Source organism: Comamonas avium, assembly GCF_014836675.1.
In the GTDB taxonomy this organism is placed as follows: domain Bacteria; phylum Pseudomonadota; class Gammaproteobacteria; order Burkholderiales; family Burkholderiaceae_C; genus Comamonas; species Comamonas avium.
In genome coordinates, this window is the sequence record NZ_JACSQK010000005.1 from 216,258 (window position 1) to 330,552 (window position 114,295).

General features: G+C 59.0%; 97 protein-coding genes, 4 tRNA genes and 1 riboswitch (2 of these 102 only partly in view). Of the genes, 42 read left to right on the plus strand and 59 right to left on the minus strand.

Annotated features, from left to right (window positions below):
• On the minus strand, positions 1 to 774 hold the 5' portion of the coding sequence (locus H9646_RS11265) for a sensor domain-containing diguanylate cyclase (protein WP_191723461.1). Its footprint begins 690 nt before the window's first position; the window shows 774 of its 1,464 coding nt (coding positions 1–774); its start codon is at positions 772 to 774; its stop codon lies beyond the left edge, outside the window.
• A gap of 221 nt (positions 775 to 995) precedes the next feature.
• On the opposite strand from H9646_RS11265, the gene H9646_RS11270 reads away from it, so the two are divergent.
• Positions 996 to 2,807: a chorismate-binding protein gene (locus H9646_RS11270; protein WP_191723462.1), complete on the plus strand. Its 1,812-nt coding sequence runs from the start codon at positions 996 to 998 to the stop codon at positions 2,805 to 2,807.
• 67 nt (positions 2,808 to 2,874) lie between these two features.
• Here the strand turns inward: H9646_RS11270 and H9646_RS11275 are convergent, their stop codons facing one another.
• The 3 genes from H9646_RS11275 to H9646_RS11285 form a co-directional block, all read right to left on the minus strand.
• Positions 2,875 to 3,234, minus strand: a complete 360-nt coding sequence (locus H9646_RS11275) for a 5-carboxymethyl-2-hydroxymuconate Delta-isomerase (RefSeq protein WP_191723463.1) — start codon at positions 3,232 to 3,234, stop codon at positions 2,875 to 2,877.
• Positions 3,235 to 3,245: 11 nt separating this feature from the next.
• Positions 3,246 to 4,085, minus strand: a complete 840-nt coding sequence (locus H9646_RS11280) for a segregation and condensation protein A (RefSeq protein ID WP_225214166.1) — start codon at positions 4,083 to 4,085, stop codon at positions 3,246 to 3,248.
• A gap of 146 nt (positions 4,086 to 4,231) precedes the next feature.
• Positions 4,232 to 4,435 carry a DUF3460 family protein gene (locus H9646_RS11285; protein WP_191723465.1) on the minus strand — a complete coding sequence of 68 codons (204 nt, stop codon included), beginning with the start codon at positions 4,433 to 4,435 and terminating at the stop codon, positions 4,232 to 4,234.
• A gap of 46 nt (positions 4,436 to 4,481) precedes the next feature.
• Here H9646_RS11285 and bamE point away from each other — a divergent pair, with 46 nt between their 5' ends.
• Both bamE and H9646_RS11295 read left to right on the plus strand, forming a co-directional pair.
• Positions 4,482 to 4,985, plus strand: coding sequence for an outer membrane protein assembly factor BamE domain-containing protein (bamE, locus tag H9646_RS11290; RefSeq protein ID WP_191723466.1), 504 nt, complete (start codon positions 4,482 to 4,484; stop codon positions 4,983 to 4,985).
• A gap of 211 nt (positions 4,986 to 5,196) precedes the next feature.
• A complete protein-coding gene (locus H9646_RS11295; protein WP_191723467.1) occupies positions 5,197 to 5,847 on the plus strand; it encodes a YitT family protein in 651 nt (216 codons plus the stop codon).
• A 113-nt stretch (positions 5,848 to 5,960) separates the two neighbouring features.
• Here the strand turns inward: H9646_RS11295 and soxZ are convergent, their stop codons facing one another.
• The 9 genes from soxZ to H9646_RS11340 form a co-directional block, all read right to left on the minus strand.
• Positions 5,961 to 6,296: a thiosulfate oxidation carrier complex protein SoxZ gene (gene soxZ, locus H9646_RS11300; RefSeq protein ID WP_370551154.1), complete on the minus strand. Its 336-nt coding sequence runs from the start codon at positions 6,294 to 6,296 to the stop codon at positions 5,961 to 5,963.
• Positions 6,297 to 6,307: 11 nt separating this feature from the next.
• A complete protein-coding gene (locus H9646_RS11305) occupies positions 6,308 to 6,808 on the minus strand; it encodes a thiosulfate oxidation carrier protein SoxY (RefSeq protein ID WP_191723468.1) in 501 nt (166 codons plus the stop codon).
• 3 nt (positions 6,809 to 6,811) lie between these two features.
• Positions 6,812 to 8,152: an FAD-dependent oxidoreductase gene (locus H9646_RS11310; RefSeq protein WP_191723469.1), complete on the minus strand. Its 1,341-nt coding sequence runs from the start codon at positions 8,150 to 8,152 to the stop codon at positions 6,812 to 6,814.
• Positions 8,153 to 8,542: 390 nt separating this feature from the next.
• Positions 8,543 to 9,601 carry a YeeE/YedE family protein gene (locus tag H9646_RS11315; RefSeq protein ID WP_191723470.1) on the minus strand — a complete coding sequence of 353 codons (1,059 nt, stop codon included), beginning with the start codon at positions 9,599 to 9,601 and terminating at the stop codon, positions 8,543 to 8,545.
• Positions 9,602 to 9,604: 3 nt separating this feature from the next.
• The gene (locus H9646_RS11320) at positions 9,605 to 10,882 is read right to left on the minus strand and encodes an NAD(P)/FAD-dependent oxidoreductase (protein ID WP_191723471.1); all 1,278 of its coding nucleotides are present in this window, start codon (positions 10,880 to 10,882) and stop codon (positions 9,605 to 9,607) included.
• The gene (locus H9646_RS11325; protein WP_191723472.1) at positions 10,883 to 11,233 is read right to left on the minus strand and encodes a c-type cytochrome; all 351 of its coding nucleotides are present in this window, start codon (positions 11,231 to 11,233) and stop codon (positions 10,883 to 10,885) included. It lies immediately after the preceding gene.
• Between the two features lie 468 nt (positions 11,234 to 11,701).
• Positions 11,702 to 13,771, minus strand: coding sequence for a methionine--tRNA ligase (metG, locus tag H9646_RS11330; protein ID WP_191723473.1), 2,070 nt, complete (start codon positions 13,769 to 13,771; stop codon positions 11,702 to 11,704).
• Positions 13,772 to 13,882: 111 nt separating this feature from the next.
• Positions 13,883 to 15,652: a diguanylate cyclase domain-containing protein gene (locus tag H9646_RS11335; RefSeq protein WP_191723474.1), complete on the minus strand. Its 1,770-nt coding sequence runs from the start codon at positions 15,650 to 15,652 to the stop codon at positions 13,883 to 13,885.
• A 223-nt stretch (positions 15,653 to 15,875) separates the two neighbouring features.
• Complete coding sequence (locus tag H9646_RS11340; RefSeq protein ID WP_191723475.1) at positions 15,876 to 16,463, minus strand: restriction endonuclease; 588 nt, start codon at positions 16,461 to 16,463, stop codon at positions 15,876 to 15,878.
• Positions 16,464 to 16,603: 140 nt separating this feature from the next.
• Here H9646_RS11340 and apbC point away from each other — a divergent pair, with 140 nt between their 5' ends.
• Entirely contained in the window at positions 16,604 to 17,698 is a 1,095-nt protein-coding gene (gene apbC / locus H9646_RS11345) for an iron-sulfur cluster carrier protein ApbC (protein WP_191723476.1), read from the plus strand.
• A 245-nt stretch (positions 17,699 to 17,943) separates the two neighbouring features.
• Positions 17,944 to 20,379, plus strand: coding sequence for a penicillin-binding protein 1A (locus H9646_RS11350; RefSeq protein WP_191723682.1), 2,436 nt, complete (start codon positions 17,944 to 17,946; stop codon positions 20,377 to 20,379).
• 281 nt (positions 20,380 to 20,660) lie between these two features.
• Here the strand turns inward: H9646_RS11350 and lldD are convergent, their stop codons facing one another.
• The 3 genes from lldD to H9646_RS11365 form a co-directional block, all read right to left on the minus strand.
• Entirely contained in the window at positions 20,661 to 21,800 is a 1,140-nt protein-coding gene (gene lldD, locus H9646_RS11355; RefSeq protein WP_191723477.1) for an FMN-dependent L-lactate dehydrogenase LldD, read from the minus strand.
• Positions 21,797 to 22,558 (minus strand): transcriptional regulator LldR, encoded by a 762-nt coding sequence (lldR, locus tag H9646_RS11360; RefSeq protein ID WP_191723478.1) that lies wholly within the window; start codon positions 22,556 to 22,558, stop codon positions 21,797 to 21,799. Before lldR ends, lldD begins: the two co-directional genes overlap by 4 nt.
• 70 nt (positions 22,559 to 22,628) lie before the next feature.
• Positions 22,629 to 24,446: an L-lactate permease gene (locus tag H9646_RS11365; protein ID WP_191723479.1), complete on the minus strand. Its 1,818-nt coding sequence runs from the start codon at positions 24,444 to 24,446 to the stop codon at positions 22,629 to 22,631.
• 644 nt (positions 24,447 to 25,090) lie between these two features.
• On the opposite strand from H9646_RS11365, the gene H9646_RS11370 reads away from it, so the two are divergent.
• A complete protein-coding gene (locus H9646_RS11370) occupies positions 25,091 to 27,613 on the plus strand; it encodes an ABC transporter permease (RefSeq protein ID WP_191723480.1) in 2,523 nt (840 codons plus the stop codon).
• Positions 27,614 to 27,788: 175 nt separating this feature from the next.
• Positions 27,789 to 28,160 carry a TraR/DksA family transcriptional regulator gene (locus tag H9646_RS11375; RefSeq protein WP_225214142.1) on the plus strand — a complete coding sequence of 124 codons (372 nt, stop codon included), beginning with the start codon at positions 27,789 to 27,791 and terminating at the stop codon, positions 28,158 to 28,160.
• 208 nt (positions 28,161 to 28,368) lie between these two features.
• Here the strand turns inward: H9646_RS11375 and H9646_RS11380 are convergent, their stop codons facing one another.
• Complete coding sequence (locus tag H9646_RS11380) at positions 28,369 to 29,190, minus strand: SDR family oxidoreductase (RefSeq protein ID WP_191723481.1); 822 nt, start codon at positions 29,188 to 29,190, stop codon at positions 28,369 to 28,371.
• A 311-nt stretch (positions 29,191 to 29,501) separates the two neighbouring features.
• Between H9646_RS11380 and H9646_RS11385 the strand changes: the two genes are divergently transcribed.
• The 5 genes from H9646_RS11385 to H9646_RS11405 all read left to right on the plus strand — a co-directional run bounded on the left by H9646_RS11385 (position 29,502) and on the right by H9646_RS11405 (position 32,718).
• On the plus strand, positions 29,502 to 29,906 hold the full coding sequence (locus H9646_RS11385) for a group II truncated hemoglobin (RefSeq protein WP_191723482.1): 405 nt from the start codon (positions 29,502 to 29,504) through the stop codon (positions 29,904 to 29,906).
• A 48-nt stretch (positions 29,907 to 29,954) separates the two neighbouring features.
• Positions 29,955 to 30,548, plus strand: coding sequence for a LemA family protein (locus tag H9646_RS11390; protein WP_191723483.1), 594 nt, complete (start codon positions 29,955 to 29,957; stop codon positions 30,546 to 30,548).
• 15 nt (positions 30,549 to 30,563) lie between these two features.
• Positions 30,564 to 31,565 (plus strand): M48 family metalloprotease, encoded by a 1,002-nt coding sequence (locus tag H9646_RS11395; RefSeq protein ID WP_191723484.1) that lies wholly within the window; start codon positions 30,564 to 30,566, stop codon positions 31,563 to 31,565.
• Positions 31,566 to 31,569: 4 nt separating this feature from the next.
• Positions 31,570 to 32,274, plus strand: coding sequence for a Crp/Fnr family transcriptional regulator (locus tag H9646_RS11400; protein WP_191723485.1), 705 nt, complete (start codon positions 31,570 to 31,572; stop codon positions 32,272 to 32,274).
• Positions 32,275 to 32,406: 132 nt separating this feature from the next.
• Positions 32,407 to 32,718, plus strand: a complete 312-nt coding sequence (locus H9646_RS11405; protein WP_191723486.1) for a DUF4148 domain-containing protein — start codon at positions 32,407 to 32,409, stop codon at positions 32,716 to 32,718.
• A 158-nt stretch (positions 32,719 to 32,876) separates the two neighbouring features.
• Here H9646_RS11405 and H9646_RS11410 read toward each other — a convergent pair whose 3' ends face one another.
• From H9646_RS11410 to radC, 3 genes are all read right to left on the minus strand, one after another.
• Positions 32,877 to 33,872, minus strand: a complete 996-nt coding sequence (locus tag H9646_RS11410) for a Bug family tripartite tricarboxylate transporter substrate binding protein (RefSeq protein ID WP_191723487.1) — start codon at positions 33,870 to 33,872, stop codon at positions 32,877 to 32,879.
• A gap of 247 nt (positions 33,873 to 34,119) precedes the next feature.
• On the minus strand, positions 34,120 to 34,782 hold the full coding sequence (locus tag H9646_RS11415; protein WP_191723488.1) for a Smr/MutS family protein: 663 nt from the start codon (positions 34,780 to 34,782) through the stop codon (positions 34,120 to 34,122).
• Positions 34,779 to 35,453, minus strand: a complete 675-nt coding sequence (radC, locus tag H9646_RS11420) for a RadC family protein (protein WP_191723489.1) — start codon at positions 35,451 to 35,453, stop codon at positions 34,779 to 34,781. The genes H9646_RS11415 and radC overlap by 4 nt, the downstream gene beginning before the upstream one ends.
• 90 nt (positions 35,454 to 35,543) lie before the next feature.
• Between radC and H9646_RS11425 the strand changes: the two genes are divergently transcribed.
• Positions 35,544 to 36,020, plus strand: coding sequence for an FKBP-type peptidyl-prolyl cis-trans isomerase (locus H9646_RS11425; RefSeq protein ID WP_191723490.1), 477 nt, complete (start codon positions 35,544 to 35,546; stop codon positions 36,018 to 36,020).
• Positions 36,021 to 36,024: 4 nt separating this feature from the next.
• The gene (gene ispH, locus H9646_RS11430; protein ID WP_225214143.1) at positions 36,025 to 37,014 is read left to right on the plus strand and encodes a 4-hydroxy-3-methylbut-2-enyl diphosphate reductase; all 990 of its coding nucleotides are present in this window, start codon (positions 36,025 to 36,027) and stop codon (positions 37,012 to 37,014) included.
• Between the two features lie 343 nt (positions 37,015 to 37,357).
• Here the strand turns inward: ispH and H9646_RS11435 are convergent, their stop codons facing one another.
• Positions 37,358 to 38,026 carry a CBS domain-containing protein gene (locus H9646_RS11435; RefSeq protein ID WP_191723492.1) on the minus strand — a complete coding sequence of 223 codons (669 nt, stop codon included), beginning with the start codon at positions 38,024 to 38,026 and terminating at the stop codon, positions 37,358 to 37,360.
• Here H9646_RS11435 and H9646_RS18440 point away from each other — a divergent pair.
• The 6 genes from H9646_RS18440 (at position 38,025) to greB (ending at position 40,620) form a co-directional block, all read left to right on the plus strand.
• Positions 38,025 to 38,174: a hypothetical protein gene (locus tag H9646_RS18440; protein ID WP_225214144.1), complete on the plus strand. Its 150-nt coding sequence runs from the start codon at positions 38,025 to 38,027 to the stop codon at positions 38,172 to 38,174. The genes H9646_RS11435 and H9646_RS18440 overlap by 2 nt on opposite strands.
• A gap of 10 nt (positions 38,175 to 38,184) precedes the next feature.
• Positions 38,185 to 39,501: a serine--tRNA ligase gene (gene serS, locus H9646_RS11440; protein WP_191723493.1), complete on the plus strand. Its 1,317-nt coding sequence runs from the start codon at positions 38,185 to 38,187 to the stop codon at positions 39,499 to 39,501.
• 61 nt (positions 39,502 to 39,562) lie between these two features.
• Positions 39,563 to 39,652, plus strand: a tRNA-Ser gene (locus H9646_RS11445).
• A 2-nt stretch (positions 39,653 to 39,654) separates the two neighbouring features.
• Positions 39,655 to 39,731: transfer RNA gene (locus H9646_RS11450), tRNA-Arg, on the plus strand.
• Between the two features lie 151 nt (positions 39,732 to 39,882).
• Positions 39,883 to 39,959, plus strand: a tRNA-Arg gene (locus tag H9646_RS11455).
• A gap of 91 nt (positions 39,960 to 40,050) precedes the next feature.
• Complete coding sequence (greB, locus tag H9646_RS11460) at positions 40,051 to 40,620, plus strand: transcription elongation factor GreB (protein ID WP_191723494.1); 570 nt, start codon at positions 40,051 to 40,053, stop codon at positions 40,618 to 40,620.
• 149 nt (positions 40,621 to 40,769) lie between these two features.
• Here the strand turns inward: greB and H9646_RS11465 are convergent, their stop codons facing one another.
• From H9646_RS11465 to H9646_RS11480, 4 genes are all read right to left on the minus strand, one after another.
• Positions 40,770 to 43,034: a RelA/SpoT family protein gene (locus H9646_RS11465; protein ID WP_191723495.1), complete on the minus strand. Its 2,265-nt coding sequence runs from the start codon at positions 43,032 to 43,034 to the stop codon at positions 40,770 to 40,772.
• Between the two features lie 110 nt (positions 43,035 to 43,144).
• Positions 43,145 to 43,348: a DNA-directed RNA polymerase subunit omega gene (gene rpoZ / locus H9646_RS11470; protein WP_191723496.1), complete on the minus strand. Its 204-nt coding sequence runs from the start codon at positions 43,346 to 43,348 to the stop codon at positions 43,145 to 43,147.
• A gap of 18 nt (positions 43,349 to 43,366) precedes the next feature.
• Complete coding sequence (gene gmk / locus H9646_RS11475) at positions 43,367 to 43,987, minus strand: guanylate kinase (protein WP_191723497.1); 621 nt, start codon at positions 43,985 to 43,987, stop codon at positions 43,367 to 43,369.
• A 70-nt stretch (positions 43,988 to 44,057) separates the two neighbouring features.
• Positions 44,058 to 44,951 (minus strand): YicC/YloC family endoribonuclease, encoded by an 894-nt coding sequence (locus H9646_RS11480; protein WP_287919942.1) that lies wholly within the window; start codon positions 44,949 to 44,951, stop codon positions 44,058 to 44,060.
• A gap of 90 nt (positions 44,952 to 45,041) precedes the next feature.
• On the opposite strand from H9646_RS11480, the gene H9646_RS11485 reads away from it, so the two are divergent.
• From H9646_RS11485 to hemW, 4 genes are all read left to right on the plus strand, one after another.
• On the plus strand, positions 45,042 to 46,055 hold the full coding sequence (locus H9646_RS11485) for a serine/threonine protein kinase (RefSeq protein WP_191723499.1): 1,014 nt from the start codon (positions 45,042 to 45,044) through the stop codon (positions 46,053 to 46,055).
• Positions 46,052 to 46,972: a PP2C family protein-serine/threonine phosphatase gene (locus tag H9646_RS11490; protein WP_191723500.1), complete on the plus strand. Its 921-nt coding sequence runs from the start codon at positions 46,052 to 46,054 to the stop codon at positions 46,970 to 46,972. Before H9646_RS11485 ends, H9646_RS11490 begins: the two co-directional genes overlap by 4 nt.
• A 153-nt stretch (positions 46,973 to 47,125) precedes the next feature.
• A complete protein-coding gene (rdgB, locus tag H9646_RS11495; RefSeq protein WP_191723501.1) occupies positions 47,126 to 47,734 on the plus strand; it encodes an RdgB/HAM1 family non-canonical purine NTP pyrophosphatase in 609 nt (202 codons plus the stop codon).
• A gap of 107 nt (positions 47,735 to 47,841) precedes the next feature.
• Positions 47,842 to 49,092: a radical SAM family heme chaperone HemW gene (gene hemW / locus H9646_RS11500; RefSeq protein WP_191723502.1), complete on the plus strand. Its 1,251-nt coding sequence runs from the start codon at positions 47,842 to 47,844 to the stop codon at positions 49,090 to 49,092.
• Positions 49,093 to 49,208: 116 nt separating this feature from the next.
• On the opposite strand, the gene H9646_RS11505 is transcribed toward hemW, so the two are convergent.
• Positions 49,209 to 49,526: an I78 family peptidase inhibitor gene (locus H9646_RS11505; RefSeq protein WP_191723503.1), complete on the minus strand. Its 318-nt coding sequence runs from the start codon at positions 49,524 to 49,526 to the stop codon at positions 49,209 to 49,211.
• A 106-nt stretch (positions 49,527 to 49,632) separates the two neighbouring features.
• Positions 49,633 to 50,853 (minus strand): SPOR domain-containing protein, encoded by a 1,221-nt coding sequence (locus H9646_RS11510; protein WP_225214145.1) that lies wholly within the window; start codon positions 50,851 to 50,853, stop codon positions 49,633 to 49,635.
• 189 nt (positions 50,854 to 51,042) lie between these two features.
• Between H9646_RS11510 and H9646_RS11515 the strand changes: the two genes are divergently transcribed.
• Positions 51,043 to 53,256, plus strand: a complete 2,214-nt coding sequence (locus H9646_RS11515) for a hypothetical protein (protein WP_191723505.1) — start codon at positions 51,043 to 51,045, stop codon at positions 53,254 to 53,256.
• Positions 53,257 to 53,647: 391 nt separating this feature from the next.
• Here the strand turns inward: H9646_RS11515 and H9646_RS11520 are convergent, their stop codons facing one another.
• Positions 53,648 to 54,574, minus strand: a complete 927-nt coding sequence (locus H9646_RS11520) for a LysR family transcriptional regulator (RefSeq protein ID WP_191723506.1) — start codon at positions 54,572 to 54,574, stop codon at positions 53,648 to 53,650.
• A 524-nt stretch (positions 54,575 to 55,098) separates the two neighbouring features.
• Between H9646_RS11520 and H9646_RS11525 the strand changes: the two genes are divergently transcribed.
• Genes H9646_RS11525 through H9646_RS11535 form a run of 3 tightly spaced genes read left to right on the plus strand, consistent with a single transcriptional unit; the run spans position 55,099 to position 58,757 of the window.
• The gene (locus H9646_RS11525) at positions 55,099 to 55,641 is read left to right on the plus strand and encodes a sugar dehydrogenase complex small subunit (RefSeq protein WP_191723507.1); all 543 of its coding nucleotides are present in this window, start codon (positions 55,099 to 55,101) and stop codon (positions 55,639 to 55,641) included.
• A 45-nt stretch (positions 55,642 to 55,686) separates the two neighbouring features.
• Positions 55,687 to 57,366: a GMC family oxidoreductase gene (locus H9646_RS11530; protein WP_191723508.1), complete on the plus strand. Its 1,680-nt coding sequence runs from the start codon at positions 55,687 to 55,689 to the stop codon at positions 57,364 to 57,366.
• A gap of 17 nt (positions 57,367 to 57,383) precedes the next feature.
• Positions 57,384 to 58,757, plus strand: coding sequence for a cytochrome c (locus tag H9646_RS11535; protein WP_191723509.1), 1,374 nt, complete (start codon positions 57,384 to 57,386; stop codon positions 58,755 to 58,757).
• Positions 58,758 to 58,925: 168 nt separating this feature from the next.
• Here H9646_RS11535 and H9646_RS11540 read toward each other — a convergent pair whose 3' ends face one another.
• Positions 58,926 to 59,543: a TetR/AcrR family transcriptional regulator gene (locus H9646_RS11540; protein WP_191723510.1), complete on the minus strand. Its 618-nt coding sequence runs from the start codon at positions 59,541 to 59,543 to the stop codon at positions 58,926 to 58,928.
• A 105-nt stretch (positions 59,544 to 59,648) separates the two neighbouring features.
• On the opposite strand from H9646_RS11540, the gene H9646_RS11545 reads away from it, so the two are divergent.
• From H9646_RS11545 to H9646_RS11555, 3 genes are all read left to right on the plus strand, one after another.
• Positions 59,649 to 61,145, plus strand: coding sequence for an efflux transporter outer membrane subunit (locus H9646_RS11545; protein WP_191723511.1), 1,497 nt, complete (start codon positions 59,649 to 59,651; stop codon positions 61,143 to 61,145).
• Between the two features lie 65 nt (positions 61,146 to 61,210).
• Positions 61,211 to 62,356 (plus strand): HlyD family secretion protein, encoded by a 1,146-nt coding sequence (locus tag H9646_RS11550; protein ID WP_191723512.1) that lies wholly within the window; start codon positions 61,211 to 61,213, stop codon positions 62,354 to 62,356.
• 8 nt (positions 62,357 to 62,364) lie between these two features.
• The gene (locus tag H9646_RS11555) at positions 62,365 to 63,918 is read left to right on the plus strand and encodes a DHA2 family efflux MFS transporter permease subunit (protein WP_191723513.1); all 1,554 of its coding nucleotides are present in this window, start codon (positions 62,365 to 62,367) and stop codon (positions 63,916 to 63,918) included.
• A 189-nt stretch (positions 63,919 to 64,107) separates the two neighbouring features.
• Here the strand turns inward: H9646_RS11555 and H9646_RS11560 are convergent, their stop codons facing one another.
• The 7 genes from H9646_RS11560 to H9646_RS11590 form a co-directional block, all read right to left on the minus strand.
• The gene (locus H9646_RS11560) at positions 64,108 to 66,033 is read right to left on the minus strand and encodes a B12-binding domain-containing radical SAM protein (RefSeq protein WP_191723514.1); all 1,926 of its coding nucleotides are present in this window, start codon (positions 66,031 to 66,033) and stop codon (positions 64,108 to 64,110) included.
• A 154-nt stretch (positions 66,034 to 66,187) separates the two neighbouring features.
• The gene (locus H9646_RS11565) at positions 66,188 to 66,775 is read right to left on the minus strand and encodes a hypothetical protein (protein ID WP_191723515.1); all 588 of its coding nucleotides are present in this window, start codon (positions 66,773 to 66,775) and stop codon (positions 66,188 to 66,190) included.
• A 106-nt stretch (positions 66,776 to 66,881) separates the two neighbouring features.
• Entirely contained in the window at positions 66,882 to 67,991 is a 1,110-nt protein-coding gene (locus tag H9646_RS11570; protein ID WP_225214146.1) for an acyltransferase family protein, read from the minus strand.
• A 341-nt stretch (positions 67,992 to 68,332) separates the two neighbouring features.
• Positions 68,333 to 69,310 (minus strand): Bug family tripartite tricarboxylate transporter substrate binding protein, encoded by a 978-nt coding sequence (locus H9646_RS11575; protein ID WP_191723517.1) that lies wholly within the window; start codon positions 69,308 to 69,310, stop codon positions 68,333 to 68,335.
• 80 nt (positions 69,311 to 69,390) lie between these two features.
• On the minus strand, positions 69,391 to 70,602 hold the full coding sequence (gene tcuB, locus H9646_RS11580) for a tricarballylate utilization 4Fe-4S protein TcuB (RefSeq protein WP_191723518.1): 1,212 nt from the start codon (positions 70,600 to 70,602) through the stop codon (positions 69,391 to 69,393).
• A 3-nt stretch (positions 70,603 to 70,605) separates the two neighbouring features.
• Entirely contained in the window at positions 70,606 to 72,030 is a 1,425-nt protein-coding gene (gene tcuA, locus H9646_RS11585; RefSeq protein WP_191723519.1) for an FAD-dependent tricarballylate dehydrogenase TcuA, read from the minus strand.
• Positions 72,031 to 72,120: 90 nt separating this feature from the next.
• Positions 72,121 to 73,059, minus strand: coding sequence for a LysR family transcriptional regulator (locus H9646_RS11590; RefSeq protein ID WP_191723520.1), 939 nt, complete (start codon positions 73,057 to 73,059; stop codon positions 72,121 to 72,123).
• A gap of 292 nt (positions 73,060 to 73,351) precedes the next feature.
• Positions 73,352 to 73,473: riboswitch (TPP riboswitch) on the plus strand.
• Between the two features lie 306 nt (positions 73,474 to 73,779).
• Between H9646_RS11590 and thiC the strand changes: the two genes are divergently transcribed.
• Complete coding sequence (gene thiC / locus H9646_RS11595) at positions 73,780 to 75,708, plus strand: phosphomethylpyrimidine synthase ThiC (protein ID WP_191723521.1); 1,929 nt, start codon at positions 73,780 to 73,782, stop codon at positions 75,706 to 75,708.
• Positions 75,709 to 75,865: 157 nt separating this feature from the next.
• On the opposite strand, the gene H9646_RS11600 is transcribed toward thiC, so the two are convergent.
• Genes H9646_RS11600 through H9646_RS11620 form a run of 5 tightly spaced genes read right to left on the minus strand, consistent with a single transcriptional unit; the run spans position 75,866 to position 80,894 of the window.
• Entirely contained in the window at positions 75,866 to 77,164 is a 1,299-nt protein-coding gene (locus tag H9646_RS11600; RefSeq protein ID WP_191723522.1) for an amidase, read from the minus strand.
• 14 nt (positions 77,165 to 77,178) lie between these two features.
• Positions 77,179 to 77,856 (minus strand): DUF2848 domain-containing protein, encoded by a 678-nt coding sequence (locus tag H9646_RS11605; protein WP_191723523.1) that lies wholly within the window; start codon positions 77,854 to 77,856, stop codon positions 77,179 to 77,181.
• A 27-nt stretch (positions 77,857 to 77,883) separates the two neighbouring features.
• The gene (locus tag H9646_RS11610) at positions 77,884 to 79,167 is read right to left on the minus strand and encodes a TRAP transporter large permease (RefSeq protein ID WP_191723524.1); all 1,284 of its coding nucleotides are present in this window, start codon (positions 79,165 to 79,167) and stop codon (positions 77,884 to 77,886) included.
• Positions 79,164 to 79,790 (minus strand): TRAP transporter small permease subunit, encoded by a 627-nt coding sequence (locus H9646_RS11615; protein WP_191723525.1) that lies wholly within the window; start codon positions 79,788 to 79,790, stop codon positions 79,164 to 79,166. Before H9646_RS11615 ends, H9646_RS11610 begins: the two co-directional genes overlap by 4 nt.
• Before the next feature lie 60 nt (positions 79,791 to 79,850).
• A complete protein-coding gene (locus tag H9646_RS11620) occupies positions 79,851 to 80,894 on the minus strand; it encodes a TRAP transporter substrate-binding protein (RefSeq protein ID WP_191723526.1) in 1,044 nt (347 codons plus the stop codon).
• A gap of 250 nt (positions 80,895 to 81,144) precedes the next feature.
• On the opposite strand from H9646_RS11620, the gene H9646_RS11625 reads away from it, so the two are divergent.
• Positions 81,145 to 81,810 (plus strand): GntR family transcriptional regulator, encoded by a 666-nt coding sequence (locus H9646_RS11625; RefSeq protein ID WP_318244916.1) that lies wholly within the window; start codon positions 81,145 to 81,147, stop codon positions 81,808 to 81,810.
• A gap of 385 nt (positions 81,811 to 82,195) precedes the next feature.
• Here H9646_RS11625 and H9646_RS11630 read toward each other — a convergent pair whose 3' ends face one another.
• From H9646_RS11630 to H9646_RS11640, 3 genes are all read right to left on the minus strand, one after another.
• Entirely contained in the window at positions 82,196 to 83,140 is a 945-nt protein-coding gene (locus H9646_RS11630; protein WP_191723527.1) for a lactate/malate family dehydrogenase, read from the minus strand.
• Positions 83,141 to 84,649 (minus strand): SLC13 family permease, encoded by a 1,509-nt coding sequence (locus H9646_RS11635; RefSeq protein WP_191723528.1) that lies wholly within the window; start codon positions 84,647 to 84,649, stop codon positions 83,141 to 83,143.
• 577 nt (positions 84,650 to 85,226) lie between these two features.
• Positions 85,227 to 85,314, minus strand: a tRNA-Ser gene (locus H9646_RS11640).
• 211 nt (positions 85,315 to 85,525) lie between these two features.
• Between H9646_RS11640 and H9646_RS11645 the strand changes: the two genes are divergently transcribed.
• Positions 85,526 to 86,044: an ankyrin repeat domain-containing protein gene (locus H9646_RS11645; protein ID WP_191723529.1), complete on the plus strand. Its 519-nt coding sequence runs from the start codon at positions 85,526 to 85,528 to the stop codon at positions 86,042 to 86,044.
• Positions 86,045 to 86,313: 269 nt separating this feature from the next.
• On the opposite strand, the gene H9646_RS11650 is transcribed toward H9646_RS11645, so the two are convergent.
• The 3 genes from H9646_RS11650 to H9646_RS11660 all read right to left on the minus strand — a co-directional run bounded on the left by H9646_RS11650 (position 86,314) and on the right by H9646_RS11660 (position 89,271).
• Entirely contained in the window at positions 86,314 to 87,288 is a 975-nt protein-coding gene (locus H9646_RS11650; RefSeq protein ID WP_191723530.1) for a Bug family tripartite tricarboxylate transporter substrate binding protein, read from the minus strand.
• Between the two features lie 295 nt (positions 87,289 to 87,583).
• Positions 87,584 to 87,961, minus strand: coding sequence for a cupin domain-containing protein (locus H9646_RS11655; protein WP_191723531.1), 378 nt, complete (start codon positions 87,959 to 87,961; stop codon positions 87,584 to 87,586).
• Between the two features lie 281 nt (positions 87,962 to 88,242).
• Positions 88,243 to 89,271, minus strand: coding sequence for an ABC transporter substrate-binding protein (locus H9646_RS11660; protein ID WP_191723532.1), 1,029 nt, complete (start codon positions 89,269 to 89,271; stop codon positions 88,243 to 88,245).
• A 118-nt stretch (positions 89,272 to 89,389) separates the two neighbouring features.
• On the opposite strand from H9646_RS11660, the gene H9646_RS11665 reads away from it, so the two are divergent.
• On the plus strand, positions 89,390 to 90,043 hold the full coding sequence (locus H9646_RS11665; protein WP_191723533.1) for a flavin reductase family protein: 654 nt from the start codon (positions 89,390 to 89,392) through the stop codon (positions 90,041 to 90,043).
• 150 nt (positions 90,044 to 90,193) lie between these two features.
• Here H9646_RS11665 and H9646_RS11670 read toward each other — a convergent pair whose 3' ends face one another.
• The 8 genes from H9646_RS11670 to H9646_RS11705 form a co-directional block, all read right to left on the minus strand.
• Positions 90,194 to 92,491: an NADP-dependent malic enzyme gene (locus H9646_RS11670; RefSeq protein ID WP_191723534.1), complete on the minus strand. Its 2,298-nt coding sequence runs from the start codon at positions 92,489 to 92,491 to the stop codon at positions 90,194 to 90,196.
• A gap of 196 nt (positions 92,492 to 92,687) precedes the next feature.
• On the minus strand, positions 92,688 to 94,175 hold the full coding sequence (locus H9646_RS11675; RefSeq protein WP_191723535.1) for a nucleobase:cation symporter-2 family protein: 1,488 nt from the start codon (positions 94,173 to 94,175) through the stop codon (positions 92,688 to 92,690).
• Between the two features lie 295 nt (positions 94,176 to 94,470).
• Positions 94,471 to 95,148: a GntR family transcriptional regulator gene (locus H9646_RS11680; protein ID WP_191723536.1), complete on the minus strand. Its 678-nt coding sequence runs from the start codon at positions 95,146 to 95,148 to the stop codon at positions 94,471 to 94,473.
• Between the two features lie 5 nt (positions 95,149 to 95,153).
• Entirely contained in the window at positions 95,154 to 96,464 is a 1,311-nt protein-coding gene (locus H9646_RS11685) for a C4-dicarboxylate transporter DctA (RefSeq protein WP_191723537.1), read from the minus strand.
• Positions 96,465 to 96,955: 491 nt separating this feature from the next.
• On the minus strand, positions 96,956 to 98,233 hold the full coding sequence (locus H9646_RS11690) for a M20/M25/M40 family metallo-hydrolase (RefSeq protein WP_191723538.1): 1,278 nt from the start codon (positions 98,231 to 98,233) through the stop codon (positions 96,956 to 96,958).
• 26 nt (positions 98,234 to 98,259) lie between these two features.
• Positions 98,260 to 100,029, minus strand: coding sequence for a 2-oxo-4-hydroxy-4-carboxy-5-ureidoimidazoline decarboxylase (uraD, locus tag H9646_RS11695; protein ID WP_191723539.1), 1,770 nt, complete (start codon positions 100,027 to 100,029; stop codon positions 98,260 to 98,262).
• 77 nt (positions 100,030 to 100,106) lie between these two features.
• Positions 100,107 to 101,066 (minus strand): allantoinase PuuE, encoded by a 960-nt coding sequence (puuE, locus tag H9646_RS11700; RefSeq protein WP_191723540.1) that lies wholly within the window; start codon positions 101,064 to 101,066, stop codon positions 100,107 to 100,109.
• A gap of 15 nt (positions 101,067 to 101,081) precedes the next feature.
• Positions 101,082 to 101,759, minus strand: coding sequence for a GntR family transcriptional regulator (locus H9646_RS11705; RefSeq protein ID WP_191723541.1), 678 nt, complete (start codon positions 101,757 to 101,759; stop codon positions 101,082 to 101,084).
• Positions 101,760 to 101,852: 93 nt separating this feature from the next.
• On the opposite strand from H9646_RS11705, the gene uraH reads away from it, so the two are divergent.
• Positions 101,853 to 102,203 (plus strand): hydroxyisourate hydrolase, encoded by a 351-nt coding sequence (uraH, locus tag H9646_RS11710; RefSeq protein ID WP_191723542.1) that lies wholly within the window; start codon positions 101,853 to 101,855, stop codon positions 102,201 to 102,203.
• 124 nt (positions 102,204 to 102,327) lie between these two features.
• Here uraH and H9646_RS11715 read toward each other — a convergent pair whose 3' ends face one another.
• Positions 102,328 to 102,816 (minus strand): hypothetical protein, encoded by a 489-nt coding sequence (locus tag H9646_RS11715; RefSeq protein ID WP_191723543.1) that lies wholly within the window; start codon positions 102,814 to 102,816, stop codon positions 102,328 to 102,330.
• 110 nt (positions 102,817 to 102,926) lie between these two features.
• Positions 102,927 to 103,433 carry a hypothetical protein gene (locus H9646_RS11720; protein WP_225214147.1) on the minus strand — a complete coding sequence of 169 codons (507 nt, stop codon included), beginning with the start codon at positions 103,431 to 103,433 and terminating at the stop codon, positions 102,927 to 102,929.
• 90 nt (positions 103,434 to 103,523) lie between these two features.
• On the opposite strand from H9646_RS11720, the gene xdhC reads away from it, so the two are divergent.
• From xdhC to H9646_RS18640, 4 genes are all read left to right on the plus strand, one after another.
• Entirely contained in the window at positions 103,524 to 104,351 is an 828-nt protein-coding gene (xdhC, locus tag H9646_RS11725; protein ID WP_191723544.1) for a xanthine dehydrogenase accessory protein XdhC, read from the plus strand.
• Positions 104,352 to 104,567: 216 nt separating this feature from the next.
• Entirely contained in the window at positions 104,568 to 105,857 is a 1,290-nt protein-coding gene (locus H9646_RS11730; RefSeq protein WP_191723545.1) for a urate hydroxylase PuuD, read from the plus strand.
• A 180-nt stretch (positions 105,858 to 106,037) separates the two neighbouring features.
• Positions 106,038 to 106,661: a Crp/Fnr family transcriptional regulator gene (locus tag H9646_RS11735; protein ID WP_191723686.1), complete on the plus strand. Its 624-nt coding sequence runs from the start codon at positions 106,038 to 106,040 to the stop codon at positions 106,659 to 106,661.
• A 135-nt stretch (positions 106,662 to 106,796) separates the two neighbouring features.
• Positions 106,797 to 108,791, plus strand: a complete 1,995-nt coding sequence (locus tag H9646_RS18640) for a sensor domain-containing diguanylate cyclase (protein ID WP_191723546.1) — start codon at positions 106,797 to 106,799, stop codon at positions 108,789 to 108,791.
• Here the strand turns inward: H9646_RS18640 and xdhB are convergent.
• Together xdhB and xdhA are read right to left on the minus strand one after the other, a co-directional pair.
• The gene (xdhB, locus tag H9646_RS11745; protein ID WP_191723547.1) at positions 108,788 to 111,124 is read right to left on the minus strand and encodes a xanthine dehydrogenase molybdopterin binding subunit; all 2,337 of its coding nucleotides are present in this window, start codon (positions 111,122 to 111,124) and stop codon (positions 108,788 to 108,790) included. The genes H9646_RS18640 and xdhB overlap by 4 nt on opposite strands.
• Positions 111,121 to 112,626, minus strand: a complete 1,506-nt coding sequence (gene xdhA, locus H9646_RS11750) for a xanthine dehydrogenase small subunit (RefSeq protein ID WP_191723548.1) — start codon at positions 112,624 to 112,626, stop codon at positions 111,121 to 111,123. The genes xdhB and xdhA overlap by 4 nt, the downstream gene beginning before the upstream one ends.
• Before the next feature lie 242 nt (positions 112,627 to 112,868).
• On the opposite strand from xdhA, the gene H9646_RS11755 reads away from it, so the two are divergent.
• Together H9646_RS11755 and H9646_RS11760 are read left to right on the plus strand one after the other, a co-directional pair.
• Positions 112,869 to 113,663 carry a hypothetical protein gene (locus tag H9646_RS11755; RefSeq protein WP_191723549.1) on the plus strand — a complete coding sequence of 265 codons (795 nt, stop codon included), beginning with the start codon at positions 112,869 to 112,871 and terminating at the stop codon, positions 113,661 to 113,663.
• Positions 113,664 to 113,738: 75 nt separating this feature from the next.
• Positions 113,739 to 114,295: the 5' portion of a LysR family transcriptional regulator gene (locus H9646_RS11760; protein WP_191723550.1), read on the plus strand. The gene runs 367 nt beyond the window's last position; 557 of the gene's 924 nt are visible here — the first part of the coding sequence; its start codon is at positions 113,739 to 113,741; its stop codon lies off the right edge, out of view.

The window sequence follows — 114,295 nt, forward strand, 5'->3', positions numbered from 1 at the left end:
TTCGTACATCTCGCCCCGAAAAACCTGAGACAGGTTTTGCACCAGCTCGATTTTGCTGCTTGCGTCAAACATCTCCAGTGTTTGCTGGTTAACGTCGATCACATGGATCTCCTGCATGCAGCGCGTGACAAAGTCTGGATGCACTTTCAGGAAAGTTCGGAAATCGCTGATGCCTTGGTTGCGAACTTCATCGATCAGCCGCTTGACGGCACTGAAGTCTTCTACCCACAGAGAAACCGGAGAGTGCTCAAAAAGGTCTCGGGCATATTGTTCGCTGCGCTGCAATTGCTGCATGCTGCGCACTTCAGCGGTCACATCCTTGAGTGACACCAGAACGCGGCTCCAGCTGTCTTCATAGCCGGGCAGAACCCGGGCACTGATCTCGACGTTGAGTCTGCGTCCCTGCAGGTCATAGTTCACACTGCGGTTTTCGAAGTGCAGCTGGCCATTCCATAGCGCGAGCAGCTCCGGAACGATGTTGTCTAGCATGTCCCCCCGAAAGACCTCGTGCAGCTTGCTTTTGAGGGTCTCCTGATCGGCTGCCTTGAACAGATCCAGCGTGTATTGGTTGACGCGCAGCACCTGGTAGGACTGGCTGCAGCGCTGCAGGTGCGCCGGGTCTTCTTTTAAAAAAGCGAGAAGGTCTGTGACACCGTCGGCACGCCACTGGTCAAACAATTGTTTGAGACTGCTGTAATCCTCCATCCACAGCGAGACAGGCGCGAGGTCGAACATATCTTCAAAGTCCAACCCACTGGCAAGAGAAACGGTCATCTTTAACACCTCCGGCGGAAATTATTGCCGACTTCGTGTGGCGTCCATTACAGGGATGCGAGCGGCTGACTGTGGAATTTTCACAGGTTCTCCAGTGGGTGTTGTGCCTGTGTGCAATGACCCGCACGCTTTCTGTGAACACACACCATTTATCTGCCTATTGCGGAGATGCCGTGCGCAGGCGCTTCCATCTGCTGTCGCCCGCTATGCTTACGGACTGTATGACAGTCGCTTCCCCTCATTTTGTGCAGTTAGATATGGGCCAGCCCTTGGAGGCTGACACTGCCCGCTTGCAACATCAATTTTCCCAGCCTGTACAGGTACTGCAGGCCGTCGATGCCCCAACACTGAAAACTGTTTTGCAGCAAGTGGAGCAGGCCGCGCAGCGTGGCTACTGGTGTGTCGGTGGTTTGCGTTACGAGGCGGCCAGTGCGTTGCACCCGCAATTGCAGACACAACCAGCTCAAGGTGCGCTGGCGTGGTTTGCTCTCTTTGAGGCTCCTTCACCAGTCACAACGGATGCACCGCCGCAGCGGACAGCACATTTGCCGCCGCTGCACTGGCAGGCCTCGTGCAGCCGTGAAGACTTCAATGCAGGCATGGACGCCATCCATACAGGCATTGCACAAGGGCGTTACTACCAGATCAATTTCACCAATCAATTGCATGGCAAGGCACAGACCATCGTCGATGGCGCTGCCTTGTTTGCCGCGCTGCAGCGTGCACAGCCAGGTGGGTATGCAATGTCGCTGGATATGGGCCAGGAGCAGGTGGCCTCTGTGTCCCCTGAACTGTTTTTTGACTGGCACCAGCCAGCTCAAGGCCAGGGCCGCATACTGACCCGGCCCATGAAAGGCACGGCGGCGCGGGGGGCTACGGAGCAGGCCGATGCCGCACAGGCGCGGCACTTGCAAACCTCAGTCAAAGAGCGTGCAGAAAACGTGATGATTGTGGATTTGCTGCGCAACGATGTAGGCAAGATTGCAGTGACAGGCACAGTTCAAGTGCCCAAGCTGTTTGCTGTGCAGGCGTTGCCAACGGTGTGGCAAATGACATCAGACGTCACAGCGCAACTGCCTGAGGGTACCCAATTGCTGCAAGTCTTTGAGGCATTGTTCCCCTGCGGCTCTGTGACCGGGGCCCCCAAACGTTCGGCCATGGAGGCGATTGCAGCACTTGAAACACAGCCGCGCGGTTGGTACTGCGGTGCTCTGGGGGTAGTGCGCCCTGATGGCGCAGGGGGAATTCGCGCGACGTTCAACGTGCCAATTCGCACTGTGGTGGTGCAAGGGCAGGAGCTGCGCTGTGGCATTGGCAGTGGTATTACGGCAGATGCCACGGCCCAGGGTGAGTGGCAGGAATGGCGCACCAAGCGCGCTTTTGTAGAAAGGGTGAGCATGGGCTTTGAAATTATTGAAACCCTGGCGCTGCAAGATGGGTGCTTTCGCCATCTGGCGCAGCATCTGCAGCGCATGCAAGGGGCCGCAGCCCACTTTGCATATCCGTGGAGTGACGAAGCTGTGCAGCTGACGCTGCAGCATGTGGCCGATACCCACCCGTGTGGCTTATGGCGCGTACGGGTGGAGCTCAATGCAGAGGGGCAGTTTTGCAGCAAGGTGCAAGTGTGCAAAGCCCCGCCTCCTGTGGCTTACCTGCAGTGGGCGACAGAGCCATTGGTTGAAGCGCACGGCGAGTTTGTGCGCTTCAAAACGTCACGCCGCATGCACTATGAGCGTTTGGCACCGACTGAGTCTCATGTGTGGGACACGCTGCTTTGGAACGAGGCAGGTGAAATCACGGAGGGCACGCGTGGCAATGTGGCCGCGTTGATCGATGGGCAGTGGGTCACGCCTGCATTGACTTGCGGGCTGCTGGCCGGCGTAGGACGGCAAGAGGCATTGGCGCAGGGGCGAATGGTAGAAGGTGTGATTCGGTTGTCAGATGTTCCACGCGTGCAGCAATGGGCGTTTATCAACAGCCTGCGTGGCTGGATTCCAGCACAGCTGCTGGGCGAGGCACCGCAGCCACTTTGAATGGGTGGATGACCACAAAAAACAAAAGGCCGCATATGCGGCCTTTTTGCTGGGCGATCTTTGCTAATTAAAGCTTGCCCTTGAAGTAGCTGGGCTTGTCCATGTCCACAATGTCCACGCTCAACTGCACTTGCAGCCCTTCTTGCGCAGGAATGACGCGCTTGAGCACGGCAGCAATGCGCTCTGACAGTTCTTTCTTCACTTCTGCTGTGCGGCCAGCCATCAGGCGCAGCTCTACGTGGGCAAAGGCCCGGCCCGCATTGTTCAGGCCAATGCGGTAGTTGCTCAGGCAGGCAATGCGGGTTTTGACATCTGCCTCATCCGTGACGGTGGGGTGTTCGCACACGGCAGCGTTCAATTGCTCCATCAGTGCCGCTTCGTTCAGGCCCTGCAGGTTGTTGGTGTATTCCACGGTCATGTGTGGCATGTTTGTCTCCGTTACTCGTCTTGGTCTTCAAAAATAGGCTCCAGCACCGTTGCGTCAACGGGCTTATAGGCCAAACGCACGTAAATGGGCGCATAGGCCTCGGCCTGGGTGATCTCAATGAGGGTTTCTTTGCCCAGCTCCAGCAAGGCAATGAAGGTGACGACCAGCACCGTGCTGCCCTTGCTGGGGTCAAAAATATTTTCAAACTCCACAAAGCGCTTGCCTTGAAGACGCTTGAGGATTTGGCTCATGTACTCACGAACGCTGAGCTCTTCGCGTGTGATGCGGTGGTGCTGCACCAGTTTGGCGCGTTTCAAGATGTCGCGCCACGCGGCTTGCAGCTCGCTGATTTGCACATCGGGAAAACGCGGCTGCAAGCTTTGCTCAATGTGCACCTGGGCTTTCAGAAAATCACGCCCGTACTGCGGCACCTGGTTGATTTGCTGGGCTGCCAGCTTCATCTTTTCGTATTCCAGCAGGCGCCGTACCAGCTCGGCACGCGGGTCTTCTGCTTCTTCCTCGCCCTCTTTCTTCTTGGGCGGCAGCAGCATGCGCGACTTGATCTCGATCAGCATGGCCGCCATGAGCAGGTACTCGGCCGCCAGCTCCAGGTTGCGGCTGCGGATTTCATCCACATAGCGCAGGTACTGCTGTGTGACCCCCAGCATCGGAATGTCGAGGATGTTGAAGTTTTGCTTGCGGATCAGGTAGAGCAGCAAGTCCAGCGGGCCTTCAAACGCTTCCAGAAAGACTTCCAGCGCATCCGGCGGGATGTAGAGGTCATTGGGCAGTTTGAACAGCGGCTCTCCGTACAGGCGCGCCAAAGCCACCTGATCGACCACATGGGGCATCAGGGCGTCGCTGGTGTCTGAACTGGCAGATTCAGGCAGCGTGGCTTCGGTGGTCTCGGAAGAACTTTCGCTCATTCAATCATTTAAATAAGAGCGCCCAGCGCTTGACTGGCAAGGGCTGGGCAGTGAAAACGTTGAAAATGTTTTCAGCCGTTGTTCTGGTAAACGTAGGGTTTTTGGGCCACGCTGGCTTGGGCGGCATCTTCCTGGACTTCGTAGTTAACGTTCTTGTCCCACAGCAGGGCACGACCAGCCAGTTGCTGCGCTTCCAGCTGGGGGTTGTCCTTTTTCATCTGTTCGATGAATTGGGTGACTTCGGATGTGTAATGGGGACGGGCAAAGATAGACATGGACTGGTAACCTCTCTAGATCGTCGATTCTACCGGGACACTGTCCATGAACCTACTTCAGCGTGCCACCGCCATCGTGGCTGCGATGGCCACCAGCTTTTTGACTTTGGTGGGCTGCGATCAGCAAAAGATCAATGAGCTGGAGGAAGGCCTTTCCACCGAAGTTGAGGTGCGCAAAGCATTTGGAGAGCCAGAAACCATCTGGCCTGAGTCCGATGGCTCACGCACATTTGAGTACCCACGCCAGCCCATGGGCCACCGCAATTACATGATCACCATCGATTCAGCGGGCGTCATGACAGCGCTGCGCCAGGTGGTGGCGCCCCATGTGTTTGAGCAAATTCAGCCTGGAATGACGCAGGAACAGGTGCGCCGCATGCTGGGCAAGCCTGCCAAGCGCATGACTTACGCGCTCAAGCAAGAAACCGACTGGGACTGGAACTGGATAGATCCACCCAACCGTGAGATGGAATTTACGGTGACCTTTGGCGAGCATGGCACGGTCAAGCGCACAGCCAGCCGCGAGAAAATGCCCCAAGGCGATCGTTGATGTCGCGGTGCGCAGACAGTCTGAAAGACCGGATAGTGCTTTAATTGCTGCGCTGCAGCAATTTTGTGTCAGCGCCCTATCTGGGCGCTGCGTTGTGTGAAGTGCGCAATGAGACTCACCATCTGATGGCGCATTTCTTGCTTTGAGCATTGCAGCATTAATGTTTGCGTTGCTGGCCACAAGCCAGCCTTGCAAAAAACCGGTATCCGCCATGAGCACCACCACTGAGCCCGAGCTAAGCCCCCCCCTTTCTGTTGTCACCCCCCAGGTGGTCAGACACGGCACCTATGAAGATGCGCAGGCCCTGTTTTCGGGTTCGCTCTTTGTCGGCATCACCATGATGATGTATGCCCAGGCCGGGCTGCTGACCGGCAGCACCGCCGGGCTGGCTTTCGTGCTGCACTACGCCACAGGGCTGTCATTTGGCGGCATCTACTTTCTGATCAATATCCCGTTTTACTGGTTTGCGTGGAAATATGTGGGCAAGGAGTTCACGGCCAAAACGTTTCTCTCGGTGGCGCTGCTGTCGCTGATCACGGAGCTGGGCCCACGGCTGATCCATATTGACTATCTGCACCCCGCTTTTGCTGCCATTGCCGGGGGCCTGCTGATGGGCACCGGGGTATTGTTTCTGGCGCGCCACAAATCAAGTCTGGGCGGGGCCACCATTGTCTCGCTGTATGCGCAGGACCGATGGGGCATTCCTGCGGGCAAGGTGCAGATGGCCATCGATTGCGTCGTGGTGGCGCTGGCGTTGTGGGTGGTGCCGTTTGAGCGGGTAGCGTGGTCAGTGCTGGCAGCTGTTGTGATGGGCATTTTCCTGTCGGTAAGCCACCGCCCCGGGCGCTACCAAGGCAAGTAGTCTGGACAGCTTTTGGTGCTTTGTGCATCCGTCTTCAAAACCAGTGGGGCGCATCTTCGTAAAAAAGCCCCGCAGGCATGGCCAGCGGGGATTTTTGCTGCACGCGTGAGGCGTCAGCCTACTGCAATGGTTTTCTTGGCGGTCAGCGTCTGGCCCGCGTCGTCTTTCCACAGGAATGTCAGATCGCCACTTTGCTGGGCTTTGAACGTGAACTCGATGTACGGGTTCTGGGAGATGGAGATACCCGGATCCCAGGTAAAAATCAATTTACCTGCCATCTTGGCTTCAAAGTGGCTCATCAGGTTGCGGGGGCGCACCTGGCCGGTGGCCGGGTCGGTACGCAAGCCGCTTTCCATAACGTGTTCCATCTGCGCGCGTACACGCAAGATGTCACCCTTGGCGGGTTTTTCATTGCTCACCCAGATGCGGGGAGGTTTGTTCATGCTCATGGAATACCTCCTTACATGCCGCAGCCGCTGGCGGCCACGGTCACCGCTTGCTTGGCCACCAGTACTTTGCCGCTTTTCATGCGGGCCAGCGCGTGGATGGTCTGCGACTGCGTCAAGCGCACGCGCACCGCAGCTTCTGCCGCACCGGTATCCACCGTCAGCAGCACCCGGCATGCCAGTGGCGAGGGGTTGAGGTCGGCCAGCACAATGATTTCTTCGCACCACTCTTGTTCAGTGATGGGCAAGGTGACCTTGACTTTGACAGGCACTGCGCTGGGGTTGTCAGCCAGTACAGGCAAATCCAGGTGCAGGCCTTCGGTCAGCGGTGTAGCGCTGCCGATGAACCGTTCCATGGTTTTCTTGAACTCCGCAGGGTTGGGTGCCAAAGGGCCCACGATGGGTGTCTTGGCCTGGGCCATTGCGCTGCTGGGCAGTGCCAAAACCGCTCCGGCGGCGGCCGCGCCAGCCACCATGTGGCGGCGCGTCAGGGTCGGGGTATATGCAGGTGTCATGTCTTAGATACCGAGGAAATCGCTGAATTTTCCATTGATCCAGGCAAAGTCTTCCTTGACCAGGTCAGGGGTGCGTACATCCATGTCGATCTGGGTCTGGTTGACTTGGCCGTTGGCATCGACCTCGTACTCGAACTTCACAGAGATTTCTTCCTGTGGGTCGCCATTGACCATCATGTAGCACAGGTTGTCTGGCAGCAAAGGCGTCACTTCCTGGCCCGCAACGCGTTGCGAGATGTTCTTGGCGACGATCTTGCCAATGAAGTTGGCCACGTGGGCGCTCTTGGGGTAGTGACCAAACTGGGGCGAAATGGCACCCATCAAGTCACCCACAAAGTACACGCTGTTGTCGGTTTTGGCCGTGAAGTAGCGCACATCCATGTCGGCCCAGCCAGTGGGCTTGCCATCAGGTGTTTTGCCGATCAAGTCAGCTGCCCAGACCATGTCTGCGGCCTGGTGCGGAGGCATCAGGATGGCATCGTCAAATTTGAACTCGCCCGCAGCAGTTTTGATGCGCTTGTTGAAAGGGTCGACCTCTTGCACACGGGCATTGGGCACGTGCGTGATGATGTCCGGGTACAGCTCGTCAAACGCCTGCTTGTAGCCTACGCCGATGGGGGCAATCTTGGGCTTGGGGTCCAGAATCAAGATCTTTCCGGGGATTTTGTTTTTCTTGATGTGCCAGGCAATCAAGCATGCACGCTCGTAAGGCGAGGGCGGGCAGCGATGCGGTGGTGGTGGCAGGGTCATGACCAGCGTGCCGCCCTTGAAGTTCTTGACTTTGCTCTTGAGCGCCAGCATCTCCTGGTTGGGGATGTAGGCGTTGGGGAAGTGCTGGCGGGTGTATTCAATGGCGCGCTGGTCGTTGCCAAACCAGGCTTCATAGTCGTTGCGGATACCTCCGGACAAGATCAGGTAGTCATACTCGATCAGGCCATGGGCGGTGCGCACCAGCTTCTTGTCGCGTTCAAAGCCTGTGACTTCGGTCTGCACCAGTTTGTAGCCGTATTTGATGGCCGGGTGCAGCATGTCGCGGTTGATGAAATCGGTGTTCACGATATCGATCAGCCATTTGTTGCTCATGGGGCCTGACCAGAATGTGGGGTTGCGCTCCAGCAAGATCACATCCGAGTTGGGGATCAGCTCGCGCAGATACCGTGCCGCAGTCATGCCGCCCCAGCCACCACCACAAATCACAATGCGGGGGCCTTTGCCTTCACGCGGCAGGATGCGTGACTGCGGGGTCATGATCATGGGGGCTGCAAGTGCAGACGAAGATACGGCGGTAGCCGCTGCACCCAAGGCCATGGCGGGCGGGGTCATCAAAAAGTGGCGACGTTGCATGGTCAAAGTTCCTTCTTGTGGTTGGACATCGGGCAATCAAATGGACAAGCGTATGCGTGCAAGTGCTGCCGCAGGTCTTGCGGTAGCCAAGAATGCAAAGGGAACAGAAGTGACCATGCCAGCTACTGGTGAACGCATGCCTTGGCCAAGGTCGGCACAAAGCGGTGCAAGCAGCAAGAAAGTTGGCATTCAGGGCTCCTGATGTGGCAGGAGCCGCATCCATTGCATCAACGAAACTCAATAGTGCAGGCTTGAGCGTTGATCGTGTGGGCTGGCGTTGGGCCAAGCACAAACGGGCAAAGGATGAGGGAATCCCTCTTAGCCGTCACGCGGCACAAGCAGAGCTGTCTGGCGGCGATTCTAGACCACCGTGTTGCTTCTAGAAATAGTCTAAGCAGCGGCTTGGCTGGAAGATGGAAAGAACTTGACCGCTATCAAGGTGCCGCCAACGATGCCTGCCACCGCGGGCAAGGAGGCAATGGCCAGTGTGCTCAGGCCTGTCAGTCCTTGGCCAATCGAGCAACCGACGGCCAGCACACCACCAAACCCCATGAGAGCGCCACCCACAGCTGTTTTGGCCAGATGCGCCGGGCTGTGAAAGCCTTCCCATTGGGCGGTTCGGGTGAGCAAGGCCATGACCAAGCCTCCGGCCAGTACGCCCAGCACCATGGCAGGGCCCAGGCTGAAAGCGCGGCCCACTGCAACTTGCAGGTAAAGCAGGTTTTCGGCAATGGGGGCGATAAAGCTCAGTGATGTGAGTTTCTCGGGGTCAAAAGGGTCCACATCGACTGTGGCAGTCAGCCACCAGCCGAATGCAACCAGGGCTCCGATAGCGATAGCACTGATCCACTGTGCTCGGCTGCGGCGCAGGGCTGGTTGCCACAGCGCATAGGCGGTCAATAACAGCGCGGGCAAGAGAGCCAGCAGTGCAAAGCTTGCAAGAGGCGTCCATTGCGCCGCCTGCACAACTTGGGGCAAGGTTGCGTTTTCAACGGTTGTGGGAGCCAGTGCCTGAAACCATTGGCGCACGGGCACCAGTACACCAGTCAGGCTGGCCTGTGCGCCCAGGCCAAGAAACACCACCGTGACCAGTGCACGCAGGTTGCCGCCTGCCAGTAAAACCAGAGCGCGTGCACCACAACTGTTGGCCAGCACCATCCCAATGCCAAACAGCGCACCACCAATCAGTACGCCGGGAATGGAGAAACTGGTGCGTACGATCTGTGCATTGCCCAGATCGACCAGCCCAGCCCAGTGCAAGCCTTGTGAAGCCAGTACTGCAACGGCCAGTGCCAAGGCAAAGGCCTGCAGTGCAGGAGCGCTGCCGCGAGGTGCTGAATTGTCTTGGCCCAGCGACTGGCGCAAACCACGCAGCAGGCAAAACCGACCCAGCCGCGCTGCAGCGCCAAACGCGCAGCCCCAAAAAAAACCGGCCCACAAAAGCGTCATGGCTTAACGATCCCAGATATCCGTACTGATGGATTTGTACCATGCCGCACCGTATTCGGCCTCTGCTTTGCGAAAGCCTGCATCGGCATCTGCTGGGCTGACGCCGCCAGAGCCAGCCACTTCGATCAGCTTGCCCGCGTCGGTGCGGTAAACGCCAGCCACAGAGATGCCGTAGTTCGTGCCGATCAGGCTGTAGCAGGTGTTGGCGAAGGCGGCTGCAGGAGCAGCTTGGCCGGCCAGTTGCGCAGCAATGACAGCTGCAGCCACCTTGCCCTGGGTGTTGGCCGAGAAGCCAGATTTTGGCATGGGGGCCGCCTGCGTGGCATCGCCCAGTACATAGACATTGCTGACCAGGGTCGACTCAAAACTGTCGGGCTTGACAGGCACCCAGCCGCTGGCATCGGTGACCCCTGCACGGTCCGCGATAAAGCCAGCCTTCTGGGGAGGAATCACGTTCAACACATCGGCCTGGTGCTTGGTGCCAAACGAGGTTTCCACCTCCAGACGCTTGGCATCCACACGCGCCACTTGGCCATCATCCGATTGCTTGACCCATTCGATCATGTCGCCATACAGCGCCTTGAAGCCCTGCAAGAACAGGCCTTGCTTGGAGAAAGCGTCCTTGTTGTCCAGCAGCAGGATTTTGGATTTGGGTTTGTGCTGCTTGAAGTAGTGGGCCACCATGGCCGCGCGTTCGTAGGGGCCAGGTGGGCAGCGAAAGGGGTTGGCAGGAATCACCATCACAAACTTGCCACCGTCAGGCATGGCGTCGATTTGTTTTTTCAGCAGCAGGGTTTGCGGGCCAGCCTTCCAGGCGTGCGGCGCCAGCTGTGAGGTGGCTTCGTCGTAACCTTCCAGCGCGCCCCAGCGCATATCAATACCGGGGGAGAGCACCAGTTTGTCGTAGCTCAGCGCCTGGCCGCTGGAGAGCAAAACGCGGCGGGCGCTGGTGTCTACGTTGTCGGCACGGGCGTGTATGACTTCAATGCCTGCCTTGCGCAAGCCATCGTAGCTGTGACCAATGCTCTCAAACGAGCGCAAGCCTGCCAGCACCAGATTGGAGAACGGGCAGGTGTAAAAACGCTGCGCTGGCTCGATCAGCGTCACACGCACCTGGGGCGCGCGGGCCTTCAGGTAACGGGCTGCGGTAGCACCACCGAAGCCGCCCCCCACAACGACCACATGGGCTGAGCCCCCCTGGGCGCGGACGATTGCGGGCATGGCCAATGAGGCAGCACCTGCAACGGCACTGCCTAAAACTGTACGGCGATTGAATGTCATTTACTTGGCCTCCTTGCTGAACCACTGGGCGAGAGCTTGGATCTGGGCATCGTCATAGCCCTTCATCAGACGGGTCATCACCGTGGCATCGCTGGCGGTGCCCGTTTTGAACGCTTGCATGCGTTGCAGCAGGTGGCGCTCACCCACACCGCGCAGTGAAGGGATACCGCCCGTGGATTGGCCATTCGGTCCGTGGCAGTTGGCGCAGGTGCCAGCCAGCACAGAAATGTCCTGCACGCTGAGGCCAGCGGTAGCCGGTGCGGACGCGGTTTGCGCCATGGCCGCAGGGGCCAGCAAAGCTGCTGCCAGCCACAAGGCTGAACGCAGTGAGGAAGCGGGGGACACAGGCATGCAGTCTCCTATCGCGTGCCGGAATGCAGGGGTGCATCCGTGGGTGTTTATCGTGGATAAGTGCAAGGCCCATGACCGTGCACCCTTTGGAGCGTCGCATTCTAGGTAGCACATTGAAACAACTGGTTAGAAGTTTCTGCACCCTGCATATAAGGACCGCTGGTCGGATCTCTTGCGTAGATGCGCTTTCGAATGCGGCAGGCCCAGATGATGCATGGCTACGTAAATATAGGAGCATACAGCGCTTGTTACAAAAGCGTTTCAGTGTGAAATTGCTTGAATTTCATGGAGCCCAACTTCTTTGCAAGTGCATCTTGAGTACAGATGCTTGGCATCTTTTATGAAGATGCTTTATGGATGAGTGGTGCTGCCAAAGTGCTGCGCAGGTCTTGGCGATGGAAGCGGCAAGCCATAAAAAAAGCCCCTGCAGAGATAAACCGCAGAGGCTTGGCTGGAAGTGTCAGGGCATCAACCGATGCGCATGCCGGGCTGGGCGCCGGGGAAGGGCTCCAGCACATAGATGCCGGGCACCGCCTTTTCATCCGCGTGGCTGGCTGCCAGCACCATGCCTTCAGAGATGCCAAATTTCATCTTGCGCGGGGCCAGGTTGGCCACCAGCACGGTCAGCTTGCCTTGCAGCTGCTCGGGCTTGTACATGCTGGCAATACCGCTGAACACGTTGCGCGTCTTGCCTTCGCCTGCATCCAGCGTCAGTTGCAGCAGCTTGGTAGAGCCTTCAACCGCCTTGCACTCCACGATCTTGGCAATGCGCAGATCAATCTTGGCAAAGTCGTCGATCGTGATGGTGGGTGCGATTTCTTCGCCACCGGGTTTCACGGCTTCAACCACAGGGGCAGCCGGCGGTTCAAACAACGCATCCAGCTGTTCCACCACCACGCGCTGCATCAGGTGCTCGTACTTGCCAATGGTGTGGCCTGCGCCCAGCAGACTGTCTGCATCGGCAAACTGCAGCGGCGAGACATTCAGGAATGCTTGAACCTGTGTGGCCACTGCCGGAAGGATGGGCTTGAGGTAAATCGTCAGCAGACGGAAGGCTTCAATACAGGTGGTGCACACGTCTTGCAGGCGGGCATCCATGCCTTCTTGCTTGGCCAGCTCCCAGGGCTTGTTGGCGTCCACATAGCTGTTGACGCGGTCGCACAGCGTCATGATGTCGCGGGCGGCGCGGGCAGAGTCACGGTTTTCGTACGCAGTGACGATGCCGGCCTTGGCTTCACGCAGCTGTGTCAGCAAGGCTTGGCCGTCTTGCGAGACGGCACCCAGCTTGCCCTCAAAGCGCTTGGCGATAAAGCCCGCAGCGCGCGAGGCAATGTTCACGTACTTGCCGATCAGGTCGGAGTTGACGCGCAGCATGAAGTCTTCGGCGGTGAAGTCAATGTCTTCGTTCTTGCCGTTGAGCTTGGCACCCAGGTAGTAGCGCAGCCACTCGGGATTCATGTTCAGGGCCAGATACTTCATCGGGTCCAGGCCCGTGCCGCGGCTTTTGGACATCTTCTCGCCGTTGTTCACGGTCAAAAAGCCGTGCACGCAAATCTTGGTGGGCGTCTTGCGGCCGCTGAACTTGAGCATGGCGGGCCAAAACAGCGTGTGGAAAGTGATGATGTCTTTGCCGATGAAGTGGTACTGCTCCAGATCAGGGTCAGCCATGTAGGCGTCGTAATCCTCGCCGCGCTTGTTGAGCAGCTCTTTGAGCGATGCCAGGTAGCCCACGGGCGCGTCCAGCCACACATAAAAGTACTTGCCCGGTGCGTCGGGAATTTCGATACCGAAATAAGGCGCATCGCGCGAGATGTCCCAGTCGTCCAGACCTTCGCTGGTGGAGCCATCGGGGTTGGTGCGCACGCCAAACCATTCCTTGATCTTGGCAGCCACTTCGGGCTGCACATGCTTGCCGTCCTGGGTCCACTCGTTCAGAAACTCCACAGCGCGTGGGTCGGAGAGCTTGAAGAAGAAGTGCTCGGACGTCTTCATCACTGGCGTAGCACCGGACAGGGCCGAGAACGGGTTGATCAGGTCGGTGGGCGCGTAGACCGAGCTGCAGACTTCGCAGTTGTCACCGTACTGGTCTTTGGCGTGGCAACGTGGGCATTCGCCCTTGATGAAGCGGTCGGGCAGGAACATGTTCTTTTCGGGGTCGAAGAACTGTTCAATGGTGCGCGTTTCGATAAAGCCAGCGGCCTTGAGGTCGCGGTAGATCTGCTTGGACAGCTCGTGGTTCTCCGGGCTGTCGGTGTTGCTCCAGTTGTCGAAAGCAATATGGAAACCATCCAGGTATTGCTTGCGGCCTGCGGCAATGTCGGCCACAAACTGCTGGGGTGTCTTGCCGGCCTTTTCCGCCGCAATCATGATGGGCGCGCCGTGGGCATCGTCTGCGCCCACAAAGTTCACCTGATTGCCCTGCATTCGCTGTGCACGCACCCAAGTGTCGGCCTGGATGTATTCCATGATGTGGCCGATGTGGAAATTGCCGTTGGCGTACGGCAGGGCGGTGGTAGCGAAAATCTTGCGTTGGGACATAAAGAGGTCTTCTCGTAGGCGATGAAAAGCAACCTTCGATTCTAGAAGCCCTAGGCCCGGCTTGCAGCCAATGCGGGCAAGCTGTCCAAATTGCTATGTCTTTACGAGCTTCTAGCGCTGATGGGCAGAGGGGCGCAATGCTTTTTTCGCATACATCTGCTGATCGGCACGTTTGAGCAGACTTTGCGCATCCTTGGCATCGTGGGGGTACAGCGCAATACCAATGCTGGCACCCAGGTGCACCACCACACCATCGGGAATGCCTTGCAGTGTGGTCAGTGGGGCACTGATCAGGTCGACGAGCTTGGCGCTGGTCGTCTCGGCCACTTCCATGTTGTCGACACCTCGCAGAACCACAACAAACTCATCGCCTCCAAGGCGTGCAACGTGGTCATCCGTGCGCACATGGTGGCGCAGGCGCTGGGCCACTTCGGCCAGCGCCCGGTCGCCGTTGTCGTGGCCCCATTGGTCGTTCAGTGCCTTGAACAGGTTCAGGTCCAGAAACAGCAGCGCAAACGGTGTAACCGTGGCACTCGGGCTGGGCGGTGTGATCAAGCTGTTGAGCACATGCTGCAGCGCGCTGCGATTGGAGACGCCGGTCACGCGGTCAGTGAACAATTCCTGGCGCATGTGGCTGAAGTTGCGTGCCAGCTCACCCACTTCATCACTGCGGTTGGTTTCAAACGAGGAGGCGATATCGCCTTGGCCCACGCGTTTGACGGCATTGGACAGGCTGCGTACGTCGTCTGCAATGCGGCCAAACAGGCGCATGCCAATGACCAGGGCGATGAGCAGGCACAGTACGCCCACCACCACCACCAGCTCCACCAGACGCGATACATCGGCCAAGATGGTGGCGCGGGGCACGGCTACGGCGGCCATCCAGTCCAGCCCGGCGTGGTCCGTGACGCGTACAAACGCGACGTGCACCGGTTCATCGTTCTGGTTTTTCAGCTGCAGACTGCGCACATTGAAGAGATAGTCAGTGTTGCCCGTCTGAGGCACAGGTTCGTTGAAATAGCTCTGAATTTGCTGGTAAATGCTGTTGGCCAGTGCATTGCCACCGGTTTGGGTGGTCAGGCGCTCGATACGCCCGGCATCGGTGAAGCGCACGTTTTTCATGCCGGAGATGGCCACCAGCTCTCCGCTGGATTCGACAACGAATGCCAGGCCTTTGACACTGCGGGCGAGCTCGTCAACCACATCATTCAAGGCGCTGAGCGAAACGTCGGTGGCTACCACGCCTTCGAAATCACCGTGGGTATTGAGCACACGGCGCGCGCGCGTGAGCACCAGGTCTTTGATGCCAAAGTCGATGTAGACAGATGTCCATGTGTGGTGATCGACCTGCGAGGCCAGTTGAAACCACGGCCGGTTGCGCGGGTCAAACATGGCGCGTTCGGTGCGCAGGTAGTGCTGGGTGCTGTCGATGCTTGACAGGCTGTAATAACGGCGGTGCTGGTCGCCCTGCGCGCGAATGCGCAGCTCGGCAGTGCCATCCGGCTGGCGCTTGAGGCCGACACCCTGGCCCGCGATATTTCCGTAATACACATAGCTGTTGGTGCGCGGGTGCAGCGTAGTGGCTGCCCACAGCCGGTTGCACAGGGCCAGCCAGTCGGTGCGCATGTCTTGCGGGGCAGCCATGCCGCTGGGGAAAGCAGCCTCCAGCACGGCGGCCGAGCCGCTGACGTGGTGCTGAATGTTTTGCCGCATTCGCGCTGCCATCTCTTTGAGCATGTTGTCCGAGAGATTGGTTACCGTGCGTGCGCCCGCCAAGTAGGTCAGCCCACCGATCACGCCAGTCAGCACCACGATCAGTGCGGCATATGGCAGGAGGAGGCGCAGCTTGAGAGAGCGCAATTGCAGGGAAACAGCGGGCATTGACAATAAAGAGGTATTGGGGTGAGGCGGTAGCAGGCGAGCGTCTTGGAGCGCTGTCTGTTTCGATGTATAGCACGCCCTGTAACAAAGTGATGCGCAGAAAAAAGAGCGACAGGCGCAGTCAAGTACTGGGGTTCAGACTGAATTTAATCTGAATCCAAATAAATACATGCACCAACCGCTCTCAATTTGGATGGATCGCCATCGTGGCGATGGACTGCTCTTACTCTGGCTGCTTCATCAAAGGCTTTTGCAGCAAGGTGGCCAAAGTTAAGCCTTGCAAGATGGCCACGTGCTGCTCATCGGCAAAACGCTGTGCAGTGTCCTGTAACGGGGCAATGCAGACATAGGCGCACTCATCGGCTTTTTGTACCTGCATGGCCTGGTGCAAGGCGCGCAAAGGCTCGACTCCGTGGGTGGCGGCCTTCCAGCGCTTGGCCTGCACCAAGGTGGTCTTGCCGTTGCGGGTCAGTAAAAAATCTGCGGCAGCGGCCGGGCTGCGTGCAACCTCGTAGCCTTCGATTTTCCAGGCGCGCTCCAGGTGGCTGGAGAAATCGTTCCAGTTATCTTGGGCGGCCATATCCAGCAGGGCTTGCTGTTGTGCAGGGGTTGGCTTGTCGTACTGGCGCACAAAGGCCACAAAGCCCAGCGCCCAAAAAGGCAGAGACCCCAAAATCGCAACGATTTTGTAAGGCTGTGGCACCAGCGCCGCTGCCAGCAGGGCCCAGCCAGCGCCCACGGCAAAACTGATCCACCAGCGCGATCGCAGCAAAATAGCGAACAGGGAGTTTTCGGCCATCTTAAATTTCATGGCGGGTATATCTTTCAGAGGAAGGCAAAGGTGCGGGAGCACCAGATGGACAAGAACCCGTTCCCGGCATGGGTTGAAGGGCTTCGATAGACTAGATGACTCATTTTCTCAGACCCCACCCACTACAAGTACAAATCGACATGTCCCTCACCGAACAAGGCCTGTTGGCCGCGCTAGCCAGCGTTATCGATCCCCACACTGGCACTGATTATGTGAGCACTCGCGCAGTGCGCAATATGCAGATCAGCGGCGGTGACGTGGCATTTGATGTGGAATTGGGCTACCCCGCAAAAAGCTTGATCCCTGAGTTGCGCAAGGCTTTGATTGCCGCAGCAAAGACCCTTCCCGGCGTGGAAAACGTATCGGCCAACATTAGCATCAAGGTGCAGTCGCATGCGGTGCAGCGTGGTGTGCAGTTGCTGCCCGGCGTGAAAAACATCATTGCCGTGGCATCGGGCAAGGGTGGTGTGGGCAAATCCACCACCGCCGCCAACCTGGCACTGGCCCTGGCTGCTGAAGGTGCCCGCGTTGGCGTGCTGGATGCCGACATTTATGGCCCCAGCGTGCCCATGATGTTTGGTGTGCAAGGCAAGCCCGAGAGCAGCGATGGCAAGACCATGGAGCCACTGGAGAACTACGGTGTGCAGCTGATGTCCATTGGCCTGCTGCTCAACAACCCCAATGAAGCCATGATCTGGCGCGGCCCTATGGCCACGCAGGCACTGGAGCAAATGCTGCGCTCGACCAACTGGAAAGATCTGGATTACCTGGTGATCGATTTGCCACCAGGCACGGGCGACATTCAGCTGACGCTGAGCCAGAAGGTGCCCATGACCGGGTCGGTCATTGTCACTACGCCGCAAGACATTGCTTTGCTGGATGCGCGCAAGGGCATCAAGATGTTTGAAAAAGTGGGCGTGCCCATCTTGGGCCTGGTCGAGAACATGGCCATGCATGTCTGCAGCAACTGCGGCCATGTGGAGCACATTTTTGGCCAAGATGGCGGCAAGAAGCTGGCCGAAGAGTGGAACATGGACTTCTTGGGCTCTTTGCCCCTGTCCATGCAGATTCGCGAGCAAGCCGACAGCGGCAAGCCCACCGTGGTGGCTGCTCCAGACAGCGAAGCCGCGCTCATCTACAAAAAGCTGGCACGTGACGTGGCCGTGAAGATTGCGCAAAAAGCCAAAGACTTTTCTGCCAAATTCCCCACCATCACCATCAGCAAGAACACTTGATGCTGGCTGTGCCCTGATTGGGCCTGCTGAAAACTTAGGCAAAGCGCCCCGGTCAAGCCGGGGCGCTTTTTTTACGGCATGCTGTGCGGCTTCTCCGTTGTGCGGTGCCCCGGGTGCTGCCTTTGATCGTGCAAGAACAAGAGCCTGAAAACCCCACTGGTGCCAAGCACCACCTCTCTCTGTGCGCTTTGCGCCAGCTGCGCAAGCGCTGTACGCAGCAGGCTGCGGCGTTGTACCAGCGGGTGATGTGCGTGGTGCAGCAATCGCCGCGCAGCCAAGCACTGTGGGCGCGTATACAGCCACTGTGGCAGCGCTTGCGCACGTGGCGCTGGCAATGGCTGGTGGCGCTGCCAGCGCTGGGGCTTTTGTATGTGCTGGTGCTGATACCGCTGACGCCCAGCATCAGCGACATCCGCAAAGCCAAGCTGGAGCAGCCTGCGCAAGTGCTGACGGCTGACGGCAAGGAGCTGGCCATTTTCAAGCGCAGCAACCGTCAATGGGTCACGCTGGGGCAGGTTGCGCCTGCCGTGATCGATGCCTTGATTGCCACCGAAGACCACCGCTTCTATGACCACTTTGGCATGGACCTGCGGCGCACCGCATCTTCGATTTTTTATTCTCTGCAGGGTGACCTGCAAGGTGGCTCCACACTCACGCAGCAACTGGCGCGCAACCTGTACCCGGAAGAAATTGGCCGCTCGGCCAGCTTGAACCGCAAGCTCAAGGAAGCCGTTACGGCGTTCAAGATTGAAGCGCTGTACAGCAAAGATGAGATCTTGGAAACCTATCTCAACACGGTTCCCTTTCTCTACAACGCCTGGGGTATTGAAATGGCGGCCCGCACTTACTTTGACAAGTCGGCAGCCAAACTTTCGGTGATTGAGGCGGCCACGCTGGTGGGCATGCTCAAGGGCACCAGCTATTACAACCCCGTGCGCAATCCCGAACGTGCGGTAGAGCGGCGCAACACCGTGCTGTCACAGATGGCCAAGCGCGAGGTACTGTCGCAGGCCGATTTCTTGCGTCTTAAAAAGCAGCCGCTGCGGCTGAATTTTGAGCGCCAGGAGGCCCCTTCGGGCATGGCGCCGCACTTTGCACAGCAGGTGCGCAAGTGGCTGATCGACTGGGCCGACAGCGAGGGGTACAACATCTACGCAGACGGTCTGGTGGTGCACACCACGCTGGATGCACGCATGCAGTCCATGGCGACGCAGGCGGTGCGCAACCACACCAAGGCTTTGCAATCGATTGCCAACACCAACTGGAGCAAAAGCGATGGCTGGCGCAACGACAACCCGCTGGTGCAGAGCATGGTGCGGGAGTCGAGCACCTTTGCGGCATTGCGCGAGAAAGGGCAAAGCGCCCCTGACGCCTTGCAGGCGCTGCTCAAAGACAAAGCTTTCATGCAGCAACTGCGCCAGGACAAGACACGGATTGAGGCCGGCTTTGTGGCCATGGACCCCGATACCGCCAGTGTTCGTGCCTGGGTGGGTAGCCGGGACTTTGCAGTCGATGCCTATGACCATGTGCAGCAGGCACGCAGACAGCCGGGTTCTACCTTCAAACCCTTTGTATATGGCGCTGCGCTGCAGGATGGACTGTCGCCCGATGACGAGCGCGTAGATACAGCGGTTGAAATCAAACTGGCCGGCGGTGAAGTGTGGCGGCCCAGCGATGCGGGAGCACCTTCGGGCAAGCGCATGACGTTGCGTGATGCGCTGGCGTATTCCAAGAACACCATCACAGCGCAGCTGGTGCAGGAGGTAGGGCCAGCCGCCGTGGCCAAGCTGGCACGCAACCTCGGGGTGCGCAGCAGCCACCTGGATGCTGTTCCCGCGCTGGCCTTGGGGGCCAGCCCTGTGACTTTGCTGGACATGACCAATGCCTACGGCAGTCTGGTACGTGGTGGGCAATACCGCTCTCCGCTGATCGTCACGCGCATCGAAGATCGCAATGGCAAGCTGCTGGCACAGTTTGCACCGCATGCCGCGCAAAAGGCGATGGATCTGCAAGACAGCTACGCCTTGATCGACATGCTGCGCGGCGTGGTGGACAAAGGCACGGCTCGAGATATCCGGCGGCGCTGGGGCATCAAAGACGATGTGGCGGGCAAAACGGGCACCACGCAAAACAACGCCGATGGCTGGTTCATCTTGATGCACCCGCAATTGGTGGCAGGCGCATGGGCCGGGTTTAACGACGCGCGCATTACCCTGCGCAGCGATTACTGGGGCCAGGGTGCGCGCAGTGCCTTGCCCATGGTGGGTGACTTCACATCGCGGGCGCTGCGCAGCAAAGACATTGACCGCCATGTACGGTTTACCGAGCCAGAGTCTTCGCAGTGGTGGGCCAATCTGAAAGAAGGCGTGCGCCATCGGCTCACTGCATGGTGGGGGGATGACATCCAGCCCACAGCGAGCCAGCCTGCACGCAAAACTGTGCCTGCTGCGCTGCCCCAGCCTGAGCCAGTGCCTGTGCACCCTGCAGAGCCGGCGCAAGAGGTGATTGAAGAGTCCACACCTGCGCTGCCAGCACCCAGTGCGCCAGAGCCTGTGCCACCAGCCGATGAGCTGGATGTGTGGATGAATCAATGGTCAGGGCCTGCCGCAGAGCCAGCCTCCAGCACAGACTACGAAGCAACGCCCCCCGCTGTTCTGGGCAGACCTTTGAACAAGCCGTAAGCATGGGCATAGCCCTTTTGCAGCGGTGCTGCATTGGAGGCGTAATAAAGATGACGCATTAAAAAAGACGTCAGCTCTGCTGGGAGTAACAGCTTCAGCTCTTAAAAGTACGGTGTCTGTGTTGCTGGGTTATTTATCAGATGCCAAGGCGTGATGGTCACAGCCACGTCTGAAGCTGCTTCATTCAGAGGCCCCTGTGGGTAGAATTTTTAGGTGCTAGCGAAGTCAGCAGAGCGTACCTGCACGGCTCTGGCCGACATGTTGCGCAATGGCCGAAGGCTTCAACGAGATTGCACCAGCAGATTGCCGGTGATTTCGGACACGCTTTTCACACTGGTCAGTGTCATGGCCACGCGCATTTCTTTTTCCAGTAGATCGAGCAGATGGCTCACGCCTGCGCCGCCTTGTGCCGCCAGTGCATAGATAAAAGCACGGCCAATCATGGTGCAATCGGCTCCCAGGGCCAGCATGCGCACAATGTCCAATCCATTGCGAATGCCTGAGTCCGCCAGAATTTTGATTTGGCCTTTGACTGCATCGGCGATGGCAGGCAAAGCACGTGCCGAAGAAAGCACGCCATCAAGCTGGCGGCCACCGTGGTTGGAGACGATGATGCCGTCGGCACCAAAACGAACGGCGTCCTTGGCATCTTCGGGATCAAGAATGCCCTTGATGACCATCGGACCCTTCCAGAAGTCGCGAATCCACTCCAGATCGCGCCACGAGATCGATGGATCGAAATTCGCACCCAGATAACCCATGTAGTCTTCCAGACTGACGTTCTTGCCCATATAGGTTGATATGTTGCCCAGCGTATGCGGGCGCCCCATCAGGCCCACGTCCATCGCCCAGTGTGGGTGGGTCATGGATTGCAGATAGCGGCGCATGGCGGCGTTGGGGCCACTCATGCCAGAGTGTGCATCGCGGTAACGGGCACCTGGCACGGGCATGTCAACGGTGAACACCAAGGTGGTGACACCCGCCGCCTGAGCGCGTTCCAGCGCATTTTTCAAGAAGCCGCGATCCTTCAGGACATACAGCTGAAACCACATGGGGCGCTGGATTCTGGGTGCGACTTCTTCGATTGCACAGACCGAGACACTGGACATGGTGAAGGGAATTCCCTTTTTGTCCGCGGCCATGGCAGCCTGCACTTCGCCACGCCGGGCAAACATGCCTGTCAGTCCCACGGGAGCCAGCGCCACAGGCATAGAGAGCTTTTCTCCAAATAACTCAATGCTGGTATCAAGCTGGCTCATGTCCTTGAGCACGCGCTGGCGCAGGGCAACCTCTGAGAGGTCGCTGACATTGTGTGCCAGTGTTTTTTCGGCGTAAGCACCGCCGTCGATGTAGTGAAACAGAAAAGGTGGTAGCCGCTTTTGAGCGGCCGCACGGTAGTCGGTGGTGGATGAAATGATCATGAAAAAGTCATCTGTGCAGATGAAAAACGTCCGAGTCGCTGAAGGCGGGCATCGTCGGCATCGGCCTCGAGCAGTTTTTCGTGGACGAAGGCCAAATGCTCACCAATCACGGCTTTTGCCTGCTCGGGCTCGCCGCAAACTATGGCTTGCATCAGGTCGTGGTGTTGCTGTGTCAGCCTTGCCAGTACCTTGGGGTCTTTGTGTACAAACATCTCGCGACGGTTTTGGGCCACGGTATTGAGCACCATTTCAAACAGGCTACGCATCGCTTGCACCACCACTATGTTGTGAGAGGCTTCGGCAATTGCCAGATGAAACTGGGTATCAGCACGAGCGGCGTTGTCTGCGTCGTGGATGTTCTGGTGATTCAGCATCTCGTCAAAGCAGCTACGAATGCGATCGCGGTCTTTGTCTGTGGCGCGTTGGGCCGCCAGCCAAGCGGTGCCAGTTTCTAGAATTTGGCGCGCTTCCAGTACGTCATAGCGGTACTGGGGGTCATCGCGCATCAGGGGTACCAGGGGAGAGATGGCCTGGTCGCTCCACAGGGGAGCGTGTGCGCACACAAAGGTGCCGGAGCCCACGCGACTTTCCAAAATACCGCGGCTCGAGAGTCTTTGAATGGCTTCGCGCAGTGCGGCGCGCGAGACGCCCAGCTCTTCGGCCAACTGCCGCTCAGCCGGCAGGCGCTGGCCGGGCTGCAGTTGTCTTTGCTGCACGAGCACATAAAGTTGCTCGGCTAGTTGGTCAGAAAGGCGCATAGCTTTGGTTCACAGCACGGGTGGTGCCGCGACGATCTCTTTGCCAGCTCAAGAGAGTCGCGGTACGGGTTTAGCGGGCTGCCGCCAGCGACTCGCCAGAGGTTGGTACCTGTGGCTTGTCTTTGGATGCTTTCAATGGCGTGCCCTTGGCTGCCGAAAAACCGAACAGCACCAGAACCAGCCACACCAGCGCTGCGGCCCACCACAGCATATTGCCGGTGATGAGTGCCTGGCCGATCAAGCCCGCTTGAATGCAGTAGTAGGCCATAGGAAGCAATGTCTTGCGAATGACTTCACCTTCACGGTTCATCATGCCTACAACAGCGCCAGCAGCCACAACGTTGTGTACGCAGATCATGTTGCCGGCTGCTCCTCCAACGGCCTGCAATGCCACCACGATGGCGGACTGGTCAATATTCAAACCAATTTGCTGAGCGGTGGAGAACTGGAAGTAGGAGAACATCATGTTGCTGACGGTGTTGGAGCCAGCAATGAAAGCGCCCAGACTGCCGACCCAAGGCGAGACATTAGGCCAGGCACTGCCAGCGACGGCGGCAGCGCCTTGGGCCAGTACCAGAGGCATGCTCAGCATCGAGCCATCAGCAGAAGCCGAGTTAATGAACACCTGCACCATAGGTACGGCCAGCAGCAGTGCCGGAGCCGCTTCCACCATAGTGTGGGCTGAAGACTTTACGGCGCGGCCATACTGGCCTTGCTTCATGCGGAAGATGAAGATACAGGCCAGCGATGCCAGCAGCAGGATGAATCCAGGCGAGTACAGGAACTGCGCGGATGGAGAAATACTGGTGCCAAACAAAGCTGGGATCTTCAGCGTTGTCAAGGGGCCGGTCAGGAAGGCCTTCAGCGGTGCCACGGTGCGGGTGAGGATCAGCAGTGCCACAACCAGTACGTAGGGAGAGAAGGCGCGCAGCACTGAGAACTTGGGTGTGCTGGCAGCTTCGTCTCCTGAATCGCTGGAGACTGTACCCATCCACTTTTTGTCCCAGTCTGAGCGAGGAGGGAAATCAAAGCTTTGTTTGGGAACCAGAAAGCCTTTTTTCGCGGCGCTGATCACAATGACCAGGCCGACCAGCGCGCCCACCATGGACGGAAATTCAGGGCCAAGTACGCGAGCGATCAGGTAGTAGGGCAGGGTAAAAGCCACACCAGCGAACAGCGCAAACTTCCAAGCCTTCAAGCCTTCGGTGAAAGACTGATTGGAGCCAAAGAAGCGGGTGAGCATGCCGCACAGCAGCAGCGGAATAACGACACCGACCAGCGCGTGAATCAACGCCACGTTATCAACGATTTGCAGCAGGTAGTCCATGGGCTGCATCGGGGTGAGCAACTGTGCTACATCCGCCTTGTTATCAATGCCCGAACGCACACCCACCAGGATGGGGGTACCCACCGCGCCAAAAGACACGGGAGTCGACTGGATCACCAGCACAGCCATCACCGCAGCCATAGCGGGAAAGCCCAGTGCCAGCAGCAGCGGAGCACCCACAGCCGAAGGCGTGCCAAAGCCCGAGGAGCCTTCAATCAGAGAGCCGAACAACCACGCCACGATGATGACCTGCACGCGGCGATCGGGCGAAATATCCATGAAACCTTGGCGAATCGCCAGCAGTGCACCGCTTTCTTTCAGCGTGTTCAGTAGCAGCACAGCTCCAAAGACGATGAACAGCAAGGTGATGGCGGTGACCACGCCATTGATGGTGGCTGCCGCGATCATTGCTCCTGGTGCTTGCCAGACAAACAGCGCTAACAGGGCCGTAACGATGTAGGCAGAACTCATGGAGAGCTTGGCTGATCGCCCTAAAACCACCATTAAAAGAAAAACCACCGCAATAGGTGCGAGGGCTAAAAGCGTATGTCCAAAGTTCATGCCTGTTGTCTCCTAAAAACTGACAGAGGTCTGGCATGGCCTGGCAGCTTTGAGCCGGCGCATGGCAAATCTGTGTCTTGTGTATTGGTATTACCAATATCTGATATCGGATGGATGCGGAATTTTAAAAACTGCGGTCCTTAGAGACGTAGATGGTTTTCCCTTGGTGTTTTAAAGAAAATTGGTAAGACCAATTTGATTGCCTAGTCTGAATTTTTAACGCAGATCAAGCTCGTCAACTTTGAAAATTGCACCAGGCTCTGGTGCCTGTCTTCAGTGATCTGATACCAGATAGGCCGCAGCCAAGTGCGCAGGCAGGCTTGGCTGGCAACTGCAACGCTGCTTGCCTTTGTGCGTTGTGGGTGAGGCCGCCCCCGTTTAAGGGAGAACAAGTCTTGGGTACTTTTTGAACGCCAGATGCCAGCGAAATAGGCGCGCACCTGGCGGGTGCTGGCTGCAAAAAAAGAGCGAACCCACAGGCCCATACAGCCGTTGCCACCACAGATACTGCTTTCCCAAGCCCCAAGCCCCAAGCCCCAAGCCCCAAGCCCCAAGCCCCAAGCCCCAAGCCCCAAGCCCCAAGCCCAATGCGCGGGAAAGCCCGCTGCGGTCTCAGGGCTGGCCCTTGCGGTAAGGTGCGTGCTATGACAATGAGCTTTTTGCAACTGGGATGGCGCACGCTGTGGCGCGATGCGCGTGCAGGCGAGCTGCGCTTGCTGTGGGTGGCCGTGACCCTGGCGGTGGCAGCGCTGACATCGGTGGCGTTTTTTGCCAACCGCCTTGAGGCAGGTCTGGAGCGGGACGCACGCCAGTTGCTCGGGGGCGATGTGGTCATCGCCAGCCAGGACGGGCAGTTGCAAAGCTTTGTGCAGCGGGCGCAGCAAGAGGGCTTGCGCCATGTGACCACCTTGGTTTTCCCCTCAATGGGGCGTGCCACCGACGAGCGTGGCGGCAATGCCCGCTTGATTGCGCTCAAGGCGGTGGAAGACGGCTACCCGCTGCGCGGCAGTTTGCGTGTGGCGGACGGGCAGAGTCAGCCCGATGCCGCCACCAACACCATTCCCGCCGCCGGACAGGCGTGGGTAGACGCCACGTTGCTGGCAGGCCTGGAGCTGCAGGTGGGCGACGACTTGCTGCTGGGCGATGCCCGCTTGCGCATCAGCCAGTTGCTGACGGCCGAGCCTGACCGCGGCGCGGGCTTCATGAGCTTTGCCCCGCGCGTGATGATCAATGCACAAGACCTGCAGGCCACGGGGCTGGTGCAGCCAGCCAGTCGTATTACCTGGCGCCTGGCTGTGGCCGGCGAGAGCGCGCCCGCTTTAGCACGTTACGAAGCATGGGCCAAAGAGCAGGTGGGCGACCACGGCCGGGGCGGGCGGCGTGTCGAGTCGCTGGAAAGCGGCAGCCCCGAGATGCGCCGTACGCTGGAGCGTGGCGAGAAATTCTTGAGTCTGGTGGCGCTGCTGGCTGCGCTGTTGTCTGCGGTGGCCGTGGCTTTGGCCGCCCGTGCGTTTGCCCAGCGCCATCTGGATACCGCCGCCATGCTGCGCGTGCTGGGGCTGCCCCAGCGCAGCATTGCACTGGCCTATGTATTTGAGTTTGCGGTGGTGGGCCTGCTGTCCAGCCTGCTGGGCGTGGCGCTGGGCTGGGGGGTGCACCACGGCTTTGTGTGGCTGCTGTCCGGTTTGGTGGCTGAAGGGCTGCCAGCGGCCAACTGGTGGCCAGTGGGCTTTGGCGTGGGCATGGGCTTGACGTTGCTGTTTGCCTTTGGCCTGCCGCCTGTGCTGCAACTGGCACAGGTGCCGCCACTGCGCGTGCTGCGCCGTGATGTGGGAGCGCTCAAGCCCATGTCGGCTGGTGTGCTGGTGGTTGGCGTGCTGGGTTTTGCCGCCTTGCTGATGGCGGTAAGCCGCGATGCCACTTTGGGGGGGATTGCCGTGGGCGGCTTTACTGTGGCCACGCTGCTGTTTGCAGGCCTGGCATGGCTGGCAGTGCAACTGCTGCGCAGGCTGGTCAAAGAAAACACGGCCCCGCGCTGGCTGATTCTGGCTACCCGCCAGCTGGCGGCACGCCCGGGTTATGCGGTGATCCAGGTCAGCAGTCTGGCGGTAGGCCTGCTGGCTCTGGTGCTGCTGGTACTGCTGCGCACCGATTTGGTCAGCAGCTGGCGCCAGGCCACGCCGCCTGATGCGGCCAACCGCTTTGTCATCAACATCATGCCCGACCAGTCCGAGGCGTTTCAGTCCAACTTGCGGGCGGCAGGCGTGAGCCAGTACGACTGGTATCCCATGATTCGGGGGCGTCTGATTGAGGTGAACGGGCAGACCGTCAGCCCTGACAGCTATGCAGATGACCGCGCCCAGCGCATGGTAGAGCGCGAGTTCAACCTGTCGCACGCCGAGCAAATGCCAGAAAAAAATACCATCGTTGCCGGCCAATGGCTGCCGGGCGAGGCCGATGGTGCCAGCGTGGAAGAGGGCATTGCCAAAACCCTGAACCTCAAGCTGGGTGACACGCTGGTGTTTGACATTGGCGGCGCGCGCCACAGCGCGCGGCTGACCAGTTTGCGCAAGGTCGACTGGGGCAGCATGCGGGCCAACTTCTTCATCATCTTTCCCGTGGCGGATCTGCCTGACGTGCCGTCTACCTATATGGCTGCATACCGTGCGCCCCGGCAGGCCGGGTTTGACAATGCGTTGCTGCGCCAGTTTCCGAATGTGACCAATGTGGACATGGACAGCACCATCGCCCAGGTGCAGCGTGTGCTCAATCAGGTCATCCGCGCTGTGGAGTTTTTGTTTGCCTTCACACTGGCCGCCGGGCTGGTGGTGCTGTTTGCCGCCGTGACGGCCACGCGCGAAGAGCGCGCCCGTGAGTACGCCCTGATGCGCGCCATGGGGGCGCAAAGCCGCTTGCTGCGCCAGGTGCAGCGCGCTGAGCTGGCGGGGGTGGGGTTGCTGGCGGGCTTTCTGGCCAGCGTGGTGGCCATGCTGGTGGGCTGGGCGCTGGCGCGCTGGGTATTTGAATTTACCTGGACTGCTGCCTGGTGGGTGCCGGTGGCCGGTGCGCTGGCCGGGGCACTGCTGGCGCTGATGGCCGGCTGGTGGGGCTTGCGCGAAGTCTTGCAGCGCCCCGTGATGCACAGCTTGCGCGCAGCGGCAGAATAAAAGAGAGCTGTCAAGGCTTATGTGTGCTTGTTTTCAGATAGTTTTATATCTGAAAACGTTGCAGGTAAAGCGCTGATAGCTCTTGTTTTTTGAATTCGCCCATCCTGCGCTGGATGACGGGGTTATGCGCACAGTTCCCATTGCCATGGCGCTGCGGCAAGCGCATGCTGGGCCTATGAGCACACAGAAAAACACCCCCATCCAGGCCTTGCGCGAGAGCCTGCAAGCGCGTGAACAGCAATTGCGCCGCGAGCTGGAGGCTGCCCAGATCGAGCAAGAGCAGCAGGCGCAAGATGCCGAGGACCTGCCGCGCGAGCCCGATGCCAACCAGACCCACGAGGTCTCTGACCGCGAGGTGCGCCATGCAGAGCTGCTGCGCGATCAGCAAGAGCTGCAGGCTGTGCGCGCAGCGCTGCAGCGCATTGCAGATGGCAGCTACGGTGAGTGTGTGAACTGCGGCAAAGCCATTGCGGTGGAGCGCCTGAAAGCCAACCCTGCCGCCATGCGCTGTATTGCGTGCCAGACGCAGGCCGAAGCCAAGGCCTAGGCCTTGGCCTTGGCCTGCAACACTGCCCTTGATACACGCCGCTGCTGGCCTTGTCGCAGGCCGGTACAGCCTTGCACTGCACTGCACTGCGCTGGATGGCTTGCGGCTTTGCGCCACGTCTTCAAGGCACACCAAAGAGTGGCGCGGTGGCGCTGGCTGCGTTGGATCGATGGCTGCCATGGGGGCCAGCCTTCTGACTGGACTGGGCTTAGCTGCCACTGTCATCCACAACGGCAGGTGTGGCAGCGGAGCCCGCCAGCAAGCCACCGTCAATATTGAACTCGCTGCCGGTGATGTAAGTGGCATCGCTGGACGCCAGCAGCAACGCCACGCAGGCCACCTCCTGAGGCATCCCGAACCGGCGAAGCGGTGTGTCTTGCACCAGCGCAGCCATTCGCTCTTGCCGGTGCTCATCGTTGCCCAGCATGGGCTCCCAGATGGGCGTAAGAATGGCCGCAGGATGAATGGAGTTGCACCGAATTTTGAGACCCTGCTCGGCACAGTAAAGCGCCACGGTCTTGGTGTGGTTGCGCACCGCAGCTTTGGATGAGGCGTATGCCGCCGCACCAGGAATGCCTACCAGCCCTGAGCGGGAAGAGATATTGATGACGGAGCCTGTTTTCTGAGGCCGCATGGCGCGTATCGCGTACTTGCAGCCAAGAAACACCCCGTCCAGGTTGGTGCGGTGCACGGCATGCCAGTCCTGCAAGCTTGCATGTTCGGGGTCGTGCGGCACGGCACCTTCTTCAAACCCGGTAATGCCCGCGTTATTGACGACCACGTCAAGCCTGCCGCGCTCCTGGAGGACCTGGCTGGTGACGCGCAGCCAATCGTCTTCCTGGCGCACATCCAGTGGCGCATAACACGCCTGGCTTCCTATTGAGTGTGCAACGGCGCTGCCCAGTTCATGCTGAATGTCTGTCACGTAAACGAAGCAACCGTTGTCCGCCAGCATGCGTGCAATGGCCTCCCCGATGCCTTGTGCCGCGCCGGTGACGATCGCCACTTGAGACGTTAGTTTTTTGTGCATGTCTGAAGCTGCGCCGTACATTCTTTGGCCTTGCGGGGAGTGAAAAAAACAGTCTACCTGAGCCATTCATCAGCCACAGTGAAGGGCCTGCCCATAGCAGCTTGGAGATCAGGCAGGGGCGGGCATGCGCGCGCAGGTGCTGAAGTGCGCTCACTGACTCGCTCTTGCTGCCCACAGATGCATCAGTTTTCACCCGTGTGGCATTGCTGCGCTTAACCCCATCGCGGCGGCTGCCTTGCCGCTGCTGGCACACTTGCCCCATTGCAGCCTGCCAAGCTCGGCGGGCTGACTGCTTTCAGAGTTCATGTGCCATGCAGATTGAAGAAAAAGCCCCTCACGACACGCCGTTTGAATGGATCGGTGGGGAAGAACCCGTGCGCCGTCTGGTTGACCGTTTTTATGACCTGATGGATCTGGAGCCCGGCTACGCCGAGCTGCGCGCCTCGCATGGCAGTACGCTGGACGATGCCCGTCAGAAACTGTTCTGGTTTCTGTGCGGCTGGCTTGGCGGCCCAGACCATTACGTCGAGCGCTTTGGCCACCCGCGCCTGCGCATGCGCCACATGCCGTTTTCGATTGGTATCTTGGAGCGCGATCAGTGGGTGGCATGCATGGATCAGGCCATGGCTGAAACCGAAGTACCAGAGGCGCTGCGCACGCGCCTGAAAGGCAGTTTCATGCAGACTGCAGACTGGATGCGCAATAAAGGTGTGTGACAGTAACCGCTAATATCTGTCTCCATACATCCATAAGAGGGCAGACAGATGGGCACTGCAGCATTCATTATTCTGGCGTTATTCATAGTCATTGCCCTGTGGGCCGTGGCTGTCTATAACCGCTTGCGCCTGCTGGGCAACCGAGTGGAAAACGCGTGGTCGCAAATCGACGTTCAGCTCAAGCGCCGCTATGAGCTGATTCCCAATCTTGTGGAAGTCGCTCGTGGCTACATGCAGCATGAAGCTGCCACGCTGGAGGCAGTGACCCGTGCCCGCAGCCGTGCGGTGTCCGCCGCCGATACCTTGCGCGGGCATGCGGGCAGCGGCAATGCCCTGAGTGATCTGGCCGTGGCTGAGCAGGCGCTGGGCAGCAGTCTGGGGCGGCTGATGGTGGTGACCGAGGCCTACCCAGAACTCAAGGCCGATGCCCAGATGCAAAGCCTGAGTGAAGAAATTGCCAGCACAGAAAACCGGATTGGCTTTGCCCGCCAGGCTTATAACGACGAGGTCATGGAGTTCAACAACAAAGCCAGCCAGTTTCCTGACCTGATCTGGGCGCGCCTGCTGGGCTTCAAGCATCTGTCCATGCTGCAGGCCACCACCAGCGAGCAAGAGCGCACAGTACCGCAGGTGCGCTTTTAAGCAGGTAACACTGTCATGCGGTTTTGGGATTGGCAGGCCGATGCGCGGCGCACCACACGCTGGCTGCTGCTGCTTTTTGGGCTGTGCGTTCTGGCTTCACTGACGGCGGTGCACGGTGGCCTGACGCTGGCGTGGCTGCTGCTGTTTGCGCACATTGATTACCCCAAGGGTTTTGTGGCCGTCAACGTGGGCGTGACGCTGCTGCTGATTGCGGGCGGCTGGTGGCTTACCCATGAGGAGCTGAGCCAGGGCGGGCAAAAACTGGCGCAGCGCATTGGTGCGCGTGATGCGCGGCCCGATAGCTGCATGGCGGAGCAGCAGCTGTGCAACATCGTGCAGGAGATGTGTATCGCCGCGCAGATGCGGCCACCACAGGTGGTGGTGCTGGCCCGCGCAGATGCCATCAATGCATTTGCAGCAGGCTGGTCGCAAGACGATGCCGTCATTGCCGTGACACAAGGTGCTTTGGATTACCTGTCGCGCCATGAAATGCAGGGGCTGGTGGCGCATGAGCTGTCGCACTTGAAAGAAGGTGACACGCGCTTGAACATGCAACTGGCTGGCATGGTCAGCGGGCTGGAGCTGGTTTACAACTTTGGCGGCTCCGTACGTGAGCGTGGAGTTCTGGGCTGGTGGTTTGGCTCTGCCATCATGCTGGCGGGCCTGGTGGGCTGGCTCAGTGGGCGCTTGCTCAAGGCCAGCGTGTCACGCCAGCGTGAATATCTGGCAGACGCCCGTGCTGTGCAATGGACCCGCAGCCGTGATGCATTGGGCGGTGTGCTGCGCAAAGTACTTACGCAGCGCAAAGAAGCGGAGGCCTTTCGCGGTGGCTGGCGCGCAGACCACCGCAGCCATACGGGGCTGAACCACCCCTTGGTACAGCACATGCTGCTGGCAGAGACGCCAGACAGCAGCAAGCTGGAGCACTGGCTCGATGCCCACCCACCGCTGCAAGCGCGTGTGGCCCGTATTTATGGCAGGCCGATGCGAGGCCTGCCATTGACTGAAAATCCTTAACCATATGTCTGCCAACAGCTCTGAGCCTGTGCCACGCGCCTGGCAAGCCTTTCGAACCATTCCGGATCTGGCAGGTGTCGATAGGCAGCACCTGATATGGCTGGCCGAGCACGTCCGGTGGCAGGTCTTGACTGCTGGGGATGTGCTGGAGCAGCCTTTCAAGGGCGGGCGTATCAACTTTCTGGTGACCGGTGCAATAGAAGTGCGCTGCACCAACCCGCAAGGCAAAGAGCTGTTGCTGGGCGATTTGCCGCAGGGGCAGCTGTTTGGTAATGCCATCTACAGCCATGTGCCACCGCTGGCGTTTTCTGCACATGTCACCCAGTCAGGCTTGATGGCCTTGCTCGATGGACAAGATACACAAGACTGGCTTGCGCTGGACAGAAGCATTGTGCTGGCCATCTTGCAGACGGTGAGTAATCTGCTTTGGCGGCTGATGGGGCGGGTGGTGGAGATTGGCATGCTCAATGTGCGCAATCGCCTGCACATGCGCTTGCTTTCGCTGGCACAGCGCCAGGGTGTGGAGCACAACCAGGTGTTGCTGTCTCCCAGCCCCACACAGGCCAGCCTGGCTGCCTATCTGGGGGCAAGTCGCGAAGAAGTGGCACGCGAGATGTCTCGCCTGGTGCGGCTGGGTTTGCTGCAGCGCCAGGGACGCAGCCTCAGGTTGTGCAACGTAGATGGCTTGATGGCGCTGGTGGAGCTGTAGCGGCTTGACTGTCTGACAGTGTTACAAAATCAGCGTGAGAAAACGCACAGACGCAGCACAGGACTTTCGCAACACTACAGACCTGCAGAGTCGCCACGAGGGCGACATCTACTGGAAAGTCAAGGAGTTGTTATGCGTTACCGTCTTTTTTCATTGGCAGCACTGGCGCTTGGTATGGCCAGCGTGGTTCATGCAGAAAGCCCTGTGTCCCCAGACCGTGCCTCGCAAGGTTTGACCCGCGAGCAGGTGCTCGCTGATCTCCAGCAATGGCATGCAGCGGGCATGAGTTTTGTGGCCCATCCTTCCGGCTACAGTGAAAGTGCGCAAAGCCCGGAGTACCAGCGTTACCTGCAAATGCACCAGCAACAGTCAGGTGATACCGCAGTGGCACAAGATCACACGGCTACCCAGCCGATGGAGCAGTCCATCGTCAAGACAAACTGATCTATAACACTTAAAAGCACAGCCTTGCAGGGCGTCATGTGCTGCTCTTCTTGGATTCAGGATGCACAGCCTTTCGGCTGCTGAGGACGATAAAAGCTGCATGTATAGGGAGTAAGCACTTCACAGTGCTTGCTCCTTTTTTTATGTCCGTGTGCTTTTTACAGGCTCAGATTAGCGCGTCGAATGACATCGCCAAAACGCTTGCTTTCCTGCGCGATGAATTGCCGGAACTCAGCCTCTTCGGGAAAGTAGCTTTCATAACCAAAAGTCTGGTACTTGGGCTGAATGTCTGGCTCATGCAGGGCTTGGGTAACGTCGCTGCGAATTTTGGCCACCACGTCGGCTGGCGTTTGGGGGGATACGGCCAGCGCATTCCAGCCCGTAGCGATGGCCTCGGCGGGGCCACCAGATTCAGCAATGGTCGGCACGCTTTCATAGCCTTTGAGGCGGTGGGGGGCCATCACAGCCAGAAAACGCAGTTTGCCTGCACGCGCCATCGGGCCAGCCGTGCCTGAAGAGCCCAGCGCAAAGGCCAGATCACCATTGGCAACGCTGGCGTACAGCTGGCTGGTCTCCTTGAAAATAATGTGCTCCATCCGGGTGCCTGTCAGCGACTCCAGCAACGCAGAACCCAGATGCACAGCATTGCCCACAGACCAGGAGCCGTAGTTCAACTGGCCGGGGCGGGCTTTGGCGTCAGCAATCAGGTCGGAGACCGTCTGGTAGGGGCTGTCATTGGCCACGCACACAAAGAAAAAAGTCCGAAACAGGGGCAAGACGATGTGAAAGTCCTGGGCCACGCTGTAAGGCAATTTCTTGAACAGGGCAGGGTAGGCCGCGATGTGTACGTTGTCTAGCTGGATCAGGTCGGTGCCGTCAGTCGCACCGCGTTTGAATGCGTCGATGGCGATGAAGCCGTTGCCTCCGGGGCGGTTTTCAACCACCACGGGCTGGCTCCAGATTCTGGCCAGCTTCTCGGCCAGGATGCGGGATGTGCCATCGGGGCCGCCCCCGACGGGGAAAGGGTTGATGATGCGCACAGCCTTGGCAGGCCAGTGTGGCTGTGCACGCACGCTGTGCATGGCACCCAGGGCCAGTGCACCGATTGCCATACCGGCCCTGCGGCGTGTCATCTCGAATGGTTGTGCGGTCATTTTTCCTGGTTCACAAGTACGTGGGCTACTTTGAAATGATTGCGGCAGCCAAACAAAGGCCATGCTCTGGTCAATTATTTTGCGGCAATGTGGCTGAGTTTCATGCCAAGTTTGGAAGGCAAATACTAGCGGTTACTTAGGCGGGCGTGGGCGTGGCGCGCCAACAATCACCTCTGAGCGTGGGCTGGCCATGTCAAGGGGGCTTTTCGCTCAAAGTGAGCTAGTCGATCTAGTCGATCTAGTCGATCTAGTAGAGCTTGCGCTTGCCCGGCTGCAGCAGCACAACCAGAGCGCCCGCGCCGCCTTCTGCCGGGCGGGCCTGAACAAAAGCCAGCACTTCTTTTTTTTGTACCAGCCAGCGCTGTACTTTGGCCTTCAGTACCGGTGTCTTGCCGGGAGAGCCCAGCCCCTTGCCATGAACCACGCGCACGCAGCGCAGGCCCGTGCGGTGCGCCAGACGGATGAACTGCCCCAGCGCCTCGCGTGCCTCGTCAGAGCGCAGGCCGTGCAAGTCCAGCTGGCGCTGAATGCTCCACTGCCCGCTGCGCAGTTTGCGCGTGACATCCAGCCCAATGCCGGTGCGGCGAAAACTCAGCTGATCGTCCACATCCAGCAAAGTGCTGACGTCGAACTCATCGCTCATGGCCTCATGCAGTACCCGCTGCTCATCCAGCTCGTGCTGCAAGGGCCGTGGGGTGGGGGGCTGCTGCTGAAATTCAAAACGGTCGGCATGCGGCAGTGGGGTGACTGAGCCGACAAAGTGCGTGAACAGGTTGCGCTCGCGCTCGGCCTTGGCGGCCGTTTCTTGGCAAATTTTCTCCTGGGCCTCTTGACGTTCGCGCTGTTGCTTGAGCTCTTTGGAAATGCTGCCCAGCGTGTGCAGGCCATGGTGGCGAAAGGCCTGGTTCATGCCCATCCTTCTTCGGCCATGGAATAGCTGGCCCCCTGGGCGACGATGATGTGATCGATCACCCGCACATCCAGCAGGCCCAGCGCACTTTTCAGGCTGGCAGTCAGAGCCTTGTCGGCGGCGCTGGGCAGCACACTGCCGCTGGGGTGGTTGTGCGTGAGGATGACGCTGGCCGCATGGTGGTGCAGCGCGCGCAGCGCAACTTCTCTGGGGTAGACCGAGGTTTGGCTCAGCGTGCCCCTAAACATTTCTTCCATGGCAATCAAACGGTTCTGGCTGTCGAGAAACAGCACAGCAAAAATTTCATGTGGGCGGTGCCCCAGCTGCAACTGCAGGTAGTGTTTCACAGTCTCAGGGCTGCCCAGCACTTCACGCTCACGCAATTGCTGCGCCGTGGCACGTTTGGCCAATTCCATCACTGCCAGTATTTCCGCACGCTTGGCAGGGCCGAGCCCCTTGATGCGGGCCAGATCCGGGCCGCTGGCGTTCAGCAGGCCAGCAAGGCCATCAAAGCGTTCCAGCGTGGTTTGTGCCATCTGCAAGACGCTGCAGCCAGCCAGACCTGTGCGCAGCAAAATAGCCAGCAACTCGGCATCAGACAGTGCGCCAGCACCGCGTGCCTGCAGCTTTTCACGGGGGCGGGTATCGGCTGGCAGATCTTTCAAAGACATGCTCCTCATGCTGATAGTGGGATAAACAGACGCCAAGGGCGCGGGGGCATACCCAGTTTTCTACAATAGGGTCAGTTTATCGGGACTTCCATGACCAATTGCGCGCCTTCGACCACGACTTCTGTGCCCACCGTACAAGCGGGCTCTTTCCTGACGCTGCATTACCGCCTGGCGGGACCTGCAGGTGATGTGATCAACACTTTCAATGAAAAGCCCGGCACTTTGTCGCTGGGCACGGGTGAGTTGTCGCCCGCCATTGAAGAGCTGCTGATCGGCTTGCCAGAAGGCACGCGCACCACCCTGGAGCTGCCCGCAGGCGCAGCCTTCGGTGACCGCAACCCCGAAATGCAGCAATGGGTGGCCCGCAAGCTGATGAATGAGCTGGGCGACCCGCATGAGCAGTACCAGGCGGGCGATGTGGTGCAGTTCCCCACCCCGGACGGGCTGGGCAGCTACGCAGGCTCGGTGGTGCAGGTGCGCGAAGACGGCGCAGTGCTGTTTGACTTCAGCCACCCGCTGGCAGGCCAGCCGGTGACGTTCGAAGTGCAAATCATCGGAGTACTTTGAGGTGATGGACGCCAAAGAAGTCTTGCTGGCCGAGCCCCGTGGCTTTTGCGCGGGCGTGGACCGCGCCATCGAGATTGTGGAGCGTGCCCTGCAAAAGTTTGGCCGCCCCATCTATGTGCGCCATGAAATCGTCCACAACACCTTTGTGGTCAACGACCTCAAGGAAAAGGGTGCCATCTTTATTGAAGAACTCGATGATGTGCCCGCAGGCGCCACCTTGGTGTTCAGCGCCCACGGCGTGAGCAGGGCAGTGCAGGACGAGGCCAAGGCCCGTGGCTTTACCATTTTTGACGCCACCTGCCCGCTGGTGACCAAGGTGCACGTGGAAGTGGCCAAGCTGGCCAAAGAGGGCTATGAGTTCCTCATGATCGGTCACAAGGGCCACCCAGAGGTGGAAGGCACGATGGGCCAGCTGTCCGAAGGCATCCACCTGGTGGAAGACGAGGGCGACGTGGCCAAGGTGGCCCCCAGGCAAACCGAGTTGCTGGCCGTGGTCACGCAGACCACGCTCAGCGTGGACGATGCCGCAGGCATCAAGGCGGCCATCAAGGCGCGCTTTCCGCTGGTGCGCGAGCCCAAGCAGCAAGACATTTGCTACGCCACGCAAAACCGGCAGGATGCGGTCAAAATTTTGGCCCCGCAGGTCGATGTGGTGATTGTGGTGGGCAGCCCCACCAGCTCCAACAGCAACCGCCTGCGTGAGCTGGCAGACCGCCTGGGCACACCCGCTTACATGGTGGACAACGCCGATGAACTGCAGCCACAGTGGTTTGATACCGCAGGCCGCGTGGGCTTGACGGCCGGTGCTTCGGCCCCTGAAGTGCTGGTCAACGGCGTGATTGCCCGCATCAAAGAACTGGGCGCTGTCTCAGTGCGCAAGATGGACGGCGTGGAAGAAACCATGAAGTTTCCGCTGCCCAAGGGGCTGAAGATGATCGATCCGGTCACAGGGCTGGAGATTGAGGTGCGCAAAGCACCTGAAACTGGCGCTTAAAGTCTTGGCGTGAACCCACGCCAGCACCTTGCCGAGCATTGCGAACGGCGAGAGCGGTGAGAACAGCACTGGCAGAGTGGATCAGTCTTTATAAATAAATGAGCACTTATCGCTTGGTAATCAATCACTTCAGTATGTTTTGTATCTGAAGTGCTTGAGATACCTGCGCTAGGTGCTATTTTTTTTTGTTTTCAGCTTGGATTGCGAGCGATTGCAAACCGTTCAGACAAGCTTGCACACCGCTGATGGGCGGTGGAGACCAAGCAAGGCCGCATCAGAGTCTGATGCAGAGGCAGATGCAGAGGCAGATGCAGAGACAGCGGGCCTCAACGTATCGCCCCATTTAGCCCCACAGGTCCAGCGGTGGATCGCTGGCAACGGCGCGCAGAATATCGGTGCGGCTGATAAAGCCACTCAGGTGGCCCAGGTCGTCGGTCACCGGCAAGCCGGGCAGGCCGGTATCCAGCAGCACATGGGCCACGCGGCGCAGATCGGTGGTTTCGGCCACAGCGGGCACGGGGGTGATCATCACCTCGGACACGGGCCGCTTGGCCATGGCGATGGCCTCGCGCACGGCACCTGGCTCGGGCAGCAAAGCCAGCGGTGCCATGTCGGCGCGCAGCAGCAAACCAATCACGCGGCCCTGCGTATCCAGCACCGGGGCTTGCGCAATCTTTTTGACGGCCAGCACCTGCCATGCCTGCTCTACCAAGATGCCCGGTGTCACGGTGACGGCACCGCGCGTCATCACATCGCGCACCACGTAGAGCTGGCGGCGCTCTTCCTTGGGGCCTTGCTCAGTGCCCAGATAGGCCGATACCGCGCCTTGGGCGCGGGCAGAAAGTGAAAGCTTGGGCTCAGCGTTGCGCACCTGTGCTTCTTGCGACTCCACCTCCGAAGCGCTGGCACGCAAGCCACTGGGGCGCTGCACGCCGCGTACGGCGGTGATGTGGCTCAGGCGATCAGGCCCGCCTTGGTACATGGGGCCGTTGATGCCAAAGACATAGAACATGCGCAAATCTCCTCGGGTTGTGCGCTGGGTGCGCATTGACAGGGGTCTGTCTTATCTATCGGCAGCAAAGCCTGCAACTGAACATCAACTGCCGCACAATGGTGGATTGATTGCGGTGCCTGCCCCTGAGATGGGCCCGCCCCATTAAAATTGCCACCATGCTAGACATTCTTCTTCTCCGTAAAGACCTCTCCTTGGCCATTGCGCGCCTGGAAACCCGTAAAAAGCCTCAGGCGTTCCTGAATGTGGAGGCCTTTCAGTCGCTGGAATCTGAGCGCAAGACGCTGCAGACCCGCACGGAGGAGCTGCAAGCCCAGCGCAACCAGCTGTCCAAGCAAATTGGCATGCTGATGGGCAAGGGCGACAAAGAAGGCGCAGAAGCGGCCAAGGCCCAGGTTGCCGCTTCCAAGACCGAGCTGGAAGCCTCGGACGCGCGTCTGGAGCAAATCAAGGCCGAACTGGAAGCCATGCTCCAGGCCGTACCCAACCTGCCACACGACAGCGTGCCAGTAGGCGCCGGTGAAGACGACAACGTGGTGGTGCGCAGCTGGGGCACACCCAAGCAGTACGACTTTGAAGTCAAAGACCACGTCGATGTGGGCACCCCGCTGGGGCTGGACTTCGACATGGGCGTCAAGCTCTCGGGCTCGCGCTTTACCGTCATGAAGGGCGGTATTGCCCGCATGCACCGAGCCCTTGCGCAGTTCATGCTGGACGTGCAAACCGGTGAGCACGGTTACACCGAGTGCTATGTGCCTTATGCGGTGAATGCCGATTCGCTGCGCGGCACCGGCCAGCTGCCCAAGTTTGAAGGCGATCTGTTTGCAGCCAAAAAGGGCGGCCAAGACAGCGAACCCGTGCCAGACAACCAGGCGCTGTACCTGATTCCGACCTCCGAAGTGCCACTGACCAACTTCATGCGTGATGTGGTTGTGCCAGAGGCAGAGCTGCCTATCAAACTGACTGCACACACCCCTTGCTTCCGTTCAGAAGCCGGCAGCTATGGCCGTGACACGCGCGGCATGATCCGTCAGCACCAGTTCGACAAGGTGGAGATGGTGCAAATCGTGCACCCTGAAAAGAGCTATGAAGTGCTGGAGGAAATGACCGGCCACGCTGAAGCCATTTTGCAAAAGCTGGGCCTGCCTTACCGCGTCATGAGTCTGTGCACGGGAGACATGGGCTTTGGTGCAACCAAGACCTATGACCTGGAAGTGTGGCTGCCCGGTCAAGGCAAGTACCGCGAAATCAGCTCCATCTCCAACTGCGAAGCCTTCCAGGCACGCCGCATGCAAGCGCGCTTCAAGAATGCCAAGGGCAAGAACGAGTTTGTGCACACCTTGAATGGCTCTGGCCTGGCTGTGGGCCGTTGTCTGGTGGCCGTGCTGGAAAATTACCAGCAAGCCGATGGCTCGGTGATCGTGCCTGAGGCACTGCGCCCCTACATGGGCGGCATCGAACGCCTGCAAGCTTAAAAAGCTGAGGGTTTGCATTGAGGGTGTGAAAACACTGCTACAATTGCAGCTTCGACACTGCGGAGAGGTGGCAGAGTGGTCGAATGTACCTGACTCGAAATCAGGCGTAGTAGCAATACTACCGTGGGTTCGAATCCCACCCTCTCCGCCATAGCGGCTGTAGCTCAGTTGGATAGAGTACTTGGCTACGAACCAAGGGGTCGTGGGTTCAATTCCTGCCAGCCGCACCAGATTCAAACCCCAGAAATGAAAGTTTCTGGGGTTTTTGTCTATTTATGAAAGCTTTGTTTTTTCAGCGTCATGAAACAACAAACTTTTGGCTAAAGAAATTTAGCAAACTTCGATCCTAGGGTAATTACTTATCTTATAATCGAATGCTTAGCGGCTGTAGCTCAGTTGGATAGAGTACTTGGCTACGAACCAAGGGGTCGTGGGTTCAATTCCTGCCAGCCGCACCAATTTGAAGTCCTGATACCGAAAGGTGTCAGGACTTTTTGGTTTCTGCATTGCAAATTTTTGCAGCGCTGCTTTTGTGTGAAGATTCAGTCTATGAACAAGGCTTTCACCAAGGAAACCGATGGGCAGGACGATGATGACGAGCTGCCCAGCTTGCCCGCCCTTCCCAAGGGCAGCAAAAACTATATGACGCCGCACGGCTACCAGACGCTCAAAGCAGAGCTGCTGGAGCTGATTGATAACGAGCGGCCCAAGATTGTCGAGATCGTGCACTGGGCGGCCAGCAACGGCGATCGCTCGGAAAACGGAGATTACCTGTACGGCAAGAAACGTCTGCGCGAAATTGACCGCCGCATCCGGTTTTTGACCAAGCGTCTGGAGATTGCCGAGGTGGTCAACCCTTCGGTGCATTACGGCAGTGAGCAGGTGTTTTTTGGTGCCACCGTCACCTACGCAGACGATGAAGGCGTAGAGCGCACCATCACCATCAAAGGGATTGATGAGGCAGACAGCAGCAAAGCCGAGGTCAGCTGGATTGCTCCGGTAGCGCGTGTGCTGCTGAAGTCAAAAATTGGCGATGAGGTGCCACTGCCAACCCCTGCTGGCGTGCGCACGCTGGAAGTGCTGGATGTGAGTTACCCGGCGCCTCAAGCAGAGAGTTAATAAAAAATGAGCTGCTAGCGCTTGCTCAGTAATGGTTTCAAATATAAAACGCATTGAAACTGTTGATTGATAAGCGAAAGCAGCTCACTTTTAAAACTATACAAACAAAAAATGCGGCTGACAGGCCGCATTTTTTGTGAGAAACGCTCTTATTCCTGCGGCAGTATGCGCGCAGCACGCACCACGGTGGGCACGCGGCGCAAGCTGCGCAAGGCGGCGTCCAGCTGCTGCTGGTCATGCACAGACACTACAAAGCGCAGCTCGGTGGTCTGCATGGCCGCTTCGTCGTCCATCTCCAGGCGGCGGATGTCCACATTGGCCTCTGCCAGCTCGCTGGCCACGCGTGCCAGCACGCCTTTTTGGTTATGGATGGTGACGCTGATGCCGCTGTCGTACAGCTTCTGGTTGCTGTCTTCCGCCCATTCGACGGGCACGATGCGTTCGCTGTCGGTGGCCTGCAGACGCTTGGCGTTGACGCACTGGGCGCGATGCACATGCAATCCATCACCACGGCCAAGGTAGGCCACCACAGCGTCACCAGGCACGGGGCGGCAGCATGGGGCGTAACGCACGGATGCGTTGCTGCTGCCATCCAGCGCCACGGTGCTTTGCGTCAGCTTGTTCTTGCTGGCAAAGCGCTCCTGGGTCAGCAGCAAAGCGTCAGGGCGCTGGCCTTGGCTGGACAGCAGTGTCATGAAATGGCGTGCAACCCAGCTTGCAGCTTGGCGGCCCATGCCGATGTCGGTGAGCAAATCTTCGCGGCTGGGGCTGCTGGTTTTGCGCAGTACTTCATCCCAGAGGGCTTGATTGGCATCGTCGTTCTCGGGAATGGAGGCAATACCTTCTTCGCGCAGCGCTTGCGTGAGCAGGGTCGCGCCCAGTTCTGTGGACTCGCTGTGCGCTGCAGTTTTGAGGTAATTGCGGATTTTGGAGCGAGCCCGCCCGGTTTTGACAAAGCTCAGCCACACAGGGTTGGGGTTGGCGTTGTCGTCCGTGATGATCTGCACCACATCGCCGCTCTTGAGCTCAGTGCGCAGCGAGGCAGCTTCACCGTTGATCAAGGCAGAGACGGTGTGGTGGCCAACATTGCTGTGGATGGCATAAGCGAAGTCCACCACGGTGGCTCCACGTGGCATGGCCATGATCTTGCTCTTGGGTGTGAACACGTAGATGGAGTCTGGGAACAGATCCACCTTGACGTTGTCCCAGAACTCGGTGGCGTCGTTGGTTTCGGTTTGAATGTCCAGCAACGACTGCAGCCACTTGGTGTTGAGTGCGTCTTGCTTGCCCTGTGATTTGTACAGCCAGTGGGCGGCAATGCCTGCCTCGGCCACGATGTGCATGGGCTCGGTGCGAATCTGAAACTCGATGTTCACGCCCGAGGGGCCCACCAGCATGGTGTGCAGCGACTGGTAGCCATTGCTCTTGGCAATTGCGATGTGGTCCTTGAACTTACCCGGTACTGGCTTGTACATCTGGTGCAGGATGCCCAGAGCGGTATAGCAGTCTGTGACGGTGGGAACAATGATGCGAAAGCCGTAGATGTCAGTGACCTGCGCAAATGTCAGGTGGTGGCGAATCATCTTCTGGTAGAGCGAGTACAGCGTGCTTTCGCGCCCTGCCAGGCGGGCGGTCATGCTGACGCGGTCAAACTCTGCGGCAATTTCGTTTTGCACGCGCTGCACCAGATCGTGGCGGCGTGCGCGCGATTTGGTAATGGCCTTTTCCAGCGTGCTGTAGCGCCAGGGGTTCTGGTAGCGAAAGGACAGATCCTGCAGCTCGCGGTAGGTCTGGTTCAAACCCAGGCGGTGTGCAATTGGTGCAAAGATCTCCTGAGTTTCCGAAGCAATGCGCCCCCACTTGCTGCGCGGCATATCGCCCATGGTGCGCATATTGTGGGTGCGGTCTGCCAGCTTGATCAGGATGACGCGTACATCCTTGGCCATGGCCAGCAGCATTTTTCGGAAAGACTCGGCCTGATTTTCTTCGCGGGTGTTGAAGTGCAGCTTGTCCAGTTTGGTCAGTCCATCGACCAAATCTGCCACGACGGGGCTGAACCGCTCGGCCAGATCCTGTTTGGTGATGCCACAGTCTTCCATGGCATCGTGCAGCAAAGCCGCCATCAGTGCCGGGGCATCCAGCTTCCAGTGCGCGCAGATGGTGGTGACGGCAATCGGGTGGGTGATGTAGGGGTCACCGCTGCTGCGCCACTGGTTGGTGTGCGCCTTGTCAGCGTATTGCCAAGCTTGTCTTACCTGCTCAATGTCTGCAGCTGGCAAGTAAGAGAGATAGTCCAGCATGCGCTCAAAGTGCGCAGCAGAGATGCGAGCAGCAGCTTCCAGACGCGCATCTAGCGAGGCGTCTGGCGAAATTCGGGGGGTGTCGTCTGTTTTGGAAGTGAAAGCCGCGTTCATACCCTAAATGTATCGCGGGAAAGCGGGGATGGACATAGTAAAAAAAAAGCACCGCGATACGGTGCTTCTATTGTCTGTCCAGTGAGACAGATTTTGAAATAAGCCAGAACTTAACCTGGAACTTTTTTCAGCATTTCCAGGCCCACTTTGCCTTCTGCGATTTCACGCAGTGCAGTCACGGCGGGCTTGTTGTTGCATTCCACCTTGGGGGTGTGGCCCTGGCTCAGCATGCGTGCGCGGTAAGTTGCCGCCAGCACAAGCTGGAAGCGGTTAGGGATTTGCTCCAGGCAATCTTCAACAGTGATGCGTGCCATTAGGTACTCCGGGGGAATTCAGGAAAGGTTGAGCGATTCGAACACGTCGGCGCGCAAGCGGCGCTGTGATACGTACTTCAGACGCTGGGCGTGAATGATCGCCTTCAGGTCAAACAGTGCGCTCTCAAATAACTCGTTGATTATAACGAAGTCGAATTTACCTACTTGCGCCATCTCTACTTCGGCATTTTTCATGCGCAGCGCAATCACATCAGGCGCATCTTCGCCGCGATTTTCCAGGCGAGCACGCAACTCATCCCAGCTTGGGGGCAAGACGAAAATCAGTACCGCCTGAGGAAATGACTCGCGCACTTGCAGTGCGCCTTGGTAGTCAATCTCCAGCAGCACGTCTTCACCAGTGCTCAGGCGGTCTTGAATGCCTTTTTTGGAGGTGCCGTAGCGCTTGCCGTGGACATTGGCCCATTCGATAAAGGCGCTGTTGGCCACCATGGCGTCAAATTCTTGCTCGGAGGCGAAGAAATACTCCCGACCATGCTTTTCTTGACCACGGGGCGCGCGGGTAGTGTGAGAGACAGACGGATAGACACGCGCATCAAATGAGCGCAGGGCCTTGACCAGGCTGGATTTACCGGCTCCGCTGGGAGCTGCGACGACAAAGAGGTTTCCAGGATGTTGCATAAGAAAAACTCGGGTGCTTGTGGCGACCTTGCAAAAAGGGCGCTTGCGCGCCCTGTGGTTTTAACGGTGGTTATTCGATATTTTGAACTTGCTCGCGCATTTGCTCGATCAGTACCTTCATGTCCACGCTGATGCGTGTCAGGTCCAGGGCGGCAGATTTCGAGCCCAGGGTATTGGCTTCGCGGTGCATTTCCTGGATCAGGAAATCCAGTCGCTTGCCGATTTCGCCGCCTTTTTTGAGCAGGCGTTCCACCTCGTCAAGGTGGGAGTCAAGGCGTGTGACTTCTTCGGCAACGTCGATGCGAATGGCAAATGCAGTGGCCTCTGACAGTGCTCGGTCACGGGCTGCCTCCGGGGCAACCTGGCCTTCGGTCAGGCCCATGGCTTCTTGCCAGCGCTCCAGAAAACGCTGGCGCTGCTGCTCAACCAGCTGGGGCACCAGAGGCGTTGCTTGCGCAGCCAGTTCACGCAGCTGATGCAAACGGTCTTTGAGCATGTCTGCCAGCCGCTTGCCTTCACGGGCACGCGCATCCATCAACTCAGTGACGGCGGCATCGGCCAGATTGGGGACTACTTCGTGCCAGTCGACCTGGACGGCGTTGCCGCTGCCTGCCAGACGCAGCGCGTCAGAGACTGACAAGCCTTTGGCATCGGGCAGCCATGCCTGCACCATGTCTTGTACGGACTGCATGCGCTGCAGCAATGCCGGTGTGGGCTGGGGCAAGGAGGCTGACGCATCCACATCAATGGCGGCGCGCACTTCGACTTTGCCGCGCTTGAGGCGGTTGCTCAGCAAGGCGCGCAGGGCGGGCTCTTGGCTGCGCAGTTCATCAGGCAGGCGAAAGGTGAGGTCCAAAAAACGGCTGTTAACTGCGCGGATTTCAAGCCCTAAACGCACGTTTTGTGCAGAGGCGTTGTCCTCAGCAGATGCCGGTGCGTGCTGCACACTGGCGTATCCGGTCATGCTGTAAACTGGCATTGGACTTATCTTTGGTTACTTGCAATTTGGTGATTATCCAGTTTCCGCTTCGACCTTGAGGTTTACCTGAACAAAATGTCTCCCAGGATCAAGCCAGCCCCCCTGCCACCCGATACGCTCATTGGCGATTACCGTGTGGTGCGCAAGCTCGCATCCGGAGGTTTCGGGGTGGTCTATCTGGCCAACGATGCACAGGGGCAAGAGGTTGCCATCAAGGAATACCTGCCAGCGGCGCTGGTCACGCGCACTGCCGGTGAGCTGATTCCCAAAGTCTCGCAAGAAAAACTGTCGCTCTATCGCCTGGGACTGAAAAGTTTTTTTGAAGAAGGGCGAGCCCTGACGCAGATCTCCCACGCATCTGTGGTGAGTGTGCTCAATTTCTTTCGCGAAAACGAAACGGTTTACATGGTCATGAATTTCCTGCGCGGTGCTTCGCTGCAGGAGTACGTAGTGATTGCACGTGGTCAGCGCCATGCCAAGGTGCTGCGCGAATCTTCGATTCGCTCGCTGTTTGATGAAGTGCTGCGTGGGCTGCGCATCGTGCATCAGCACAAGATGCTGCATCTGGATATCAAGCCCGCCAATATTTTCATCACCGATGAAGACCGTGCCGTCATGATCGATTTTGGTGCTGCCCGTGAAGTGCTCAACAAAGAGGGCAACTTCATTCGCCCGATGTATACCCCGGGTTTTGCAGCACCTGAGATGTACAAGCGCAATGGCAGCATGGGCCCCTGGACCGATATTTACGCAGTCGGTGCCTGCATGTTTGCCTGCATGACAGGCCAGCCCCCTGCGGACGTACCCAGCCGCCGTGACAAAGATCGTCTGGCCGTGGCGCTGGCGCGTTTGCGCGGCGTGTACTCCGATAACTTGCTGGAGCTGGTGCAATGGGCCATGGAGCTCGATCCCATGGCGCGTCCGCAGTCGGTGTTTGCTTTTCACAAAGCCTTGAGTCACGAACCTGAACGCCGCTACACGCCGCTCAGCGTGTCTGAAAGGGTGCGCTTGCAGCTGGATGCATTGATTGGCGAAGGCCGCAAAACCCAGTCTGCAGCGGAAACCTCCGTCCGTGTGAAGGCTCCATGAAGTTTTCTGTTTTCCAGCTCAGCCGCAGGGGCGCGCGTGCCGTCAATGAAGACCGCATGGGCTACTGCTACACCCGAGAAGCGGCTTTGTTCCTGCTGGCTGATGGCATGGGTGGCCATGCCGAAGGTGAAGTGGCCGCGCAACTGGCGCTGCAAAGCATTGCGGCGCAATTTCAACGCGAGGCAACCTCTGCGTTGGCGGATCCTTCAGATTTTCTCAGCCGTGCTGTGCTGACGGCACACCAGCAGATTCAGCGCTACGCCAAGCTCAAGCGCATGCCTGATGCCCCCCGAACGACGGTGGTGGCTTGTGTCGTGCAAAACGGTGCTGCCACGTGGCTGCATTGCGGCGACTCCCGTTTGTACTGGGTGCGCCAGGGGCAACTGCTGGCGCGCACGCGCGATCATTCCTATATGGAGATGGAGCGCAATACAGCCATGCCGGTGCGGCTGGCGCAGAAACTGCTCAATCGCAATGTGCTGTTTACATGTCTGGGGGCGAGTGGCAAGCCCATTTTTGATGTGAGTGGTCCCCACATTCTGCGCAGTGGTGACCGGTTGCTGCTGTGCTCGGATGGCTTGTGGGGTGCGCTGAAAGAGCCTGCACTGCTGCACGGGCTTGCCTCGTTGCCTGTAGCGCAGGCGATTCCTGCCTTGGTGGAGTCGGCTTTGCAAATTACCGGCGACAAGAGCGACAACGTCACCGCTTTGGCGCTGGAGTGGGAGATGCCCGATGACGTGCAAAGTGCCGGTGACGTGCGTACCGATACGGCATCGATCAGTGAGCTGTTTGCATCAACCATTCAGTCTTCGCATGAGCTGGATGCCCTGGATGATCCGCTGGACGAAGACGAGATCGAGCGCAATATTGCCGAAATCAACGCCGCCATCCGCCGCTCTGCTGCCAGCAAAGCCTGAGCCGCTTGCACTGCAGCAGCCTATGTGGACTTGCGCTTTGGCGCACACTTGGCCCCTGTTTTGCGCCACCCAAGACGGTTTGGTCTTTGCGCAATCATCTAAATAAATAGCTATTAACGTTTGATGCGTCAGCGTTATTGCCAGATTTCACCCATGAAAATTGTTCTTGCTTCTAACAACCGCGGCAAGCTGGCCGAATTGCAATCCATGTTCGCTCCTCTGGGCGTGCAGCTGGTCTGCCAAGCAGACTTGTTTGACGGCGAAGCGCCTGAGCCGTATGGCACTTTTGTAGAAAACGCACTGAGCAAGGCGCGGTTTGCGGCTGAGAAAACCGGTCTGCCAGCGATTGCCGACGATGCCGGTCTGTGCGTGGATGCCTTTGGTGGGCTGCCGGGTGTGGATACCGCTTACTACTGCACGCACTACGGCTACGAAAAAAGCGATGACAACAACGTCACCTGCCTGCTGGAGAATCTGGCCCCCCATGCCAATCGCAAAGCAGCAATGGTGAGCACCCTGGTGGGTGTGCGTTCACCCAAGGACCCCGAACCCTTGATTGCCGTGGGCCGCGTGAGCGTAGAAATTGCCACACAGCGCCGTGGCAGCAATGGCTTTGGCTTTGACCCCGTGCTGATCATTCCTGAACTGGGTAAAACCTTTGCAGAAATGGCGCCCGAGTTCAAAAACGACCACAGCCACCGTGGCCGCAGCACGCGCGCCATGATGGAGCTGCTGCGCACCACCTGGTTGAGTGCCTCCTGAGGCGCTATGCGCCTTTTTGCTCTGGCTGATCCGGGTGAGGCGGCCCTTGCTCGGCATCCGCTGGTTGTCACAGGTGAGGCCGGAGCAAGCTTCGATTTTTGAATGCCATGACTATTCCTATTGTTTCTGCCGGTGCTGAGCCGCAACTGGGCCAAGCCCCCAAAGACGTGCAGCACTACATGCGTGCGGGCACGCTGGGGCTGCCTGCGTTGCCGCCGCTGTCGCTGTATGTGCACTTGCCCTGGTGCTTGAAAAAGTGCCCGTACTGCGACTTCAACTCGCACGAGCAGCGCGCGGGCAGCGAAGGTGGCGTGCCCGAGCAGCGCTACATTGACGCGCTGATGGCGGATCTGGAAGCCAGTCTGCCCCTGATCTGGGGGCGCACTGTACACAGTGTGTTCATTGGTGGTGGCACGCCCAGTTTGTTCAGCCCTGAGAGCATTGATCGCCTGATCAGCGGCCTGCGCGCGCGCCTGCGCATGGAGCCTGACTGCGAAATCACCATGGAGGCCAACCCGGGCACGTTTGAGAAAGACCGTTTCAAGGCCTTTCGCCATGCGGGGGTCACACGTCTGTCAATTGGCGTGCAAAGCTTTGATGACCGTTTTCTGTCCGCTCTGGGGCGTGTGCACAACGGTGAGCAGGCGCGGGCTGCCGTGCAAGAGGCCGCCGCATCGTTTGAGACCTTCAACCTCGACATCATGTATGCCCTGCCGGGGCAAACGCAGGCGGATCTGGTCAAGGATCTGGAGACGGCGCTGAGCTTCAAGCCTCCGCACATCTCGATCTACCACCTGACGATTGAGCCCAATACCTACTTTGCCAAGTTTCCGCCAGTTATCCCGGAAGACGACGCGGCCTACGACATGCTGGACTGCATCACCGCCATGACGGGTGCACATGGCATGCAGCGCTATGAAATCTCGGCCTATGCGCGCGACGGCCACCAGTGCTTTCACAACACCAACTACTGGCAGTTTGGTGACTATCTGGGCATTGGCGCAGGTGCGCATGGCAAGCTGAGTTTTGCGCACCGCGTGGTGCGGCAGGTGAAGCTGCGTGATCCGCAGCGCTACATGGACGCGGCCTTGGCTGGTCATGCACTGGCCAGCGATGAAGATGTGCGCCGCAAGGACTTGCCGTTTGAATACATGCTCAACGCGCTGCGTCTGCGCGGTGGCTTTGCCATTCAAGACTACCTGGATCGCACGGGGCTGCCGATCAGCTCCATCCGTGCAGCGCTCGATACAGCCGAGAAAAAGGGGCTCATTACTCGCAGCGCGTCGCACGTCACACCTACGGAGCTGGGCTTTGATTTTCTGAACGATTTGCAGGAGCTGTTTCTCGGCGAGGCGTAATTCCTTTACGCTGCTGCAAAAAAGAAAGCACCCTGCGCGGGTGCTTTCTAGTTTTTAGCTATGTTTGATAGCCAAGTGTCTGTTAGCCAAGCGCAGACAGCTATCAAAAGAACGGCTTAGCCGCAGCGTGCGGCAATGATGCGGCCTGTGGCATCGATTTCAAGGTTCAGGCGCTCTGCATTGAACTCACGTGTGGTCACCTGACCGGGGCGCAGCACGCGGGCCATATAGGCACCTGCACGCTTGCGTGCTTCATTGACGTTGTGCTCTGTGTTTGTCTTGCCAACGGCCCATTGCGCGGCGGCTTGGTCGCAGCGCTGTACGGGGCGCGGTGCAGGGGTGGTGCCAGAGTCAGTGCCAGACGGTGTGGTGGTGCAGCCTGCTGCCAGTGCAGCGACGGCAGCCAGGGTCAAGGTTGGCAGTGAAAAACGCATGGTTGAACTCCTGATTTTCAGATGTGTAACTGCCAGCCACCTTAACAGCAGCGATTGTGATTAATGCGACAGAGATGTGACGTTTTGTTTCTCTGTCTTGTGGGGTTTATTTCTTGGGTTGCTGAAACACACTGCTATCAATGCGCAGACGTTTGGCCTTGATGGCCGCCTGTTCGGCCTGCTGGCGCGTATCAAAAGGCCCAATGCGCAGGCGAGTGAGCTCGCCTTTGTTGCTGCTCACGGTCTGGCGCACCGCATTGAGCTTGGCCGCTTGCAGGCTTTTGACGGCTTTGTCGACATTCGCCGTTTGCGCATAAACCCCGGCGTTCAGGTAGTACTTGCCTGCAATCAACTGGCCAGAGGCGACAGGTGGGGGGGCAGGTTTGGGCGTGGGCTTTGCAGCGGGTTTGGGCAGTGGTTTGGCCGCAGGGGGTGGCGCTGCGAGCTTTTTGGCTGGTGACGGCGCGACGGGTTCGGGCGTTGCGGCAACCGGAGCGGGCGTGATAGCCGCCGCCGCAGCAGCTGGAGCTGGCGGGGCGGCAGCGGTGCTGGGCTGTTCAGCGACCGACACGGATGGTGCCAGGGCCAGCGCTGCTGGCGCATTGTCTTGTGCGGGTGCGGTTTCTATGGCCGAAGCAGCGGCCTGCGGCAAGGCTGGCTGCGGCAAGGGCTGCTCTGGCGTGAACGCTACGGGCTCCAGCGGGGGCAGCGGGCTGGCTGAGGGGATGACAAGGTCTGGTGGCCCAGAGTGTGTCGCGCCTGCAGGGCGCTGGGCTGCTGCATCCAAGGTGAAATAGAGCACAGCGGCCACTGCCAGCATGGCCAGCGACTGAATGGCTACGGCAAGCTGAAAGCGTTCTTTGGTGATGGCTTGCTGGGCCAGCTGTGCGCGGGCTTGGCCAATCGAGCTGGCGCGTGTCAGCGTCTTCAAGGTCTGGTTACGCACATGCTGGTAGTACAGGCCATTGCCCATAAAGCCTGGGACTGCGCACAGCAGCAGTACGGCCAGCAAGCACACCGTGACTTCCAGCTGCAAAGGCACGCGGCCATGTAAACCCAGCCACCACAGCAGTAGCAGCGCACCGAGCAGGCCTGCGTAAATGCCCGCTGGCCGCCATAGCTTGCGCATCAGCAGCCACGTCAGCGTGAAGAAAGCCGCGCCGTGGTTCCAGGTGGGAATGACCTTGCCCAGAGCCTCAAACCGGTTGAACTGCTGCTGATAGTAGTCAGCGTTAACGGGACCCACACTCAAGCGATACAGGTCCGGCATGATGCCGGTTTGCCCGGAGCTGGGTGGGGGGGTGAAGGCGTTAGAGCGTGAAGGCATCGCAGGCATGCGGGGCATTGTGGCATGGGCGTGGGTGGCCAGACCGTCGATGTAACGTCTTGTGCACACTCAAGGCGGCCAAGGTGGGCAGTGAAGGCTTGTTGCGCTCATACACTCTAGGGTTTACATGGGCGGTGCCTGTTGATCGGGCGGCGGCTCACGCGTTTACACATACCTAGTCAGTGCGGCATGCAACAACAACACGAGTGGCAGTTTTACCAAGCAGGGGGAGTGGATCAGGTTTCGATTCGCACCGGCGCAGATATCGCCAACATTGGCCAGTTGGACCAAAAGCTGTGGGTGGCACTGGCCTGTCCCACACGCGGCATTGAATTTGACAGCGCAACGCTGGATTTGATCGACCAGGACTCTGACGGCCGCATCCGCGCACCGGAGCTGGTGCAGGCCTGCGAATGGGCTGCCTCCATGGTCAAGGACCCAGAGGTTCTGGCCCAAGGCTCTGACGTGCTGGCGCTGGACAGCATCCGCCCGGATGCCGAGGCCGGGCAGGCGCTGATCGACGAGGCACGGCGCATTCTGAAGCTGTCTGGCAAAGAGGGCGCAGACAGCGTCACGCTGGCGGATGTGCAAGAGCGTCTGGCATCGCTGAACGCCATGCCTTTCAACGGCGACGGCATCTTGAACCCCGCCACCATGACCGAGTACCCGCAGCAGGCTGCACTGGTCTCGCGCATCATGGACGCTTATGGCGCTGCCAACGGCTGTGATGGGCAGCCGGGTCTGGGCCGCGCACAGCTGGACAACTTCTTTGCGGATGTGCAGTCGATCGCTGACTGGCACGCCCGTGCGCAAACCAATACCTGTGCCTTGCCCACGCAGGAGCAGGCCATGGCTGCGGCCAAGGCGCTCAATGCGGTGCAGGCCAAGGTGGAAGATTTTTTTGCCCGCACCCGGCTGGTCGCGTTTGATGCCAATGCCCTGGAGCCACTGAGCCCGTCCAAGGAAGGCTACGCCGCGCTGAGCCAGCAGGTGCTGAGCCAGCAGGACGCAGCAATTGCTGCGCTGCCAATTGCCACGGTGGTGGCGAACGGTGATTTGCCCTTGCTGCATGGCATCAACCCCGCGTGGGCAGATGCCATCAGCAATTTGCGCACCACCGCAGTGCTGCCATTGCTGGGAGAGCACAGCAGCCTGAGCGCAGCGCAGTGGGCGCAGCTTAAAGAGCAACTGGCCGTTTGCCAGACCTGGCTAGCCGCTCACCCCAGTACGCCCCTGGGCGACATGGGGCAGCAAGAAGCGCAGGCCTTGCTGGCCGGCGGCATGCAGGCGTATTTGCAAGCCTTGATTGAGCATGACGCGGATGAAAAGCAGCACAGCGCCCATGTGCTCACGCTGGAAAAGCTCATCCGCTTTCAGCGTGATTTGCTGGCACTGCTCAATAACTTTGTCTCGTTCTCGCAGTTTTACAGCCGCCAGGGCGCAGCTTTTCAGGCCGGCACCTTGTACCTTGATGGCCGCAGCTGTGATCTGACGGTGGATGTGGCCGATGCGGCCTCACACGCCACCCTGGCTGGCATGGCCAAAGTGTTTTTGGCGTATTGCGAATGCCGGCGCAACGGCGTCAAGCGCCATATCGTGGCTGCTTTTACGGCAGGCGATGTGGACTTTCTGTTCGTGGGCCGCAACGGCATTTTCTATGACCGCGAGGGCAAGGACTGGGATGCCACGATCACCAAATTGATCGAGAACCCCACCAGCATTGGTCAGGCCTTCTTTTCGCCGTACAAGAAGTTTGTGCGCATGATTGAAGAGCAGGTGGCCAAGCGCGCAGCAGCCAAAGATGCCACTGTGACGGCCAATCTGGATGCGCAAGCGGCCAAGCTGGCCGACATCGCCAAACCTGCGGCACCTGCGCCTGCTGCCGCTGGCAAAAAGACCGATGTAGGCACCGTGGCTGCGATTGGTGTGGCCTTGGGCTCCATCAGTGCGGTGCTGGTAGGTATCTTTGGCAAGTTCATTGAACTGGGCCCCTGGATTCCTGTGGCCTTGCTGGGCATCATCCTGGCCATCTCTGGCCCCAGCATGCTGATTGCCTGGCTCAAGTTGCGTGAACGCAGTCTGGGCCCCATTTTGGATGCCAGTGGCTGGGCCATCAATGGCCGCATGAAGATCAACCTGCAACTGGGTAACTCGTTGTCACAGGCCGCCAAAGTGCCGTTGAGCGCCAAGCGCATTACCCGTGACCCGTTTGCCGACAAGCACACAGCCCGCTGGGTGTGGGCGGCAGTGGCGCTGCTGGTGCTGGTTGCTGTGGCCTGGCGCTATGGCTGGTTGAACAGTGTGCTGCCTCAGTCTTGGCAGTACGGCGCTGCTGAAACGGCGGTTGCGCAGCCTGCTGCTGCGCTGCCAGTACCAACGCCTGCCCCCGCACCCGCACCTTAAGCACACCAAGCCCGGCAGCTCGGGCTGGTTCTTCAGGCATTCCAGATGCTTGGGCGTGATTGGTGGCTTGTCTCAGATATCGCTGGGACTCGGTAGCCATAGGCCGGGAGTTTGCCCCGGCGGCCGAGTTACTTTCTGTGTGCGCCCTGCAAAGTAACCAAAGATGCGCTTGGGGATACCTGCCGTGGAACCGGGCTGTTCGCTGTACCAGCGCGTGGCTCGAACAACCACGGCCAGTCAGGTGAACCAAGCTGCCCTGTCCGGCAGCGTTGCTGCGGCAGGTCTGCGGGGCACCAGCGCTGTGCCTTGCTCTGATGCATGTACACCCCATCAGGACTTTGGGCATTGAGATGCCCTGGCTGCTGCGCAGCTGGCTGTTATTGCTGATTTTTTAACAGCGATCTATCAGCCCTGCCTTGTGTGCATCAAACACAAAATCCAGAAAAGCCTTGGCGCGTATGGGCAGGTGCTTGCGGCTGGGCATGGCTGCCAGCACGCTGTAGCGGCCTGTGATCCAGCCGGGCAGCACGTGCTGCAAAACGCCTTGCTCCAGAAAGGGGCGGGCCGAGTCCATGGTGAAGGTGGCAATGCCCGCACCATCGAGCACCATCTGCAGGATGCTGGCAGTTTGATTGATGGTGACAGCGGCCTGCACCTCGATGGTGTGCTCCGGCGGCTCTGTCATGCGCTGGCCGCTGTGCCACAGCTTAAAGCTGTCGTGGTGCTGCCCGGCAGGGCGGCGCAGCACGCACATGTGCTGCGCCAGCTCCTGCACGGTCTGGGGCGCACCATGGCGGGCGATGTAGGCGGGGGCGGCACACAAGATGGACTCGGAGGTGGACAGCGTGCGCGCCACGATGTCGGCATCAAAGCCTTCGGGCACCTGCAGCAAACCCAGGTCGTAGCGGGTCAGCTCGGGCACTGGTTGCGGGTCGACATAGACATCCAGCGAAATGCCCGGGTACTGCGCTCTAAAGGCTGCGGCCAGTGGAGAGATCAGGGCATCGGTCAGGGCAGGGGCCGCCACAATGCGCAGCACACCCTTCAGAGCACTGGTGTTGCTCTGCGCCTCCATGAATGCGCTTTCGACGGCTTGCAAAATATCGCGCACGTTTTCTGCATAGCGCTCGCCTGCAGCAGTCAGGCTGGTGCGACGTGTGGTGCGCTGCAGCAAGCGGGTGCCTAACTGCGCTTCCAGCGCCGCAATGTGGCGTGTCACGTGGGGCACGGTCATGCCAAGGTGGCGTGCAGCCGCTGTAAAGCTGCCGTCATCGGCAACGGCCAGAAACACCTTCATGGTCTGCAAACGATCCAGCACAAACACCTCTTTGTATGCCCGCGCAGCGGGGCTTATGGCGTTGGATTATTACGGGAGCGGTAAAAGTCCATTACTTGCAGCGTCATTTTTACTGCTCTGACAAGGCATACAGTGTGAGCAAGTACCAACACTGGCTGGTTGGCATGCATAGTTTCTGTATTTCTTAGCGAGTGGGGGCGGAGAGCGCGACCTTTGATGCGTTGTCGCTTTGCGTCCCGTCGCCACCACCCATCGTTGACCGGGCTGGGTGGCATTCGCCGCTCTTGACACCTCAGGCACCTCAGGCTCCTTCTGCCTTGATGGTGCTTGCTGCGTTGGTTTTGCGGCTTTGCGCTGCAACGACATGCTGAACGCGTGCACAAGACGGAAGTACACCCACGAACGCCATGGCGCGCACTGCACAGACAGGGGCCCAGAGGTTTGAGCTGTTCAGTGTGACCGCGGCAACGGTGACACAGGGCACGGGGACAACGCTTGCTGGCAGCTTGGTTGGTGCGGATTCACATCAAGCGAAACGTCCCACCATGACATCCCATTTCAATATTCCATCTTTTGGCCTGCAGCGCCGCCACTTGCTGGGCGGCGCTTTGGCTGCCAGCGTGGTGCAGCTTGCGCCGTTGAGCTGGGCAGCCCAGCCAGTCAGTCCTGCAGCAACCGGTGCGTTCATGGCCTTGTCTCAGTACCTGACTGAGCGCAACCACCTGAGCCCCAAGCTGGCAGGGCGCATGCAAGCCGGTCTGCAAAGCCTGGACAGCCACTTCACCGCACATGCCGATGCCCTGTGGCAATGGGTGCAGGCCCAGCAGGTAACGCTGGCGCAATTGAACGAGCGGCTGAAGGCGGAAAAGCCGGAGCTGCTCGCCATTCCCGGTCAGATCATGCAGGCCTGGTATCTGGGCATTGTGGGTGCAGGCACCCAGGCCAAGGTGGTGACTTATGAGTTCGCACTGAACGCGCAGACCGTGGCCGACAAGCTGCGTCCTCCCAGCTATTCCTATGGCGTGTACGGCAGCTGGACCAGCAATCCCACCACGTTCAATTTGCAGCGCATTGCACGGCCCGCCTGAGGCTGTGCGCACTGATTGCCCCAACGTTCTCAAAAAATATTCCCCATGGCTGATACCACTCCCAACTCTGCCGATTACGTGATCATCGGCTCCGGCATCATTGGTGCCATGCTGGCTGCCAAGCTGGCGAAAACCGGCGCATCGGTGCTGATGCTTGAGGCCGGTCCCAACATTCCACGCGGTGAAATCGTCGCTCGCTTTCGCAACTCACCCCGCCGCAGCGACTGGATGTCGCCTTACCCGTCGGTAGACAGTGCCCCGCACCCCATCTACCGCCCAGAAGACAACCACCATCTGGTGCAGGCCGGCCCTTACCCCTACAAGGCCGAATACATGCGCATGGTTGGCGGCACCAGCTGGCACTGGGCCGCGCATGCCTGGCGCAATGTGCCCGGTGACTTCAAGATCAAGTCGCTGTATGGCGTGGGCGTGGACTGGCCCTTTGACTATGACGAGCTGGAGCCCTACTACCAAGAGGCTGAAGCCATCATGGGGGTGGGCGGCTCAACAGCCACGGGTTCGCCGCGCAGCCAGCCTTTTCCCATGGGTGAAGTAGCCATTCCCTATGCCATGCAGCGCGTGCGCGACCGTCTGGCGGGCACCTTTGACGTGGTCAACAACACGGTGGCGCGCAACAGCCGCACCTTTGATGGCCGCCCCCCTTGCTGTGGCAACAACAGCTGCCAGCCTATTTGCCCCATTGATGCGCAATACCACGGCGGCATTGCAGTGCAGCAAGCGCTGGCTGTGGGCGTGAAGATGACGTACCTGGCCAACGTGTTCCAGCTGGAGCACGACGCGCAGGGCCGCATCGTGGCCGCCAACTACTACGACCCCGACAAGAACGTGCACCGCGTAGCGGGCAAAACTTTCATTGTGGCTGCCAACGGAATTGAGTCGCCGCGCCTGCTGCTGCTGTCCAAGAGCGAGAAGTTCAAGCAGGGCATTGCCAACGACAACGACATGGTGGGCCGCCATCTGATGGACCACCCCAGCACCTCGCTGACCTTTGACGCCGACGAAGACGTGTGGCTGGGCCGTGGCCCGCAAAGCCCGGTGTCCATCAACGCCATGCGCGATGGTGATTTCCGCGGTGAATACTCTCCGTACCGCCTGGACTTCACCAACATCTCACGTGTTGACGGAGCCACCAACTCGCTGCTCAAGGCCGGTATTTATGGCAAGGAGTTTGCCGAGAAGCTGCGCCATGCATCGGCCCGTGAAATGAACGTGAAAAGCGTGCTGGAAGTGCTGCCCGATCCTGAGCGCCGCATTGATCTGGCCGATGAAAAAGACGCCATGGGCCTGCAAAAGCCCCGCGCCCACTACAGCATTGACGACTACACCTTCAAGGGCCACAAGCGCGCGCAAAAGGACTTCGCCAAGATTGCGCAGCTTATGGGTGGCACCAACCTGCGCTACACCAAGGACGACGACTTTGCCAACAACCAGCACATCTGCGGCACGCTGAGCATGGGCACGGACAGTGCGGTGTCGGTGTGCGATGAGTTTGGCCGTGCCTGGAACCACGCCAACCTGTACTTTGCTTCGACAGGCGTGCTGCCCACCTCGTCGACCTGCAACTCCACACTCAACGGTATCGCCGTGGCTTTGCGCACGGGTGCCCACCTGATCGCCGAAAACGGCGGCGCTGCCATGCTGCCGCGCAGCAACACGCTGGCCACCTGGAAGCGACTGAACCCCCTCTGGAAGCCTGCGGCTTAAGGCTGGAGGAAGCAAGCATGAACAAGACAATGATGAAATCTTCCTGGCTGGCGGCTGTGCTGCTGGCCGCTGCTCCGGCGTTTGCTGCAGACAGCAATGAAATTGAGCGTGGCCGTTACCTGGCCACGGCGGGTGACTGTATCGCTTGCCACACGGCAGCCGGCGGCAAGGAAATGGCTGGTGGACTGGCACTGGCCAGCCCTCTGGGGCCGATTGTTTCGACCAACATCACACCCTCCAAAACCCACGGCATTGGCAACTATTCGCTGGAGCAATTCAGTGATGCGCTGCGCCATGGCAAACGTGCAGATGGTGCCAACCTCTACCCCGCCATGCCGTACACCGCGTACGCCAAGACGACGGACGAGGACATTGCCGCCATGTATGCCTACTTCATGCAGGGTGTGTCTGCGGTCGATGCGGCCCCTGCCCAGCAGACAGACCTGCCATTTCCCTTCAGCATCCGCGCTTCGCTGAGTGTCTGGAATGCGCTGTTCCACGATGCCACGCCTTACCAGCCGGTTGCCTCGCAGACGCCAGAGTGGAACCGCGGCGCTTACCTGTCGCAGGGGCTGGCGCACTGCACCACGTGCCACACCCCGCGCACCACGCTGATGGCAGAAGACAATCTGCGCGCATTGAGCGGTGCAGAGGTGGGCGGCTGGTACGCGCCCAACATCACCTCTGATGCGGTCAGCGGCATTGGTGGATGGAGCGTGCAAGAGCTGGTCACGTACATGCAGGGCCAGCCTGTACCCGGCAAAGGCCCGGCTGCTGGCCCCATGGCCGAGGCCATTGACCACAGCTTGAAGCACCTGACGGCGCAGGACCTGCAGGCCATTGCGGTCTACATCAAGTCGGTGCCTGCTGTTACCGATGCCAAGCTCAAGCAGTCTGCAGACAGCTTTGGCCAGCAGACCGATGCGCTGGAGACCGTGCGCGGCACGGCATGGCCCAAGGAGCATGACGCTCTGACAGGTGCGCAAATCTATGACGGCTATTGCGCCAGCTGCCACCAGGCGCAAGGGCAGGGCACGGAAGGTGATGGCCTGCCTGCGCTGTTCAAGAACACCTCGCTGGGTCACAGCAACACCAACAATCTGGTGCAAGTGGTGCTGCACGGTATTCACCGCGTGGGAGTGGATTCGGTCATGCCCGCGTTCGCTCACGAGCTGAGCGACAAGCAAGTCACCAGCTTGAGCAACTACATGCTGGCCAGCTATGGCAACCCTGAAGCCAAAGTGACCGAAGCACAGGTGGCCAAGCTGCGCGATCCTGCTACCAGCTCCGACTCTGGTCTGGTGACGCTGGTGCGCGTTGGCATGGTGCTGGGTGCGCTGGTGGTGCTGTCACTCATCGGCTGGCTGCTGGTGCGCCGCCGTAAAGGCTAAATATCTGGCCGTTGCCCGCAGGTAAATGCAGGGCACATGAAAACAAAGCCCTGTGATGTGTTGCATCGCAGGGCTTTTTTTTGTGAGCTTTCAGCGCTTATGGGTAGGCTTTTTCAGATATTTTTATATCTGAAAGTACTGTAAATAAAGCGCTGATAGCTATGAAAACTAAGCTTTTGCAGCGCTGGGTGCGTACAGCTGCATGAAGGCGGCAATCGCCCGCTGTGTGCAGTCTGCAATTTCTTGCGGGGTTGGCAGGGGCAGGTGCTGGAACACAAAGCGGTCCAGCAGCTCGGCCTCCAGCAGCGCTTGCAGCTGCCGCGCTGCCAGAGCCGTGGGTGCAGTGCGCAGCAGGCCGCGCTGCATGGCACTGTCCAGGAATGCACTGACCGCCATGCTGCCGCGCCCCGGCCCCATGGCGTGGCAGCGCTGGCCCAGGCCTGAACGCCCGCCTTCGGCCACCACCAGACGGCGCACCGAAGCCACATTGGGCGAATACAGCAGCCCCAGAAAGCGTTCCCCAAAGTGGCGCAAGGTGGTGGCAATGTCTGGGCCATCCAGATTCAAGGCTTCCATGGTGCGGCGAAAGTCCGCTTCAGAAGCTTGAAACATCACTTCCAGGAACAGGGCTTCTTTGGAGGGAAAGTAGTTGTAGAGCGTTGCTTTTGAGCCACCCAGGCGCATGCAGATTTCGGACATGGAGCTGCGCTCAAATCCCAGTTCTCCGAATGTGGCTGCGGCCACATTCAGGATGGCTTGCCGCTTTTCTTCCGTTTTAGTTCGCATGGGGGGCTTGTCGTGTGAAGGAGTTGGAGACTTTTTGAGTGTAGCGGTGCTATGCGCAGTATTAGAATTTAAACCGTACCGTACAGTTCATTAATAAAGTATTCCATGAAAACTTGTCACGAAACTGCGCCAGCGCAAAGGCCGTCTGTGCGCGCTGTCTGGCTGGCGCTGGGGGCGCCGCTGCTGCTGGCCGCATGTGCCCAATTGCCCGACTGGCAGGGCAAAGCATCTTTGGCGAACCACGTGCCCGCCGCTTTGGGCGACACCGCCTCTGCCGCTGTCATGGACTGGCCCCAGGACCATTGGTGGCAGCGCTACGGCGATGCACAGCTCAATGCACTGATTGACGAAGCCTTGCAGGGCGCGCCTGACATGGCCGCTGCCGCTGCCCGGGTGCGCCAGGCGCAGGCCATGCTGGGTGTGAGTGAGTCGGCCATTGCGCCGCAGCTGTCAGCCCATGCCAGTGCCACGTCCGACAAGCTCAGCTACAACCACCTGACGCCCGCAGAAATCACACCGCGCGGCATGAACGGCTATGGCCGCGCAACGCTGGATTTGAGCTGGTCGCTGGACCTGTGGGGCAAACACCGGGCCGCCATTGCCGCCGCCAACGGCGAGCTGCAAGCGCGCCAGGCCGATGCAGCCCAATCGCGCCTGCTGCTGGCCAGCAGCGTGGCCACGGCTTATGCTGATCTGCTGCGTCTGGGGGCCACAGAGCGCACCTTGGCGCAGTCTGTACAGGTGCGCAGCACCACCGCCCAGCTGTTTGCCCAGCGGTTTGAGCATGGGCTGGAGAACAAGGGCAGCGTGCACAGCGCCAGTGCCCGTCTGGCCGCTGCACGGGCCGAGTGGCTGCAGGCACAGGAACAGGTGGCTTTGCAACGCCACCGCATTGCAGCCCTGATGGGCGCTGCACCTGAGCGGGGCAACCAGATAGCCCTGCCCGAATCGGCGCTGCAGCAACCCTGGCAGCAGCAGTGGGCCGTGCCCGCCAACTTGCCCGCCAGCTTGCTGGGGCGCCGCCCCGACGTGGTGGCCGCGCGTTTGCAGGCGCAGTCGCTGGAGTCGCGCGTGGCCGCCAAGCAGGCCGAGTTTTACCCGGACGTGAATCTGAGCGCCATGGTGGGTGCGCAGTCGCTGGGGCTGGACATGCTGACCAGGGGCGGCTCGGGCATTGCCAGCGTGGGCCCGGCCATCAGCCTGCCTATTTTTAACGGGGCGCGCCTGCGCTCGGAGCTGGGTGCGGCCCGCGCCCGCTATGACGAGGCGGTGGCGCTGTACCGCAACACCCTCAACCGAGCGCTGCAAGAGGTGGCTGACAACGCAGTGAGCCAGCGCGCATTGCAGCAGCAACTGCAGGCCATGCAGCAGGCGGTAGATGCTGCCACCGAGGCGCACCGCGTGGCCCGCAACCGCTACGAAGGCGGGCTGGCCAACCATCTGGAGGTGTTGTCTGCCGAAGACCAGCTGCTGGCCAGCGTGCGGCAACTGGTGGATGTGCAGTCAAGGGCGCTGGCGCTGGACATTGGCTTGCACCGCGCACTGGGCGGTGGCTGGCAAGCCCCGCAGGCGTTGCCCGCACCACAGGCTGCGCAGGCCTGAGCGTCTGAGCACCCAGACAAGAACATCTCCCCCCTTATTTCTGATCCGATTTGTGCAAGGTTTTTATGACTGAAAACGCTTCTTCCGTGAGCGCCAATCCTGTGGCGCGCCAACAGCGCCGCAACAAAATGCTGCTGGGCCTGGCCGGTGTGACCGTGGTGGCTGCTGCCATTGCCGGTGGCTACTGGTGGCTGCATGCCTCCAACTTTGTCTCTACCGACAACGCCTACGCGGCGGTGGAGGTGGCACAGGTCACCCCCTCGGTGGGGGGCACGGTGCTGCAGGTGCTGGTGAAAGACACGCAAGCCGTACGGCAAGGCGATGTGCTGGTGCGTATTGATCCGACCGACGCCAAGCTCAGCCTGGCGCAGGCAGAGGCCGAGCTGGCCCGCGCAGTGCGCCGCGTGAAAGGCTATGTGGCCAATGACGGTGGCCTGAAAGCGCAGATTGCCGCCCGTGCGGCCGACCAAAAAAGCGCTGCCGCCAAGCTGACTGCAGCACAGGCTGACATGGCGCGCGCCACAGTCGATTTGCAGCGCCGTCAGGCTTTGGCGCAAAGCGGCTCGGTCTCGGGCGATGAGCTGACGCACGCACAAAACGCGTTCGCAGCGGCCCAGTCGCAACTGGCGGCTGCGCTGGCTGCACAGGCGCAGGCACTGGCCAACCACGAAGCCGCCATTGGAGCCAAGCAAGTGAACGCCACGCTGATTGAAGGCAGCACCGCCGAAGACAACCCTGAGGTATTGCTGGCGCTGGCCCGTCGTGACCAGGCCCAGGTTGATCTGGACCGCACCACCGTGCGCGCCCCGGTGGACGGTGTGGTTGCCAAGCGCAGCGTGCAGATTGGCCAGCGCGTGCAGGCCGGTACACCGCTGATGTCGGTGGTGCCGCTGCAGGACATGTATGTCGATGCCAACTTCAAGGAAGTGCAGCTGCCCAAGGTGCGCACCGGCCAGAGCGTGCAGCTGCATGCAGACCTGTACGGTAAAGATGTGACCTACACCGGAACGGTGGTGGGCTTTAGCGGTGGTTCCGGTGCCGCGTTTGCCGCCATTCCTGCGCAAAACGCAACCGGCAACTGGATCAAGGTGGTGCAGCGCCTGCCCGTGCGCATTCAGCTCAATGCGCAAGAGCTGGCAGAGCACCCTTTGCGGGTGGGGCTGTCGATGACGGCCACGGTTGACACCCGCAGCGGTCCCGCCGTGCAGTGAGCACCGCCATGAGTGACCGTAATAACGACGGGGCGATCACCATTGGTGGTCAGCCACTGACGGGCGGCATGCTGTGGCTGGCGGCCATTGTGCTGGCGGCCGCCAATTTTGTGGCCGTGCTGGACATGACGATTGCCAACGTCTCTGTGCCCAGCATTGCTGGCAACCTGGGCGCAACCACCAGCCAGGGCACCTGGGTGATTACCAGCTATGCCGTGGCCGAGGCCGTAACCGTGCCGCTGACCGGCTGGCTGGCCGCCCGCTTTGGTGCCGTGCGGGTGTTTGCCACGGCCATGGGCTTGTTTGGCGTGGCCTCACTGCTGTGCGGGCTGGCCAACTCTCTGGGCTTTCTGGTGTTTGCGCGCATCTTGCAAGGTTTTGCAGGCGGGCCATTGATGCCTTTGTCGCAAACGCTGCTGCTGCGCATTTTTCCACCACGCATGGCACCAGCCGCCGTGGGGCTGTGGGCCATGACCACGCTGATAGCTCCTGTGCTGGGCCCCATTGTGGGAGGCTGGATCTGCGACCAGTACAGCTGGCACTGGATCTTTCTGATCAACATCCCCGTGGCCATTGGCTGTGCGTTTGCTGCGTGGAACCTGCTCAAGCGCTATGAGCTGCCCAAGCTCAAGAATCCCATCGACACGGTGGGGCTGGTGCTGCTGTTTACCTGGGTGGGCGCGCTGCAGCTGATGCTGGACGAGGGCAAAAATCTGGACTGGTTTGCCTCCGGCACCATCGTGACGCTGGCGATTGTGGCCGTGGTGGGCTTTGTGGCCTTCCTGATCTGGGAGCTGCATGAAGAACACCCGGTGGTGGATTTGCGCGTGTTCCGGCACCGGGGCTTCAGCATGAGCGTGCTCACCATCAGTCTGGCGTTTGCTGCATTTTTTGCCGCCAACGTGCTCACGCCGCTGTGGCTGCAAAGCTTCATGGGTTACACGGCCACGCAGTCGGGCAAGGTCACTGCGTGGACCGGCCTGTTCGCGCTGATGGTGGCCCCCATGGCGGCAGGGCTGTCCGCCAAGGTGGACCCGCGCAAGCTGATCTTTGGCGGGGTGTTCTGGCTGGGTGTCATCACGATGTGGCGCACGGTGGCCACCACAGAGATGAGCTACTGGGACATCGCTATGCCGCTGATGCTGATGGGCTGGGGCTTGCCGTTCTTCTTTATCCCCACCACCGGCCTGGCTCTGGCCAGCGTGGAGCCGCACGAGATGGACAACGCTGCAGGCTTGATGAACTTCCTGCGCACGCTCTCGGGCGCAGCAGCGGTATCCATGGTCAATACCGAGTGGGAGAACGAAACCACGCGCCAGCACGCCGAGCTGGTCGGGCTGACCGATCGCTCTGGCGAGATGCTGCAAGGCTTGCAGCAATCTGGCCTGACGCCGCAGGCAGCCTTGCAGACGCTGGACCACCTGGTCACCAACCAGAGCGTGATGCTGGCCACCAACAACATCATGACGGTGATTGCCATCTGCTTTGTACTGGCGGCCAGCGTGATCTGGCTGGCCCCCAAGCCGCAGCGCGTGGTGGCACCGGGCGCGGGCGGGCATTGAGGCGCTGCAGCGCCGCCCTGACAACAAAGCCCGCAATTGCGGGCTTTGTTGTGTGTGGCTGCATGCAGCAGTAATGTGGTTTTTTAATTTGGTAGCTGTTAACGCTTGCTACATAAGGTTTTCAGATAGTTTTATATCTGAAAAGTCCATTTGGTAAGCGATGGCAGCTATGTTTTTGTCGTCAAGTGTTTATTGTTTGGCTGCCAGTGCCTTGGCAATCTTGTTGCGTGGCACGGTGGGCTTGGGCACCTTGAAGTCAAACCAGTTGCGCACGTCCTCTTCCACACCAATGCCGTGCATGTAGTTGTAGATGGCCTTTTTGAGCACAACGCCCAGCTTGTCGTGGTCTACGCCGGTGGCGTCAATGAACGGAATGTCATTGCGCGCAAATGTGGCCTTGGGCTGGGGTGGCAGGGTGACGCCGTAGTCCTGCGGGTTCTGGCCCACGGGCGAGTGCACGGTGCAGGCAAAACGGTGGAAAAAGCCGCTTTGAATGCAGCCGTTTTCAAACAGCTGGCGCACGTATTCCAGCGCGTCCACCGTGTCTTGCACGGTTTGCGTGGGAAAGCCATACATCAGATAGGCGTGCACCAGAATGCCGGCATCGGTCAGCGCCTTGGTTACACGCGCTACCTGCTCTACGCTCACGCCTTTTTTCATCAGCTCCAGCAAGCGGTCTGAGGCCACTTCCAGCCCGCCCGAGACGGCAATGCAGCCGCTGTCGGCCATCAGCTCGGCCAGCTCTGGCGTAAAGGTTTTTTCAAAACGGATATTGCCCCACCAGCTGATCTCGGTGCCCCGCTCGATCAGCTCTTTGGACAGCGCCTTCAGGGCCTTGGGCGGCGCAGCTTCATCCACAAAGTGAAAACCGGTCTGGCCGGTTTCGGCCACGATGGCGTCAATGCGGTTGGCCAGCTCGGCAGCGCTGGCACCTTCGTAGCGGCTGATGTAGTCCAGACTGACGTCGCAGAAACTGCACTTTTTCCAGTAACAGCCATGGGCAATGGTCAGCTTGTTCCAGCGGCCATCGCTCCACATGCGGTGCATGGGGTTGAGCATGTCCAGCAGCGACAGGTAGTCGTGCAGCGGCAGGCCGTCCCAAGTGGGCGTGCCCACTTCGGCAAAGGCAATGTCGGCTTCCATCATGTTGATGTATTTGACGCTGCCCGTCTCTGCATCGCGCACAAAGGTGCGCACCAGACGCGACTGGCCCCGCTCGCCTTGCAGGTGCTCCAGCAGCGCCAGCAGAGGGCGCTCGCCCGCATCCAGCGTGACAAAGTCAAAGTAGTCAAACACGCGTGGCTCGTTGAGCTCACGCAGTTCGGTGTTGACAAAGCCGCCACCCAAGATGAGCTTGATGTGCGGAAACTCGGCCTTGATGGTTTGCGCAATGCGAAACGCCGCGTAGACAGAACCGGGAAAGGGCGTGGACAGCAATACCACCGTAGGGCGGTGACGCCAGATGGCTTTGCGCGTGAGGTCAATCAAGGCCTCGTCCACCAGCGTGGGTGAGGCAGCCAGTGCGCTGGCCAGTGGGTCAAAAGTGGGCTGGTTGCCCGACAGCGACTCGGCGTAGCGCACAAATTCAAAGCGTGGGTCGGCCGCATCACGGATCACGTCGGCCAGATCGTTCAGATACAGCGTGGCGTAGTGCTTGGCGCGGTCTTGCTGGCCCAAGGCACCAAAGGCCCAGCCAATGGGGTCGCCCGAGCCATCGTCCATGTAATGCTCCAGCGCATCAAAGCGCGGGCCTTCAGGCAGCCAGCTGCGGCTGACGATGCGGTGGCTCACCGTGCTGTCTTTGCCCTGCAAAAACGCAATCACCCGGTTGATGGTGGCGGTGTAGCGGTCGCGCTGGCCCATGAAGCTTTGCACGGCGGGGCTGAACATGCGCTCGGGGTTCTCGTCGAACTGGGCTTGGACCAGATCGATGATGCGCTCCAGCCCCTCTTTGGACAGCAGCCTGAGCACCAGCGCCAGCGCCAGGTCCTCCTGCACCGCATTCACCTCGCGCGAGCGCAAAAAACCTGTGATGTAGGCGGTGGATGGGTAAGGCGTGTTGAGCTGCGTCATCGGCGGGATGAACGAGAGCACGCGAGGGGCAGTAGCAGTCATGAACAGTCAAGCAGGCCAGAAGCGCGGCAGTGCCGCAAAACCAAAACAAAAGCCCGGCTGGTCAGCAGGGCAAGGTGCTATTGTCGCTGGCTTGGCATAAAGCTGCCGGGGCGAGGTTTTGCGTGCTTTTGCAAAGCGTTGGTGGGCGGTGTCCTCAAGGTGCAGCGCTTTGGGCCGCAGCGTTCAGCCGCAGCGCATGGATGTGATCGCCAAAGAAGCTGCGGCGGATGGATAGCTCTGCAGGCACAGGGCCCTTGGGGAGCGTGTCAAAGTTATCTGCATTCACACAGAATTCAAAGAAAAGATAACGCATGTCGGGAATCTCGATCTGGTGCTTGCAAGAGCGCCCTGAGCCACGCTTTTTCTCCACGGTGGCCGAGCGTGTGACTTTGGCATGCACCAAGCTGGTATAGCCCAGTGGCAACGTGACGGCTACATTCAGCCACACCACGACCACAAAAAAAGCCATGCACAGCGGCGCCATGAGCAAGCGTTTGAAAGGCCCGTAAGTCAGCCAAGGGCCAGAAGGACGCCAGAGGTTCTTGCGGTACAAGGCCCTGAGCCAGATTGCGCTGACAGCGGTCAGCAGCAAAGAGATGCCCCACGCCATCTTTTGCCACTGCTGCGTAGGGACAAAACTGCGAAAAAAGATGGGCACCAAAGCGCCCAGCATCCATAGCATGAAGGTGCCGATGAGTATCTTCTGTGCGCCAGGGATGTCTTTTTTCCACAGCAAATTCATGGCGTTGGCTCTTTGTTAGCACGGGATTTAGGGGCGGATTCTAAGTTGAACGCACAAAAAAAGGGATGCCGTGGCATCCCCCTTTGCAAACAGCTCGCCCGTACGCTCAGGACGAGTGGTGCGAGGCTTCGTGCATGCGTGGATCTCGGCGCTCACGCTGTGGGCGTGGAGCGTTGGCCACGGGTTTGCGACCATCGCGGTAACGCATGGCCCAGCGCTCAATCGTATAGAAAGACAGGGCAGACAGCGCTGCAGAGATCACCAGTGCGCCGATGACGGTCACTGGCCAAGAATAGTCCGCGCGCAGAAAGCGCACCACAGGGTAGTGCCACAGATAAACACCGTAAGACAGTTTGCCCAGTTGCAGCAGCGTGGGGGCGGTGAGCATTTCATACACCAAGCCCTCGGGCTTTTGTACTGCCAGCAGCAATACGATGGCTGCGCACTCGACCACAGTGATGCCCCACAGCATGGCGTGTTGGTCGTCCCATTTCAGCTCCATGATCAGTGGCACAGCCAGTACCAGCCACATGGTATAGCCACGCAAGGACTGCAGGTACGCGATCCACTTGGGCTTTTCCACCATCAGCGCAGCCAGCAGTGCCCCGGCAATCAGGCCCGAGACGCGTGTGTCAAAGCGGAAGAAAATTTCATAGAACGCCTGCTCTTGGAACACCCAGAACACGCGCCACAGCGTGCTCAGCACCCACAGCCCCAGCAGCGGTGCCCATACGCGACCCGGTGAGGTCTTGCGCAGCAGCCATACCAGCAGTGGTGGCCAGATCAGGTAGAAATGCTCCTCGACCGAGAGCGACCACATGTGCAGCAATGTATCGGGGCTGTCAAAGAAGGCAATCCCGTAATCGGCCAGATAAAGCAGGGACACCAGCGCATCGGAGTAGATGTCATTGAGCTCAGGCCACAGGAATGGTGCAACGACACAATATGTGGCCAAAAACAATGCCAGTGCGGGCATCAGCCTAAAGAAGCGGCGGCGGTAAAAGCGCCAGTAATCCAGTCGCTCATTGGTGTGAAACTCTTGCAGCAAGAGCGAGGTAATCAAAAAGCCGCTGAGCACAAAAAACAGATCGACCCCAAAAAAAGCGCCGTCAAACAGGGGCGCGTGCGCATGCGACAAGACCACCAAAATGATGGCTACGCCGCGCAATCCATCCAGCGCAGGGTTGTAGCGCAGTTTGAATACTGACTCTGTCAAAACTAAACACCTTTCATTTGGCCCGGCCAGAGGAGACATGGCCGCGCTCGTTTTTGTTATTTCTTGCAATCAGGGAAAACCTTGCTGCGAAAGTATGAAGAAAACGCGGCAAGTGCTCCGTAACAAGGCTATTTTTTCTGTAATCAGGCGTTGAGCGGTGCGGCTCCCATTGCGAAAAACTGCGTGCGCAACCGGCGCATGGTTTGTTGCGTTGTTAGTCAATGAGACGATCTGTTTAAAAGCTTTATCTTGAAAGTGCATGCTTGCTTTTAACAAGGCTGATGGCATAAAAAAAGCCACCCTGAGGTGGCTGTTAAAGAAGGAAAACTTCGGGGTGTTTTTTAGTTGTCAGCCAGCTTTCGCTCTTTGACTACACGGCCCCACTGGTCATATTCTTTCTTGATGAAGGCTGCCAGCTCCTTGCGTGAAGTGGGCTGAGGTGTCAGGCCATGGTCGTTGAGGGCTTTTTTCACGCCTTCGTCGTTCAGGGCTTTGACGATTTCCACATTCCAGCGCTCCAAAATGGGCTCAGGGGTCTTGCTGGGCGCAACAAAGGCGTACCAGTTCAGGGCTTCAAAACCGGGGTAGCCCGCTTCAGCAACGGTCGGAATGTCGGGCATGTAGGCCGGGCGTGTCAGGCCTGTGGTGGCCAGCGGAATCAGCTTGCCGGTCTGCACGTGGGGCAGGGCGGTGGGGGGCGCTGCAAAGTAGCTGGTGACGCGCTCGCCCAGCAGGTCTTGCAAAGCCGGGGCGCCGCCCTTGTAGGGAACGTGCACCATTTCAACGCCAGCGCGCTGGTTGAACAGCTCACCTGCCAGGTGCGAGGCCGAGCCAGCACCGGTGGATGCGTAATCCACCTTGCCGGGAGATTTTTTGGCCAGCGCGACGAACTCCTGCAGATTCTTCACGCCTGCGCCTTTGTGTGCCACCAGTACGTTAGGGAAGTTCACGCCCCCGGACAGCGGGGCCAGATCCTTGAAAGGGTCGTAGTTCAGCTTCATCAGGTGCGGGGCAATCGCCAGCGGGCCGACGGAGCCAAACAAAATCACCGAGCCATCGGCCACCGCGTTGGCCACCTGCCCATGGGCAATGTTGCCGCCCGCACCGCCCTTGTTTTCCACCACCACCGACTGGCCAATGTTTTCTCCCAGCTTCTTGGCAATCAGCCGGGCTGCGGCGTCGGCAGCACCGCCTGGTGCAAAGCCGACCACCATGGTGACGGGCTTTTTGGGCGGAAAGTCCTGGGCCAGAACATGGCCTGTGAATGCCAGTGATGTCGCAGCCAGTGCGGCTGCCTGGATCAATGTGCGCTTTTTCATGGTGGGTCTCCTTGTGTTGTCTTATGAATATGAAAGTGGCAGAGGAAAGCAGGGGGGGAAAGCAAAGGGAAAACGGATGGCTAATCGGCCCCCAGTCCGATGGGGTTGGGCTGGCGCTTTTCGGTGGTGTGGCGCAGCAAGGCAGCGGTGCGAAATACCCCGTGAGCAAACTTGCCGTAGGGCAGCGTGACAAACAGGGCCATGACGGCACCCAGATGCAGGCACAGCAGCAGCGCCAGTGCCGGGGTTGCACGGCCCCACCACAGAGCAAGGCCGCTGGTGGCAACGAGAAACAGCAGGGCAATGAATCCCAGGTCCATGGGCTTTTGCTTTGCATCGCCGTGCATGGGGTGGCGGCTGCGGTTGAGCATCCACAAGCCCGCAGTGCCCAGCGTCAGCATCACACCTCCCACGCCACCCAAGAGCTTGGGCAGGCTGGGCAGGTCATAAGGGGCGGCCCAGCCGAACACGTAGTGGTAGAGCGTGGCCACCGAGGTGGCTGCAAAGCACATCATGAAGCCGTAGAACGTCAGGTGGTGGCAGCGGCGGCGGCGCAGCGTGTAGGCATCGTCTTCGTTGTGGCAGCCTTCACCGTGCCCGCCATCGAGGTACTTCAGGCGCAGCACATCGCTGGTGGCTTCAGTGGCTGCAGCGCTGCTGACATCGGCCCCGCTGGTGGCCGGCTTGATGTCTTTCCAGAAGCGGCGCACCCCCATGGACAGGGCAAACACAACAAACACAAAGACAGGTGCAAACATGCCCACCAGCAGGTTGTGCGGGAACAGGTTGTAGAAATTGGCGCCCAGATCAGCCCCCCACAGTGCGCTCAGGCCACCGCCTTGCAGTACCGCACCCAGCACCAGAAACAGTGTCAGGGCGGCGACCAGTGCCAGCGACAGCGTCAAGCCATTGCGCTTGTACAGCTGGCCCAGCGCGGGTGGCCAGGCGTAGTCGATATAGGTTTGGCCTCGCACTTGGGCCATGGCCTTGGGGATGTTGATGGCAAATTCATGCGGTGGTGCGTACTGGCAGGCATGCAAGCAGGCACCGCAGTTGTGGCACAGGTTGGCCAGGTAATTGACATCGGCCTTGAGAAACTCCAGTCGGCGCGTCATGGCCGGAAACACAGCGCAAAAACCTTCGCAATAACGGCAGGCGTTGCAAATCTGCATGGAGCGCGACACTTCATCTTCGGCGGCGGACATGGGCAGAATGGGGATGACTTTGCCGCCATAGCCTGCGGCCAAGGATTGCGCCTCTTGGCCCAGTGCTTGCAGGGATTCGATGCTCATGGCTTAAACCTCGTCTTTCACAGCGCCGTGTACGGCGTCTTTTCCAGCAGCAGCCAGCGCTGCATTGCGCCCGGCAATGCGGCCAAAGGCGGTGCCAATCGACATGCCAACACCGGCGGTGTAGCCCTTGCCCAGCACGTTGCCAGCCATCATCTCGCCCGCTACAAACAGGTTGGGGCTGGGCTGGTTGCTCCAGCGCACTGCGGCGGTGTCGTCCACCTTCAGGCCCAGATACGTAAACGTCACGCCGGGGCGCAGCGCGTAGCCGTAAAACGGCCCCGTATCAATCGGGCGTGCCCAGTGGGTTTTGGCCGGTGTCAGGGCCTGGGTGTGGCAATCGTCCAGTGCGGTGTGGTCAAACTTGCCGACTTTGCAGGCACTGTTGTAGGTATTGAGGGTGTGCATGAAGGTATCGACATGCAGCCCCAGTTTGTGGGCCAGCTCGGGCAGGCTGTCTGCCTTCACACCGGGAAACACGGGCGGCATGAAGCGGCCAATGGCTTTGCTGTCGATGATGGAATACGCAATCTGCCCCGGCTGCTGTGCCACCAGGCGCCCCCAGATGGCATAGCGCTTGGGCCAGAAATCTTCTCCCTCGTCGTAAAAACGCTGTGCATCCCGGTTGACCACCACGCCCAGCGAGACACAGTCAATGCGGGTGCAGATACCGCCGTCATACAGCGGGGCGCGGGCATCAATGGCCACCATGTGTGCCTGTGTAGGGTCGCCAATGCCATCGACCTGGTGATCGTCGAGCAGGTGTTTAAGGAGCACGCCCTTGTTGAACGCAGTGCCGCGGATGATGAAGTTGTCTGCCGACCATTCGCCGCGCTCGTTCTGGCCCCAGGCCTCGCGCAGCCACTCCCGGTTGGATTCAAACCCGCCGGCAGCCAGCACACAGCTTTTTGCGGTGATGCGCTGGCCGTTGACCCATGCGGCTTGAAAGACACCGTCTTCAATATCGAGGCGATCCACGGGCGATTCGTAGCGAATTTCAACGCCCAGTTTTTCAGCGCTGCGGTAGTAGGCATTGACCAGCGCCTTGCCACCGCCCATGAAGAACGCGTTGGTGCGTGCCACGTGCAAAGCACCAGACAGTGGTGGCTGAAAGTGCACGCCGTGCTTGCGCATCCAGCTGCGGCAGGTGGAGGAGGCGCGGATCACCATGCGGGCCAGATGCTCGCTGGTGATACCGCCTGTGACCTTGAGCAAGTCTTGCCAGTACTCTTCTTCGGGGTAGGCCTCTACCAGCACGTCCTGCGGTGCATCGTGCATGCAGCGCAGGTTGCGGGTGTGGGCGGAGTTGCCGCCGCGCCATTCGCGCGGTGCGGACTCCAGCAGCAGCACGCGCGCACCTGCTTCGCGCGCCATCAGCGCGGCACACAGGGCGGCATTGCCACCACCGATGACCAGAACATCGGTGTCCATGAATCTCTCTCCTTGCAGTCTCACTCGTGGGGAATGTGAACTCTAGGCAGAACGTTCAGGGTGAGGCAGGTGGCAAATGGAATGGGGGTATCAGTTTTCGTGATGACTCAGCGTGGCGCCTGCCCATGCGCCACTGCTGACCAGTTGCCTGGTGCAGTCCAGCAGCACCACCCGGGCAGCCAGCGCGGCGGGTGAGAGCTCGTCCTCTGACAGGCCGCACAGCATGGCGGGGCGGCGCACCTGTCCGTCAATGATTTCGGACCACTGAAACATTTCTTCAGCGGCGTGGTGCAGCTTGACGGCAGACCACGGCTGTACGGTGGCCCCCATGCCCGCCATGACGGCTTCCATCAGCAGGGGCAAACCATCAATTTCCAGTGCCATGTTCAAGGGAATGCCAGCGTGCGCAAACGCAGTGACGATGGAGTAGCGCAGCCCATGCGTGCCCGATGGCAGGATCAGCGGCACGCCCCGCAGCTGCGCCATGCTGGTGGTGGCTGTGTGCGGGCACACAGGGTGCTGCCTGGACTGAATGAGGTAGAGCTTTTCTTCCAGCAGCGGCAGCACGCTCCAGCGTCTTGCATTCTTGTCATCAAACAAGATGGCCAGATCTAGCTGGCGGGCATTGAGCAGGCTGGTCAGGTGCCCGGAGAGGGCAGACACCATGTGCAGGCGAACCTCGGGATAGCGCTCACGCATGGCTTTCATCAGTGGCAGCCCCAGCACCGATGCAATGGTGGGAGACAGGCCAATGCTCACCGCGCCGGACAGCCGTGCTTGCTGCGCAGCCCGAATGGCCTGCTCGGCATGGCGCAGTGTGAGCTGTGCTTCGTGAAAGAAGGCAATGCCCGCTTCGGTCGGAACCGTGCCTTTGCTGGTGCGTTGCAGCAAGCGGGTGCTCAGCTCACCTTCCAGGCGGCTGATTTGCTGACTGAGTGCGGATTGCACCAGGTTCAGATCCAGTGCTGCACGGCTCATGGAACCGAGTTCTACAACGCGTACAAAGTAGCGCAACTGACGCAGTTCCATAGTCTGTCTGGGGTTTGAGTGGGGAATGTGGCACCGGTGTGCAAAGCTTGGATTACACAGCGGTGAACATAGTCTGTTCTTGCAGTGCTGTGCATGTGAGTAACGCGTATGACTTGGCGAATTTTCCACATCGCAAGGTTTTTGATGGCTGCAATGCTTCCATCTCAAAGGGCTAGGCAGGATACCTGCCGCTGCACGTGCACCAGCTGGTGCAATGGCCAATGGTGAAAAAGTTTTACCCCTAGGGGGCCGCATGCAGCATGCGCTGTTGCTGCCAAAGGTCGGTATACTTTGAGCAGCTCCGGGGTGTGCGAAAGCGCTGAGATGCAAAAAGAGATTGAAAAATCTCTGATTTGCGAACCCGACGAACTTGATCCGGTTCATACCGGCGTAAGAAGAGCGGGACCCTGACGCAGGGCCAGTGAATGACAGCTTGATGGCATCTCCATGTCCTTGGTCGTGATTCATGCGGCACAGCACACCCCAGGCGCCTCGCGCACTGGGGTTTGTCTTTTATGGACTGACCTCATGGCGCGTCAGCCATGGCCGGAATCAGCAGATTCTGGTTGGTAAAGACGATACCGAACCCTTGGTATCTCTTGCTTCACCAAGGTGCACCGTGGTCTGTGATGGATGCAGTCCATCGCAAGCTACGGCCAGATCAGAGCCACGCATTCCTCGGAGCGCTTTATCCCCGCTTTGGCCTTTGAGGAGACCGCGATGAACGCACCCGATTCCATCTTTACCCCCGCTGCTGGCAATGCACCAGATGCCACTCGTTTTGCACAGCTGCTGGCCCAGTCGCGGCAGCCTTTTCCTGCATCCACCAAAAGCTATCTGAGCGGCGCATTGCTCCCTGAGCTGCGCGTGCCGGTGCGTGATATTGCACTGACTAACGGTGAGCAGGTCAGTGTCTATGACACATCCGGCCCTTACACCGATCCTCAGGCGCAGATCGACGTGCGCCAAGGGCTGGCCAGCGTGCGCGGTGCATGGATTGAGGCGCGGGGCGACAGCGAGTTCTACGTGGGGCGCCCGCGCATGGCGCTCGATGATGGTGGCAAGCGCGGGGAAGAAGACAACCGCGTTGCGCAGCTGCGCGCAGAAGCCGCCGCACTGCAGCGCCAGCCGCGCCGCGCTAAATCTGGCCAGAACGTGACCCAGATGCACTACGCCAAGCGCGGCATCATCACGCCTGAGATGGAATATGTGGCGCTGCGTGAAAACGGTCGCCGCGAGTGGATGCAGCAATACCAGCAAGACACCGCACGTGAAGCGCGTCTGGCCGGTAACAGTCTGGGCGCCTCCATTCCGAAAATCATCACCCCTGAGTTTGTGCGTGACGAAGTGGCCCGTGGCCGCGCCATCATTCCGGCAAACATCAACCACCCCGAAATTGAACCCATGGCGATTGGCCGCAATTTCAAGGTCAAGATCAACGCCAACATCGGCAACTCTGCCGTGACGTCCAGCATCGAAGAAGAAGTGGAAAAGCTGGTCTGGGCCATTCGCTGGGGTGCGGACAACGTGATGGATCTGTCCACCGGCAAGAACATTCACACCACGCGTGACTGGATCGTGCGCAACTCGCCTGTGCCAATTGGCACGGTGCCGATTTACCAGGCACTGGAAAAGGTGGGCGGCATTGCCGAAGACCTGACCTGGCCTATCTTTCGCGACACACTGATTGAGCAGGCCGAGCAGGGGGTGGACTATTTCACCATCCACGCGGGTGTGCGTCTGGCCTATATCCACCTCACGGCGCAGCGCCGCACGGGCATTGTCTCGCGTGGCGGCTCCATCATGGCCAAGTGGTGCATGGCACACCACCGCGAGAGCTTCCTGTACGAGCACTTTGAAGACATCTGCGACATCATGAAGCAGTACGACGTGAGCTTCTCGCTGGGCGATGGTCTGCGTCCCGGCTGCGCATCTGATGCCAACGATGAAGCACAGTTTGCTGAACTGGCTACGCTGGGCGAGCTGACGCAAGTGGCCTGGAAGCACGATGTGCAAACCATGATCGAAGGCCCCGGGCATGTGCCTTTGCACATGATTCAGGCCAACATGACCGAGCAGCTCAAAACTTGCCACGAAGCGCCGTTTTACACACTGGGCCCGCTGACCATCGACATTGCTCCCGGTTACGACCACATTGCATCGGCTATTGGCGCGGCCATGATTGGCTGGATGGGAACGGCCATGCTGTGCTACGTAACGCCCAAGGAGCATCTGGGCCTGCCCGATCGTGATGACGTCAAGCAAGGCATCATTGCGTACAAGATTGCGGCGCACGCCGCTGATGTGGCCAAGGGCCATCCGGGTGCACGTTCACGCGATGATGCACTGAGCCAGGCGCGCTTTGACTTCCGCTGGGAAGATCAGTTCAACCTGGGCCTGGACCCTGACACGGCCCGTGCCTTTCACGACGAAACCCTGCCCAAGGACAGCGCCAAAGTGGCTCACTTTTGTTCTATGTGCGGCCCCAAATTCTGCTCCATGAAAATCACGCAGGAAGTGCGTGAATTCGCAGCCGCCAAGGGGCTGGCTGAGGGACAGGGCATTGCAGCTGGCATGCAGGCCAAAGCAGAAGAATTTAACCGCACGGGTGGGCAGCTCTACATTCCATTGACCAAAGTGCAGGCATAAGCCGCATGTAGCGGATGGCTGACCCAGGCGGCTGGGCATCCGCTTTGAAAGCACTGAGACATCCACGAAGCGCGACTGAAATGGCTGCTGCCATCAGCAATGCGCGCTTCGTGGATCTCGGTGCTTTTGCAGCTCTGAGAAGGCGTTTTTTTAGGACTTAGAGACTGGCGCTGATGGCTTGGGCGAGCGCCAGCAAGTCGCGGTCAGCACCTCGCTTGCCAACGACCATCAGGCCCACTGGCAACTCGCCTTGAGAGCGGGGCAATGGGATAGAAGCTGCAGGCAGGTCGTAGAAGTTGAAGACGGACGGGTTGCGCAGAACCAGCATGTTGGTGCGGTTGAACTCTGCCGCGTCGTCCAGGCTTTGGATCGTCGGAGCAACGACTGGAACTGTTGGCAGCAGCAGTACATCGAAGTCTGCGATGGCTGCATCGAGCTGCGGCTGCAACTTGGCACGCGCTTGCTGCACGGAAACGTAGTGTGAAGCTGCAACCGTTTGCCCACGGGTAATACGTGCTTTGACCAGCTCGTCCAGCTGATCGTCTGTGCCATTGGCAAACAGCTCCTGGTGGATCTGAGCCGCCTCACAGGCAATCAAGGTGCCGTTTTCCTGGAGCTTGAATGGCGCGCCAAGCAGGTGGTCCAGATCCGCGTCCACGGCTTTGATGCCGCTGGCTGTCAACTGCCCCAACGCTGATTCAAACGCTTTGAGCACTTGCTCATCCGCATGCGTAAAGAGCAGGCCACGAGGGATGCCTACACGCAGGCCATCAACGCTTCGCACAATCAATGGCTCCCATTTCTGGCCAGCCAGTACGGCATCGGTCTTGGCGCAGTCAAGCACATCATTGGCCAATGGGCCAACGGTGTCCAGCGAGTACGACAGGGGCAATGCCCCTTCGCGTGTCACCCGCGCCTGCGTGGGCTTGAAGCCGGTGACGCCGTTCAGCGCTGAGGGAATGCGGATGGAGCCTCCGGTGTCGGAGCCAATGGCAATCTCGCACATGCCGCGTGCCACAGCAACACCCGCACCAGAAGACGAGCCTCCGGGGATGCGGCTTGCATCCTTGGCATTGCCAGGCGTGCCGTAGTGCGGATTGATGCCGATGCCCGAGAAGGCGAACTCGGTCATGTTGGTTTTGCCAATGATCACAGCGCCTGCACAGCGCAGGCGCTGCACGATGACCGCGTCTTGCTGGGCCGGTGGCGCTGTACGCAGCACCTTGGAGCCAGCGGTAGTGGGCTCGCCAGATACATCAAACAGGTCTTTGATCGATACGATACGGCCATCGATAGGGCTCAAAGAGATGCCAGCTGCGGCCCGGGCGTCGGCTGCTGCAGCCTCTGCCCTTGCGGATGCGGTGTAAACCTTGACGAAGATGCGAGCACCTTCATCACCAGCAGCGGCAATGGCTTGCAGCGCTGCTTCGGTTCGTTGAACACAATGTTTGGACATGGCTGCAATCTTTATCAGGCAACTTCGGGAAGGATTTCAATTTCGTAGCGGTGGTGCAGCGAACGGTTTAACACCGGATCGTGCAGCTCCATCTCGAACACTGTCGATGGGCGAATGCCACCGATAGCGCCAACGGTGCCACAGGTCATCACAGTGCCTTGCGCAAATGTACCGTCGTAGCCGCTGATCAGATCGCGCGGTGTGCGCAGGGTAGACATGGGGCCATCCTGGTACTGCTTGCGCTCACCATTTTCAGTGATCCACGAGCGCAGGATCAGGGAGTCGATGTGCTCTTCCACATCAGCGTACAGCCAAGCGTCTTTGGCCGCTGGCTTGGCGCACACCTGTTTGGACAAGGCCACGCTGTAAGCCTCCAGCTTGCGGTCTGTATGGTCAGAGGCAATGCTCAGGCACAGCTGACCTTCGGCTTCAAACACCAGTGCTTCGATTTCACCGGATGAGTGCGGGCCCACGACCTGCACCACAGGCTCTTGCGTGAACTGGTTTGCACCAATGCGGTAGTACAGGGGAACGCTGGTTGGGCGCGGCACGCCAATGGCGGCCAGCTCTTCGATGTGGTGCTCAATGGCGGCAATGTCACGGCCAGCCCAGCCCGCAACGATCAGGTGGTTCAGTTCAACTTCCACGGCACGGGTCTGCCCTTTGGATTCGATGTTGAAGGTAGCTTGCATTTGTATTTCCAATGATTTCAAAAACAGTTAGCCGAAGGTGGTGGGCATCCACATGGCAATGGCCGGGAAGAGGGCCAGCAGCAGCAGCATCACGAACATGGCTGCGACAAAGGGCAGTGAACCCACTATCACATCGTTCATGGAGCCAGACTTGCGCAAGCTCTGCACGACGAAGAGGTTCATGCCCACAGGCGGGGTGATCAAGGCGGCTTCAACCAAAATGATGATCATGATTCCAAGCCATACGGGGTCGTAGCCCAGACCGATCATCACGGGGGCCACGATGGGGATCGTGGTGATCATCATGGACAGCGTTTCCATGAAGCAGCCCAGCACCAGATAGAAGACCACCAGGACCAGCAACATCCAGCCTGCAGACAGACCCAGGCCACCGATGAAGTCAGTAATCGCATTGGTCAAACCCGTTGCCGACATCACGAAGTTCAAGAAGGCCGCGGCGATCACGATCAGCATGATCATTGCGGTGGACTTCATGGTGCCTTCGACAGCTTCGCGCAGCATATTCAAAGACAGGCGGCGGTAGAACGCCGCCAGCACCAGCGCACCGAACACGCCCAGCGCAGCAGCCTCTGTAGGGGTTGCCAGACCTGCGTAGATCGATCCCACCACCAAAAAGAAGATGCCCAGCGGAGGCAGCAGGTTCACCAAGCTGCGAAAACGCTCACCCCAGCTGGCGTGGATCTTCTTGCCACCCCATTGAGGCTTGAGAACGCAGGCGATGATGATCGTCAGGATGAACAGCCCCGCCAGCATGAAGCCGGGGATGATGCCGGCCAGATACAGCTTGGGCACGGAAGAGTTCGTGAGAACGCCGTACAGCACCAGGTTGATCGACGGCGGAATCAAGATGCCCAAGGTGCCACCAGCAGCCAGGCTGCCCAGAAACAGGGATTCCTTGTAGCCGTGCTTCTTGATCTGTGGAATAGCCACAGTGCCTACGGTGGCAGAAGTGGCCACGCTGGAGCCGGAAGTGGCCGAGAACAGCGTGGACGCGCCGATGTTGGCGTGCATCAAGCCTCCGGGCAGCCACGACAGCCACAGGCTCATGGACTGGTACATCTTCTCTGCCAGGCCGGCGCGCAGCAGCACCTCGCCCAGCAAGATGAACAAAGGAATGGCGACCAGCAGGAACTCGTTGTTGGAGTTCCATGAGATCTCACCAAGTGCTCGCGTCAGCGGAAGCTCAGAAAACATGGGGTCCAGGGTCAGGCCCAGAACGCCAAGGGCGGCGCCAACCGGGATACTCAACCCGATAAGCACCAGCAAAATGGTCATTGCGGTTGCAATCATGCTTTCACCTGCTCTCTCTCGGACTGGATCAAACGCTCGCCGTTGGCGGCCTCTTCTTGCGCTTCTTCTTGGGCGGAGCGAACACCGCACAACAGCTGCAATGCACCGATGTCACCAGTCACCAGCAGGTAAGACGATCGGGCAAGCATCAAGGTCATCACGATGCACATCCAGGCCAGACCGATGAACCACATGCCCTGTGGAATCCAAAGCGGCGTTGCCATGGTGGAGTTGGCTGTGGAGCTTTGTATCCATGAAGCGGCCAGCACGTCCCAGGCGTAGTAGGTCAGAAAGACCATGAAAACGCCCAGAGCCACGACAGAAAGCCAGTCCAGAAACGCAGCCAGCTTGACGGGCAGTTTCTGGTAGAGCACGTCCACACGCACATTGGCGCGCTGGAGGGTGGCAAAGGCCAGTGCCCAGCTGGTGCTGATGGCAAAAGCAAAGCTTGAAAGTTCATCGGCACCACCGGTGGTGAAGTTCCAGAACTTGCGGGCGACAACGTCAAAGCAGATAAGCAAGACGCTGGCGATGAGAAGGGATCCTGCTGCCCAGACCGCGTACTGTGAGAGTACGTTGGCCAAGCGAAGCGGAGCCCACTGTTTTTGTGCAGCTAAGTTCATGACTCGTCCCTTTAAAGCTTGGCGGACGAATCCGCCAATTTCATGCTGTTTAAAGAAAAATTACTTCTTTGCTGTCAGGCCCACGACCTTGCCGATCGTTGCGTTGAAATCACCCACGCATTGCGCGTTGCAGCGAGCAGCCCACTTGGTCAGAACCTTCTCTTCAAAGATCTGCTTCAGCGCGGCCTTGTCAGCTGCGGTCGGCTGGACCAGAACCATCTTGCCCTTCACGGCTTCCTTGCAAGCAGCTGCGCCTGTGTTGCAGTCGTAGCCCTCCTGGGTCTGTTTTGCCGCGCCAGCCCAGATGTCATTGACCAGGGTTTTGTACTTGTCCGCGATCAGCGCCTGAACACCGGGGTTGAGCTTGTCCCAGGATTTCTTGTTCACTGCGTGAATCTGCTGGTTCCAGTTGATGGGCAGTGCGTACAGGTGGGTGGAGACCTCGTACCACTTGGCGGAGTAGCCAGACAGCGAGCCAGTGATCGCGCAGTCCACCACCTTGTTTTGCAGCGCAGGCACTACCTCGCCGAAAGCCATGGTCACGCTGTGACCGCCCAGAGCCTCCACAAACTCAGCCTGAGTGCGGCTGGAAGTGCGCACCTTCTTGCCCTTCAGGGAAGACAGATCCTTGATGTCGGCGTTACAGAACAGCACCTGTGCGGGGTAGGTGGACATGCCCAGCACCTTGATGCCCTGGTTGCCATAGAACTTTTCGTAGGCAGGCTGGAATGCATCTGTCACTGCGCGCGCGGTCTTTACATCGGTGGCCAGACCTGCGAGGTCGATGGCCTCATTGATGGGGTTGTCGGCTGCGAAGTAGGCCAGCGTTGAAGTGCCAAACTCGATCACGCCGGAGCTCATCAAGCGAATGACTTCAGGCCCCTTCAGGCCCATGTCATTGAAACCCTTGATGTCGGCAGTTACCTTGCCGCCCGAGGCATCGGGGATGGTCTTGGTCCAGAAAGGCTTCTCAAAATCGTTGTACAGAGTCAGATTGCTCAGAGCCCCAACGACTTTCACCTTGGTTGCAGGCAGATCAGCTGACTGTGCTGCAGGAGTGAAAGATGCAATGGCAAACGCAAAAACAGAGAGAGCACGTTTCATGATGATGTCCTTTCAGAAAGCCTGAGGCCAGGATGAGCACAAATGGTGCGGTGATGCACCAATCTGCAATTACTGTGAAATTTCACTGCAACTTTAGAAGAAGAACTCTTTTAGTTGTAAGAGGGTTTTCCCTTCTTTCTGAAATTGTTGTGAAATTTCACAATAGCGACAATCCTGCTAAAGCGAGAAACATGCCAGTCAGAAATTTTTATAAGATTGCTACAAGCTGAATGGAACAACGGAGATACGTGTGATACCCCGACAAGTCAATAAAAGAGGTTCAGCTGTTTCGCAAAATGAGCAGGCCTATGAGCTTTTGCATGGGCGTTTAACTACCCTTGTGTACAAACCGGGTGAGTACCTGAATACTGCCGTTTTGATGAGCGATCTGGACATGGGCAGAACACCCATCAACCATGCGCTGCATCGACTTGGCAACGAAGGGCTGATACAGATCATTCCCCGCAAGGGCGTGATGGTCTCGCCTCTGTCGATTGATGACGCGCTGCACATGATTGATGTGCGTCTTGTCAATGAAAAACTGTGCCTGAAACTGGCGGCAAAGAACATCACCAAGGCAGAGATTGAGCAGCTGCGTTCCATCAATTTGGCGTACAACAAGGCCGTGGCCAATCGCGCTGTGGCTGAGGTGATGAGCCTGGATGGCATGTTCCATGAAGTGCTGGCCACTGCATCTCGCAATCCTGTGCTTATCGATGTCTTGCGTGTGCTGCATGCCCGTTCACAGCGTTTCTGGGCAATCTCACTTTCCAGCAGCGGGCATATGAATGAAGTTCAAGATGAGCATGAGTTGGTTGTGGATGCGCTGGAGCAAGGGGATGCCGAGTCTGCGCAGCAAGCAATTTCTGACCATGTGCTGTCGTTCAGGAATGCGCTGATCAATGCCCGGTCCTGATGGGGTGTGTGCGTTGTTGTGGCACCAATCAGTCCACGCCACAGTGCCGGCTTGTGTGAAGCGGCTAATGCAACAGCGCCCGGTGGTGATGGATGTGAAACTGACATGGAGACAACGGATCACTCCATGCGATTCCTGACTGCTTCCGGCTCTTTTTTATTTCGATGGTGATTGCATGCGTGCTGTCTCCATGCATTGCAGCGTGGATAAAGCAGTGTGCTCAACAGGCCACCCTGCTGTCTTGCTGTCCTGCAAGGCAGCTTATGACCGCATAAAACCGCAGTACCTTCTGTCACTGAGAAGTTGTTCAAGCAGCAAGCAATGCTCTGATGAGATGAAAAAAGCCAGCTCACTAGGAGCTGGCTTTTTGTTGATTGCTATGGCTTTACAACAATTGCAGGCCATCGGCGATGGTGGTGGACAGCAAGGCAGCGCTGCTGCGCAGTGCCTCGGTTTCGGCGGCATCCAGGGTTGGCATGAACGGGGCAGAGGCTCCGCGTGCGCCGATCAGGTGGGGCAGGGAGACGCAGGTGTCGCGCACGCCCAGTAGCTCAGGCATGCAGGTGGACACCGCAAACACCGATTGCTCGTCGGCCACGATGGCTTTGACCAGGCGTGCAATACAGCCGCCAATACCGAAGTTGGAGACACCCTTGCCCGCCTTGATGCGGTAGGCCGAGGTGCGCACATCTTCGGCAATTTGCAGTTGCATGGCCGCATCAATCGGGCGGCCCACTTGCGCCGCAAAAGCCGTAACGGGCATGCCAGCGACCTGGGCGCTGCTCCAGTTGGGCACAGACGAGTCGCCATGCTCACCCAGCACATAGGCGTGGATAGAGGGTGGTGCCACGCCCAGGTAATCGGCCAGCCGGTCGCGAAAACGGATCGAGTCCAGCGAGCAGCCGGTGCCAATTGCACGGCCCGGTGGCAGCCCATAGCGGTGCACGGCGATGGCGGGCATTACGTCCACCGGGTTGGTGGCGAACAGCAGCACGGCATCGGGGGCCACTTTCAGAATCTGGCCGATGATGGTGTCCGTCATCTTCAGGTTCTGCTGCAGCAACTCCAGGCGCGTCTGGCCGGGCTTCAGGCTGGCACCCGCAGTAATCACCACCACCGAGGCTCCGGCCAGATCGGCATAGTCGCCTTCGCTGACGCGGGCAGCCGTGCCAAAGGCAGCGGCGTGGCCAATGTCAGCCGCCTCGCCGGCAGCGCGGGCAACGTTCTGGTCAACCAAAATGACCTGGCTGATGCCGGGCGTGGCCGACAGCAAATACCCTGCTGCCGCACCCACCTGGCCAGCGCCAATAATGCCAATACGTGCACCCATTTACAGCACTCCCATAGCAGGCCACAGCGTGGCGGACAGCAGCAAAATCAACCCCAGGCCAGCCAGCGTGACCACAATCCCCACCTTGGCGAACTGGGCCGTGTTGAAGGCATTGGTTCCGTAGCACAGCATGTTTTGCGGCGCATTCGTGGGCAGGATGAAGCCGAAGGAAACCACAAAGCTTTGAATCATTACGATGCCGAAAGCTGTTTCAGGGCTGACGGGCAGGGTCTGCGTGAAAGCGATCATGATGGGGATCAGGGTGCTGGCCAGACCGGTTGCCGAAGCAAAGCCCAAGTGCAGCACGATGCTGAACACTGACAGCGCTGCAATCACCGCCACGACAGGCAGCGCAGACAGGCCCATCTGGCCCAGCGTTTGCTGTGCCAGCCAGCCAGCCGCACCGGTTTTGGACAGCAAATTGCCCAGCGAGATAGACGCTGCAAACAGCACGATCGTGCCCCAAGGCACCAGCTTTTCAGCCTGCGACCAGTGCATCACGCCAATTTTTGGCATCAGCAACAGAGCAATACCGATCTGGGTGGTGGTAGTGGTGTCAAAAGGGTGCAGCATGCCTTCGGTGGACCACATCACCAGCAGCAATGCAGCCACGGCGATCAGGCGTTTTTCCACGGCGGTGACCGGGCCCAGCTCGGTCAGTTGCTGGCGCAGCTTGCCAGCCATGTCTTCACCTGCAGGCACTTGGGGGCGCAAAATCCACAGTGCAGCAAAGAACAGCACCACGCACATGCCGATGGTGAAGGGCAGCGCCGTCACAAACCATTGGCCCCAGGTGATGGTGCGGCCAAAAGCCTGCTGCATGAAGTCCAGGCTGATGATGTTCTGTGCAGCGCCGGTTTTGATGGCCATGTTGAAGATGGAGCAGGCGCTGGCGGTGACGATCATCAGCGTGGCGCCCAGCGAGCTGTTCACAGCCAGCCCCAGAGCGGCAGTAATGCCAATCATGATTGGAATCACTGCACCCACGCGGGCGGTGGCAGATGGGATGAACAAGGCCAGCACAAAGCCAACAATCATGGCCCCTAGTATCAGACGGGCTGGCGATACGCCGATCTTGCTCATCACGATCAGCGCGATGCGTTTGTCCAGCCCAGTGTGCTTGAGCGCTACAGCCAAGAACAGCGCGGCAGCCACGAGCAGTACAGCGGTGGACGAAAAACCGGTGAGCATGGTGCTCAGCGCAGCCGATGAATTCATCACCTTGCCGCCTTCGGTAAGTGATGTTCCCATCAGCCCCAGCACGGCGGCACCGGTCAATACCACGGCACTGTTGGCGGGTGATACGCATTCGCTGATCCACAGCACCACCACCAGTACCAGCAGGCCCAGAGCCACCTGGCCCGAGTCCGTCAGTCCGGCTGGCTGGGGCAAGGCCAGAACGATGCCGTACAGCACCAGGCCCAGCAGCAGATAGGCTAGCTTTCTATTTGAATCAGGTTCCGGTTTCGATGTGATCGGGCCGGTTTCGGGTGCAGGCATAGATGCCATATGAGTTCCTCGCAAGAGTAAAAACCATCAGATTGGTTGGAACTATGCTAGTTCTTGTGCACAGCCCCATGCTTCAGATAAGAGGTGTTTTTCTATGCAATCTTGATGTGTGTCAAGGGAGTGGGTGGCTGCGCCTGCGCTGCAGCCTTGTGTGCCAGTGCTGGCTGTGCATTGACCCCTGCGACAGTGAGAAATGGCAAGCCAGTTGTGCCTGCAAATCGAAGCCCGCCTGATGAGCAGTCAGGCATGAAGCACCGAAGACCATGTCACCTGCAAAGCCGTGCACCACATTGTGATTTTTATCGGGGAGGTCTTTATCCGCAGCTGCATTCGAGGTCTAGATGCAAAAAAGCCTGAGCGATGAAGCTCAGGCTTTGCATGACTGGTGGCGGGCCCGGTAGATGGGGCAAGCTAGTGGTATGAGATTGAAAAAAGAAATTGAGATACAGCAAGCAGTCATCTCAACAGACAGCTGGCAGGGATCGGTCCAGTGTGGGGCAATCTCAAATATTTGATAGTAGACAGAGCGATAGAGGAAAAAGAAAAAGCGCCTGAAAGGCGCTTTTTCTTAGTTATCTGGCGGAGGCTGTGAGATTCGAACTCACGGACCCTTGCGAGTCGGCAGTTTTCAAGACTGCTGGTTTAAACCGCTCACCCAAACCTCCGTAAGCTGCGTATTCTACACAAGGAATGGACGCAGAAATTTCAAGCGTGGGCGCAGGCAGTGAGGCTGTGGGGTTGATGGTGCAGGCGATTGCTTTCTTCAATCTTGGCCATCGATAAGCACAAACCATAGCGTACGAGCTAGTCTCTACACTGCTTGCATGCCGCCACAGCTGTGGCTTGATTGTTGGAATGGTGTGAAAGGTGGTCGCAATGGATGAGCAAAACCCCGCGTTGGATGATGCGACTTTGGAGTTTGCAGAGCGCGTGTTTGATGCAGCGCGCAAGGGCGATGCGTTGCAATTGACACAGTGGCTGGAAAACGGGTTGCCAGCCACTTTGCGCAACGCAAAAGGCGACAGTTTGTTGATGCTGGCCAGTTATTACGGGCATGCAGATGCTGCCAGGGTGTTGTTGCAGCATGGCGCGGATGCGCAAATGCCCAACGGACGAGGCCAGACGCCATTGGCAGGCGCTGCATTCAAAGGTGATCTGGAGATGACGCGCTTGCTGCTGGACCATGGTGCGCAGGTAGATGGCCCATCGCCCGATGGGCGCACGCCGTTGATGTTTGCAGCCATGTTCAACCGCACGGACATTGTGGCGCTGCTGCTGGAGCGCGGTGCGCATATCCGCCAGGCAGATCACCAGGGAACGACGGCTTTGGCGTGTGCCACCGCCATGAATGCCCATGATGCGGTGGCTTTGCTGCAGCAGCGGCTTCAAGACTAAAACATGCAGTATTTGAAATTTTGAAGAGCACCCTGCGCTGTGCTTGAAAGAGATTGCGTATTAAAAGATGCTCAATGTGAATAAGGCAAAGCGCTTGGTGCTCTTGCAAGCTGAGCATGCATGTTCCACGAAAGCATCTATTAATGCACTAAGGACTGCATGGATGAATGCTCAATGGGTGCGCAATGCAGTCATCAAAACGGGAGTGAAAACGGGCATAAAAAAACCGCCTTCGATGTGAAGGCGGTTCAGTTTGGGCGGCGTAAGACTTAGTCAGCCGTTGCGCCGGAGGCTTTCACGGCATCGCCCCATTTTTTGATATCGGCATCAATCAAGGCCGCGAAATCTGTGGTGCTCAGGCCGTAGGCTTCAGCCCCCAGATTGGAGATTTTTTCTTTGACACTGTCTTGCGCCAGGATGTCGCGCACATAGCCGTTCATGCGTTCGGCCAGTTCCTTGGGCATCTTCTTGGAGCCGATCATGCCGTACCAGGGTTCGACTTCAAAATCGGTGTAACCCAGTTCGTGCAGGCTCTTGACGCCGGGGAATTTGGGCGAAGCGTGCTTGCTGGTAATGGCCAGAGCCTTGAGCTTGCCGCCGTCGATCTGGGGCTTGAGGGGCACAGGGTTGTCAATCCCGTACTGCACTTCATTGGCCATCAGGGCAATGATCAGCGGGGCCGATCCCTTGTACGGGATGTGCGGCGACTTGGCCTTGATTTGCATGTGGAACATTTCAGCAATCATGTGCTGGGGCGAGCCAGCGCCGGCCGAGCCAAAGTTCAGCTTGTCAGTCTTGATGTGCTTGACCAGTTCGTCCACGCTGTTGATGCCCGATGTGGCCCCGGTGACCAGCAGGAAAGGTGCCTTGGCGATAGGGGTGATCGGTGTCAGATCGGTTCTGGGGTTGTAGGGCACGCTTTTGTACAGCGAGGGCGAAATCACTACGGGGCTGCTGGAGCCCACCAGGTAGGTGCCGCCATCGGGTTTGGCGCGGCTGACAAAGGCGGTGGCGATGTTGCCGTTGGCGCCGGGCTTGCTTTCGACGATCACCGAAGCGTCAATGCGCTTTTCCAGCTCCAGCGCCACGATACGGGCCAGCATGTCGCTGGTGCCGCCGGGGGCGTAGGGTTGAACCAAAGTGATGGTTTTGACGGGCCATGCATCTTTGGCTTGAGCCAGTGCAGGCAAGGCTGCGGTGACGGCGACTGCAGCGCTTGCAGCCAATACGGTTCTTCTGAACATGTCCACTCCTGGTAGTTTGAGTTCATGCGTGTGAACCCAATAGTGATCGCAGAGAACGATTCAATTTGGTGCACTTACGTGCCTGTGAATCAGATTTAACCCGTAAATACTAACCCGCACTTTTGCGCTAGGCAGGCGCTGAAAGCCTGTAGATTGAAATAAATGATGTGGGTTCTACGTAGAAAAGGATGTATTTTTCAAGAAGTAGTTTTCTATTTTGTAATATGAAAAATGCTGCGTTGCAGCATGTTTTTAAAAGACTTTTTCAGAAAATTTGAAAACACCAAAAGTGTGACTACTTGTGTAGGCTAGTTGTTTGTGTGATGAAAAAGACTTTCTTCACACGCTCATCGACTTCCCAGTGACCGGCAAAGCCTTCGGGCAGAACAAAGCTGTCGCCCGCACCAAAGCTGTGAATGGTGCCGTCGGGGTCCACTACGCGGCAGCTGCCTTCGACGATGTGGCAAAACTCGACATAGCCCGCGCAGTGGGAGCGAAAAGCCCCAGCGGTGGCCTCCCATACCCCGCTGGAAAGCTGGCCGCCCATGGCGCTGAAGCTTTCCAGCGTTTTGTAAGTGGTGTGGCCGCTGATAGGGCGGCTGGGTTTGCCGGGTTTGGCCTGCGACAGGTCTTGGGTTTCGATACGAACGAGGGTGGGCTGTGATGAGGTCATGGCAAAGCAAGTGAGCAGTACACGCAGGCGTGAGGGCGATATGTTGCCATCTTGTAGCCGGTGATGGCCGGTGCACGAAAGGGCGCACTTGATGAGTGGATGGCCATGGCGGCCTTGCCTGCATCGTTTTCGCCGCCTATCAGCAACGGCACCAGCGCAGTGCCTTGATCTGAAGCATGCACCTCATCAGGCGCTGACAGCTCATGATTGAGTAGCGCATGAAAAAGGCCTGCATGCAGCAGGCCCTGTCACTTCACTTACGTCAATTTTCCCCGGAATGTTCAGCGCTTGGGCAGCACATCCAGTTCAGCGGCGCTGGGCAAGAAGCTGCCATTCCATACGGCATCGACAGGAATGGGGTTCTTGGTTTCGTAGGCCGTAGCCACTTGCTCGGCCATCAGCTTCAGGCGCTCAGGTTTCAGGCGGCCAAAGCCTTCTTTGCGGGCACCTTCGCTGTCTACGGCGGTTTCAATGGTCAGCTTCAGGCGCTTGATTTCCAGATCTGTCTTGACCAGGCCATCTTTGGCTTTGAGCGAGGCAATGGCCACTTCAGGTTGCGCAATGGCTTCTTTGGTGCCCCTGGCGAATGCTTTGAGGAAGGCGCGCAGGGCTTCGGGCTTTTGTGCAATCAGCTTGGGGCTGGCAATGATGACGTTGCCGTACAGCTGCACGCCGTGTGTGGCGTAGGGCAGCACCACAATGTCTTCGCGTGGGATGCCGCGCGCTTCCAGGTTCAGCAGGCTGGTGAAGGTGTAGCCGGTGACGGCATCGAGCTCACCGCGTGCCAGCATGGTTTCGCGCAGCGGCGGGTCCATGGTGGTCCATTGCACTGGGCCTACGCCGTTGGCCTGTGCAAACAGGGGAAAGGTGCGGCGGCCTGCATCAAAAATGGGCGCGCCCATTTTTTTGCCGGTCAAATCAGCGGCTTTGGTAATGCCCGATTTCTTCAGCGCCATGACCGATGCGGGCGTGGTGTTGTAGATCACCATGACGGCCACGGGCTTGATGGGAGCTTCGGGGTTGTTGGCGTGAAACTCCATCAACGCCGCCAAATCGGCAAAGCCCAGATCGTGCGTGCCCGATGCCACGCGCTGGATGGCACCTGCGCCGCTGGCTGCTTCTACATTCACATCCAGGCCCACTTCTTTGAAGTAGCCCTTTTGCTCAGGGTGCACAAAAAAGGCGGCGGGGCCTTCAAAGCGCCAGTCCAGCTGGAACTTCAGCGGCATGGTTTGCGCTTGCGCGCTGGACAGGGCGGAGCAGGCAAGCAGGGCCGCTGCCGCGGTTTGCAGAAATTGGCGTTTGCGCATGGGTGGTGCATTCAAAGGGTGGATGACACACCGCTTGAGCAAGATCAATGCCTGCATTGCATACACAATTGGCATGCAAGTTGCGGCACTGCCGCATCGACAATGAACGGACCGCTGCATGACAGAAATCGACTTTTCCACGCTGGGCGTGTACGAACGCTACAAGCTCATGGCCAGCCTGATCGTGCCGCGCCCGATTGCCTTGGTGACAACGCTGAGCGAAGACGGCACGGTGAACGCTGCACCTTTCAGCATGTTCAACATGGTGGGCGAAGACCCGCCCGTGGTAATGCTGAGCGTGAACAAGCTGCAAGACGGGCAACTGAAAGACACGGCTGCACACATTTTGCGCACCAAAGAGTTTGTGGTGCATCTGGCAGATGAGCCGATTGCCGCCGCCATGCACCGTTGTGGTGACCGGCTGCCCGTGACCGAGAGCGAGCTGACCTACACCGGGCTGAGTACCGTGGCCTCCAAAACCGTGCAAGTGCCGCGCATTGCTGAAGCCCCGGTCGCTTTTGAGTGTGTGCTGCACGAGCTGATGGAAACCGACAGCCGCTACGTGTTTATTGGCCGCGTGCAATGGCTGGCGGTGCGCGATGGGCTGGTGGACACCGAAAAGTGGCGCGTCAAGCTGCAGGATTACTTTCCGGTGGGCCGCTTTGGTGCCAGCTTTTACGTCACCTGCCGCGAGCGCTTTGCGATCGAGGCCAATGAGGGCAAGGCCGAAATGCAGCCAGGCAGCGCCGCCACTGCCATTGATGAAATGTGAGCGTACATCGCAATTTGATAAACGATTTCAGATACTTTTATATCTGAAATCAAGCACTGGTAAGCGATAAGCGCTTCTATAAAAAGAGTGAATAAAAAAAGCCCCTGGCGCAGGCCAGGGGCTTTTTTACGGGCAGCAACTGCGCTGCGATCAGGCTTTGCGGGCCTGTGCCTGAGCGGCAGACAGTGCCGTCATGTTCACCAGACGGCGAACGGTAGACGACGGTGTCAGCACGTGGGCAGCAGCGTTGGCACCCATCAATATCGGGCCAATGGTGGTGCCGTGACCGGACGTGGTTTTGAGCACGTTGAACAGAATGTTCGCTGCATCCAGGTTGGGGCAGATCAGCACGTTGGCTTCGCCTGTCAGGCTCGAGTCCAGCAGCGTGCGGTGGCGCACGTTTTCGTCCAGAGCGGCGTCGCCATGCATTTCACCGTCGCACTCGATGCCGGGGTTGGCAGCGGCAAACAGGTTGCGCGCAGCGCGCATCTTCAGTGCAGACTTGCGGCTGGAAGAGCCGTAGTTGGAGTGCGACAGAAATGCCACCTTGGGCGGCAGACCAAAGCGCGCCACTTCATCAGCGGCCATCTTGGCAATCTGTGCCAGCTCTTCAGCGGTGGGGTCTTCGTTGATGTAAGTGTCCGCGATGAACAGGGTGCGGTTTTCCAGCATCACGGCGTTGACGGTGGCCAGACGGTCGGCACCGGTCTGGTGGCCCAGCACGGTTTCGATGTAATCGAGATGGCGGTCAAAACGGCCCACCAGGCCAGACAACATGGCGTCGGCATCACCCAGCTTGACCATCAGCGCTGCAATCAGGGTGTTGGAGCGACGCACGGCAGCCTTGGCAGTCTCAGGCGTCACGCCTTCACGGCCCATCAGGTGGTGGTAGGTTTCCCAGTACTGGCGGAAACGTGGGTCGTCTTCGGGGTCGCAGACTTCCACATCCACACCCAGTTGCAGACGCAGACCGGCTTTTTCAACGCGCGCAGCAATCACTGCGGGGCGGCCAATCAAGATGGGTTTGGCCAGGCCTTCTTCCACCACCACTTGCACGGCACGCAGCACGCGCTCGTCTTCACCTTCGGCATAGGCCACGCGCTGCAAGTCTTGCTTGGCGGCGGCAAACACGGGGCGCATGAACATGCTGGTCTGGTAGACAAAGCGTGACAGGCTCTCGCGGTAGGCTTCGATGTCTTCGATCGGGCGAGTAGCAACACCCGACTCGGCAGCGGCCTTGGCCACCGCAGGCGCAATGCGCAAGATCAGGCGTGTGTCGAAAGGTGTGGGGATCAGGTAGTCAGGGCCGAACTTCAGCTCCTTGCCCTGATAGGCGGCGGCAACTTCATCGCTCACGTCTTGCTTGGCCAGCGCGGCGATTTCGCGCACGCAAGCCAGCTTCATGCTCTCGGTGATCTTGGTGGCACCGCAGTCAAGTGCGCCACGGAAGATGTAGGGGAAGCACAGAACGTTGTTGACCTGATTGGGGTAATCCGAGCGGCCTGTTGCAATGATGCAATCGGGGCGCACGGCCTTGGCCAGCTCAGGGCGAATTTCTGGCTCAGGGTTGGCCAGCGCCAGGATGATGGGCTGGCTGCCCATGGTCTTGACCATGTCTGCAGTCAGTGTGCCAGCGGCGGAGCAACCGAGAAACACGTCAGCGCCGTTGACGGCATCGGCCAGTGTGCGGGCGTCGGTCTTTTGTGCGTACTGGGCCTTGGAGGCATCCAGACCACCGGGGCGGCCTTCATAGATCACGCCCTTGGAGTCGCACATGAAGACGTTGGAGCGCTTGACGCCCAGGCCCACCATGACGTTCACGCAGGCAATGGCAGCAGCGCCAGCGCCGGAGACGGCAACCTTGACTTCATCAATCTTCTTGTTGACCAGCTCCAGACCATTGAGCAAGGCTGCGCTGGAGATAATGGCGGTGCCGTGCTGGTCGTCATGGAACACCGGAATGTTCATGCGCTTGGAGAGTTCCTGCTCAATGTAGAAGCACTCTGGCGCCTTGATGTCTTCCAGATTGATACCACCCAGTGTGGGCTCCAGCGAAGCGATGATGTCAATCAGCTTGTCTGGATCGCGTTCAGCCAGCTCGATGTCAAACACATCAACGCCAGCGAACTTCTTGAACAGGCAACCCTTGCCTTCCATTACAGGCTTGGAAGCCAGCGGGCCGATATCGCCCAGACCGAGCACCGCGGTGCCGTTGGTGATCACGCCCACCAGGTTGCCACGGGCGGTGTATTCGAAGGCCTTGGATGGATCTGCTTCAATGTCCAGGCAGGGGTAGGCTACGCCGGGCGAGTACGCCAGCGACAAGTCACGCTGATTGGACAGCGGCTTGGTCGGGGTGACCGAAATCTTGCCCTTGTTAGGGGTGCAGTGGTACTCACGCGCTGCATCGCGCAGAGCTTGTTCAGCGGTGGACAGGGTTTGCGTCATACAAAAATATCTCGTGAATCTGGCAAATCAAGCCAAAAGGCTTGCCGACCTAGAGCTTACCCTAGGTCTCGAACTCCCAATCAATGAACGCTTGTGCACTGCAACAAGCGCCGTCTCAGGCGCAAAACCCCTGCGGAGTGGGCAGGGGTTTCGTGGAGCCCGGTGATGGCCGGGCCTGGGGAGGAGGCAAAACGCTTTAGTGGGCGTCTGCCTGGCGCGCAGCATTGATGACAGCTTGGGTATCGCCGCGTGCGCCATTAAAGAACACATTCAGGAGCACGGCAGCGAGCGAGGCCAAGAGGATACCGGATTCAATCAGGGGGTGAATCGCGTGGGGCATCCACTGGCGAAAGTTAGGGGCAACCAGTGGAATCATGCCCACACCAATCGATACGGCCACGATCATGGCGTTGTTGCGGTTGTGCTTGAAGTCGACGGTCGACAAGATGCGGATGCCGGTGGCGGCCACCATTCCAAACATCACCAGGCCGGCGCCACCGAGCACCACGGTGGGCAACGATTCAATCAGCATGGCCATTTTTGGCAGCACACCCAGCACAATCAAAATTACGCCACCAGCCACGCACACCCAGCGGCTCATCACGCCCGTGACAGCGACCAAGCCCACGTTTTGCGAGAAGCTGGTGTAGGGGAACGTATTGAAAATACCGCCAATCAAAGTGCCAAGACCATCGGTGCGCAAACCCCGGGTCAGTTCGTCCTGGCTGATCTTCTTGCCTGTCATCTCAGACAGTGCCAGGAACATGCCGGTGGATTCAATCATCACCACGATCATCACCAGGGTCATGGTCAAAATCAGGATGGGGTCGAACACCGGGGTGGCAATCTCAAAAGGCAGCACCAGATTGAACCATTTGGCCTCAGCCACCTTGTGAAAGTTCATCAGTCCCATGGCTGCGGTAATGACGCCGCCCACAACGATGCCCAGCAGCACCGAAATATTGGCAAAAAATCCCTTGCCAAAGCGTGCAATCAGCAAGATGGTCAGCAGCACAATTCCGGAAATTCCAACGCCAGTCAGGTCAGCGTATTTCGGGTTGGGGATGGTGGGAACAACGGCAAGCCCCTTGGGAATGGGTGACAGGGCCGAGCCGGGGGCTCCAGCCATGGCCTGTGCTTCTGTCAGCCACTTGAGGTGCTCAGGGTTGGGCACGGCGGGTGCGGTTGGGCCCACAGGGTTGCCAAAAATCCAGTTGATGCCCACGCGCATCAGGCTGATACCGATCACCGTAATGATGGTGCCGGTGACCACTGGAGGAAAGAAGCGCAGCAAACGGCTGATGACTGGAGCAATCAGCATGGAGGTGATGCCTGCACCAATGACCGCACCAAAAATCAGCCCGGCTCCTGCATGACCGCCTGTACTTTGCGCCATGGACACCATGGGTCCTACGGCTGCAAAGGTGACCCCCATCATTACAGGCAGCTTGATGCCAAACCACTGTGTACATCCCATGGCCTGAATCAAGGTGACCAGACCGCAGACAAACAAGTCCGCCGAGATCAGCATGGCCACCTGTTCAGGGGGCAAGTTGAGTGCGCGACCCACGATCAGTGGTACAGCCACTGCACCGGCATACATCACGAGCACGTGCTGCAAGCCTAGTGCGGTGACCCGCCCTAAAGGCAGTTTTTCATCGACAGGGTGGACGGTAGTTTGCATGGCGTCTTCCTTGGAATCCTTTGTATATTTGACAGAGAGAAATGCACCTGCTTGTGCACAACGCTCCATACAAAAAGTGTATACAAAATGAGGAAAAAGAAGCCGCTCCAAAACCCCTGTTTGATGCCTGTCCTGATAGGGTTTGCCCGCTGTTAGCGGGATATCGCAACAAAAGTCCGGTGAACGTTTTTGAAGTGCAAAAATCTTTTTTGCAATGTGAAAAATAAAACGCACTGCAGGTGATCAGTGAAGCGCATGGCAGAAGCTGTGCACGCCTTTGGCATTCCTGTGATCACTAGGATGGTAGATCCATGGGCTGCAGTTGTTTGCGCAATGGATCATGAGGCTGGGCATTGTCGGGGTTCAGTGATTGCTCGACTTCTGCCAAATGCTCATGCAACAGACGCGCAGCCAGTTGTGTGTCGCCCGCTTCCAGGGCCTGTACGATGCCTTCGTGCTGCTGGCACGACAAATTCGCATCTTGCTGTGATTGATAGAGCGTGGCCGCCAGGGTGGTGCGTGCCGTGAGATCGCGCAGGATCTGGCTCAAGGCATCGTGGCCCATGCTTTGCGCCAGACACACATGAAAATCCGCCAGCAAGAAGGCCCGCATTGCGGGGTCTACGCCTTCCAGGGCCGCCTGCTCCTGGGCGATGTGCTGGCGCAACTGTCGCGTCACTTGCTGCAAGGGGCGGCCTTGCTCCTGCAGCAGGCCTGTTTCAATGACGCGGCGCGCAGCAAAGGCATCACGCGCTTCAGTCACGGATGGCTCAACCACAAACCAGCCACGGCGTGGATGCACGTTGACAAATCCGCGCGCTTGAAGCTGCATGAGTGCCTCGCGCACCAACGTACGGCTAACGCCAAACACATCAGACAGGGCTTGCTCGCCCAGACGCTCTCCGGGCTGCAGTTTGCGCGCCAGAATGGATTGGACGACGAGCTGAGCGATGGATTGCGTAGGGCGTTGCATGGGGTCTATGTTAGATGAGGGATGGGGGCGAGATCTTCTGGCAGATCAAGTGCGGGCACCGTTTCTCCGTTAAGCACCTGGTGTGCCCGCGCTTTATCAATATCACCTTCCCATGCAGCGATAGCGACGGTGGCGACACAGTTGCCAATCAAATTGCCCAGTGCACGGGCAATGCCCATGAACCAATCCACCGACAGCACCAGCACCAGGCCAATGGCCGGAATGGCTGGCACGGCTTGCAACGTGGCTGCCAGCACCACAATGGCTGAGCCGGGCACACCGTGTGCGCCTTTGGATGTGAGAAGGGAAATGGCCAGAATGGTCAGCAAATCCGTCATGGTGATGGGCGTGTTGGTCGCCTGGGCAATAAACACTGCCGCCATGGTGATGTAGATGGAAAATGCGTCCAGATTAAACGAATAGCCCGTGGGAATGACCAGCCCTACGGTGGAGTCGCGGATGCCCATGTGCTTGAGCTTGGCCATGATCTGCGGCAGTACGCTGTCAGAGGATGTGGTGGCAAACACCACGGCCAGTTCTTCGCGCAGATAGCGCAGCAGCTTGAACAGGCTAAAGCCTGAAAAACGCAAAATTAGCCCCAGCACCCCAAAAACAAAAATAAGCACAGCGCTGTAAAACAGTACAACCAGCATGCCCAGCTGCTTGAGGGAGCCCAAGCCGTATTTGCCCACAGTGAAGGCGATGGCACCGAGCACACCCAAAGGGGCCAGCTTGATGAGAATGCCCATGGTCTTGAACAGCACCAGTGACAAATCTTCGATCAGGCCCGTGACTTTGCGCCCCCTCTCACCCAGCAGGGAAAGGGCGCAGCCAAACAAGATGGAAAACAGCAGCACCTGCAGCACATCGCCGGTGGCAAAAGCGCTGATTGCCGTGGTGGGTATGAGCTTGAGTAAAAACTCTGCGGTGCCGCCACCTGCCAGTTTTTCAGCATTGCTGGCATAAGCGCTCATGGCCGAGGCATCCAGTCCCTTGGGGTCCACGTTCATGCCCACCCCGGGTTGAAACCACACCGCCAGCAGCAAGCCCAGCGCCAGCGCGATGGTGGTGACAACTTCAAAGTAGATCAGGGATTTGACACCAACGCGGCCCACGCGCTTGAGATCGCCTGTGCCCGCAATGCCATGCACCACCACGCAGAAAACGATCAACGGGATCAGCATCTTGATGAGCTTGATAAACCCATCGCCAAGAGGCTTCAGGGCGATGCCTGTATCAGGCCAAGCCAGGCCGATGACCACACCTGCAACCAGTGCCAGCAGTACTTGTCCAAACAGTGATTTCAAAAAGCGCATGGAGAACCTCGCAGTCTTGATGTCCAAATCTTGTATACAAGAAATGTCTTCAAGATTGATGCCAAGGTCACGAGGGTTTGCACGCAAACTGTGGCGTGCAGTGAACGCGGGTTAGCGAGGGGACGTTCGGGGTGTGCGGCTGTGCTGCCGCTAGGGCTGCACTTGCCGGTTGTGATGCCAGCATCGCCGTGCAGTGTTGCCTGCGTGCTGTTCAAACGCGTGCATGGTGTTTGTGTGTGTGGCTACTGTGTTGGCAAGTGGCAAGTGGCAAGTGGCAAGTGGCAAGTAGTGAGTAGTGAGTAGTGAGTAGTGAGTAGTGAGTGCACATGCTTTCATGTGCCATCACAGGGCGTCTGGACACGTTCTTTGCCCAGAGCAATAGCGCACTGCGATGCATATACGGCCGCCATGACATCTTCAGCGCTGCCAAAAGTAGAAATCCCCCAGCTGTTACCAGCAGGGGGATTTCTTCGTTCAAAGTGACAGTCGGTTTAGGACGTCAAATCCACCAGACTGCGGGCAATGACTTTGGTAGCGCGACGCAGGTCCTCCAGTACCAGGCGCTCGTCAGCACGTTTGGCATGGCTTTCCAGCACGGTGCGCGGACCTGCTCCGTAGATCACGCCGGGTATGCCGCGCTCCACATACAGGCGTACATCGGTGTACAGCGGGGTGCCCACTGCCGGTGGTTTTTCACCAAAGACAGCTTCAGCGTGCTTTTGAATGGCATTGACCAGCGGTGCATTGCCTGCCAGCGGGGTCATGGCGTTGGCCAGCAGCAGGCGCTTGATGTCGACGCGCACGGCATCTTCACCGGCATAACCGTGCTGGGCGTTGAAATCTGCTGTGGCTTTGGCAATCACGGCGCGGATGGACGCCTCTACCTCGGCGGGGTTCTCCTCGGGGATCATGCGGCGGTCCAGCTTGAGTGAGACCTTGCCGGGGATCACATTGGTGTTGGTGCCGCCTTCGATGCGGCCAATGTTCACATACGGGTGCTTGATGCCGGGCACCTTGGACAGCACCTGCTGGTATTTGACGTTTTCAGCGTACAGGCCGTTCATGATGGCTACGGCAGCTTGCAGCGCGTCCACCCCGGTGTGGGGGACAGCGGCGTGGGCCATCTTGCCGTGTACCGTCACTTCCATCTGCAGGCAGCCGTTGTGTGCGGTGACCACTTCGTAGCTAAAGCCTGCCGCCACCATCAAGTCAGGCTTGGTCAGGCCTTGCTCCAGCAGCCATCCGGGGCCCAGCAGTCCGCCAAACTCTTCGTCGTAGGTGAAGTGCAGCTCTACCGTGCCCTTGGTGGGCTGGGCTACGGCTTCCAGCGCCCGTACGGCAAAGGTAAAGGTGGCAAAGTCGCTCTTGCTCACCGCAGTAGCGCGGCCAAACATCTTGCCGTCTTCAATCTCGCCACCGTAGGGGGCTTTGCTCCAGCCTTCGCCCGGTGGTACCACATCGCCGTGGGCATTCAGTGCAATGGTCCTGCCGCCATCGCCGGGTGTGCCGTAGGGGCGACGCACAATCAGGTTGGTGATGGACTCCATGCCGTAGTCCTTCACTTGCTGTGCAGGCACGACATGTTTTTCGGCGTTAAAGCCAAAGGCCTCAATCAGATCTGCCGTACGCTCAGCGTGGGGGGCATTGTTGCCTGGGGGCGTATCGGTGGGCACTTGTACCAGGGCCTGCAAAAACTGCACTTGCTCGTCAAAGTGCTGGTCAATCCATGCATCCAGTGCGGCGTAGGTGGCTTGGCGGTCTTGGGTCATTCTTGTTGTCTCTTATGGGTGGTGGTTTATTGGGCGCTCATTTGCGCCAGCACGTGGCTGAATGCATCCACAGCCAGTTGCATGTCGTCGCTGGTGGTCGATTCCAGCGGGTTGTGGCTGATGCCGCTGTTCAGGCCTCGCGTAAACAGCATGGCCTGGGGCATGATTTCATGCAGTTTCATGGCGTCGTGACCGGCACCACTGGGCATGCGGTAGACAGGTACGCCCAGCGCGGCCACAGCTTTTTCCCAGCAGGTTTGCAATGCCGGGTTGCTGGGGGCAGCAGCGGCCTTCATGGCCAGTTCTTGCTTGGTCTGCAGACAACGGCGCTGGGCAATTTCTTCGAACTTGGCCAGTACATCGCTCACCATGGCATCGCGCTGTGTGTCGGTCGGTGCGCGCATGTCCATGCTGAATGTGCATTTTCCAGGCACCACGTTGATGGAGCCATTGGGCACCTGCAGCATGCCTATGGTGGCCACGCTGTCACCATCTTGCGCGGCGCGCTGCTCCATGTACAAAGCCAGCTCGGCCACGCCAAGTGCGGCATCGCGGCGGCGGTCCATGGGGGTGGTGCCTGCGTGGCTGGCCGTGCCGATCATTTCGCAGACGTAGCGCACGCCACCATTGATGGAGGTCACCACGCCCAGTGGAATATCCAGTTCATTGAGCACGGGGCCTTGCTCAATGTGTACTTCCACAAACCCGAGGTATTGCGCAGCATCGCGCTGAATTTTGGGGATGTCGTCAATGCACAGGCCTGCGTGCTGCATGGCTTCGCGCATGGTGATGCCGTCGGCATCTTTTTGTTCCAGCCATTCAGGCTTGAAGTCGCCGATCAGCGCGCCAGAGCCCAGGAAGGTGGCCTTGTAGCGCTGGCCTTCCTCTTCGGCAAAGCCTACAACTTCAATGCCAAATGGCAGGCGCTTGCCTTGGCGGTGCAGCTCACGCACGCACGCCATGGGGACAAAAATACCCAGACGGCCATCGTACTTGCCGCCGTTGCGTACGGTGTCGTAGTGGCTGCCGGTCAGCAGATACTTGCCGCCATCTTGAGCAGGTTTATAGCGACCCACCACGTTGCCAACGGCATCAATTTCGACTTCATCAAAGCCGCAGTCGCGCATCCAGTGGCTGATGCGCTGGGCGCAGGCGCGGTGTGCATCGGTCAGGTAGGTGACGGTGAGCTGGCCTTTTTCGATATAGCCGGGTTCGCTGTGCTGGGCCAGTTTTTCCTGCCAGTCCCAGACGTCGTTGCCCAGCGTGGGTTCATAGCCAAACTTGTCGTTGAGACGAATTTCCGCAATCCGATGGATGTTGCGCAGGGCTTCAGCACGTTCAAAGTCAGGGTGGTTGGACAGGCGCCGCGCAAAGGTGTCAATGATTTCTTGCTTGAGCAGTCCCGTGCCGCGTGGGCCACGCACTGCAAGAATGAAGGGAAAGCCAAAGCGCGCGTTGTAGGCCGCGTTCAGTTGCTGGATGTGTGCAAACTCTTCGGGCGTGCACTGGGTCAGGCCTGCCTTGTTTTGTTCGTTGGTCGACTCTGCTGTGAGTGACTTGGCCGCCATGGCTTTGCCTGCCAGCTCCGGGTGGGCACGAATCAGGTCCAGCTGCGGCTGCACACCCGCTTGCTCAAGCACCCGAACCATGGCGTGCTTGAGGTGAGCCAGCGACGTAAACGGACGCTGGGACAGCGCGCTCTGGGCAATCCAGGGTGAATGTTCGTACAAGCCATCGAGCATCTGCACGGCGCTGGCAGCATCGGCAGTGTTGAGTTGTTCGAGGGTCAGGGCCATGGTGCTTCCTATCAATAAAAAGAGCTGTCAGCGCTTATGGGGTAAGCGCCAGGGCTGATTCGGCTTAAAACTTCAACTTACAGGGCTGGTGCTGGAAAGCGCTGTGCCCAGTGGCGTGCAATGTCAATGCGGCGGGCCACCCATACCTGATCGTGTTGCTGGATGTGATCCAGAAAACGTTGCAGCGCGGTGATGCGGCCGGGGCGCCCCAGCAGGCGGCAGTGCATGCCAATGCTCATCATCTTGGGGGCGTTGTCGCCCTGTGGGTCGCCTTCGGCGTACAGCGCATCGAACGTGTCTTTGAGGTACTGAAAGAACGGATCTGCATGCGAGTAGCCCTGTGGCAGGGCAAAGCGCATGTCGTTGCAGTCCAGCGTGTAGGGCACGATGAGCTGCTGGTGCTTGCTGCCATCGGTTTTGCCTACGGTCATCCAGAAGGGAAGGTCGTCGCCGTAGTAGTCGCTGTCATAGGTAAAGCGGCCATCATCTGCCACGATACGGTGGCTGTTGGGGCTGTCGCGCCCTGTGTACCAGCCCAGGCCGTGGTCGCCGTCATGGCCATAGAGTGCTTCAAAGATGGCCATGCACTGCGCCATGTGCGCGCGCTCCACTTCTTCGGGCACGCCCTGGTAGTGAATCCATTTGAGACCATGGCAGGCCACCTCATGACCGAGCTGTGCAAAGGCCTGGGCCAGTTCAGGGTGCTTTTGCAGTGCAGTGGCCACGCCAAATACGGTCAAGGGCAGGTCGCGCTTTTCAAACTCGCGCAGGATGCGCCACACGCCGGCGCGTGAGCCGTATTCGTAAATGCCTTCCATGCTCATGTGGCGCTCAGGGTAGGCGGCAGGGTTGAACATTTCAGACAGAAACTGTTCGCTGGCCGGGTCACCGTGCAGCACGCAGTTCTCGCCACCTTCTTCGTAATTGAGTACAAACTGCACCGCAATGCGCGCCTGACCCGGCCACTGCGGGTGCGGAGTGTTGCGGCCATAGCCAATCAAATCACGGGGGTAGGGGGCGCAGGCGTTGTAGGTCATGGGGCAAAACTCAGATCAAAGCGTGACGCTGGACAGCGCCATGGATAAATCGTTGGTGGGCATGTCGCGGTCAAAGGTCAGACCCTGTTCCACATGCTGCAGATGGTCCTGCATCAGGCGCACGGCGGTGTCTTCGTCTTTGGCAGCCAGGGCTGTAACGATGGCTTCGTGCTCTTCGTGCGAATGCTCGGCAGCACTGGCACTTTGGTACATCAGGGTAATGAGGGCGCAGCGCGAGATGAGATCACCCAGCAGTTGTGCCAGCACGTGGTTGCCCATTTGCTCGGCCATGACCACGTGAAAATCGCCCAGCAACTCCGTGCGCTGGCCCACATCGTTGCGGTCCATGGCCTTTTTCTCTGCGGTGATGTGGTTTCTCAGCGCTTTGATCTGTGCGGGCTTAATCTGGCGCACAAAGGCACGTGTCATTTCTGACTCCAGCATGCGGCGCACGGCAAAGACTTGTTTGGCTTCATCGACCGAGGGGGTAGCCACAAAGGCACCGCGTGCCGGTGCGAGCGTGACCAGGCGGTTTTGCGAAAGCTGGAACAAAGCTTGCCTGACCAGTGTGCGAGAAACGCCGAAGTGGTCGGCGAGCTTTTGTTCCGCCAACTTGGTGCCAGGGCGCAATTTGTGCTCGACGATGGCACGCGTCAATGCGTCGGCAATGGCGCTGGTGGAGGATGTTTCCATAGGGATCATCATAGATGCGTTTGAACAAAAATTGTATACACTTTTGGTGAACAAGCGACTGTTAGGCAGTCGCAGCAAATTAAGGAGTTACCCATGGGCTTGAGTACCCACGTTCTAGACACCATGCATGGCGGCCCTGCCGCAGGCATGACAGTGAAACTTTTTGCTACGCAGGGTGACACGGCCACTCTCATTCAGAGCCTGACCCTGAACCACGATGGCAGAACCGACGCACCACTTTTTGACAACGACAGTCTCAAAGTGGGCACCTACCGCTTGTCCTTCGATGTTGCAGGCTACTTCAAAGCAAAAGGCGTGCAACTTCCCGAGCCTAATTTTCTGAATGTGGTGAACCTGGACTTTGGCGTAGCGCATGCAGATCAGCATTACCACGTGCCATTGCTGGTCAGCCCATGGAGTTATTCCACGTACCGTGGCTCTTGATGGGCATGGGGTGATCAAATAAAAGAGAGCGGCTAGCGCTTATACATTCAGTGTTTTAGATACATATGTACCTGAAAGCAAGGAGTGATGGGCGCTAACTGCTCTCTTTTAATTTCTTCCTGATCTAACCGCCTGTCAGTTGTCCTTCAGACAGGCTATCGAGCTGGAACTGCCCGGATCGGTCCCACAGCCACGTATCTGTGTACGTGACGTTGCCCGCACCCGTGGGCGGAAATGGTGCAGCGGCGCGCACCAAGCGCTCAATTTCCTTGACCACTTCTGGTGCATGGCTGGGTGTGCGCATCCAGCTCAGGCGGCGGATATGGCCCGTGCCCGAGAGAAAAATCTGCAGCACGCCCACGGCATAAAGCATCGGCGGCAGTTTGCCGCGGTAGATGCGCTGTGGATAACGCTGGTAAAGGTGGCGGGCTGCTTTTTGCTCGTATGCGGCAGACGCCGGGTTGCCTGCACCGAGCAGGTCGCCAGGTAGCCGGATCGGTACGCCGCAAGCGGTCAGCGAGGCCGCAGCCACCGTGGTCATGCCACCGAGCAGCCACTGGCGGCGCGAGAGGGGGCGGGTAGGGCGGGTAGAGGGTGTGGGCAGGGTCGTCATATCGCCAGCTTATCGATTGCACGGGGCATGTAGTCGCTGCGCCATGGGCGCTTGTTGCTGTAGGTCTGGGCGCAGTGAATGGCTTTTTCAGCCGGGGTGCCACGAACGGCTCAGCCGCCGTTCAGCTGGCCTTCTGTCAAGGTGTCCAGCTGAAAGCGCCCTGACTTGTCCCACAGCCAGGTGTCGGTGTACGTCACATAGCCCAGCTTGCTGGCAACCGGGAACGGTGCAGCGGCGCGCACTGTGCGCTCAATCTCGCGTACCACCTCGGGGGCATGGCGGGGCGCGCGCATCCAGCTCAGGCTGCGCACATTGCCGCTGCGGTCCAGATGCACTTCCAGCACGCCCACGGCATACAGCATGGGCGGCAACTGCCCTTTATAAATACGCTGCTGGTTGTGCTGGTACAGGTGCTGTGCGGCATCTTTCCGATAGGCACGTGCAGAGGATGCACTGGATGCCGCACTGGGCAGTGCTGTGGCAGAGCCGGTGGGTGGCGCTGATGGTGCAACGCCGCAAGCTGCCAGCACGGCTGCGATTGCCGTTGCAAAGCCACCCCAGAACCAATGGCGCTTAGGATGGGCAGAAGATGGAGTTAAGGCGTGCTTTTCAGTCATGGTGCGAGCTTATCCTGATCCACAAAGACGCAAAAGTGGCAAGACTTGTGCTTGCCATGGTGATGGCTGTCAACAAATAAGGTGAACCGGGTGAATGATTGGGAATGTCTGCACGCTGCGCTGGCGCAAGGCCCGGTGTGCTTGGTGGAGGTCACGGCCATCCAGGGCTCAGCCCCGCGTGGCCCCGGTGCCTGGATGGCGGTGCAAGAAAATGCCTTGATTGGCACGATTGGCGGCGGTCATCTGGAGTGGGAGGCCACGCGGCTGGCGCGCGAATGGGTGCAGCAAGGCTTGCAGGGCCATAGTCGCACCCACCGTCTGGCTCTGGGTCCATCGCTGGGGCAGTGCTGCGGCGGTGCGGTGGATATCCGCCTGAGTGTGGTGGCTCACCAGGCAGCGCTAGAGGCCGTGGCTGCCCGCCTGCAGCAAGTACGAGTGCCTGTGGCCTTGTTCGGGGCGGGCCATGTGGGCCATGCCTTGGTGCGTGTGCTGCAGCCTTTGCCTTTCACTGTGCATTGGGTAGACAGCCGCGATGGCGTGTTCCCCTCGCCAGTGCCTGCGCATGTGTTTTGCGAGCACTCTAGCCCGGTGCAAGACGCGGTGCGCGATCTGCCCGCGCATTCTTTGGTGCTGGTGATGAGCTTTAGCCATGCAGAGGATCTGGATGTTGTCTGCGCATGCCTGCGCCGCCAGCGCACGCAGGGCGATATGCCGTTTTTAGGGCTGATTGGCAGTGCCACCAAATGGGCTGTGTTCCAGCGCCGTTTGCTTGAGCGCGGATTTACGCAGGCAGAAATTGCACACATCACCTGCCCGATTGGGGTTGCGGGTGTGCCCGGCAAAGAGCCTGAGGTGATTGCCATTGCCGTTGCGGCACAGTTATTGCAGCAGCGGCAGCAACAGCTTTCATCGCGCTAAAGCCTTGCCAAAGGGCTAGGTAGTTCTCCTAGGAGCGTAATCGTTGCTGTTTTTGGAGACAAAAATTGCATACACTTTGATGAAAGACAGGTCGCAGCGGTGCCCAGAATGGTTGTTAAAACCCAGGTGCGCGACCCTTTCTTCTGCTCAGAGCGCCCGCAGTGGTGAGTGGATTGATCTTCACGTGCAGCCCTTGTGCTGCCGGAGTTGGGTGCTATGGAAAGCTATATCCTCGACTGGGCCAATCTGCTGTTGCGGTGGCTCCACGTCATTACTGCCATCGCTTGGGTGGGCTCGTCGTTTTACTTTGTATTTCTGGACAGCAGTCTGACGCCACCTACCGATGATGACCTGAAAAAACAAGGTGTCAGCGGTGAGCTGTGGGCCTTGCACGGCGGTGGTTTTTACCACCCGGTCAAATTTGCGGGCGCACCGCCCAAGCTGCCCGATCACCTGCACTGGTTCTATTGGGAAAGCTACACCACGTGGCTGTCAGGCTTTGCGCTGCTGACGGTGTCATACCTGTGGAATGCCAACATCTACCTGGTCAACCCAACGAACCCGATCATGTCCTCCAGCACGGCGATTGTGGTGGCGCTGGCCTTTTTGGTGGTGTTCTGGCTGCTGTACAACGCAGTCTGCCGCCTGTTCGGCGAGAAAGAGGGCGGCGACGGCATTGTGGGCGCACTGGTCTTGGTGCTGGTGTGTGTGGCTTCGTACCTGGCCTGCCATCTGTTTCCCGGCCAAGCGGCTTTCTTGCTGGTAGGAGCCATGCTGGCCACGTCCATGAGTGCCAACGTGTTCTTCTGGATCATTCCTGGCCAAAAGAAGATGGTGGCATCTATCAAGGCGGGTGAGCCAGTCGACCCCATCCATGGCAAGCGCGGCAAGCAGCGCAGCGTGCACAACACCTACTTCACGCTGCCCGTGTTGTTTGCCATGCTGTCCAATCACTACGGCTGGTTGCACAGCCATCCGCAAAACTGGCTGGTGCTGATTTTGATGATGTTTGCGGGTGCTGCCATTCGCCAGTTCTTCGTCATGCGCCACGGCTACAAGCTCGGTCGCAATCCCCATCCGTGGAAGTATGCCGCCATAGGTGTGGTGGTGTTGCTGGGGGTGATCGCCTGGCTCAAACCTGCTCCACCCGCGGCAGTGGCGGTTAACCCTGCAGTGATTGCTCCAGTGGGGCAGTCCGTGCTGCAAGGCGAAGTCGTGGTGGTGGAAGAAAAGCCAACCTCTGGCGCAGATGCAGCACCTGCAGGCAGCTATGAAAAAATTCATGCGGTGATGCAGCAGCAATGCGTGGTCTGCCACAGCGCCAACACCATTGCGCAAAAGAACGTCAAGTTTGACACCCCTGAGGAAGTCAAAAGCCATGCCCAGCAGATCTATCAACAGGTGGTGCTGCTGCGCAAAATGCCGTTTGGCAATCCTGGCGCTTTGACGGATGCAGAACGCGAAGCCTTCAAGCAATGGTTTGAAAACGGTGCACCTGCCCGCTGACGGGGGCTCAACCCGTAGCCACACCCGCAGCCATGCGCTGCGGGTTTTTTTATGCCTGCGCAAGCGGGGTGTGCAAGGCTGCAGTGCTCAGGTACATCCAGTGAAAGCTGGTTGTAACTGCATCAAATTATTGACATGGCTCAACACGATATGACAGGTGCTGCTGCACAGTGCGTAACCATGTTCCACATCCCATCTTTTGATCCATTGGCTCAGGCAGAAGTGGTTTCTGCCGGTCAACTGCTGCGCCAGCGAGGCACGCGCCCTGACTCCGTTCTGTATCTGGACAGCGGATGTGTGGTGCTGGGCGTCAGAGGCGAGGGTCAAATGCGCCACCAGCTGGGGGTGGTGGAAGGCCCTGCCTGGCTGGACGCTGCTTTTGCCCTCACAGGCAAGCCTTGCGGCGTTGACATGGTGACTGACTCCCGTGTTCGCCTGCGCCGTATTTCGCTCAGCTCTTTTCAGAGCAGTCTGGATGCTTTGCCCGATACCGTTGCCACTTTGGTGCGTGACATGGCGCAGGGGTACTGCCAGCAAACCGAAACGGCGGTGAGCCGCTTGGCGCAAGATGCTGAAACACGCTGTGCCCAGTGGCTGCTGCGCCATGCCCAGCATGACGTGAATGGCACACTGCGCGTGACGCTGAATCAGCGCAAACGCACCATTGCAGCCCAGCTTGGGATTGCGCCAGAAACCTTCTCGCGTGTGCTGCGTCATCTGCGTGAACATGGACTGATTGCGGGTACAGGCAATGTGTTGAATTTGCCCCAGCCCAGTGCACTGCAAAGCGTGGCGGGTATCTAGAGTCTGAAAACTAGACAAGCAAGGGGCCGCAAGGCCTCTTTTGCTTTGAGGCGCTTCTCTTTTCGTGCTGTCAGTGCTTGTCTGGCAAGGGTTCCACCCGTATAGAGCGGGTGCAGCGCATGCCTATAGTGGGGCGTGAACCGAAAGATTTCTTTTGCTAAACAACCGCCTGACGGCAGCCAATCGAGCTGGTATGGATTGCGCGCGGCTGTCTGCGTGACGGTGGCACTGGTTGTGGCTGCCATGGCGTTGTGCGGGTTTTTTCTGGTGCGTGTATTTGATGCCCGTACACAGGAGCGTCTGGTTGCTTTTCAAAGTCTAGAGGCTGATTTGTGGGCGCGCATGCTGACGGCACGCGTGGAGGCACACCAGCGTTTGCTGACCTCGATTGCGCAAGGCGTACATACCAGTTTGCTGGACAAGCCCGAGGTGCTGGATGCGCTGATGCAGCAAGACGGCTCCATGCTGCGCTTGTTTGAAAGTTTGCATGTTGCGCTGCCCACGGGCTCTATCAGCAACCATGGTGCGGTGGGGGCAGTAGCGGAGGTCGATACACCGGGGCTGGATGCCTTGCGGCGCACCATTGCCGATGGAAAACCCACGGTCTCTTTTGTTCAGTCGGTAGAAGATGCACAGCACTTGCGGATGTTGCTCAGTGTGCCCATAAGGCGCACAGATGGCAGCGTCTCAGGGGCCTTGGCCGCCATAGTGAAGCTGCCTTTGGCGGCGTTGATGCCAGAGCTGGTAGAGCCCGATCAAGGACTGCAATACATGTTGCTGGACAGTGAGGGGCTGGTGCTGGCGCATTCGGATGCGACGCAGCGCTGGAAAAATGTCAGCGATGTCATGGGCGTGCATGCCAGTGACTGGAAAGCCTTGTCAAAGCCATCCTCACCCAATGCCGATACCCGCATCTGGGGCGAGTTGCTGGCCACCCGTGTGGGGCTGCCTTTGCCACAGTGGCAGGCGGTGGTGCTGAGAGACATGTCGGCAGACAAGCAAATGGACCAGGGTTTGCCACTCAAAGTCTGGGCAGGCCTGGGCGGCGGGGCGTTGTTGCTGACGCTGCTTGCGGGGTGGATGCTATGGGGCTGGTTGGCGCCATGGCCTAAGAAAACTGGGCTGAAAGTACATGGTGTGCAGGTGCAGCCAGAGCATGAAGATGTGTTTGAAGCGCAAGAGCAAGACACCAGCGCAGCACAGCCCCAGGTCATCCAGGCAGGTGCAATGGCCATGTTTGAGGGGGTACCTTCAGCCATGCTGCTGGAGCAGGATGGGCAGGTCATTGTGGCCACACCGCTGGTGGCGGTGATGTTGGGGTACTTTGGGCAGGATGCCGATCAACTCACGCTGGCGCAGCTGGTGGAAAGCCCCGGGGTCCTGTCAACGGTGCGACAAGCGCTGGAAGAGCTGGGCAGTTACGAGGGGGCGCTGCAACTGCGCAAGAAAGATGGTGACTGGGTGCTGGTCAAGGTATTGGCATGGTCGTCTTCGCAACTGCCCTCAGCCACGCTGTGGCGTTTGCATTTGCCCTGGCGCCAGCAGCGCGGCGCCCCCCTGCCTGCCGATGCACATGTCTGGCGGGACGGGCTGACGGGTTTGCCCAATCGGGAAGCTTTTATGTGGGAGCTACAGTCCTGGGTGTTTGACAGCATGCAACCTGTGAAGTCAGACCCGAGCAGTGCCATGGTGCGGGTGCCTTCACAGGGCTGTTTGCTGTTTGCAGACGTGGACCATCTGGGGATGATGAACGAAGTGACCTCCCGCGAGATGGGCAACAAGATACTGCGCCATATCGGACGCTTGCTGGCCAGCCAGACCCAGCCCCTGGGGAGTCTGGCGCGGCTGGGAGGCGATGAGTTTGCGGTGATGCTGCCGGGAATCAGCCTTGCACATGTACAAGGTCTGGGCCAGGCTTTGTGTGATGCGGTATGGCGCTGGCAGCCCAGCTGGGGCGGGGAGCGCCACTGGGTCAGCATCAGCATTGGGGTGGTGGCAGTGGATGCGCAGCGACATACCCCAGAGCAGGCGCTGCGTGCCGCCGACATGGCCTGCTACGAGGCCAAACGCCGTGGCCGCTGCCAGGTGGCAGTTGGGCAAATTACGGCGCACCCCACACTGGAGGTTTAGCGCTGCAGCGATTGCAGCACGTGTTCGGCTGTAGCCGGTGCCTGCAGCTGAACCACACCGGTTTTGCCTTGCTGCTGCCGGGCGCTGGCAATGGCATTGCGCAGTGCCTCGTACACGCTGATGGCCAGCATGAACGGTGGCTCACCCACCGCCTTGCTGCCCCCTACGTTGTCTTCGCGGTTGGGTTCGTTGAACAGCTCCACCTTGAAGTGCTCGGGGATGTCGCCCGTGGCGGGAATTTTGTAGGTGCTGGGTGCGTGCGTGGTCAGCACCCCCTTGTCGTTCCACACAAGTTGCTCGGTGGTCAGCCAGCCCATGCCCTGGATGAAGCCGCCCTCTACCTGGCCAATGTCAATGGCCGGATTGATGCTGCGCCCCGCGTCGTACAGCACGTCAATGGCCAGCACCTTGGACTCGCCAGTGAGCGTGTCAATCGCCACTTCGGTGCATGCCAGACCATAGGCAAAGTAGTAAAACGGGCGACCGGTGAGGGTGGCCTTGTCGTAATGAATCTTGGGCGTGCGGTAAAAGCCGTCGCTCCACAGCTGAATGCGGTTGGCATAAGCTTCTTTGACCACTGCATTGAAGGGCCGTGAACCGCTGGGAGAATGAATCAAACCACCTGAGAACGTGATGGCACCAGCCCCGCAATTGGCCAGGCCCGCCACAAAAGCGGCCAGGTTGTTGCGCACCTTACCTGCCGCGTACTGGGCGGCACGGCCGTTCAGATCGGTACCGCTGCTGGCAGCGGTGGCGCTGGCGTTGGGTACTTTGCTGGTGTCGCTGGCCGTTACTTGCACCTGCGACAGCGGCACCCCCAGTTCATCGGCCACGATCTGCGCGACTTTCGTGTTCAGGCCCTGGCCCATTTCGGTGCCGCCATGGTTCACCTGCACCGTGCCATCTGTGTAGACGTGTACCAGCGCGCCTGCCTGATTGAACAGGGTGGCGGTAAAGCTGATGCCGAATTTGACAGGCGTAATGGCCATGCCGCGTTGCAGGACGCTGTTTTGCGCATTCCAGGCAGAAATGGCTGCTAGCCTTTGCTGGTAGTTTGCATCCTGCTCTAACTTTTGCGTCATGGGCAGCAGGATGTTGTCTTCTACCTTCATCTGGTAGTGGGTGATGGCGCGTGGCGATGTGGCATCTGCATCGTAGTAGTTGCGGCGGCGTACCTCCAGCGGGTCCAGCCCCAGCGTGTGCGCAATGTCTCCCATGATGGTTTCAATCACGATGACGCCCTGCGGTCCGCCAAAGCCACGGAAAGCCGTGTGGCTCTGCGTGTTGAGTTTGCAGCGGTAAGAGGTGATGCTGACATCCGACAGGAAGTAGGCGTTGTCGGCGTGAAAAATGGCGCGATCGGCTACGGGGCCAGACAAGTCGGCGCTGAAGCCGCAGTGCACCGCCATTTGCAGCTTCAGGCCGGTGATCAGGCCGCTGGCATCAAAGCCGACATCCCACTCATACGAGAACGGGTGGCGCTTGCCGGTAATCATGAAGTCGTCATCACGGTCCAGCCGTAATTTGATCGGGCAGGCAAACTTGCGTGCAGCCAGTGCAGACCACACCGCCAGATGACCTGCCTGCGTCTCCTTGCCACCAAAGCCACCGCCCATTCGGCGGCACTGCACGGTGACTGCATGCGCGCCCACGCCCAGTGCGTGGGCCACCCATTCCTGCACTTCACCGGGGTGCTGGGTGCTGGAATGCACCACCCACTGGTTTTGCTCGCTGGGAATGACGTAAGCAATCTGCCCTTCCAGATAGAAGTGCTCCTGCCCGCCCACTTCCAGCGTGCCTTGCAGGCGCTGTGCGGCGCGGGCCAGACCCGCATCGGCATCACCGCGCTGCACGTGCACTGGGGGCAGTACAAAGCTCTGTTGGGCAATGGCAGTTGCGGTGTCCAGCACGGCGGGCAGCGGCGTGATGTCGGCGACCACCTTGCGTGCAGCGCGGCGCGCGGCCATCACGCTGTCTGCCACCACCAGGCCAATGACTTGGCCCACGTGCCAGACCTTGTCGAGCGCGAAAATCGGTTCATCGTGGCCAAAGGCCGCAAGGATGGGGTCGCCCGGAATGTCAGCTGTCAGCACCACGCCACGCACGCCGGGCATGCGCAGCGCTTCGCTGCTGTCTACGCCATGCAGCGTGCCGTGGGAGATGGTCGAGAGAATGGGCGCGGCGTACAGGGTGCCGCGCAGCTCGGGCACATCGTCCAGATAAGGGGCCTGACCCAGTACCTGCGCACGGGCGCTTTCATGGGTGCTGGATTGGCCGACCACGGCAGTGGCGCTGGTGGTGGTGCTCAGCACGGTAGTGACAGGGGCCTTCATGCGCAAACCTCCACGCGGATGTCTTCCAGCGATGCGCTGGTGTGGCCCTGGCTCTCCAGCCAGAAGCGCTGCACCAGACTGCCCAGCACATGGCGGCGGTAGTCGCCGCTGGCGCGCATGTCTGAGATGGGGCTGAACTCGGTCTGCAATACGGCGGCTGCAGCTTGGGCCGTAGCCTGCGTCCAGGGCTGGCCGAGCAAGGCGGCCTCTGTCTTGACTGCGCGCGCGGGTGTGGCGGCTACCCCGCCAGCGCCAATGCTGGCATGTATGACCACGCCGCCTTGCACTTGCACGTTGAGCACCAGGCACACGGCCGAGATGTCGTCGTCCTGGCGCTTGCTGATTTTGTAGGCACGCAAATAGGTGGTGTGATCGGTGGTGCCGGGCAGTGGTACATCAATGCGAGTGACCAGCTCGTCGGCGGCCATGACGTTCTGGCGGTAGCCGGTATACAGCGCCTGCAGGGGCAGGCTGCGCTCACCGCGCACGCTGGCCAGTACCACCTGGGCGTTCAGTGCAATCAGCAGCGGCATGGAGTCGCCAATCGGCGACCCATTGGCCACATTGCCACCCAGCGTGCCGCTGTTGCGCACGGGCAGTCCGGCAAAGCGCGCAGCAAATTTGTGCAGTTGCGGCCACTGGGCTTTGAGCGCGGTGAACGCTTCTTGCAGCGTGGCGGCGGCACCAATGCGCAGGTGTCCATGGGTTTGTGCAATCACTTTCAGCTCGGCAGCGGCGGTGACGTCCAGCACCATCTCGAAACGTTTGTGCTGCTTGGTCACCCACAGGCCCACATCGGTGCAGCCTGCCACCACTTGCGCCTGAGGGTGTTGTAATCGAATTTGTAGCAGCTCACGCAGACTGTGTGGGCGTTTGTAATGGTTTTGTGATTTAAAGCTATTGTCAGTAAGCGCTAGTAGCTCTAATTTTTGTAAAACCACAGGAGCGTTGACGGTCGCAGGTGGCAAGCTGGCCATTTGCTGTGCAGCATCCAAGATAGGGCGATAGCCGGTGCAGCGGCACAGGTTGCCTGACAGCGCCTCTTGCGCGCCCTGACGATCCAGTGTGCTGCCGCAGGCGTGGTTCTGGTACATGCCAAACATGCTCATCACAAAGCCCGGGGTGCAGAAGCCGCATTGCGTGCCGTGGCACTGCACCAGCGCTTCCTGAACGGGGTGCAGGTCTTTGCCCTCGGGCAGTTGGATGTCGGGGTCTTGCGCCAGATCTTCTACGGTCCACAGCGCCATGCCGTCAATGGAGTGTGCCAGTCGAATGCAGCTGTTGATGGCTTTGTAGCTCAGTTGGGGTTTGCCGCTGGCATCGCTCGTGCGTTCACCCAGCACCACGGTGCACGCGCCGCAGTCACCTTCGCCGCAGCCTTCTTTGGTGCCGGTGCAGTGCAAGTCTTCGCGCAGCACCTCCAGCAAAGTACGGTCAGGTGGAACGTTGTGCAGTGTCACGGGCTGACCACCGCGCAGAAATTGGAGAGGGCGTGAGGACATAGGCTTGCAATCTGGCGGTTTTTTGGCGATTAAGCCACTCGAACACGGGGATGGCATATAGACTTCTGTATGCAGTCTATGCGTTTAAAGCAATAAAGTCGGCGGTGGTGTCGCCGTTGACAATATGCTGCAATTTGTATACAGACGCTGTAAGCAATTTTCGTGCAAGGCTATTGATTCCTTTGAGCTGCCTTGTGATGGTTAAACTTCCTGACCTTTTTTCTTAGACCTTTTGCCGCAACATGAGCTTTTCTAACTTTTTGCGACGCGCCAAAAGCTCTCTCAATTTCTGGTCAGCACCCGTGCAGCTGGCATCTGATTCCCCTGAGTTCCATATTGACGAAGTTTCCGAGCGAGTGGCCAAGCTCCAGGCTCCCAAAGCCAAAGAGCCTGCGCAATTTCACTCTCTGGTCAAGCTGGCCCCAATCCCTGTACCGCGTGAGGTGCGCTGGGAAAGTCAGGCCATATATATGGGGGCATGGGCTGGCGTTGCAGTGCTTGCATGGGGGGGCTTTCAAGTACCTGCAGACTGGTTGCTGTGGTATGGCGCTGCCGCTGTCCTGATCTTTGCGATGCTTTTTCGCATTGAAGGTCCGCGTACACGGGCTGAGCGGCTGCAGCGTGAAGCAGAAGTGCAGCGCTGCCATGAAGCCTATTTGCAGGCAGAGGCCCATTTGAAGGCCGTGCTCAGCGAAGGCTTCAATGAGCGGATGGAAGAGCTCAACAGTATCCGTTCGACGTACGACGATGCTTGCCGCGCTCTGGGGTCGGTGGATCCGGGCAAGAACAGCAAACTGCTTGCAGCGCTTGCGAATCCGTCACGGACCGAAAAGACAGAGGAAGATGAGCTGATGGAGCAAATGTCGCAGATGGAGCGAAAGATGCTGAAGTTGGTGGATGAGCTGGAGGATTACTCTGATGTCCACAAAGTAGCGATCGATGAGGCCATCATGGCGCGCCATAACGCTCGACTGGCGTACTGGCAGGCCAAACTGGACGAAGCTGCATTAACGGGTGAAGCCGTACAGCAACATTGACAACCGAATAATCCCTGCCCTTGTGGCACCAACGTATTGGCATACTGGGTCGCATTCGCGGCCCTTATTTCTTTCATGCGAGAAGCCACGCTTTTAGAAAAAATAGATCTGCACTTGATACGCGTGCTGCACACGGTGATTGCCGAAAGCAGCGTCTCGCGTGCAGCAGTGCGTCTGGGTATGCACCAGCCGGCGGTTTCTACGGCGCTCAAGCGCTTGCGGGATTTGTCGGGGGACCCCATTCTTGTGCGCTCGGGCAGTGGCATGCAGCCCACCGATGCAGCGCTGAGCATGCTGGAGCCTGCGGCCGCCATCTTGCAAGCCGCAGAAAATTTATTTACCGAAGCGCGTGCATTTGATCCACGCGTGGCAACGCGAACCTTCCGTATTGCTGCCAGCGATTACCTGGATCCCCTGTTCCTTCCCCAACTGGTTGCGCACCTGAAAAAGCAGGCCCCGCTGTGTACGGTAGAGATCATGGCCTTGAACCATGATGTCGATTACAGCGGGCAATTGGCCCAGGGCGATGTGGATATCGTGATCGGCAACTGGCCCCAGCCCCCGGCTGAGCTGCGCATGGCGCAGCTGTTTGCCGATGACACGGTATGTCTGGTCAGCCACAAGCACCCGGC

Bases quoted from the DNA above. Each gene is read 5' to 3' on its own strand.
- H9646_RS11620 (WP_191723526.1), bottom strand. From the start codon at position 80,894: ATGAAACGTGCTCTCTCTGTTTTTGCGTTTGCCATTGCATCTTTCACT.
- H9646_RS11325 (WP_191723472.1), bottom strand. From the start codon at position 11,233: ATGCCTGTGTCCCCCGCTTCCTCACTGCGTTCAGCCTTGTGGCTGGCA.
- H9646_RS11285 (WP_191723465.1), bottom strand. From the start codon at position 4,435: ATGTCTATCTTTGCCCGTCCCCATTACACATCCGAAGTCACCCAATTC.
- H9646_RS11655 (WP_191723531.1), bottom strand. From the start codon at position 87,961: ATGACCTCATCACAGCCCACCCTCGTTCGTATCGAAACCCAAGACCTG.
- H9646_RS11535 (WP_191723509.1), top strand. From the start codon at position 57,384: ATGAACAAGACAATGATGAAATCTTCCTGGCTGGCGGCTGTGCTGCTG.
- H9646_RS11645 (WP_191723529.1), top strand. From the start codon at position 85,526: ATGGATGAGCAAAACCCCGCGTTGGATGATGCGACTTTGGAGTTTGCA.
- H9646_RS11600 (WP_191723522.1), bottom strand. From the start codon at position 77,164: ATGTCCAAACATTGTGTTCAACGAACCGAAGCAGCGCTGCAAGCCATT.
- H9646_RS11320 (WP_191723471.1), bottom strand. From the start codon at position 10,882: ATGACATTCAATCGCCGTACAGTTTTAGGCAGTGCCGTTGCAGGTGCT.
- H9646_RS11615 (WP_191723525.1), bottom strand. From the start codon at position 79,790: ATGAACTTAGCTGCACAAAAACAGTGGGCTCCGCTTCGCTTGGCCAAC.
- serS (WP_191723493.1), top strand. From the start codon at position 38,185: ATGCTAGACATTCTTCTTCTCCGTAAAGACCTCTCCTTGGCCATTGCG.
- H9646_RS11305 (WP_191723468.1), bottom strand. From the start codon at position 6,808: ATGACACCTGCATATACCCCGACCCTGACGCGCCGCCACATGGTGGCT.
- H9646_RS11485 (WP_191723499.1), top strand. From the start codon at position 45,042: ATGTCTCCCAGGATCAAGCCAGCCCCCCTGCCACCCGATACGCTCATT.
- H9646_RS11565 (WP_191723515.1), bottom strand. From the start codon at position 66,775: ATGAATTTGCTGTGGAAAAAAGACATCCCTGGCGCACAGAAGATACTC.
- lldD (WP_191723477.1), bottom strand. From the start codon at position 21,800: ATGATCATTTCATCCACCACCGACTACCGTGCGGCCGCTCAAAAGCGG.
- xdhA (WP_191723548.1), bottom strand. From the start codon at position 112,626: ATGTCCTCACGCCCTCTCCAATTTCTGCGCGGTGGTCAGCCCGTGACA.
- H9646_RS18440 (WP_225214144.1), top strand. From the start codon at position 38,025: ATGCGCAAATCTCCTCGGGTTGTGCGCTGGGTGCGCATTGACAGGGGT.
- H9646_RS11340 (WP_191723475.1), bottom strand. From the start codon at position 16,463: ATGAAATTTAAGATGGCCGAAAACTCCCTGTTCGCTATTTTGCTGCGA.
- H9646_RS11350 (WP_191723682.1), top strand. From the start codon at position 17,944: ATGTGCGTGGTGCAGCAATCGCCGCGCAGCCAAGCACTGTGGGCGCGT.
- H9646_RS11515 (WP_191723505.1), top strand. From the start codon at position 51,043: ATGCAACAACAACACGAGTGGCAGTTTTACCAAGCAGGGGGAGTGGAT.
- H9646_RS11390 (WP_191723483.1), top strand. From the start codon at position 29,955: ATGGGCACTGCAGCATTCATTATTCTGGCGTTATTCATAGTCATTGCC.
- H9646_RS11755 (WP_191723549.1), top strand. From the start codon at position 112,869: ATGAGCTTTTCTAACTTTTTGCGACGCGCCAAAAGCTCTCTCAATTTC.
- H9646_RS11465 (WP_191723495.1), bottom strand. From the start codon at position 43,034: ATGAACGCGGCTTTCACTTCCAAAACAGACGACACCCCCCGAATTTCG.
- H9646_RS11510 (WP_225214145.1), bottom strand. From the start codon at position 50,853: ATGCCTTCACGCTCTAACGCCTTCACCCCCCCACCCAGCTCCGGGCAA.
- H9646_RS11650 (WP_191723530.1), bottom strand. From the start codon at position 87,288: ATGTTCAGAAGAACCGTATTGGCTGCAAGCGCTGCAGTCGCCGTCACC.
- H9646_RS11660 (WP_191723532.1), bottom strand. From the start codon at position 89,271: ATGCGCAAACGCCAATTTCTGCAAACCGCGGCAGCGGCCCTGCTTGCC.
- H9646_RS11365 (WP_191723479.1), bottom strand. From the start codon at position 24,446: ATGAACTTTGGACATACGCTTTTAGCCCTCGCACCTATTGCGGTGGTT.
- H9646_RS11410 (WP_191723487.1), bottom strand. From the start codon at position 33,872: ATGACCGCACAACCATTCGAGATGACACGCCGCAGGGCCGGTATGGCA.
- H9646_RS11395 (WP_191723484.1), top strand. From the start codon at position 30,564: ATGCGGTTTTGGGATTGGCAGGCCGATGCGCGGCGCACCACACGCTGG.
- H9646_RS11605 (WP_191723523.1), bottom strand. From the start codon at position 77,856: ATGCAAGCTACCTTCAACATCGAATCCAAAGGGCAGACCCGTGCCGTG.
- gmk (WP_191723497.1), bottom strand. From the start codon at position 43,987: ATGCAACATCCTGGAAACCTCTTTGTCGTCGCAGCTCCCAGCGGAGCC.
- H9646_RS11670 (WP_191723534.1), bottom strand. From the start codon at position 92,491: ATGACGCAAACCCTGTCCACCGCTGAACAAGCTCTGCGCGATGCAGCG.
- H9646_RS11540 (WP_191723510.1), bottom strand. From the start codon at position 59,543: ATGCGAACTAAAACGGAAGAAAAGCGGCAAGCCATCCTGAATGTGGCC.
- H9646_RS11480 (WP_287919942.1), bottom strand. From the start codon at position 44,951: ATGACCGGATACGCCAGTGTGCAGCACGCACCGGCATCTGCTGAGGAC.
- tcuA (WP_191723519.1), bottom strand. From the start codon at position 72,030: ATGGACACCGATGTTCTGGTCATCGGTGGTGGCAATGCCGCCCTGTGT.
- H9646_RS11675 (WP_191723535.1), bottom strand. From the start codon at position 94,175: ATGCAAACTACCGTCCACCCTGTCGATGAAAAACTGCCTTTAGGGCGG.
- H9646_RS11530 (WP_191723508.1), top strand. From the start codon at position 55,687: ATGGCTGATACCACTCCCAACTCTGCCGATTACGTGATCATCGGCTCC.
- apbC (WP_191723476.1), top strand. From the start codon at position 16,604: ATGTCCCTCACCGAACAAGGCCTGTTGGCCGCGCTAGCCAGCGTTATC.
- H9646_RS11545 (WP_191723511.1), top strand. From the start codon at position 59,649: ATGAAAACTTGTCACGAAACTGCGCCAGCGCAAAGGCCGTCTGTGCGC.
- H9646_RS11335 (WP_191723474.1), bottom strand. From the start codon at position 15,652: ATGCCCGCTGTTTCCCTGCAATTGCGCTCTCTCAAGCTGCGCCTCCTC.
- H9646_RS11665 (WP_191723533.1), top strand. From the start codon at position 89,390: ATGACAGAAATCGACTTTTCCACGCTGGGCGTGTACGAACGCTACAAG.
- H9646_RS11630 (WP_191723527.1), bottom strand. From the start codon at position 83,140: ATGGGTGCACGTATTGGCATTATTGGCGCTGGCCAGGTGGGTGCGGCA.
- lldR (WP_191723478.1), bottom strand. From the start codon at position 22,558: ATGCGCCTTTCTGACCAACTAGCCGAGCAACTTTATGTGCTCGTGCAG.
- H9646_RS11310 (WP_191723469.1), bottom strand. From the start codon at position 8,152: ATGCAACGTCGCCACTTTTTGATGACCCCGCCCGCCATGGCCTTGGGT.
- H9646_RS11375 (WP_225214142.1), top strand. From the start codon at position 27,789: ATGAGCACACAGAAAAACACCCCCATCCAGGCCTTGCGCGAGAGCCTG.
- H9646_RS11690 (WP_191723538.1), bottom strand. From the start codon at position 98,233: ATGACCCAAGACCGCCAAGCCACCTACGCCGCACTGGATGCATGGATT.
- H9646_RS11575 (WP_191723517.1), bottom strand. From the start codon at position 69,310: ATGAAAAAGCGCACATTGATCCAGGCAGCCGCACTGGCTGCGACATCA.
- soxZ (WP_370551154.1), bottom strand. From the start codon at position 6,296: ATGAGCATGAACAAACCTCCCCGCATCTGGGTGAGCAATGAAAAACCC.
- radC (WP_191723489.1), bottom strand. From the start codon at position 35,453: ATGTCTTTGAAAGATCTGCCAGCCGATACCCGCCCCCGTGAAAAGCTG.
- H9646_RS11730 (WP_191723545.1), top strand. From the start codon at position 104,568: ATGGAAAGCTATATCCTCGACTGGGCCAATCTGCTGTTGCGGTGGCTC.
- puuE (WP_191723540.1), bottom strand. From the start codon at position 101,066: ATGACCTACAACGCCTGCGCCCCCTACCCCCGTGATTTGATTGGCTAT.
- H9646_RS11380 (WP_191723481.1), bottom strand. From the start codon at position 29,190: ATGCACAAAAAACTAACGTCTCAAGTGGCGATCGTCACCGGCGCGGCA.
- bamE (WP_191723466.1), top strand. From the start codon at position 4,482: ATGAACCTACTTCAGCGTGCCACCGCCATCGTGGCTGCGATGGCCACC.
- uraH (WP_191723542.1), top strand. From the start codon at position 101,853: ATGGGCTTGAGTACCCACGTTCTAGACACCATGCATGGCGGCCCTGCC.
- H9646_RS11270 (WP_191723462.1), top strand. From the start codon at position 996: ATGACAGTCGCTTCCCCTCATTTTGTGCAGTTAGATATGGGCCAGCCC.
- H9646_RS11720 (WP_225214147.1), bottom strand. From the start codon at position 103,433: ATGACTGAAAAGCACGCCTTAACTCCATCTTCTGCCCATCCTAAGCGC.
- H9646_RS11505 (WP_191723503.1), bottom strand. From the start codon at position 49,526: ATGCGTTTTTCACTGCCAACCTTGACCCTGGCTGCCGTCGCTGCACTG.
- H9646_RS11735 (WP_191723686.1), top strand. From the start codon at position 106,038: ATGTTCCACATCCCATCTTTTGATCCATTGGCTCAGGCAGAAGTGGTT.
- H9646_RS11370 (WP_191723480.1), top strand. From the start codon at position 25,091: ATGACAATGAGCTTTTTGCAACTGGGATGGCGCACGCTGTGGCGCGAT.
- uraD (WP_191723539.1), bottom strand. From the start codon at position 100,029: ATGGCCCTGACCCTCGAACAACTCAACACTGCCGATGCTGCCAGCGCC.
- H9646_RS11275 (WP_191723463.1), bottom strand. From the start codon at position 3,234: ATGCCACACATGACCGTGGAATACACCAACAACCTGCAGGGCCTGAAC.
- xdhB (WP_191723547.1), bottom strand. From the start codon at position 111,124: ATGAAGGCCCCTGTCACTACCGTGCTGAGCACCACCACCAGCGCCACT.
- H9646_RS11685 (WP_191723537.1), bottom strand. From the start codon at position 96,464: ATGCGCTTTTTGAAATCACTGTTTGGACAAGTACTGCTGGCACTGGTT.
- H9646_RS11550 (WP_191723512.1), top strand. From the start codon at position 61,211: ATGACTGAAAACGCTTCTTCCGTGAGCGCCAATCCTGTGGCGCGCCAA.
- H9646_RS11315 (WP_191723470.1), bottom strand. From the start codon at position 9,601: ATGACGCTTTTGTGGGCCGGTTTTTTTTGGGGCTGCGCGTTTGGCGCT.
- hemW (WP_191723502.1), top strand. From the start codon at position 47,842: ATGACTATTCCTATTGTTTCTGCCGGTGCTGAGCCGCAACTGGGCCAA.
- rdgB (WP_191723501.1), top strand. From the start codon at position 47,126: ATGAAAATTGTTCTTGCTTCTAACAACCGCGGCAAGCTGGCCGAATTG.
- H9646_RS11715 (WP_191723543.1), bottom strand. From the start codon at position 102,816: ATGACGACCCTGCCCACACCCTCTACCCGCCCTACCCGCCCCCTCTCG.
- H9646_RS11555 (WP_191723513.1), top strand. From the start codon at position 62,365: ATGAGTGACCGTAATAACGACGGGGCGATCACCATTGGTGGTCAGCCA.
- H9646_RS11385 (WP_191723482.1), top strand. From the start codon at position 29,502: ATGCAGATTGAAGAAAAAGCCCCTCACGACACGCCGTTTGAATGGATC.
- H9646_RS11405 (WP_191723486.1), top strand. From the start codon at position 32,407: ATGCGTTACCGTCTTTTTTCATTGGCAGCACTGGCGCTTGGTATGGCC.
- H9646_RS11280 (WP_225214166.1), bottom strand. From the start codon at position 4,085: ATGCCCCATGTGGTCGATCAGGTGGCTTTGGCGCGCCTGTACGGAGAG.
- H9646_RS11490 (WP_191723500.1), top strand. From the start codon at position 46,052: ATGAAGTTTTCTGTTTTCCAGCTCAGCCGCAGGGGCGCGCGTGCCGTC.
- H9646_RS11610 (WP_191723524.1), bottom strand. From the start codon at position 79,167: ATGATTGCAACCGCAATGACCATTTTGCTGGTGCTTATCGGGTTGAGT.
- H9646_RS11705 (WP_191723541.1), bottom strand. From the start codon at position 101,759: ATGGAAACATCCTCCACCAGCGCCATTGCCGACGCATTGACGCGTGCC.
- thiC (WP_191723521.1), top strand. From the start codon at position 73,780: ATGAACGCACCCGATTCCATCTTTACCCCCGCTGCTGGCAATGCACCA.
- H9646_RS11295 (WP_191723467.1), top strand. From the start codon at position 5,197: ATGAGCACCACCACTGAGCCCGAGCTAAGCCCCCCCCTTTCTGTTGTC.
- H9646_RS11590 (WP_191723520.1), bottom strand. From the start codon at position 73,059: ATGGAACTGCGTCAGTTGCGCTACTTTGTACGCGTTGTAGAACTCGGT.
- H9646_RS11635 (WP_191723528.1), bottom strand. From the start codon at position 84,649: ATGGCATCTATGCCTGCACCCGAAACCGGCCCGATCACATCGAAACCG.
- H9646_RS11435 (WP_191723492.1), bottom strand. From the start codon at position 38,026: ATGTTCTATGTCTTTGGCATCAACGGCCCCATGTACCAAGGCGGGCCT.
- metG (WP_191723473.1), bottom strand. From the start codon at position 13,771: ATGTCCCAACGCAAGATTTTCGCTACCACCGCCCTGCCGTACGCCAAC.
- H9646_RS11425 (WP_191723490.1), top strand. From the start codon at position 35,544: ATGACCAATTGCGCGCCTTCGACCACGACTTCTGTGCCCACCGTACAA.
- rpoZ (WP_191723496.1), bottom strand. From the start codon at position 43,348: ATGGCACGCATCACTGTTGAAGATTGCCTGGAGCAAATCCCTAACCGC.
- greB (WP_191723494.1), top strand. From the start codon at position 40,051: ATGAACAAGGCTTTCACCAAGGAAACCGATGGGCAGGACGATGATGAC.
- H9646_RS11560 (WP_191723514.1), bottom strand. From the start codon at position 66,033: ATGACTGCTACTGCCCCTCGCGTGCTCTCGTTCATCCCGCCGATGACG.
- H9646_RS11680 (WP_191723536.1), bottom strand. From the start codon at position 95,148: ATGCAACGCCCTACGCAATCCATCGCTCAGCTCGTCGTCCAATCCATT.
- H9646_RS11400 (WP_191723485.1), top strand. From the start codon at position 31,570: ATGTCTGCCAACAGCTCTGAGCCTGTGCCACGCGCCTGGCAAGCCTTT.
- H9646_RS11525 (WP_191723507.1), top strand. From the start codon at position 55,099: ATGACATCCCATTTCAATATTCCATCTTTTGGCCTGCAGCGCCGCCAC.
- tcuB (WP_191723518.1), bottom strand. From the start codon at position 70,602: ATGAGCATCGAATCCCTGCAAGCACTGGGCCAAGAGGCGCAATCCTTG.
- ispH (WP_225214143.1), top strand. From the start codon at position 36,025: ATGGACGCCAAAGAAGTCTTGCTGGCCGAGCCCCGTGGCTTTTGCGCG.
- H9646_RS11415 (WP_191723488.1), bottom strand. From the start codon at position 34,782: ATGAACCAGGCCTTTCGCCACCATGGCCTGCACACGCTGGGCAGCATT.